Origin of the sequence: Micromonospora sonchi (assembly GCF_014646235.1) — a bacterium.
GTDB classification, from domain to species: Bacteria; Actinomycetota; Actinomycetes; order Mycobacteriales; family Micromonosporaceae; genus Micromonospora; species Micromonospora sonchi.
On the sequence record NZ_BMNB01000004.1, the window covers coordinates 115,344 to 227,464 of the forward strand.

At 70.5% G+C, this 112,121-nt stretch carries 106 protein-coding genes, 3 tRNA genes and 3 pseudogenes (2 of these 112 cut by a window edge); 65 read left to right on the forward strand and 47 right to left on the reverse strand.

The features are described from left to right. From IEY61_RS06145 to IEY61_RS06170, 6 genes are all read right to left on the reverse strand, one after another. Positions 1-272: the beginning of a 5'-3' exonuclease gene (locus tag IEY61_RS06145; RefSeq protein WP_229705721.1), read on the reverse strand. It extends 553 nt beyond the left edge of the window; the window shows 272 of its 825 coding nt (coding positions 1-272); it begins with the start codon at positions 270-272; its stop codon lies off the left edge, out of view. After that, the gene (locus IEY61_RS06150) at positions 269-907 is read right to left on the reverse strand and encodes a nucleotidyltransferase family protein (RefSeq protein ID WP_189041417.1); all 639 of its coding nucleotides are present in this window, start codon (positions 905-907) and stop codon (positions 269-271) included. Before IEY61_RS06150 ends, IEY61_RS06145 begins: the two co-directional genes overlap by 4 nt. Beyond that, complete coding sequence (locus IEY61_RS06155; protein WP_189041419.1) at positions 904-1,227, reverse strand: TSCPD domain-containing protein; 324 nt, start codon at positions 1,225-1,227, stop codon at positions 904-906. Before IEY61_RS06155 ends, IEY61_RS06150 begins: the two co-directional genes overlap by 4 nt. A gap of 131 nt (positions 1,228-1,358) precedes the next feature. Beyond that, positions 1,359-1,976 (reverse strand): AAA family ATPase, encoded by a 618-nt coding sequence (locus IEY61_RS06160; protein WP_189041421.1) that lies wholly within the window; start codon positions 1,974-1,976, stop codon positions 1,359-1,361. Positions 1,977-1,987: 11 nt separating this feature from the next. After that, a complete protein-coding gene (locus tag IEY61_RS06165) occupies positions 1,988-3,958 on the reverse strand; it encodes an ABC transporter ATP-binding protein (protein WP_189041423.1) in 1,971 nt (656 codons plus the stop codon). Positions 3,959-4,108: 150 nt separating this feature from the next. Continuing rightward, on the reverse strand, positions 4,109-4,591 hold the full coding sequence (locus IEY61_RS06170) for an NUDIX domain-containing protein (RefSeq protein WP_229705722.1): 483 nt from the start codon (positions 4,589-4,591) through the stop codon (positions 4,109-4,111). A 246-nt stretch (positions 4,592-4,837) separates the two neighbouring features. Between IEY61_RS06170 and IEY61_RS32340 the strand changes: the two genes are divergently transcribed. Further along, positions 4,838-6,136: a helix-turn-helix domain-containing protein gene (locus IEY61_RS32340; protein ID WP_189041425.1), complete on the forward strand. Its 1,299-nt coding sequence runs from the start codon at positions 4,838-4,840 to the stop codon at positions 6,134-6,136. Continuing rightward, entirely contained in the window at positions 6,133-6,801 is a 669-nt protein-coding gene (locus IEY61_RS06180) for a 2'-5' RNA ligase family protein (RefSeq protein ID WP_189041427.1), read from the forward strand. The genes IEY61_RS32340 and IEY61_RS06180 overlap by 4 nt, the downstream gene beginning before the upstream one ends. 10 nt (positions 6,802-6,811) lie before the next feature. Here the strand turns inward: IEY61_RS06180 and IEY61_RS06185 are convergent, their stop codons facing one another. Further along, positions 6,812-7,660 (reverse strand): sugar phosphate nucleotidyltransferase, encoded by an 849-nt coding sequence (locus IEY61_RS06185; RefSeq protein ID WP_189041429.1) that lies wholly within the window; start codon positions 7,658-7,660, stop codon positions 6,812-6,814. A gap of 153 nt (positions 7,661-7,813) precedes the next feature. Here IEY61_RS06185 and IEY61_RS06190 point away from each other — a divergent pair, with 153 nt between their 5' ends. After that, positions 7,814-8,338: an AAA family ATPase gene (locus IEY61_RS06190; RefSeq protein ID WP_373293105.1), complete on the forward strand. Its 525-nt coding sequence runs from the start codon at positions 7,814-7,816 to the stop codon at positions 8,336-8,338. 117 nt (positions 8,339-8,455) lie between these two features. Here IEY61_RS06190 and IEY61_RS06195 read toward each other — a convergent pair whose 3' ends face one another. The 7 genes from IEY61_RS06195 to fxlM all read right to left on the reverse strand — a co-directional run bounded on the left by IEY61_RS06195 (position 8,456) and on the right by fxlM (position 16,938). Next, positions 8,456-8,935: a PPC domain-containing DNA-binding protein gene (locus IEY61_RS06195; protein WP_189041433.1), complete on the reverse strand. Its 480-nt coding sequence runs from the start codon at positions 8,933-8,935 to the stop codon at positions 8,456-8,458. A gap of 83 nt (positions 8,936-9,018) precedes the next feature. Further along, positions 9,019-10,182, reverse strand: a complete 1,164-nt coding sequence (locus IEY61_RS06200) for a hypothetical protein (protein ID WP_189041434.1) — start codon at positions 10,180-10,182, stop codon at positions 9,019-9,021. Next, positions 10,182-11,072: a thiopeptide-type bacteriocin biosynthesis protein gene (locus tag IEY61_RS06205; RefSeq protein WP_189041435.1), complete on the reverse strand. Its 891-nt coding sequence runs from the start codon at positions 11,070-11,072 to the stop codon at positions 10,182-10,184. Before IEY61_RS06205 ends, IEY61_RS06200 begins: the two co-directional genes overlap by 1 nt. Positions 11,073-11,127: 55 nt before the next feature. After that, positions 11,128-12,357, reverse strand: a complete 1,230-nt coding sequence (locus IEY61_RS06210; protein WP_189041436.1) for a lanthionine synthetase C family protein — start codon at positions 12,355-12,357, stop codon at positions 11,128-11,130. Then, positions 12,354-15,395 carry a lantibiotic dehydratase gene (locus IEY61_RS06215; protein ID WP_189041437.1) on the reverse strand — a complete coding sequence of 1,014 codons (3,042 nt, stop codon included), beginning with the start codon at positions 15,393-15,395 and terminating at the stop codon, positions 12,354-12,356. Before IEY61_RS06215 ends, IEY61_RS06210 begins: the two co-directional genes overlap by 4 nt. 75 nt (positions 15,396-15,470) lie before the next feature. Next, positions 15,471-15,665: an FxLD family lanthipeptide gene (locus IEY61_RS06220; protein ID WP_189041652.1), complete on the reverse strand. Its 195-nt coding sequence runs from the start codon at positions 15,663-15,665 to the stop codon at positions 15,471-15,473. Between the two features lie 70 nt (positions 15,666-15,735). Then, on the reverse strand, positions 15,736-16,938 hold the full coding sequence (fxlM, locus tag IEY61_RS06225) for a methyltransferase, FxLD system (RefSeq protein WP_189041438.1): 1,203 nt from the start codon (positions 16,936-16,938) through the stop codon (positions 15,736-15,738). A gap of 568 nt (positions 16,939-17,506) precedes the next feature. Here fxlM and IEY61_RS06230 point away from each other — a divergent pair. Further along, positions 17,507-17,989, forward strand: coding sequence for an NUDIX hydrolase (locus IEY61_RS06230; RefSeq protein ID WP_189041439.1), 483 nt, complete (start codon positions 17,507-17,509; stop codon positions 17,987-17,989). A 75-nt stretch (positions 17,990-18,064) separates the two neighbouring features. Here the strand turns inward: IEY61_RS06230 and IEY61_RS31765 are convergent, their stop codons facing one another. After that, positions 18,065-19,411 (reverse strand): helix-turn-helix domain-containing protein, encoded by a 1,347-nt coding sequence (locus IEY61_RS31765; RefSeq protein ID WP_189041440.1) that lies wholly within the window; start codon positions 19,409-19,411, stop codon positions 18,065-18,067. A 233-nt stretch (positions 19,412-19,644) separates the two neighbouring features. Between IEY61_RS31765 and IEY61_RS31770 the strand changes: the two genes are divergently transcribed. The 3 genes from IEY61_RS31770 to IEY61_RS06250 are packed head-to-tail and all read left to right on the forward strand — an operon-like array spanning position 19,645 to position 23,038. Further along, the gene (locus IEY61_RS31770; RefSeq protein ID WP_189041442.1) at positions 19,645-20,982 is read left to right on the forward strand and encodes a glycosyltransferase family 4 protein; all 1,338 of its coding nucleotides are present in this window, start codon (positions 19,645-19,647) and stop codon (positions 20,980-20,982) included. Beyond that, on the forward strand, positions 20,982-21,719 hold the full coding sequence (locus IEY61_RS06245) for a hypothetical protein (protein ID WP_189041444.1): 738 nt from the start codon (positions 20,982-20,984) through the stop codon (positions 21,717-21,719). The genes IEY61_RS31770 and IEY61_RS06245 overlap by 1 nt, the downstream gene beginning before the upstream one ends. A gap of 38 nt (positions 21,720-21,757) precedes the next feature. Further along, a complete protein-coding gene (locus IEY61_RS06250) occupies positions 21,758-23,038 on the forward strand; it encodes a deoxyguanosinetriphosphate triphosphohydrolase (protein ID WP_229705723.1) in 1,281 nt (426 codons plus the stop codon). Here the strand turns inward: IEY61_RS06250 and hisG are convergent. Next, a complete protein-coding gene (hisG, locus tag IEY61_RS06255) occupies positions 23,010-23,882 on the reverse strand; it encodes an ATP phosphoribosyltransferase (RefSeq protein WP_189041446.1) in 873 nt (290 codons plus the stop codon). The genes IEY61_RS06250 and hisG overlap by 29 nt on opposite strands. A gap of 179 nt (positions 23,883-24,061) precedes the next feature. Here hisG and amcA point away from each other — a divergent pair, with 179 nt between their 5' ends. The 3 genes and pseudogenes from amcA to IEY61_RS31070 form a co-directional block, all read left to right on the forward strand. Beyond that, positions 24,062-24,244, forward strand: coding sequence for a multiple cyclophane-containing RiPP AmcA (amcA, locus tag IEY61_RS06260; protein ID WP_189041448.1), 183 nt, complete (start codon positions 24,062-24,064; stop codon positions 24,242-24,244). A 23-nt stretch (positions 24,245-24,267) separates the two neighbouring features. After that, positions 24,268-24,966, forward strand: coding sequence for a pentapeptide repeat-containing protein (locus IEY61_RS06265; protein WP_189041450.1), 699 nt, complete (start codon positions 24,268-24,270; stop codon positions 24,964-24,966). A gap of 7 nt (positions 24,967-24,973) precedes the next feature. After that, positions 24,974-25,095, forward strand: a pseudogene (locus IEY61_RS31070) (kinase); the annotation flags it as partial. 167 nt (positions 25,096-25,262) lie between these two features. Here IEY61_RS31070 and IEY61_RS06270 read toward each other — a convergent pair. The 5 genes from IEY61_RS06270 to IEY61_RS31075 all read right to left on the reverse strand — a co-directional run bounded on the left by IEY61_RS06270 (position 25,263) and on the right by IEY61_RS31075 (position 29,010). Next, positions 25,263-25,982, reverse strand: coding sequence for a 2'-5' RNA ligase family protein (locus IEY61_RS06270; protein WP_189041452.1), 720 nt, complete (start codon positions 25,980-25,982; stop codon positions 25,263-25,265). After that, positions 25,966-27,309, reverse strand: coding sequence for a helix-turn-helix domain-containing protein (locus IEY61_RS06275; RefSeq protein WP_189041454.1), 1,344 nt, complete (start codon positions 27,307-27,309; stop codon positions 25,966-25,968). Before IEY61_RS06275 ends, IEY61_RS06270 begins: the two co-directional genes overlap by 17 nt. 386 nt (positions 27,310-27,695) lie before the next feature. Next, a tRNA-Arg gene (locus IEY61_RS06280) sits at positions 27,696-27,768 on the reverse strand. A gap of 295 nt (positions 27,769-28,063) precedes the next feature. Beyond that, positions 28,064-28,154, reverse strand: a tRNA-Ser gene (locus IEY61_RS06285). A gap of 244 nt (positions 28,155-28,398) precedes the next feature. Further along, on the reverse strand, positions 28,399-29,010 hold the full coding sequence (locus IEY61_RS31075) for a hypothetical protein (protein WP_229705724.1): 612 nt from the start codon (positions 29,008-29,010) through the stop codon (positions 28,399-28,401). Between the two features lie 64 nt (positions 29,011-29,074). Between IEY61_RS31075 and IEY61_RS06290 the strand changes: the two genes are divergently transcribed. After that, positions 29,075-29,764 (forward strand): hypothetical protein, encoded by a 690-nt coding sequence (locus IEY61_RS06290; protein ID WP_229705725.1) that lies wholly within the window; start codon positions 29,075-29,077, stop codon positions 29,762-29,764. Here IEY61_RS06290 and IEY61_RS06295 read toward each other — a convergent pair. Then, a complete protein-coding gene (locus IEY61_RS06295) occupies positions 29,699-30,469 on the reverse strand; it encodes a CPBP family intramembrane glutamic endopeptidase (RefSeq protein ID WP_189041456.1) in 771 nt (256 codons plus the stop codon). The two genes, IEY61_RS06290 and IEY61_RS06295, sit on opposite strands and share 66 nt — an antisense overlap. 148 nt (positions 30,470-30,617) lie before the next feature. On the opposite strand from IEY61_RS06295, the gene IEY61_RS06300 reads away from it, so the two are divergent. Beyond that, positions 30,618-31,736, forward strand: a complete 1,119-nt coding sequence (locus IEY61_RS06300; RefSeq protein ID WP_189041458.1) for a globin domain-containing protein — start codon at positions 30,618-30,620, stop codon at positions 31,734-31,736. 165 nt (positions 31,737-31,901) lie between these two features. On the opposite strand, the gene IEY61_RS06305 is transcribed toward IEY61_RS06300, so the two are convergent. Beyond that, entirely contained in the window at positions 31,902-33,416 is a 1,515-nt protein-coding gene (locus IEY61_RS06305; protein WP_189041460.1) for a peptide deformylase, read from the reverse strand. Between the two features lie 332 nt (positions 33,417-33,748). Here IEY61_RS06305 and IEY61_RS06310 point away from each other — a divergent pair, with 332 nt between their 5' ends. Continuing rightward, the gene (locus IEY61_RS06310) at positions 33,749-34,471 is read left to right on the forward strand and encodes a hypothetical protein (RefSeq protein WP_189041656.1); all 723 of its coding nucleotides are present in this window, start codon (positions 33,749-33,751) and stop codon (positions 34,469-34,471) included. Positions 34,472-34,477: 6 nt separating this feature from the next. Here IEY61_RS06310 and IEY61_RS06315 read toward each other — a convergent pair whose 3' ends face one another. Next, on the reverse strand, positions 34,478-36,250 hold the full coding sequence (locus IEY61_RS06315) for a hypothetical protein (protein WP_189041462.1): 1,773 nt from the start codon (positions 36,248-36,250) through the stop codon (positions 34,478-34,480). A gap of 209 nt (positions 36,251-36,459) precedes the next feature. Here IEY61_RS06315 and IEY61_RS06320 point away from each other — a divergent pair, with 209 nt between their 5' ends. After that, positions 36,460-37,170 (forward strand): class I SAM-dependent methyltransferase, encoded by a 711-nt coding sequence (locus IEY61_RS06320; RefSeq protein WP_189041464.1) that lies wholly within the window; start codon positions 36,460-36,462, stop codon positions 37,168-37,170. 141 nt (positions 37,171-37,311) lie between these two features. Here IEY61_RS06320 and IEY61_RS06325 read toward each other — a convergent pair whose 3' ends face one another. Beyond that, the gene (locus IEY61_RS06325; RefSeq protein ID WP_189041467.1) at positions 37,312-37,845 is read right to left on the reverse strand and encodes a YbhB/YbcL family Raf kinase inhibitor-like protein; all 534 of its coding nucleotides are present in this window, start codon (positions 37,843-37,845) and stop codon (positions 37,312-37,314) included. Positions 37,846-38,252: 407 nt separating this feature from the next. Next, positions 38,253-38,339: transfer RNA gene (locus IEY61_RS06330), tRNA-Ser, on the reverse strand. 164 nt (positions 38,340-38,503) lie between these two features. Here IEY61_RS06330 and IEY61_RS06335 point away from each other — a divergent pair. Then, the gene (locus IEY61_RS06335) at positions 38,504-39,478 is read left to right on the forward strand and encodes an NAD(P)H-quinone oxidoreductase (protein WP_189041469.1); all 975 of its coding nucleotides are present in this window, start codon (positions 38,504-38,506) and stop codon (positions 39,476-39,478) included. A gap of 73 nt (positions 39,479-39,551) precedes the next feature. Here the strand turns inward: IEY61_RS06335 and soxR are convergent, their stop codons facing one another. Then, entirely contained in the window at positions 39,552-40,007 is a 456-nt protein-coding gene (gene soxR / locus IEY61_RS06340; protein WP_189041471.1) for a redox-sensitive transcriptional activator SoxR, read from the reverse strand. A gap of 46 nt (positions 40,008-40,053) precedes the next feature. Here soxR and IEY61_RS06345 point away from each other — a divergent pair, with 46 nt between their 5' ends. Next, on the forward strand, positions 40,054-40,827 hold the full coding sequence (locus IEY61_RS06345) for a thiamine pyrophosphate-binding protein (RefSeq protein WP_189041473.1): 774 nt from the start codon (positions 40,054-40,056) through the stop codon (positions 40,825-40,827). Further along, entirely contained in the window at positions 40,824-41,714 is an 891-nt protein-coding gene (locus IEY61_RS06350) for a transketolase family protein (protein WP_189041475.1), read from the forward strand. Before IEY61_RS06345 ends, IEY61_RS06350 begins: the two co-directional genes overlap by 4 nt. Before the next feature lie 39 nt (positions 41,715-41,753). Here the strand turns inward: IEY61_RS06350 and IEY61_RS06355 are convergent, their stop codons facing one another. Next, entirely contained in the window at positions 41,754-42,458 is a 705-nt protein-coding gene (locus IEY61_RS06355) for a glycosyltransferase family 2 protein (RefSeq protein ID WP_189041477.1), read from the reverse strand. Between the two features lie 124 nt (positions 42,459-42,582). Here IEY61_RS06355 and IEY61_RS06360 point away from each other — a divergent pair, with 124 nt between their 5' ends. Further along, positions 42,583-44,631: a hypothetical protein gene (locus IEY61_RS06360; RefSeq protein ID WP_189041479.1), complete on the forward strand. Its 2,049-nt coding sequence runs from the start codon at positions 42,583-42,585 to the stop codon at positions 44,629-44,631. Here IEY61_RS06360 and IEY61_RS06365 read toward each other — a convergent pair. Together IEY61_RS06365 and IEY61_RS06370 are read right to left on the reverse strand one after the other, a co-directional pair. After that, positions 44,614-45,141: a hypothetical protein gene (locus IEY61_RS06365; RefSeq protein WP_189041481.1), complete on the reverse strand. Its 528-nt coding sequence runs from the start codon at positions 45,139-45,141 to the stop codon at positions 44,614-44,616. The two genes, IEY61_RS06360 and IEY61_RS06365, sit on opposite strands and share 18 nt — an antisense overlap. A 96-nt stretch (positions 45,142-45,237) precedes the next feature. Next, a complete protein-coding gene (locus IEY61_RS06370) occupies positions 45,238-46,410 on the reverse strand; it encodes an acetyl-CoA C-acyltransferase (protein ID WP_189041483.1) in 1,173 nt (390 codons plus the stop codon). Between the two features lie 229 nt (positions 46,411-46,639). On the opposite strand from IEY61_RS06370, the gene IEY61_RS06375 reads away from it, so the two are divergent. Beyond that, positions 46,640-47,152: a PH domain-containing protein gene (locus tag IEY61_RS06375; protein ID WP_189041485.1), complete on the forward strand. Its 513-nt coding sequence runs from the start codon at positions 46,640-46,642 to the stop codon at positions 47,150-47,152. Between the two features lie 663 nt (positions 47,153-47,815). On the opposite strand, the gene IEY61_RS06380 is transcribed toward IEY61_RS06375, so the two are convergent. Both IEY61_RS06380 and IEY61_RS06385 read right to left on the reverse strand, forming a co-directional pair. Then, positions 47,816-48,724 carry a rhomboid family intramembrane serine protease gene (locus tag IEY61_RS06380; protein ID WP_189041487.1) on the reverse strand — a complete coding sequence of 303 codons (909 nt, stop codon included), beginning with the start codon at positions 48,722-48,724 and terminating at the stop codon, positions 47,816-47,818. Positions 48,725-48,854: 130 nt separating this feature from the next. After that, the gene (locus IEY61_RS06385; protein WP_189041489.1) at positions 48,855-49,385 is read right to left on the reverse strand and encodes a peptidylprolyl isomerase; all 531 of its coding nucleotides are present in this window, start codon (positions 49,383-49,385) and stop codon (positions 48,855-48,857) included. A 115-nt stretch (positions 49,386-49,500) separates the two neighbouring features. On the opposite strand from IEY61_RS06385, the gene IEY61_RS06390 reads away from it, so the two are divergent. Then, on the forward strand, positions 49,501-50,253 hold the full coding sequence (locus IEY61_RS06390; RefSeq protein WP_189041491.1) for a hypothetical protein: 753 nt from the start codon (positions 49,501-49,503) through the stop codon (positions 50,251-50,253). 97 nt (positions 50,254-50,350) lie between these two features. Here the strand turns inward: IEY61_RS06390 and corA are convergent, their stop codons facing one another. Further along, entirely contained in the window at positions 50,351-51,409 is a 1,059-nt protein-coding gene (gene corA / locus IEY61_RS06395; protein ID WP_229705738.1) for a magnesium/cobalt transporter CorA, read from the reverse strand. 513 nt (positions 51,410-51,922) lie between these two features. Further along, entirely contained in the window at positions 51,923-53,017 is a 1,095-nt protein-coding gene (locus IEY61_RS06400) for an aminotransferase-like domain-containing protein (protein ID WP_189041495.1), read from the reverse strand. Between the two features lie 111 nt (positions 53,018-53,128). On the opposite strand from IEY61_RS06400, the gene IEY61_RS06405 reads away from it, so the two are divergent. The 4 genes from IEY61_RS06405 (at position 53,129) to IEY61_RS06420 (ending at position 56,230) form a co-directional block, all read left to right on the forward strand. Further along, positions 53,129-53,578 (forward strand): NUDIX domain-containing protein, encoded by a 450-nt coding sequence (locus tag IEY61_RS06405; protein WP_189041498.1) that lies wholly within the window; start codon positions 53,129-53,131, stop codon positions 53,576-53,578. A gap of 165 nt (positions 53,579-53,743) precedes the next feature. Continuing rightward, on the forward strand, positions 53,744-54,475 hold the full coding sequence (locus IEY61_RS06410; RefSeq protein ID WP_189041500.1) for a phosphocholine cytidylyltransferase family protein: 732 nt from the start codon (positions 53,744-53,746) through the stop codon (positions 54,473-54,475). Beyond that, a complete protein-coding gene (locus IEY61_RS06415; protein WP_189041501.1) occupies positions 54,463-55,530 on the forward strand; it encodes an iron-containing alcohol dehydrogenase family protein in 1,068 nt (355 codons plus the stop codon). Before IEY61_RS06410 ends, IEY61_RS06415 begins: the two co-directional genes overlap by 13 nt. Further along, on the forward strand, positions 55,514-56,230 hold the full coding sequence (locus tag IEY61_RS06420) for a CDP-alcohol phosphatidyltransferase family protein (protein WP_189041503.1): 717 nt from the start codon (positions 55,514-55,516) through the stop codon (positions 56,228-56,230). Before IEY61_RS06415 ends, IEY61_RS06420 begins: the two co-directional genes overlap by 17 nt. Positions 56,231-56,433: 203 nt before the next feature. Here the strand turns inward: IEY61_RS06420 and IEY61_RS06425 are convergent, their stop codons facing one another. Further along, positions 56,434-56,610: a DUF397 domain-containing protein gene (locus IEY61_RS06425; RefSeq protein WP_189041505.1), complete on the reverse strand. Its 177-nt coding sequence runs from the start codon at positions 56,608-56,610 to the stop codon at positions 56,434-56,436. 17 nt (positions 56,611-56,627) lie between these two features. Next, positions 56,628-57,509, reverse strand: a complete 882-nt coding sequence (locus IEY61_RS06430) for a helix-turn-helix domain-containing protein (RefSeq protein WP_189041508.1) — start codon at positions 57,507-57,509, stop codon at positions 56,628-56,630. A 498-nt stretch (positions 57,510-58,007) separates the two neighbouring features. Here IEY61_RS06430 and IEY61_RS31080 point away from each other — a divergent pair, with 498 nt between their 5' ends. The 5 genes from IEY61_RS31080 to IEY61_RS06455 are packed head-to-tail and all read left to right on the forward strand — an operon-like array spanning position 58,008 to position 64,875. Beyond that, entirely contained in the window at positions 58,008-58,361 is a 354-nt protein-coding gene (locus IEY61_RS31080) for a hypothetical protein (protein ID WP_229705726.1), read from the forward strand. 6 nt (positions 58,362-58,367) lie between these two features. Then, positions 58,368-58,706, forward strand: coding sequence for a hypothetical protein (locus tag IEY61_RS06440; RefSeq protein WP_189041512.1), 339 nt, complete (start codon positions 58,368-58,370; stop codon positions 58,704-58,706). Next, entirely contained in the window at positions 58,703-60,220 is a 1,518-nt protein-coding gene (locus IEY61_RS06445) for a type I restriction-modification system subunit M (protein ID WP_189041514.1), read from the forward strand. The genes IEY61_RS06440 and IEY61_RS06445 overlap by 4 nt, the downstream gene beginning before the upstream one ends. Beyond that, entirely contained in the window at positions 60,217-61,419 is a 1,203-nt protein-coding gene (locus IEY61_RS06450) for a restriction endonuclease subunit S (RefSeq protein ID WP_189041516.1), read from the forward strand. Before IEY61_RS06445 ends, IEY61_RS06450 begins: the two co-directional genes overlap by 4 nt. Positions 61,420-61,461: 42 nt before the next feature. Continuing rightward, on the forward strand, positions 61,462-64,875 hold the full coding sequence (locus tag IEY61_RS06455; protein WP_189041518.1) for a DEAD/DEAH box helicase family protein: 3,414 nt from the start codon (positions 61,462-61,464) through the stop codon (positions 64,873-64,875). Between the two features lie 115 nt (positions 64,876-64,990). Here the strand turns inward: IEY61_RS06455 and IEY61_RS06460 are convergent, their stop codons facing one another. Then, positions 64,991-66,262, reverse strand: a complete 1,272-nt coding sequence (locus tag IEY61_RS06460; protein ID WP_189041520.1) for a glycosyltransferase family 4 protein — start codon at positions 66,260-66,262, stop codon at positions 64,991-64,993. Between the two features lie 24 nt (positions 66,263-66,286). On the opposite strand from IEY61_RS06460, the gene IEY61_RS06465 reads away from it, so the two are divergent. From IEY61_RS06465 to IEY61_RS06565, 21 genes and pseudogenes are all read left to right on the forward strand, one after another. After that, complete coding sequence (locus IEY61_RS06465; RefSeq protein ID WP_189041522.1) at positions 66,287-67,147, forward strand: Fpg/Nei family DNA glycosylase; 861 nt, start codon at positions 66,287-66,289, stop codon at positions 67,145-67,147. Positions 67,148-67,415: 268 nt separating this feature from the next. After that, entirely contained in the window at positions 67,416-68,987 is a 1,572-nt protein-coding gene (locus tag IEY61_RS06470; RefSeq protein WP_189041658.1) for a sugar transferase, read from the forward strand. A gap of 54 nt (positions 68,988-69,041) precedes the next feature. Beyond that, a complete protein-coding gene (locus IEY61_RS06475; RefSeq protein WP_189041524.1) occupies positions 69,042-70,268 on the forward strand; it encodes a sensor histidine kinase in 1,227 nt (408 codons plus the stop codon). Continuing rightward, the gene (locus IEY61_RS06480) at positions 70,265-71,038 is read left to right on the forward strand and encodes a LytR/AlgR family response regulator transcription factor (RefSeq protein ID WP_189041526.1); all 774 of its coding nucleotides are present in this window, start codon (positions 70,265-70,267) and stop codon (positions 71,036-71,038) included. The genes IEY61_RS06475 and IEY61_RS06480 overlap by 4 nt, the downstream gene beginning before the upstream one ends. A gap of 835 nt (positions 71,039-71,873) precedes the next feature. Then, positions 71,874-72,353, forward strand: a complete 480-nt coding sequence (locus tag IEY61_RS06485) for a DUF485 domain-containing protein (RefSeq protein WP_229705727.1) — start codon at positions 71,874-71,876, stop codon at positions 72,351-72,353. A gap of 1 nt (position 72,354) precedes the next feature. Continuing rightward, positions 72,355-73,995, forward strand: a complete 1,641-nt coding sequence (locus IEY61_RS06490) for a sodium/solute symporter (RefSeq protein WP_189041528.1) — start codon at positions 72,355-72,357, stop codon at positions 73,993-73,995. 83 nt (positions 73,996-74,078) lie between these two features. Beyond that, positions 74,079-74,843, forward strand: coding sequence for an ABC transporter ATP-binding protein (locus IEY61_RS06495; protein WP_189041530.1), 765 nt, complete (start codon positions 74,079-74,081; stop codon positions 74,841-74,843). Then, positions 74,828-76,519 (forward strand): ABC transporter permease, encoded by a 1,692-nt coding sequence (locus IEY61_RS06500; protein WP_189041533.1) that lies wholly within the window; start codon positions 74,828-74,830, stop codon positions 76,517-76,519. The genes IEY61_RS06495 and IEY61_RS06500 overlap by 16 nt, the downstream gene beginning before the upstream one ends. 119 nt (positions 76,520-76,638) lie before the next feature. Next, positions 76,639-77,757 carry an SPFH domain-containing protein gene (locus tag IEY61_RS06505; RefSeq protein ID WP_229705728.1) on the forward strand — a complete coding sequence of 373 codons (1,119 nt, stop codon included), beginning with the start codon at positions 76,639-76,641 and terminating at the stop codon, positions 77,755-77,757. A 25-nt stretch (positions 77,758-77,782) separates the two neighbouring features. Beyond that, the gene (locus IEY61_RS06510; RefSeq protein WP_189041537.1) at positions 77,783-78,874 is read left to right on the forward strand and encodes a TFIIB-type zinc ribbon-containing protein; all 1,092 of its coding nucleotides are present in this window, start codon (positions 77,783-77,785) and stop codon (positions 78,872-78,874) included. A gap of 21 nt (positions 78,875-78,895) precedes the next feature. Continuing rightward, a pseudogene (locus IEY61_RS06515) lies at positions 78,896-79,435 on the forward strand (flavin reductase family protein); the annotation flags it as partial. A 161-nt stretch (positions 79,436-79,596) separates the two neighbouring features. Next, positions 79,597-79,950: a DUF485 domain-containing protein gene (locus tag IEY61_RS06520; protein ID WP_189041664.1), complete on the forward strand. Its 354-nt coding sequence runs from the start codon at positions 79,597-79,599 to the stop codon at positions 79,948-79,950. Between the two features lie 5 nt (positions 79,951-79,955). After that, positions 79,956-81,623, forward strand: a complete 1,668-nt coding sequence (locus tag IEY61_RS06525; protein WP_189041662.1) for a monocarboxylic acid transporter — start codon at positions 79,956-79,958, stop codon at positions 81,621-81,623. Positions 81,624-81,720: 97 nt separating this feature from the next. After that, positions 81,721-82,695 carry an NAD-dependent epimerase/dehydratase family protein gene (locus IEY61_RS06530; protein ID WP_189041539.1) on the forward strand — a complete coding sequence of 325 codons (975 nt, stop codon included), beginning with the start codon at positions 81,721-81,723 and terminating at the stop codon, positions 82,693-82,695. 65 nt (positions 82,696-82,760) lie between these two features. Then, positions 82,761-83,996, forward strand: coding sequence for an LCP family protein (locus IEY61_RS06535; protein WP_189041540.1), 1,236 nt, complete (start codon positions 82,761-82,763; stop codon positions 83,994-83,996). A 174-nt stretch (positions 83,997-84,170) separates the two neighbouring features. Beyond that, entirely contained in the window at positions 84,171-85,349 is a 1,179-nt protein-coding gene (locus tag IEY61_RS06540) for an LCP family protein (protein WP_189041541.1), read from the forward strand. 199 nt (positions 85,350-85,548) lie between these two features. Further along, the gene (locus IEY61_RS06545) at positions 85,549-86,490 is read left to right on the forward strand and encodes an LCP family protein (RefSeq protein WP_444543341.1); all 942 of its coding nucleotides are present in this window, start codon (positions 85,549-85,551) and stop codon (positions 86,488-86,490) included. Positions 86,491-86,568: 78 nt separating this feature from the next. Beyond that, a complete protein-coding gene (locus tag IEY61_RS06550; protein ID WP_189041542.1) occupies positions 86,569-86,904 on the forward strand; it encodes a rhodanese-like domain-containing protein in 336 nt (111 codons plus the stop codon). Positions 86,905-86,915: 11 nt separating this feature from the next. Continuing rightward, a complete protein-coding gene (locus IEY61_RS06555) occupies positions 86,916-87,707 on the forward strand; it encodes a glycerophosphodiester phosphodiesterase (RefSeq protein ID WP_189041544.1) in 792 nt (263 codons plus the stop codon). A 49-nt stretch (positions 87,708-87,756) separates the two neighbouring features. Beyond that, positions 87,757-88,998, forward strand: a complete 1,242-nt coding sequence (locus IEY61_RS06560) for a sensor histidine kinase (protein ID WP_189041546.1) — start codon at positions 87,757-87,759, stop codon at positions 88,996-88,998. A 55-nt stretch (positions 88,999-89,053) separates the two neighbouring features. Beyond that, complete coding sequence (locus IEY61_RS06565; RefSeq protein ID WP_189041548.1) at positions 89,054-89,938, forward strand: DUF5926 family protein; 885 nt, start codon at positions 89,054-89,056, stop codon at positions 89,936-89,938. A 165-nt stretch (positions 89,939-90,103) separates the two neighbouring features. On the opposite strand, the gene IEY61_RS06570 is transcribed toward IEY61_RS06565, so the two are convergent. Then, positions 90,104-91,303: an arginine deiminase gene (locus IEY61_RS06570; RefSeq protein WP_229705729.1), complete on the reverse strand. Its 1,200-nt coding sequence runs from the start codon at positions 91,301-91,303 to the stop codon at positions 90,104-90,106. A 164-nt stretch (positions 91,304-91,467) separates the two neighbouring features. Here IEY61_RS06570 and IEY61_RS06575 point away from each other — a divergent pair, with 164 nt between their 5' ends. The 4 genes and pseudogenes from IEY61_RS06575 to pheA all read left to right on the forward strand — a co-directional run bounded on the left by IEY61_RS06575 (position 91,468) and on the right by pheA (position 94,558). Next, positions 91,468-92,208, forward strand: a complete 741-nt coding sequence (locus tag IEY61_RS06575) for a hypothetical protein (protein WP_189041552.1) — start codon at positions 91,468-91,470, stop codon at positions 92,206-92,208. 168 nt (positions 92,209-92,376) lie between these two features. Further along, positions 92,377-92,835 (forward strand): hypothetical protein, encoded by a 459-nt coding sequence (locus IEY61_RS06580; protein ID WP_189041554.1) that lies wholly within the window; start codon positions 92,377-92,379, stop codon positions 92,833-92,835. 69 nt (positions 92,836-92,904) lie between these two features. Then, positions 92,905-93,444: pseudogene (locus tag IEY61_RS06585) on the forward strand (hypothetical protein); the annotation flags it as partial. A 157-nt stretch (positions 93,445-93,601) separates the two neighbouring features. Further along, entirely contained in the window at positions 93,602-94,558 is a 957-nt protein-coding gene (gene pheA, locus IEY61_RS06590) for a prephenate dehydratase (RefSeq protein ID WP_189041556.1), read from the forward strand. Between the two features lie 4 nt (positions 94,559-94,562). Here pheA and IEY61_RS06595 read toward each other — a convergent pair whose 3' ends face one another. Beyond that, positions 94,563-94,901 carry a metallopeptidase family protein gene (locus IEY61_RS06595; RefSeq protein ID WP_189041668.1) on the reverse strand — a complete coding sequence of 113 codons (339 nt, stop codon included), beginning with the start codon at positions 94,899-94,901 and terminating at the stop codon, positions 94,563-94,565. A 134-nt stretch (positions 94,902-95,035) separates the two neighbouring features. Further along, positions 95,036-95,467, reverse strand: a complete 432-nt coding sequence (locus tag IEY61_RS06600) for an OsmC family protein (protein WP_189041558.1) — start codon at positions 95,465-95,467, stop codon at positions 95,036-95,038. A gap of 142 nt (positions 95,468-95,609) precedes the next feature. Between IEY61_RS06600 and IEY61_RS06605 the strand changes: the two genes are divergently transcribed. From IEY61_RS06605 to IEY61_RS06615, 3 genes are all read left to right on the forward strand, one after another. Next, on the forward strand, positions 95,610-96,341 hold the full coding sequence (locus IEY61_RS06605) for a hypothetical protein (protein WP_189041560.1): 732 nt from the start codon (positions 95,610-95,612) through the stop codon (positions 96,339-96,341). A 154-nt stretch (positions 96,342-96,495) separates the two neighbouring features. After that, positions 96,496-97,317 (forward strand): HAD family hydrolase, encoded by an 822-nt coding sequence (locus tag IEY61_RS06610; protein ID WP_189041562.1) that lies wholly within the window; start codon positions 96,496-96,498, stop codon positions 97,315-97,317. Further along, complete coding sequence (locus tag IEY61_RS06615; protein WP_189041565.1) at positions 97,317-98,132, forward strand: Cof-type HAD-IIB family hydrolase; 816 nt, start codon at positions 97,317-97,319, stop codon at positions 98,130-98,132. Before IEY61_RS06610 ends, IEY61_RS06615 begins: the two co-directional genes overlap by 1 nt. A gap of 72 nt (positions 98,133-98,204) precedes the next feature. On the opposite strand, the gene IEY61_RS06620 is transcribed toward IEY61_RS06615, so the two are convergent. Then, positions 98,205-98,807: a bacterial proteasome activator family protein gene (locus IEY61_RS06620; RefSeq protein ID WP_189041567.1), complete on the reverse strand. Its 603-nt coding sequence runs from the start codon at positions 98,805-98,807 to the stop codon at positions 98,205-98,207. Positions 98,808-98,873: 66 nt separating this feature from the next. Here IEY61_RS06620 and IEY61_RS06625 point away from each other — a divergent pair, with 66 nt between their 5' ends. After that, positions 98,874-99,701: an alpha/beta hydrolase family protein gene (locus IEY61_RS06625; RefSeq protein WP_189041569.1), complete on the forward strand. Its 828-nt coding sequence runs from the start codon at positions 98,874-98,876 to the stop codon at positions 99,699-99,701. A gap of 50 nt (positions 99,702-99,751) precedes the next feature. Next, the gene (locus IEY61_RS06630) at positions 99,752-100,951 is read left to right on the forward strand and encodes an ABC transporter substrate-binding protein (protein ID WP_189041571.1); all 1,200 of its coding nucleotides are present in this window, start codon (positions 99,752-99,754) and stop codon (positions 100,949-100,951) included. Positions 100,952-100,970: 19 nt separating this feature from the next. Here the strand turns inward: IEY61_RS06630 and ddaH are convergent, their stop codons facing one another. Then, positions 100,971-101,804 carry a dimethylargininase gene (gene ddaH / locus IEY61_RS06635; protein WP_373293103.1) on the reverse strand — a complete coding sequence of 278 codons (834 nt, stop codon included), beginning with the start codon at positions 101,802-101,804 and terminating at the stop codon, positions 100,971-100,973. Positions 101,805-101,863: 59 nt separating this feature from the next. Between ddaH and IEY61_RS06640 the strand changes: the two genes are divergently transcribed. The 3 genes from IEY61_RS06640 to IEY61_RS06650 all read left to right on the forward strand — a co-directional run bounded on the left by IEY61_RS06640 (position 101,864) and on the right by IEY61_RS06650 (position 105,428). Continuing rightward, positions 101,864-102,322, forward strand: coding sequence for an Lrp/AsnC family transcriptional regulator (locus IEY61_RS06640; RefSeq protein ID WP_189041573.1), 459 nt, complete (start codon positions 101,864-101,866; stop codon positions 102,320-102,322). Positions 102,323-102,372: 50 nt separating this feature from the next. After that, a complete protein-coding gene (locus IEY61_RS06645) occupies positions 102,373-104,292 on the forward strand; it encodes a beta-propeller domain-containing protein (RefSeq protein WP_189041575.1) in 1,920 nt (639 codons plus the stop codon). Positions 104,293-104,471: 179 nt separating this feature from the next. Beyond that, a complete protein-coding gene (locus IEY61_RS06650; RefSeq protein ID WP_189041577.1) occupies positions 104,472-105,428 on the forward strand; it encodes a zinc-binding dehydrogenase in 957 nt (318 codons plus the stop codon). Between the two features lie 6 nt (positions 105,429-105,434). On the opposite strand, the gene IEY61_RS06655 is transcribed toward IEY61_RS06650, so the two are convergent. From IEY61_RS06655 to mobA, 3 genes are all read right to left on the reverse strand, one after another. Further along, positions 105,435-106,517 (reverse strand): T3SS (YopN, CesT) and YbjN peptide-binding chaperone 1, encoded by a 1,083-nt coding sequence (locus IEY61_RS06655; protein ID WP_189041579.1) that lies wholly within the window; start codon positions 106,515-106,517, stop codon positions 105,435-105,437. A 92-nt stretch (positions 106,518-106,609) separates the two neighbouring features. Beyond that, the gene (locus IEY61_RS06660; protein WP_189041581.1) at positions 106,610-106,867 is read right to left on the reverse strand and encodes a DUF6457 domain-containing protein; all 258 of its coding nucleotides are present in this window, start codon (positions 106,865-106,867) and stop codon (positions 106,610-106,612) included. After that, a complete protein-coding gene (gene mobA / locus IEY61_RS06665; RefSeq protein ID WP_189041583.1) occupies positions 106,864-107,550 on the reverse strand; it encodes a molybdenum cofactor guanylyltransferase in 687 nt (228 codons plus the stop codon). Before mobA ends, IEY61_RS06660 begins: the two co-directional genes overlap by 4 nt. Positions 107,551-107,863: 313 nt before the next feature. Between mobA and fdhD the strand changes: the two genes are divergently transcribed. Continuing rightward, the gene (fdhD, locus tag IEY61_RS06670; protein ID WP_189041585.1) at positions 107,864-108,718 is read left to right on the forward strand and encodes a formate dehydrogenase accessory sulfurtransferase FdhD; all 855 of its coding nucleotides are present in this window, start codon (positions 107,864-107,866) and stop codon (positions 108,716-108,718) included. Here the strand turns inward: fdhD and IEY61_RS06675 are convergent, their stop codons facing one another. Both IEY61_RS06675 and IEY61_RS06680 read right to left on the reverse strand, forming a co-directional pair. Next, positions 108,719-109,429: a GAP family protein gene (locus tag IEY61_RS06675; protein ID WP_189041587.1), complete on the reverse strand. Its 711-nt coding sequence runs from the start codon at positions 109,427-109,429 to the stop codon at positions 108,719-108,721. 78 nt (positions 109,430-109,507) lie between these two features. Beyond that, positions 109,508-110,551 (reverse strand): DUF4192 domain-containing protein, encoded by a 1,044-nt coding sequence (locus IEY61_RS06680; protein ID WP_189041589.1) that lies wholly within the window; start codon positions 110,549-110,551, stop codon positions 109,508-109,510. A 300-nt stretch (positions 110,552-110,851) separates the two neighbouring features. Between IEY61_RS06680 and IEY61_RS06685 the strand changes: the two genes are divergently transcribed. Then, on the forward strand, positions 110,852-111,766 hold the full coding sequence (locus IEY61_RS06685; RefSeq protein ID WP_189041591.1) for a fructosamine kinase family protein: 915 nt from the start codon (positions 110,852-110,854) through the stop codon (positions 111,764-111,766). Continuing rightward, positions 111,763-112,121: the 5' end (the start) of a GTP 3',8-cyclase MoaA gene (gene moaA, locus IEY61_RS06690; RefSeq protein ID WP_189041593.1), read on the forward strand. The gene runs 655 nt beyond the window's last position; 359 of the gene's 1,014 nt are visible here — the first part of the coding sequence; the start codon lies at positions 111,763-111,765; its stop codon lies off the right edge, out of view. Before IEY61_RS06685 ends, moaA begins: the two co-directional genes overlap by 4 nt.

Below are 112,121 nucleotides of genomic sequence, written 5' to 3' on the forward strand. Positions count from 1 at the left end.
AGCGCGGTGATGGGGGTGTGGTCGGCGTCAGCCCGGTTCGCCTTGTATTCCGGCACGGCGGTGGCACGCCGGGCGGCGGCGTGTTCGCCGTCGAAGACGACGACGAGTTCGTGGTCGGGTGCGTGGAGGCGGTGGGCTTTGCGCATGAGGGCGAGGAACCCGAACACGCCGGTCAGGTCGCGGGTCTTGTCGCGGCTGGTGATCCGGGCGGGGAATCCGAACCAGGCGCGGTAGAGCAGCTGGTGCCCGTCGACGAGGAACAGCCCGTTCATCGGCCCTCCCTGCGTGCGGGAGGGCTGGTGGTGACGCGGACTCCCGGCCACCGGTGCGCCGGCTGATGCCGGGCAAGCCGCTCGTGGGAGGTCTGTTCGCTGACGCGGGTGGGGTTGCGTCGCCACACGCCGTCGAGGAGATCATCGAGTCCGTGCGGCGCGCAGACCGCGATGTGGTTGTCGGGGTCGAGGCGGATCGCGACGGCGGTGGCGTACTCGGGCCAGGTCGCGACCGCCTCGGCGATGCTACGAAACGGTGGGACCGGCGGTCCGCCGAATCGTCGCGGGTACCAGGTGTGCACGGCGGCCTGGTTCTTCGCCTCCCATGGCAGGCCCGGCTCGGCTGTGGCCAGCCGGGCGGTGGCCCGGTCGTCGTTGTCCCGGCTCAGGTCGGCGGGGTCGAAGAACGCCACGTCCGCATCCCGCACCGCGCGCAGGTCGAACCCTGTGCCGTAGCGGCGTCCCCAGACCAGGTCGCGTAGGACACCCGCGCCGATCCACGCGTCGGGCAGCCCCGAGTCCCGCACCACGGTCAGCGCCCGCATCAGCCGTGCGTCGGCGCCGACCAGTTCCCGTAACTCGTCGCCGCGCTCGATGTCTGCCGGTTCCGCCCGGCCGGCGGGCAGCGCCGTCATGGGCGTTCCGGCCCGTCGGGGTGGTTGTAGTGCAGTCGCTGGGCGAGGTAGTCGCCCAGCGACGTCGCGTAGGGCACGTCTGGGTCGCTGGTGGTGCCGGCCGGAACGTAGTGGGTGCGGCGGAACGAGTCGATGAACGTGGCTGGGGGCGCTCCGGCGCGGAGTGCGGTGGTGATCGCGGAGGACAGGGCGTCGGTGAGCCCTGCCAGGGTGGAGCCGCGTGTACCGGCCCGCAGGTCGACGCGACCGACCTCGCCGCTGGGCGTGGCGGTGGTGGCCAGCTGTCCCGGAACACCATCGATCACGAACGTGCTGGTCACTTCGATTTCCCGTCGCGACGGCGGCAAGGTATCTCTCATCGATGCGGTCTTTCCTCTCTGACGTACGCCTTGAGTCCCCGAGGTGGACACGGGCGGGTTCTGAGCTGCGGAGTTCCGGTCCGAAGGCCGTGTCAAGGAGCATCCGTCGCGGTGGTCGTCTGGTCGGCTTTGCGGGCGCAGTGCGGGCATCGCCGGGGGCAGGGCGTCTGCGGTACGACCGTGGTGAGGCCGCTGGCGTGCAGGATCGTGGTGACCGTCTGTTCGAAGGTGCTGGTCTCGCCGATGACGGTCTCCCCGGGGATGTCGAGCAGGTCGCGGTGGGTGTACCAGGTACGCATCTCGTCGGGGGTGACGGGGATCGGCTCGTCGCGGCCGAGGTGCCGGCGGACGGTCTCGTCGAAGGACACGTCCAGGTAGAACACGGCGACCGGGCCGGGGTGATCGTCGATGAGCTGGTGCAGCACGGCCGCGTAGCGTTCGGTGTGCAGGATGCCTTCGAGAATGACGTGGTAGCCCAGGTCGAGGGCAGTACGCGCGGTCGCGGCGATGAACGTCGGCGCAACCGGGTCGATGCGGGCGCTGTCGTGTTCCCTGAGCACAATCCTGCGCAGGTAGTCCTGCTCTAACAGGGCCGCACCGCGCCCGAAACGGCGGCGTACCTCGCGGGCGGCCGTGGTCTTTCCGCTGCCGGAGTTCCCTCGAATGATCACCAACGTAGGCGAGGACTTCGTCAGGTTCGGCGTCGTCATGGCGTGCTCCGTCAGGCGGTCGCGGTCTGCCGGGGCACCGTCGCGGCGGGCGCGGTCGTGTCGTAGCCGGCGGCTTGGAGGGTGAACAGCTCGGCATACCGGCCGTCGGCGTTCATCAGGTGGTCGTGGGTGCCGGCTTCGACGAGGCGGCCGTGGTGCAGGACGTAGATGCGGTCGGCGTGGCGGACGTTGGCCAGCCGGTGGGTGATCAGGATGGTGATGCCACGCCCCTGCCGGTCGCGGATGGCCTGGAACAGGGCGTCCTCGGCGCGCGGGTCCAGGGCGGACGACGGCTCGTCCATGATCAGCACATCAGCGTCGCGGAGGAACCCGCGGGCGGCGGTGATGCGCTGCCACTGCCCGCCGGAAAGGTCCTGGCCGCCGGCGAAGGTCCGGTCGAGCAGCGTCTCGTACCCATGGGGCAGTTCCGTGATCATGTCGTGCGCGACGGCGCGGTCGGCGGCGGCCTCGATCCGGTCCTGCTCGGTCGTGGTCGCGATGTCGCCGATCGCGATGTTCGTGGCGGCGGTGAACGGCCACTTGTGGTACTCCTGCGTCACGACCCCGATCCGTGCCCGCAGCGCGTCGGTGCCCCAGTCGCCGGCTGGTCGGCCGTTGTACCGGATGGTGCCACCGGTGGGGGTGCGCAGGGTGGCGATCATGGTGGCGAGGGTGGACTTGCCGGAGCCGTTCTCCCCGACGAACGCCACCGTCTGCCCCGCCTCGATGGTGAGGCTGACCTGGTCGACGGCGGCGGTGTCGCGGTCGGGGTAGCGCAGGCTCACCGCGTCGACGGTGATCTCCTCCAGTCGTTCCGGGGCTGGCGTGCTGGCGGCCGGGTCGGTGTGGGTGGGCAGGTAGTCGGCGGCGCGGGTCATGAAGCCGGTGTAGTCGCGGAAGTGCTGCCCTTCGGTGTAGACGCGGTCGATCTGGAAGGTGACCACCGCCAGGGAGCGTTGCGCGGACTGGACGGCGATGACGCAGGTCGCGGCGGCGGCGAGGGGGATCTGCCCGTCGATGAGCAGCACGCCGAGGAGTACGTAGACGGCAGTGGTGGCGATCCCGCCGATCATCGCGCCGACGGTGGTCGTCGTGGTGACCCGTCGGGCCAGTGCGAGTTGGATGCCGGTCTCGACGGCCATGACCCGGTCGTACTGGTCGAGTAGGAACCCGCGCAGGCCGTAGGAGCGTAGTTCGGGGGCGGAATCGCGTTCGGCCATCAGCCGGTGCAGCAGCCACAGCCGGCGTCGGCGTACCGAGCCGGCGGCGTAGGTCTGGTAGCGCAGGTGTCCGGCGCGCAGCGACGCCCACCCGTTTGGCACCGTCGCCACCAGCAGCGCCAGAAGCAGCAGCGGATGGACCACCACGACGGCCACGGCCACGGCGAGGACCCCGGCGAGGCCGGCGAGCAGGTTCATCGACGCCTGCACCAGGCCGGTGGTGGAGTTCGCACCGCGGGAGGCGCGTTCCATGTCGTCGGCGAACGCGTCGGCGTCGAACGCCTCCAACCGCACCGCAGTCGTCACCTCGAACAGGCCCCGCTCGACCTCCCGGTCCACCTTCGGCGTCAGGCCGTTCTGCGCGTACCCCATCGCGGTGGCCATCCCGGCGCGCAACGCGGTCACCGCCGCGAGCGCGGCCAGGGCTGGCAGCGCGGCGGTGACCTTGTCGGCGGTCGGGCCGCCGGCGAACAACTCCACCAGCACCCGCTGCGCGGCGAGGAGCCCGAACGCCGCCAGCACCCCCGCGCCGACCGTCGTGCCCGCCACCACCGACGTCCGGGCCCGGTCGGCGCGCCAGCTCACGACGAGCGCGGCCCAGACCAGGCGGGGTAGCTCGGAGAAGACGGCGAACAGGCCGGCCTGCGCCCGTGCCCGGACCCCGGTCTCCCACCACACTTCCCGCAACTCCGGCAGCACGGAATCCCGCTGCGGCGGTTCAGGACGGGCGGGCACCCGGTCGGGGTTAGCGGTTTTGGGCATGGCGGTACCTCCTGTAGGTGGGCAGGATGAACTGCGGTCGGTGGTGGTGTCTCGGTGGTGGGCGGCGGGACGCGCAGGCCCCATCGGTGATCTCGGCTGGCGCCGCCGAAGCCGCGCCTCCCGCAGGAAGAGCCCTCAGATGGCCTGCGGTCAGGTGACCCGGACGCCGTCTTCGAGGTAGGAGCAACACCCGTCGGCGCGGGCGCGCAGCGCCTCGGCGACCCGGCGGGCCAACAGCGGCCGTAACCGCCGGGCGGTCTGTAGTGGGTCGGACCACGCCCAGCCCTTCAACTCCCCGGGCGGCACCACGATCCGTTCCGTCGCGGTGGCGTCGAGGGTGCCGCCGTCGTAGACGACCATGACGCCCTCAGTTCGCCCGTCGCGGGCCGGTACCCAGTCCACGACGAGCAAGCGGCCCGGCGTCAGGTCCACGCCGAGTTCCTCCCGGCACTCCCGGACCGCGGCCTGGTACGGCGACTCGTCCGCCTCGACGCACCCGCCAGGGATCTCCCAGTCCGCTTGGTAGGCGGGTTCGACCAGCAGAACCCGCTCGTCCGCGTCGGTGATCAGCAGCCCGGCGGCCATCCGCTTATGAGGCAGATCGGCGGTGAAATCGCGGCGTTCGGAGGGCATGCGGAGACGGTAGGGCGCGGCAGGGGCGACACGCCCGCAGCGCCGTGCGCTGACATTGTCGGCAGATTCCGACACCAACTCCGACACCACCAGCACCGCCGCCCCGACCTGCCGACAGGGGCGTCGAGAACCCGCGCGACCACCGCCGACAGCCGGGCGGGAGCCGCCGCAGGCAGCTCGGAAAGTGTCACCCGGGGCAGCTATGGTGTTCGCTCATCGTGACCGCGGCGACCGGGGGTGGCAACGATGGTCGACCACGACGAGACCACCACCGCCCGCCGCGCACTCGGCCGCCGCCTCGCCCACCTGCGTAAACACGCCGGACACACCCAGCACAGCCTCGCCCGGCTCGTGCAGTACGGGCGCAGCTCCGTGGCGAACACCGAGACCGGCCGACAGCATCCCGAACGCCCGTTCTGGACCCGCTGCGACCAGGTGCTGCGCACCGGTGGTGTGCTGACCGCCGAGTACGACCGCATCGCCGACCTGCACCACCGCCGCCACCGCCATCGCCCGGCGGATCCCCCCGGCAGCACCAACGCAGCGGCATGGTGGGAATCCGAGGACGCCATCACCGCCCGCCGGTCGGCGCTGACCACCGCCACCGACGACGACACCCGGCTGGCGCACTTGGAGGACGAGGTCCGGCAGGCGATCGCCCACAACGAACGCTGCCCACCCGCCACCCTCGTCGCCCGGCTACGTCCCCTGCGGGTCTGCGTCGACCAGCTGATGGCCGGCCGGCAGCACCCGCCACAACGCGCCCGGCTCTACACCGCCGCCGCGCACCTGTCCGGGCTCCTCGCCGCCCTCGCCCTGGACCTACGCGCCTTCCGCGTCGCGCACGCCTACGCCGCCGAAGCCTTCGACCTCGCCCACACCGCCGAACAACCCGACACCCAGGCATGGACCCGCGCCACCCAAAGCCTGATCGCCTTCTACACGGGCCACCACCGCGACGCGCTCGCCTACGCCGAAGACGGACTCCGCCACGCCGGCACCGGCCCTCACCGGATCCGTCTCACCGTCAACGGGCAGGCGCGGGCTCTCGCCCACCTCGGCGACCGGAACGGCGTCGACCGTGCTGTCGGCCGGACGTTCGACCTGCTGGCCGAACACCCGTCGGATGGACAGGTCAGCACCAGCCTGACCCTCGGCCCGTACTGCCCCACCCGGGCTGCGGCCAACGCGGCGACCGCCTACCTGGCCCTCGGTCACACCACCCACGTCACCGGCCACCTCACCACCGCCATCGCCGCCTTCGACACCGCTCAGCTACGCGGCCCGCAAGCGCTCAGCCGCCTCGACATGGCCACCGCCCACCTCCAGGCCGGCGACCCCGAACAGGCGGCCGAGCTGGCGCTGCAGGCGCTCGCCCTCACCGCCGAGCACCGCTTCGAATCCGTCCACCAGCGCACCCACCAGTTCCTCACCGCCGCTCACCCCCTGCGCCACCACCTGCGGATACAGGACGTCGCGAACCTGCTTGCCGACCGCACACAGCCCCGCATCGCGCCACCGGCGGGCCTACGATCGCCGACATGAGCAGCCGGGAACTGACCAGCCTGCGGCAGCGGTGGACCGCCTACCAGGACCTGCCCACCCTCACCGAGCACTGGTACTGGCGTCCCGGCTGGCACGCCGGCCGCCACTTCTACACCTGGCACCTCGCCTTCCAACAGCAGCCCGCGCTCCACCGTCACGTCACCGACCTTCAACAGCAGCTCGCTCCGCTGCCGGGGTTGGACCTGGTGCCGCTCGACGGCCTGCACCTGACCACGCAGGGCATCGGCTTCACCGACGAGGTACCCGACAACGACATCGACGCGATCGTCGCCGAAGCCCGCCAGCGGTGCGCCGCCCTGCCACCGTTGGAGCTGTCCCTCGGACCGGTCGACCCTGATGCCGAAGGCATCGGCCTGCTCGTCCAACCCTGGAACCCCGTCGAGCGGGTCCGCACCACCATCAGGGCCGCGATCGCCGCCGTGTGGCCCGTCGTTCCCGAACCAGCGGACGGGTTCCGGCCCCACGTCACGATCGCCTACAGCGGCGCGCCCGCGCCCACCGCGCCGATCCGCGCCCGGCTGGCCGAGCTGCGGCGCCTAGCCCCCGTGCAGGCGACGATCAGCGAGGTCTCACTGATCGCACTACGCCGGGACGACCGCACCTACCGATGGTCGACCGTGGCGACCGCGCCCCTGAACGGATGACGCCAGCCAGTCAGGAGGTCATGCCGGTGAGACGGGCGACGGCGTTGTTCGCCGCGAGCCAGCCCGACACGTTCCCGCAGTCGTAGTAGTCGCCGGAGACGGGCGAAACGAGGACCTCGTGGCCGGCGGCGTAGGCGTTGATCGCGTCCGTCGTCTGGAACTCGCCCGTCTCCTGGTCGGGCCGCAGTGCCCGGAAGTACGGGGCGATGGCACCGGGAAGCAGGTACCGGCTGATGTTGACGAACGCCGTCGGCTCACCCCAGTCCTGCGGCTTCTCGACCATCCCGGAGTAGAGACGTGTACCAGCACCGCCCTCGCGGGTGGACACCACCCCGTAGAGGCTCGCGCGGCTGCCCTCGACCACGGCGGCGGCCAGCGCCGCCGAGCTGCCAGCCGCAGCGCGGCGGGACACGAGGTCGGCAAGGTCGCTGCCACCGTCACCGCGCAGGAGAAGGTCGTCACCAGTCACCAGGAGGAAGTCGACGTCACCGACGAAGTCGACGGCGATCATGGCGGGCACAGCCGTTCCGTAGCGGCCGTCACGCCCCTGCTCCAGGAACGTGATGTCCGCGATGCCTGGCAGACCAGCAGCGGGCGCCCACTTGTCGGCCCAACCCCGGTCACGGAAGTACGCCTCCGTGGCCGGATCGGGACTGAAGTAGTGGCGCACCTGCTCGCCTGCCTGACCGGCAGCGGCGACGATGGCGATCTCGGTGACCCCGGCACGGACGCAGTCCTCGACGGCGTACTGCACGACAGGCTTGGTCAGAACCGGCAGCATGCACTTGTTCACGGTCTTCGCGACCGGGAAGAACCGGGAACCGAAACCGGCAACAGCGATAACCGCTTTCGTGACCACGATTCACCTTCCTCTCCTGCGCCCACCGTGACTGACCGCGCCAGTTTACAAACCCCGCAACCGGCCGCTGGCACATTACGCCGCGCCGCCGATTACGTTAAAGAGGGGAACATTCAAACCAACGGGAGAGACAAGTCCGTGCGGGTGATTTGGGTGAACGGCGCGTTCGGCGCTGGGAAGACGACACTGGCGCAGCATCTGATCGCGGACGATCCCCAGCTGCTGCTCTTCGACGCCGAACTACCCGGGTTCATGCTCCGGGATATCGTGCCGCTACCGCCCAGCGGGGACTTCCAGGACCTGCGGGTATGGCGACGCAGCGTTGTGGACACGGCGGTCGCACTCGCGCAGGAGTACCAGCGGACACTGGTCGTCCCGATGACCGTCGTTGTGTGGCCCTACCTCGATGAGATCCTCACCGGGCTGCGTACCTGCGGCATGGACGTCGCGCACTACTTCATTACCGTTCCCACCGACATCATCCGGAGGCGGATCGAGGCGCAGTCGTTCTGGCCACAGGACCCAGCCCGGGACGCGCAGGTCCGCACATGGCGGCTGGCCCAGGTGGATCGGTGCGCCCAAGCGGCTCAGAATCTGCCGGACAGCACCATCACCCTCGACGGAACGCTGCCCGTGGAGCAACTGGCGGCAAGGGTGACAGGCGCAGCCCGGAGCTGACATTTCAGGGCCCTCAGGCAGGGATCCGACGCGCAGCCGTCGCCGATCCGGGTCCGTCATCACCGATGATCATTCCAGCGACAACGCGCCGATCATGAAATCGGGTCCTCGCACGGACTACATCTCGGTGCCGCCTCGTTGGCCGAACCGCAGTTGTGGCACGTCGTACAGGTCAGGGTTCGGCAGGCGGCTCATCCTCGGCGAGCTGATCTCGATGATGAGCATCTCGGTGAGGAACTGGACCGTGGCATCCAACAGGTGACTGGTGTGGGCCGTCGCGCTGTGTTCCTTCAGTCCGACCGTGACGTGGATGTGGGGTTTGATCGTCTGGGTGCTCTCGTCCCAGGCGATGGTGCCGCCACCGAGCGCCTCGACGTTGGTCAGGTCGACGTGGGACCAGACCGGGGCGTCGGGGTTGTCGAGCCGCTGACAGGTGCCGACGATCCTCGCGGTGCTGAGGCCGGCGATGAAGACGGGGATGTAGCCCTGCTTGATTCCGTGTGCACGGCAGGTGTCGGTGAGGGCGGTGAAGAAGTCGTCGCCGTGGTCGAAGACGACGCCGATCATGCAGCCTGGGGTGAGTTCATGGCTACGCATTCGTGGTACTCGTCTCCAGTTGATCGTTGCTGCCAGGGCAGCTATATCCACGTCAGGTGCCACCATTATGGAGTGGGGCCGGCCTATGGTTGGTCTCGCTGCAGAGAATGATTCGCTGGGTGGCTTTTCGTGTCGGCCGCATTCGGAAGCCGTCGGGTCTCGGCGGGTGTTTCACGGATGACGGCTTCTGTGGCGTCCAGTGCGACGGCGAGTTCGGCCAGCAAGGGTTCGGGTATGCCGCCGGTACCCAGGCCGCAGGCGGTGACCTGGTCGGTGAGTTGTTCGGCTTGTCGTTGGGTGAGGATGGCGCGGCATCCGGGGTGGGCGAGGACGTCCCGGGCGGCGTATCCGTCGGTGAGGGCTCGTTCGATGAGGTCGGCGGCGATGGGCTGTGCGGCAGGTTGCTCGACGCCGCCGAGCGCGTCGACGAGGCACATTCCGAGGCGGGTGTGGAACACGACGAGGCCTGGCGCGGTGGTGTCCAGCGTCTGGTAGGCGGCCACGGCGTGTCGTTGAGTGGTGCCCATGGTGGGCGCTGGCTGGCACAGCAGGGTCAGGGATGCGGTGACGGCGTGTTCCCACGGTTCGCCAGGCGCGGTACCGCGTAGGAGTTCCAGGGCGCGTGTCCGTCTGCCGGCGGTGGCGTGGGCGATGACGGCGATCTGCCGGCCGTCGAGCATGCGTCGACCGATGCCGTTGTGTTGGTGGAGCCGGTGGTAGGCGTCGTCCCATCGGCCGGCCGTGGCGAGAGCGTGTGCGCCGCTGGACAGCAGGACTGTCCAGAGCCACTGGCGGAGTTCGCGGTGTGCGGTGGGGCCGGGGGTGAGGCGTGCGGCGGGGATGAGGATGCCATCGATGGTGATGTCGGTCCGGGATGCGACGGCGTAGTAGAGGGCTTCGAGGAGTTTCCAAGCTCCGGAACCGTCGCCGACGCGGGTGCGTAGCCGGGCGAGGTTGATGATGGGTTCGAGGCTGTGACTTGCTGTTCGGAAGTCGGACGCTGGGTCCGCGAGCGCGGAGCGGGCGAGCCGTGTCGACCATTGGTGGGCCAGGTCGGATCGTCCGCAGTCTGATGCGAGCAGCGCGGCGAGGTTGATCACGGCGGTCCCGGCGGCGGGGTCGTGGTCGCGGTTGGCGGCGGCAGCGCGGCGGGTCAGGCCGGCAACCCGCTCGGGCAGTGGGGTGCAGGCGGGTCGGGGTCGGGCGACGAGGGGAAATCTGCGGGCTTGCACCCCGGTCGGGTCCATCAGCTACCGCTTCCCGCCCTGGCCGTGGTAGCCGTCGCGGCGTGCGAGTGCTGGTTGGTGGCGTCTGCGCCCGGTGGGGTGGTGGGGTCTGGGCCGAAGATGACGGTGGCGGCGTGGGTGGCGAGGACGGCCTGGGTGGTCGCGGGAAGGCCGATCCGATTCATCGCGAAGATGACGTGGTGGGCGAGGACGTCGCGCAGCCCACGGCGGAGGCCGCCGGTGTCAGCGAGGTGGGCCAGGTCGCGGCCGGCGGTGGTGAACGCGGCGGCCCAGTCCGCCGCTCTCAGGTGTGGCCGGGCCGGGTGGGTGAGGCTGCGCGCGTCGGTGCTCATGAGCCGGCGCAGCGCTGCTTGGAGAGCCAGTGTCTTGTCTGGGCTGGGTGTGTCGGGCGGGGGGCGGTGGTGGGCGACCTTGGACCAGACGTCTCCTTGTTCGTACCAGTCGAGGCGGGCCCCGCGCAGCAGGGTGCTGGCGAGCAGGATCGCGATCTCGCGGCGACGACGGGTGGTGAGCTCTGTTGCGGTGGTGGCGAGGTAGCCGAGCACGTGCCGGCTGTCGGCGTGCCACAGTCGGTGGGCGACCGCCATCGCGTGGTCGCCGCCGAAGGCGCAGATCTCGGGTTCGTAGACGACCTCGACGGCGCGGGTGATGTGCCGTTCACGGATGAGAATGTCGAGGCGGCCGAAGAGGTGCTCCCGTGCTGCGGTGGTCGCGTTGCTGGGGAGGTAACGCAGCCGCCACTGGGGTGTCTTACGGATGAAGAACCAGCCGGTGATGTGCCTGTCGGCTTCCGCTTGGATGAGCATGGGGGCGAGGTGAGTGGTGGCGGTGTGCTCGGCCTGGTCCGGATCGGGCAACTCGACGGTGATCTGGAGCCACGGTGACGGCATCATGGCGTTCCTTCGAGGGTCGGGTGGTGAGGGCCGGTGTGCGGGTCGGGTGGTGTCAGGCGAGCAGGAGGACCGCGTCCCATCCGGACATGGGGGCGGTTCCGGTGCCGACGGCGTGCAGCGCGAGGGCGGCGCCGGCCGCGCCGTCCATGAGTTCCGGGGCGGTCATCGGCTCACTCAGTAGCTGGGCGGCGAGGTGGCTGGCCAGGTTGGGTAGTTCAGCGGCCAGTGCGGGGCTGTGGGCGTCGATCGCCATGCGGAATGCGGCGTGGAGCAGGCCTGCTTTGCCGTGGCACAGGCCGATCTCGGGGAGGAGGTCCGGTCGGGCCGGGTCACGCAGTGCGGCCAGGATCCCGCGTTCGGCGACTGCCTGCCGGCGGGGGTCGCCGAGAGCGATGCCAGCCAGTTGTTGGGCCCGTGCGGTGCCGGCGATGCCGTAGCACCAGGAGGGCCGGGGCCGGTGCGACGGTGCGAGGCGGCCGGTGTGGTCGATGGTGAGGTAGCCGGGCCACCACGGGCCAAGGTTGTCGTCTTGGTGCCATTGGTCGGTCCAGGAGCAGAGGCGGGTGAGAGCGTCGCGCAGGCCGGTGGTGGTCAGGTCGTGAAGGACGGCGAGGGAGAGCAGCGCGATGACGGCGCTGATTCCGTGGGCGACTCCCAGGTTCCCGTGCCCGTGCGGGTGGTCGGGGTCGGGTTCGCCGGACAGGCCGACCTGCATCCACCACGGTGGCAGATCGGTGGCACCGCGCTGGCCGAGCAGGGGGCGGGTGAGGCGGACCAGGTAGGCGAGCACGTCGCGGGTGACGGGGTGGTTGGGGTGGCGGTGCAGGTGGTAGACGGCGAGTCCGGTCAGGCCGTGGATCAGGTCGAACTCGCGCATCGGCAGCGGATCACCCCGGTCGATGCGGGCATGGGCGGCGGCCAGGCGCGCTCGGGTGAGGGCGATGGTGGTGTCGTCGAGTGCGGCCAGCGCGCGCCGGTAGCGGGTCGTGCCGGTGGCGTGCAGGGCGAGGCCGAGTGCTGGTGCGCCGTGGAACAGGTTGGCGTTGCCTCCGGTACTGATCGGCTGGGATGTGGCGAGTTTCAGCCAGGTCTGGGTGACGGTGTCGTCGCCGTGGCCGGTGTGGGCTCGTTCGATGTGCAGTAGTGCGATACCGACCGCGCCGCCCGCGAGGGACTGCGGCCTCGCCCGCCCTTCGAATGCGGGCGGGATGGCATGTGGATCGGCCAGCGCATCGGCGATGGCTGTCGACGCCGCGAGCGCGCCTTGGTGCGCAGGGCTCATGGTTCGTTCCGGGTGCGGGCAGTCCAGCTCAACGCGGCGGCACGGGCCAGGTGCAGGCAGGCGCGTTCGCTGTCCAGGTCGGGGCCGATCATGCGGGTGTGGTGCAGGTGCAGCAGGTCAGGCAGCACACTGTCCACAGCAGCGCCTGCGGTGTGCAGGGTGGCGCCGTAGGTGGTCAACGCCTCTCGGCGCCGCTGCCATGCAGCCCGCAGCTCTGTGCCGTGACCGAGTACGTCCAGGCCGGTCTGGTCGGGGTTGGCGAGTGCGACCGTGCGCTGATACACGTCGCGGGGTGGGGCGGACCGCTGCGGGCGTGTGTGGTCGATCAGCCACCGCATGCCGGCGGTGGTGTTACCGATCAGGGCGGTGGTGAGGTGCAGCAGGCTCGCCGCGGTGACCGCACGAACATCGGATGCCCGTCCGCTGTCGATGGCAGCCAACTGCGTGACGGCTGCTGCGGAGTCGACGGCGAAGACCCCGGCGACGGCAGCGTCGGCGGTGGGACCGCCGAAGCGGCCGGTCTCCGGGTAGTCAGTGTCGACCTGCACTCGGGCGATCAGGCCGACGCGGCGCAGCCCGGCCGTCCACTCGGCGAGCGTGGCGAGGTTCGCGGCGCCGGTCAACCGCAGCCGCAGGTGCGGATCCGGGTCTCCGTAGCGCAGGAACCACCACCGTGTCTGTGGGTCGAGCTGACGGAGCAGGAACGGGAGGTGGCGGGTGAGGATCGGTGTCTGCCGGTCGGGATGGCCGTACAGCTTGACGAAGAGGTGTTCCCCGGCGCCGGGGAGGTGCCCATGTTCGCGGATGTCGACCACGGGTGCGGTGGCGAGCGCGTGTGGTGGTGGCGCCGGGTCGACTGTGGCAGCCAGGGGGACGACGATCTCGTGGGCGCGTCCGCCGATCCAGCCGGCCGTGTCAGGTGGGGGCGCGGCGCGCAATACGGCGGTCGGGGTGCGGCGCAGGTGGTCGCGCAGTAGTGCCTGATGCGCCGGCTCGGCGAGGTCCAGCCGGATGCGCTGGTCGCTGTCGCCGAGGTACACCCCCGGCGGGCAGCCGGTGGTGGCACGCCAGGATGCCAGTGCCCGGCTCCACTCCCGCCAGCTCGCCCCAGGACCGGGCAGGGCGTCTGCTGATAGCAGCCAGCGTGCCGGTGACAGGATGGTCCGCTGGTAGCGCAGAGCGGGCAGGAACGGCAATCCGCTCGCAGCACCCCAGTCGAAGCCGTCACACGGTGCTGTGAAGGCGGTGGGTGCCTCGGTGAGGAACCGCACGATCGGCAGGGTGTAATGCACCTGCTCGACCGCGTTGAGCACGATCGGCTCCACCACACGCCGCCGGGACACCGACACCAGGTAGACCCGGTCGGCGTCAGCGGTGACCGCGATGTCGTCCAGCGCGATCCGGTCGGGCGCGTTGTCGTGGTATTCCCCGAGCGAGACGTGGTGCGGCATCACGTGGGGGGCGCGGGCCACGTCCTCGGTGACCGTGTAGAGGGTCGCCGCCGACACCTGGACTCGCAACGCACCACGAGTCACCTGAGGTAGCGCCGCGTACGCGCCGGTGATTCGCTTCCGGTCCGCAGGGTCGAGCAGGTCGAGGAACCGCCCGGTGACGGTGCCGGCGTTGCGGGACACGCCGACCACCTCCAGCTGAAACTCGCCCCGGTCGAGGTCCCGGGTGGTACGGGCGTGCACGGTGACGGTCAGTTCGGTGCTCGGCTGGACGGACACGGCGGGTGCGCCGCCGGCGAGGTCGGCGATGGCGGCGTCATCGAGCACGACCTCACGCTCGCGTCGCAGCGCCGCGTCCTGGGCGAGGGCCATCAGCTTCCGATCCCGCGCGGTCAGGGCCGGCGGCGGGGCGGGGGTAGCGCCGCGGTAACCGGCTGGGTAACCCAGGCCGAGATCGACGTCCACCGCGTCCCGGACCGGCACGACCGCATGGGGTCCGTAACGCTCGAGGAAACGGCGGTGCCACGCCGCCCAGCCCTCACGGCCGGCAGCGGCGAGACGCACCAAGGCGCCGGCTGCGCGCGCCGCCTCTACCGCAATCACCTCGGGAACACGCACGTCGGCGTCCAAGCGCAGGTCCACCGCGACCGGCGGCTCGTCGGCAGGGTGCAGACTCGTCATCGTCTCGGCCAGCCGCGCACCGGGCGCCGCGGTGTCCGACACGGCCCGTTCGGAGAGGGTGCGCAGCACGGCGAGCGTCGCACGCGCCTGGGCGGGCGCGCTGTCGCCGGGGGTGCTGGCATCGGCGTCGGCCACCGCCTGCTCAAGGCCCGCGGTGACGGCGGACAGCGGGTCGGTGCAGGTGGTCGCCGGGCGTAGCGCGGTCAGCAGGAGACGTTGCGTCACCATCCGCGCGAGCAGCGCATGTACCACCCCGACGGGGGCGCCGTGGTCGGCGGCAAGCGCGGCGGCCAGATTCCCTAGCCGAATCGGGTCCGCCGCCGCCGTCAGCGCCGCGAGCACCGGGCCAGTGGCGCGCACGTGCACCTGGGTGGGCCGCTCCCCGGGTTTCTGGTGGGTGCGGTGCTCCAGCACAATCTGCCCGTCGCGGCACTTCAGGAGGTTGTTGGCGCGGACAGTCAGGTGCGGCCGAAGCACCGGATCGGCCTCCAGCCCGTCGACCAGGCCCATAAGCCACGCCGCCCGTACCCGTGGCACCGCCCGGTGCCCGTCACCGAACCGGACGGCGGCGGTGGGGGCCAGACCCGCGGCGGCGATCCCAGCGAACAAGCCGTAGGGCGTCGCCCGGCCACGCATCCGCAACAGGTAACGCAGGACCGACACCACCACCCGCCGAGCCTCACCCTCCCCGACACGGCCGTCGCACACCGCGCGGACACGGTCGGCGAGCACGGGACTGGCCAGCTCCACCGCCGCCGCGAACCGCGGTGCCGCGAACACCTGCCCCAACCACCACCGCCACGACCCTGCTTCCTGCGGGCCGGTCAGGTCCGGCCACCAGCCGACCAGCCGGTCGGGAGGGCAGGGCGTCGCGCGAACCACCAGCGCGTCCAGGTGCCGGTACACACGTCCTCCCCTGCGAACGTGAGGGGCCCGGCCGCGCGGCGAACGCCACGCGGCCAGGCGCCCCGGATCTGCGTCTTACTTCGGGCAGCTGGTGCAGGCGGACTGGCAGGTCTTGCCGCACCCGTCGTTCGTCATGTAGATCAGCTTGTCGACGCCCTCGCCGGACTCGACGAAGCTGATGTCCAGCTCCCAGTCGTCCGGCCCGAACTCGTCCTTCTTCCCGTCCACCGCCACCGGCGACACGGACGGAGCGATCCGCTCCTCGGTCATGATCGACACGACAGCCTCCTTCGAGGGGGTTGTGATCCACCCGGCGTCCCGGCCGGGACGCCGGTAGCTGTCAGCGCCAGGACACCGCGACGACGCCGTGGCGCTTCGGCACGTACCAGCCGTCCGGCACGCCCGCGCTGGTGGGTAGGTACTCGATCCGGGCGGCCCCGCGACGGCGGAAGTCCGCCGCCCAGCGGCGCAACAGCCGGACATACCGGTCAGCGACTGTCTCGGCCTGCGGGCCGTAGGCGTAGACACCGCTCTCCCACCCGCCGAGGTCCTCGTTCTCCCGTTTCGTGCGGTAGGCCAGACTGCCGCCCTCGACCACGGCGGCCGTGCCGTAGGTCACCGCCGGGGTGAATACGCCCTGGTCCACCAGCTGCTGGCTCGCGTACAGGAAGGGCACGTGGGGTGCGCTGGTTACCACGAACAACTCCAGCTCGTCGGGCATGTCGAACGCCGCCCCGGACCACCGCTCGGTCCTCGGCGCGTGGACCGCCCTGCGCAGCGCCGGCACGTCGAAGCCCGGATCCGGGCCGTCGATGCGCAGCGTCGCCTCACCGTGGATCGGCACGAGCGTCTCGGAGTACGTGCCCTCGCCCTGCATCGGCACGAACCCGCCGAGGCAGTAGCTGTGACTGAACAGACGCCCTCCGGCCAGGTCGAAGGCGACGCAACGGGAAAGGCCGGCGAACCGCAACGGCACCACGATCCGGCCGTGTTCGGACAGCTGGGCGATCCAGGCCGGCGGGATGTCCCACGCGCCGACCGTGACGATGATCCGGTCGTACGGTGCATGCTCCGGCACGCCGTGTTCGGCGTCGGCCTGCACGACCCGCACCCGGTCCTCGTAGCCGGCGCTCTGCAGGCAGGCGCGGGCCCGCGCGACGATCTCCGGATCGATGTCCACCGACGTCACCGCCCCCTGCGGGCCGACCAGCTCCGCGATCAGCGCCGCGTTGTACCCACCCGAACCGATCTCCAGAACCCGCATCCCCGGCTCGATCTCGGCCTGCTCCAACATCACCGCCTGGATGTGCGCCGCCGACACCGAACTGAGCGCCGTACCGTCCGGACCGGTCTTCGTCACCAGCGGGGTGTTCGAGTCGTACACCATGTCCAGCGGCTCGCCTGGGGCGAACAGGTGACGCGGCACGACCGAGAATGCCGCAGCCACCGCCTGCGACCTGATCGTGTCCTCTCCCAACTCCGCCACCATCGCCGCCCGCAGCGCCACCGGATCCCGCACAACACTCCCACTAACGGTAGTCATGTCATCACTTCCTGGTTATGTGATTGGTTTCCGTCGCCGGCCGAAGCCAAGTCAACCTGCAGACAGCTTCGCGAGAGGTTGTGGAGCCGGCAGCCGTCGCGCCGGCCACAGGGCGCGCCCTTCGCCGCTCCGAATCCCGGTCTGGCATCCGTGATGCCAGGAACCAGTAGACCCGCCCGACCGCGTGTCGAACACCCTCGACACGAACCTTCGACGCGCGACCCGGCGGTCCCACCCCAGACCAGCAAACGGGAGCTCATCGCACGCGCAGAGCCACCTTGTTCACGATCAGAAGCGTCCACCCCGCCGACTCCGAACCCCGGTACTCCGTCAGCACAGTCCGGCATGGAGGTCGGGCGGGGCGAAACGCGCCGCGCTGTCGGCGCACATGGTGGATGTCCCGCGACGACCGCGCGATGCGCTCCACCTATCAGCCGACACCACGGAGGCCGGGCATGGTTGAAGGCTCCTACCGCCGCCGGTAGGGTGCCACGAACGCCCGCCGCCCAGCGAACCGCTGATACGCGATGCGGGCACCATTAGCCCCGGGCACCGAGGGCAGGTAGTTGTGACGACGAAGCCGACCGTCGCCGCGCTAACGATCATCTCCACCGCTGCAGGTGAGGTGGTGTTCGTCCGGCAGCAGCGCGGCCCGTACGCGGGATGGCTGCTGCTGCCCGGCGGCAAAATTGAGTTCGGAGAGTCGGCGCAGGACGCGGCCCGCCGGGAGACGGTGGAAGAAGCTGGCTTCGAGGTGAGCGAGCTGACACTGACCGGGGTGTACGAGATCCGCGCTGAGAACGGCTCCTACCACTTCGTGATGTTCGCCTTCCACGCCGGCACCGCGACCCAGGTGGCGGCCGGCGGGCATCACGTGGACGGCGTGCTCCAGGCAGCGGTCGACGACGTGCAGCCGCATCCGACGGTGATGCAGATCCTCAACGACGCGGGTGTCGGCCGCTACCCCGTTCGGGACATCGAGGCAGGACTGTGCCGGGACGGGATCCTGATGCGCGGGCATCTGACCGCAGCTGCGGGCACCCCGACCTGACGGGCTCACCGGCCGACCGCCAACGCCGCCACTGACAGGTGTGGGACGGCCGGTCCGGGTGGCGATCAGGCTGGATCACGGCAGGTCTCGTGGAGCAGTGGTGGTGAGGATGTCGGCGAGTTCTTGGGCGGCGGGGTTGGTGCGCAGGGTGGTGGGGATGGCGCGGTAGAGCTCGGTGGCACGGCTATGGATGAGGCCAGTGTGGAAGGTGGCGGGTATGGCGGTGAGGGCGTTGGTGGCGGCGTGGCAGGCGTCGAGGGTGTTGCCGTCGTGGTGGTGGCAGGTGGCGGCGTCGAGGTGGAGCAGGGTGCGGGTGAGGGTGCTGGTGGGGGCGGATAGTGCGAGGGCTTGGGCTTGGCTGGTTCTGGCGTGGGTGGTGTCGCCGAGGGTGGTGAGGGCGTGGGATAGGTGGACGTGGTGTTTCTGGTCGCAGTGTCCGAGCCAGGTGTCGGCGCGTTCGGTGTCGGGTAGCGCCTCGGCGATCCGGTCGGCGGCGCGGAGGTTGGTGTTGGCTTGGTGGCGGTTGCCGGTGAGGGCGTGGGCGCGGGCGGCGACGGCGGTGGCGAGGGCTGCGGCGGCGGTAGGTGCGTTCCCGGCGGTGTGGCGGGCTTGTTCGGCGAGTCTGGCGGCGGCTGCTGGGGCCCCGTAGTTGAGGGGGACCATGGCGGTGCGGGCGAGGACCCAGGCGTGGAGGGTCCGGTCGCCGGCCTCGTCTGCGGCACGCGCCGCGGTGGTGAACCAGGTGAGCGCTTGGCGTCGGTGGCCGAGGTCGTGCAGGACGATCGCGGTCATGCCGCCGAGTTGGGCCATGAGCCGGGACAGGTCGATGCGGGTCGTTGCGGGTTGGGGGCGTTGCAGGAGTGCGGTCAGGTCGGCGACGTCGGCGACGAGGTTGGCCAGGACGGTGGCGGGTGCTCTTCCGGCGTAGCCGTAGCTGTGTTGTTCGGTGACGGTGTGCAGGTGGGCCAGGGTGGCGGGGCCGCTGGACGCGGTGAGGGCCTTGGTGGCGTTGGTCAGGATCTCGGTGATCGGTTTCAGCGCCGTGGTGGTGAGACCGGCGGCGAGGGCGCCGTGTAGGAGTTGTCGGCGATGCATGGACGCGTCCTCCGTCCGCGACTGCGGGCCAGTGGTGCTGTTCTCCCAGGATCGCGCGGCGAGGCCCAGCATGCCACCGGGGATGTGGAGACCATCGGCGATGCGTTCGACCGTGTCGATGCCGGTGATGGTGGCTTTGCCGTGGGCGATCAGGCTGACCCGTTCCGGTTTGATGCCGGTCGCGGTGGCGATGGCGTTGTAGCTCAGTCCGGCAGCTTTCGCCGCCGAGAAGACGACGCTGAATGTGCGGGTGGTCAACGCCTGCACGATGGTGGGGTCGTCGAGGAGACCTCGGGCGATCTGGTGCGCTGACGTCGGAATTCCCATGTGGTTTCCCCCGGCGGTGGCACGTCGATGCCGCACTCTAACGCCTTTTCAACGGTCCTGATCACCCCATTGTGGGGTCCCCGCCGTGGGGTTACGTCTCGGCTGGTTGGTGGGCTGAGGTGAGGTTCCCCGGCCACTGCGCGTCCACGGCGATTTCCGCTTCGTACGAATCGCTGTTGGCGGCTTGTTATGGGCGGTCGGCTTTCTCTGCCTGCGAGCGTGAGGAGTTCGGCATGGAATTTCCACGGAGCCTGCACATCGCCACGTACGACATGAGAGGAACTGTCGTCGACAGCGGATTAGCGAAGCCGTGTCGGCAGACCGGTCTGGTGGTGCACACCCATCAGCTACTCGGTGAGGTGACCCGCCGCTATCCGTCCACGCGTCTGGCGATCACCCAGACCGGCGCCGACACGCCGCCGTACCGGTTGCGGACCCCGGACGGACACCTGGCGTTGGCTCAGGCCATCGCGACGTCATTTCCCCGGTATCTCGGAGCCGCCGACGGCAGGGGCAAGGACCCCGACCTGGTCCGGGCCTACTACGAGGAACGGATCGACGACCCGGGCAACCCGGTCTACCACTCCCTGGCCAGCCAGTACGCCCAGGCCATCCGCCGTGCCGCGTCGCGGAACCTGCTGCTGCAGAACATCAACCCGATCACGGCGGTGCTGAAGGCCGAGGAGTTCGGGTACCTCGACGCCAGCGGGTTGGGCCGGCTCAACCTGACCGGCATCGTGCACGACATCTCCGGCGCGCAGCGACGGTTCGACTACCTGCGTCGCCGGATCGAGCGCACGGGACACAGCGTGTGGCTGATCGCGGTCTCCAACGCGGTCCGGGCGGCGCTCATCGCCGCCGGCATCCCTCCGCACCGAGTGGCCACGGTACTCAACGGGCTCGACGTGCACGGCTTCCAGGACCAGGTGAACCAGGCGCGGGCCGGCGGGGTGTTCGAGGCGGTCCGCAGGCGCAACCAGCTGCCCGCCGCAGGCCGGATGATCCTGATGTCAGCGCGACGGGTCGCGTGGAAGGGACACCACGACCTGGTCGACGCGGTGGCGATCCTCGCCAGCCGCGGCCTGTGTGAGGGCATGTACGTGGCGATCAACGGCCACGGTCTGGTCGACACCCGGGACCCCGACTACGAACACGACCTGGCCAAAGCGATCACCGAACGCGGGCTCGTTGACCAGGTGTTCCTCCTCGACGACCTCACCCCCGACGAGGTCGCCGCCTGCTACGGCGCGGCACACATCGCGGTGCTGCCGTCGCGGCTGCCGGAGGCGTTCGGCTACGCCAACATCGAGGCGATGCTGGCCGGGGTGCCCGTCGTCACCACCGCCCACGGCGGTCCGCTCGGCTACATCGACCACGAACACTCCGGCCTCCTCGTCCACCCGGCCGATCCGGTGGCCCTCGCCGACGCCCTCCAGCGCCTGCTCACCGACCCCGACCTGCACGCCGGGATCACCGCGGCGGGGCGGTCGAGCGCGCGACGCTTCTCGGTGGAGAAAATGTTCGACGGCTACGCCACTGTCCTCGCCGCGCATCCCGGGGCCGGGCGCTGATGGCCACCCTGATCCGCCCCGGTCGGGCCTACGTCCGCATCGGAGAGGGCCGCCACAGCCAGGTGTACCGGCGGCCAGGCAGCGAGCGGGTCGTCCAGCTGTTCAGGGCCGACTGCGACACGCTGACCGTGGCAAAGCTGCGCCGCGAGCACGACTACCTCCTCACAGTGTTCGCGCCGGTCCTGCCCCGGCTGATTCCCCGCCAGCGGCTGTTCGCCCCCACACCGGACGCGCCACTGGGGCAGGTGGTAATCGTCAAGGAGTACGTCGAGGTCAACCCCCAGCTCCGGCTGACCGCCGCCAGCCCGTCGCAGCTGCCAGCCTCCACGATGCGACAACTAACCACGTTTCTGCGCCTGGTGCGTCACCTGCTGCTCGACACCGCGCCGGACACCCTGTTGGGCACGGACGCCTCGCTGATTCCCGACATCATCGACCCGCCCCTGCAGAACCTGGCCGTGGATACCAGCGGAACCCTGCGGCTGCTGGACACCAACCGGCTCATCAGCACCGCCGGACTACGACGCCTACAGCAAGCCGGTGAAACCCTCGACCCGGACCGCCACACGATCCACGCCCTGCTGCTACGCCGAATGATGTTCCTGGAGTCACGCTGGCGAGGCCGCCGTCTCGCCGAGTTGGCAACCGACCCCGTCTACACCCGCTACCTGTCACCGAGGGACATGACGCGACTGGCCTCGGCGAGTGCCACCGCCGGCGAATCCATCACACCCTGACCACCGGTCATGAGAGCGACGAGCGGGCGGGAGACGCCATGAACATGGGATACCGCGACCACGACCGACAGCGGCGGATACCGGAGCCAGACCGGGACCAACACGATCCACGGTGGGCTCAACACGACAAGGAACGCCTCCAGCGGAGCCGCGCGCTGCGGGCGTTGCGAGGTAAGACCCAGTCCGTCGAACCCGACGCCGCCCACCGGCCGATGAACCGCCTCACCCACTCGTACGCCGTCGCACGGATCGGCCGGCACCTCGCCGACGGGCTCGACGTCGACATCGACCTCGTGGAGACCGCCGGCCTGGCCCACGACATCGGCCACCCGCCGTTCGGGCACAACGGTGAACGCGCACTCGACGAACTCGCCCAACCCTGCGGCGGCTTCGAAGCCAACGCCCAGACCCTGCGGATCCTCACCCGCCTGGAAACCGACACCGTCGACGTCGACGGTGTCTCCTACGGGTTGAACCTCACCCGCGCCACGCTGGATGCCACCTGCAAGTACCCCTGGACGGCAACCGCCGGGCAGCGCAAGTACGGCGCCTACGCCGAGGACGCCACGACCCTGCGATGGATACGCGCCCACCATCCCGACCGGCAGGTGTGTATCGAAGCCCAGATCATGGACTGGGCCGACGACATCGCCAACGCCGTACACGACCTCGCCGACGGCATCCGCGCCGGAAGCATCCCCACCGCAGCCCTCGCCGACCCCACCGACCACACGATGCTCGCCGTCGAGCACTTCACCACCGCGCCCCTGCCTACCGCCGAGGACGCCGCCCACGACCTCGCGGCAATCCCCCAGATCCGCGCCCTCGCCGCCCGCCCCTATGACGGCACACCCCAGGCCAGGGCAACACTCGCCCAGTACACGCAGGCGATGACCACCCGAATGATCACCGCCGCCGTCGCCGCGACCCGCGAACACCATCCGCAGCACGCACTGACCCGCTATGCCGCCGATCTCGTCGTGCCCCAGGCGACACGCGCGGAAGCCGCAATCCTCAAGGCACTCCACCTAAGCCATGTCCTGCGTGACCCGGCCCGGCGGGCCCGACGCCAGCGTCAACGCGAACTCCTCGCCGGCCTGTTCACCTGCCTCCACCACCATGCGCCCGACACGCTAGAACCGTCGGCACGGCATTCCTGGCACGCGGCGCCCGACGACCGCGGACGGCTACGTGTCGTCGTGGACCAAGTCGCCGCGCTCACCGACCACCAAGCCGTGGCCCTTTACGGCAGGACGCTGCGCACCGCGACCCGGTCCACCACCACGGCGGCTACATCCGGCACGCCTCCAGCGGGGTGACCAGGATCGCCCGCGCTCCGGCCCGCTTCAAATCGTCCATCGTCCGCTGCACGCCGGCCCTCGGGACCATCGCCCGGACCGCCATCCAACCCTCACGCGCCAACGGCGACACGGTCGGCCCTTCGATCCCGGGAGTCAACGAGCACGCCGCGTCCAGCGCCTCGGCCGGGCAGTCGTACTCGACCATCACATACCGGCGGGCGGTCAGCACACCTTCCAGCCGCTGCACGAGCGCGTCGATCGCCCCGGCAGCCCGCTCCGACTTCCGGGACGCCTCACTGCGGATCAGCACCGCCTCCGACTCCATCAACGGCTCGCCGAACGTCACCAGCCCACAGTTCTGCAACGACGTGCCCGTCTCCACGACATCGGCGATAGCGTCGGCCAGGCCCAGACTGATCGCGTTCTCCACCGCCCCGTCGAGCTTCACCAGCGACACACTCACCCCAGCCTCAGCCAGGTACTTCCCGACCAGAGTCGGGTAACTGGTGGCCACACTCAACCCCGACAGGTCAGCAAGCCGCCGCGGGCCGGCCGGTCGGGCCGCGAAGTGGAACCGCGACCGAGAGAACCCCAACCGCAGCACCTCACTGGCCGGGGCACCCGAATCCAGAAGCAGATCCAACCCGGTGACACCCACATCGAGGGCACCCGATCCGACGTACACCGCGATGTCACGAGGCCGCTGGAAAAAGAACTTCATATTGTTCTCGGGATCATTGCACTGCAATTCCCTGCCATTACCCCGATGGACCAGGTAGCCGGCATCGGTCAGCAGCTTGAACGCCGCCTCACTCAACGATCCCTTATTCGGCACGGCCACCCGCAACGGAGTCACAGACATGCGCCACATCATGACACAACACCCCACCACCACAACGCCGATAATCCGCCCCCGCCCGCCCACACAGCCCACAGTCCGGCAGTCATCGCGGTGAACCGGGCATCGGCCAGCCCAGCTGGCGTGCCGGACCACCCGGCAGGCCCTCGTCCGCGCCGCCGCCGACCACCTGACCCCTCACCATGACCAACGCTCTGGCGACCCTTATCAACGCCGCACCCGAGCAACTCGCTTGCCTCGGCGTCGACCCGCAGTGGTCGGTAGCGTCGATCGACGCGGCGAAGTTCGACAACCGCCCCGCCTGGGACAACAAGGGTAAGTTCGACAGCCGACCTGGCTGGGACAATTGGAACAAGAAGAAGTAGCCCCCTACCAAGGGACGCGCGGGGTGGCATGCCCACCCCGCGCCCGCACAGTTGAGGACACGCGTACCACCACGATCGGCGACGTGAAGGTCCTGCTGTCGGACCTCGACCCGGATGACCTCGACAGCACCACGGACCTGGCCGAGTGCCTCACCGAGGCACTCGTCAACGGCGCAGCGTGGCACGGCTCGCACCTTGAGGATGTCAGCATCCGCAGCAGTCTGATCACCGGCGTGGACCTGAGCGAGAGCACCTGGGAGGCGGGCAGCCTCTACGGCTGCGAGATCACCCGCACCGACTTCTCCGGCGCGACCCTGACCGGCATCACCATCGAACGCTGCGCCATCACCGGTTCCCGGTTCACCGGCACCAGACTCACCGACGTACGCCTCAAGGACGTCCTCTTCGACGGCTGCCGCTTCGACTACGCCACCTTCCAACGCGTCACCGCCGCCGGCTCGGTCGCGTTCACCGACTGCACTTTCGCCAACGGCGCGTGGTCGTCCTGCCGACTACCTCGCATCGCGCTACGGTCATGTGACCTCACCGGACTGGAACTGGACTCCTGCCACCTCGACGGCACCGACCTGCGGGGCAGCCGGCTTCACGGCCTCAAGACGCCGCTGGACAACCTGCACGGCACCATCCTCGGCCAGGACCAGCTTCCTGACCTCACCCGGCTAGCCGTCGCCGCCCTCGACCTCACCGTTCAGGAGGAGTAGATCCCTAATGGCTGAACCCACTGGCAGCCAGGACACGATCGTCTGCATCCGGGGCACTCCGGCTCGGGCAAGAGCAGCATCGCCCGTGAGCTACGACGCCGATACGGCCAGGGCTGCGCACTGGTCGAGCTTTCCGGAGCCGACACAAGGTGCGCGTGCGCGGTGCGGTAGAGGTAGATGCGTCGCTCGCGCCGGCAGTGCGCGGGCCACTCGTTGATGGCCGCTGTCGAACTGCCCATGGCCTTGTCGGGCTGCTGGGGACGGCCGTCGCTGTTGGGCGGGCGGGAGTTTCGGTGTCATGATCTGGCGGTCTGTTCGTCATCGCCGAGCGTGCCCGTAGCCAGGACATCCCACGCGTAGCTACCGGGCTCGCGGCGTAACTCGACAAGCTCGACGCCGTGAACGACGGTCGTGACGGATGCGACGCGGCGGAGGCCGGCCACCGCGTCGATGACCGGCGTCGCGTCGGTCGGAGCGTTGTTGTAGGCGATGCTGACGTGGGGGACGAACGCAGTGGCGCGCGTGGGGACTGCACGTTCGCCTCTGACCTCCGCGAGCGCCTGCCGCAGGACTTGGCGAACGCTGTGCACCGGGGGATGGGGGCCCGCGCTGAATCGCACAGCGCCCGCTGATCCCGTCAATGGCCCCACCCGTAGTGGAATCGGGGGGAGGATCGCAAGCCGTCGCTGCGCTGCTGCCACGATCTGGTCGAGCTGCGCGGCAGGCACTTCGTCTGTGAAGCCAACCTTCTGCACGGTAAGGTGCAGCCATTTCAGGGGAACCATGTCCAGCGTCGGTATATGGCCAAGCGCGGCCTGGCATCTCGATGCGAGCGCCCGAACAGTTCCGCTCTCGCCGAGACGCAACAACCAAAGGTAGGAACGTCGACCTGGACGCCAGCCCGCCCGTTCCCAGTGATTGGTCAGAGAATCGAGCGCGCGGTAGCGCGCCCAGTCTTCCTCGACGTAGCCGTGCCGTTCACGCCCTTCCCTGGATTCGTCAGAGAGGGTTGTCATTGTCCGGCTTCCGCTCATGCAACCACTGCCGCACTTCATCGGTGAATGCCGCTACAGGTGCGTAGCCCGAGGATCCTTGCAACCCTGCGGCGAAGGACCGCAGTCGCTGCTCGATCGACTCGATGCGGTTGCCTTCCGCAGCGGCCATCGCCGCGCGGGCCAGCACCAGGGCCTGGTCCAGGTCTTCGGTCAGCGGGTCGATCAGGGCGGATGCCATGTCCAGGCGCACCAGAGCCTGACTCCACCGCGACGGCGAGCTATCCACAATGTCGAGAGCGCGGCCAGCGAACTGAAGGACCGGCCCGGCGTTTCCCAGCCCAAGGTGCGCGGTAGCGGCATTCGACGCAGTGCGTGCTTCGCTGTAGACACCGAACGATATGCACGGAGTCATGCCGGGCTCCGGGGAAAAGGCGGCAAGAAGATCGTAGGCGTCACCGACCGCCTTCTCGACCGCGCGACGGTCACCCAGCCTCCCATGCGCCCTCGCCTCACCATTCACCGCGAGGCGCACCGCTTGGCGTCCCGTGCCGGCGAAGCGCCGGCCGTCCTGCGCGAAGGCGAGAGCGTCACAGTAGCTGCCCGCATAGAACTCGGCCAGACTCTGCGTACCCCGCACCCACGCCTGAAGATCACGATCGTCGGCCTGCTCCGCCAACTGGAAGCACTCCAGCGTATACGCGCGGGCCGAATCAAAGCGTCCCAGGTTGACCGACATGTAACTCAACAGACCGGAAAGACGCCCCGCAACAGCCAGCAGCCGATGCTGCTGCCTCGGACGCGCCCGGCCCATCAACATCGGCTGAACACGCCGCCGCTCCCGGACCAGGACCGGCGCGAAGACCCGCGGCCCCCGCAGCTCGTACGAATCGACCACCTCAGCGACGAACGCCTCCATCGCGTCGAGGAACGACTCGTCGAGCACGTACGCATGCTGGTCACGGACCCGCGCCTGCACCTCCGCGACAGGCTCGACCACCTCGTCCCACCGGCCCGCCGCCACAGGCCCCGCAGCCGGGTCAAGCGACGCCAACGCCCCCCAGCGGGCATGACGAGCCGCTTCCGCCTTCTCCTGCTGATACCGGGCATCAAGGGACCGGTACTCGTCGTACCCGGTGAGCAGTTCACCGCCGGACCGCAGAAGCGTCTCGCACTGCGCCCAGAAGACCCGGTCCACCACCTGCCGGCCACTCTCGACGTTGGCCACCGTGCTCCGCGTGCTGTGCACCAGCCGCGCGACATCGTCCTGAGTCAGCCCACGCTTCCTACGCCACACCCCGAGCCGCCGCCCGAGCGCCCGCTTCACGTCACTGAGTCCCTGCGGATCCATGAGGACGTCCCCCCACGTCACCGGAGGGGCTGATCACCATTCGCTACTGACCCCTCACGGCACGCTGACAGTAGACGATTGCGGCAGCAAGAGGCCATCCCACCTGAGCGCACCACCGTACATGCCCTTAGGCCAGGAGACATCGAAATCCACCAGGCTCAACGACGAAACTAGAACAGATTCGCGTACCAGAATGTGGGAACCAGCAACGGTATACCCCACCATGATCAAAACCCACCCGGACACGACAACCGCGCACCGGACAGGGCCGGACGTGAGGGATGCTCGTCGCACGAGCACCCACCGAGCACCCAACCGACCACAAGGGACGGATAAGCGAAGGGGCCTGACTGCCATTTCGGCAGGTCAGACCCCTGTTGATCTTGTGCGCCCGAAGGGACTCGAACCCCTAACCTTCTGATCCGTAGTCAGATGCTCTATCCGTTGAGCTACGGGCGCTGGTGCTCGGCCAGTTTACACACCTGGCTCCGCGTGCAGTCTCGGGGATTCGCCAGCGGCTCGTCCCAGATCCTGCCTTCGGCGGTCTACGTTACCTGACGGGTGACCGGATCGCGCAACGGGGATACCCCACACCCGCTCGGGGCGCGTCGAGGACAGCGGGCTGCCCGGCGCGGCGCTGGTCGCCCGGAGGGTGCCCTGATCGCCCCTCGAACTCGCCCTCCCGGCGCAGCAAGAAAGCCGCGCCCGAGGGCGCGGCTTCGAATCCGGACGGGCCTGCCGTCCGAGCTTTGCGCGGAGACTCCGGGATTCGAACCCGGGAGGGGCTTTAAGACCCCAACCGCATTAGCAGTGCGGCGCCATAGACCAGACTAGGCGAAGTCTCCCCGGTGGTTGATAAGCCACCGGGCCCGAGGATACAGTCCCCGCCCGGCCGGGAGCAAAGCGACTACCGGAACCAGGCGCCCACGGTCGGATGAGCCTCGCTCCACCGCCGTGATCAGGACTAGGCTCCATCGACATGCAGGAGCAGCCGCCCAGCGAGCAGACCAAGCCGGAATCTGCCGAGGGAGCACGCCGGCGCTCCCCGAAGGCGACCTTCACCCCGCCGCCCACACCCGCACCGCCGGCTCAGGATCCGCCGGGCAGCTCCGGTACACCGCGCCCCCGGCGTGCCAAGGCCGCGCCGAGCGTGTTCTTCCAGCCACCGCCCGCGCCTGAGCAGGTAGCAGCCACGCCCGAGCAGGCAGTACCCCGATCGGCGGCGGCTCCGCCGCTGACCCCCACACTGCCGTTCGCCGTCGCGCCGGTCAGCACGGACGAGCAGCCGGAGACGCGGACCGACCCGGCACCGGGTGACCCCGGCGGCCAGTCGCCTGCCGAGGCGTCGACAACTTCCTCCACCCGGAAGAAGGTCGCCGCGAAGCCGAGAAAGAGCACCGCCAAGAAGGCAGCGCCGAAGAAGGCCGCCCGGGAAACAATCGAAGCCGCCCCGGAAGCAATCCAAGCCAGGCCGGAGGCAACCGAAGCCACCCCGGAGGCAATCGAAGCCAGGCCGGAAGCGACCGAGACCGAACCCGGCGCGATCGATGCCGGACCCGCGCCGGTCAGGAAGACAGCGGTCAGAAAGGCGCCAGCGAAGAAAGCGCAGAAGACGGCCGCAGCACCGGCCAAGGCCACTCGGGCCCGAAAGGCCACGAAGCAGGCCAGTCCGGCAGCGCCGGCCGGACCGGGCTCGGCCACCGGCGAGGTCCGGCCGGGTGACACCTCGGCGGGTACGGCGGAAGTGGGGTTGCGGACGCTGGCGGTGCGTGTACTCGATCATCCGGGCTTCGCTCCGGAGTTGCTGGCGCTGGCGGCGGTCGACGCGCTCGGCCCGCGTGCCGGCGCGTGGGCCCGGCGGCTGCGGGAGACCTATCCGCGGGCGGACGGCGACGGGCTGGCCCGGTTGGCGACCCAGCGGTTCGTCCGGCAGGCCGCGGTCGGTGGGGCGACTGCGGCACTCGCCGGCGCCTTCGCTCCGGCGGTCGAACTGGTCGCGGTGCTCTGGTCGCAGGCGAACCAGGTGCTGCACGTGGCAGCGGCGTACGACCGCGATCCGGCGCACCCGGAGCGGGCGGCCGAGCTGCTGGTGCTGACCCAGGTGCACCCGGACCTGACGAGCGCCAGGGCGGCGCTGGCGGCGGCGCGGGCGGCCGACGGGCCGGGGGAGGCGCCGGGGCCGCGCGCGGTGGAGGCGGCCTGGCGGCTGGCTGCCCCGCTGACCGCGCAGGCCGGCGGCTGGTTGGCGCTGCGGCTGGCGTCCCGGTTGCTACCCGGCGCGGCGGTGCTCGCCGCGGCGGCCGGCGACTCGGCGGCGGCGCAGCGCCTGGCGGCCCGCGCCATCGCCACCTACCGCCCACCCGGCCGGCAGGGCCCGCCGAGCGCAGGCTCAGAGCCAGGTGAACCAGGAGTCGGGAAGCAGGGTGTAGCCGATGAAGGCGGCGATGTCGAGTAGGGCGTGCGCCACGATCAGCGGCATGACCCGGCGGGTACGCAGATAGCAGAGGCTGAACACGACCCCCATCACGGCGTTGCCGACGAACGCGCCGAAGCCCTGGTAGAGGTGGTAGGAGGCGCGTAGCAACGCGCTGGCCGCGACGATCGCGGCGACCCGCCACTGAAGTTGACGCAGCCGGGTCATCAGGTAGCCGACCACGATCACCTCCTCCAGGATCGAGTTCTGGAGGGCGGCGAGGATCAGCACCGGCACCGTCCACCAGAGGTCGGGCAGCGCCGCCGGCACCACGGTGGCGTTGAGCCCGAGCTGGGCCGCCGCCCAGAACAGCGCCAGGCCGGGCAGCCCGATCAGCGCCGCCAGCCCCGCGCCCTGGGCGAGGTCGACCCCGGGCCGCCGGCCGTCCAGGCCGAGGGTCCGCACCGGATCGCCGGGGTCCCGCGCCAGCAGGTGTACGGCGAGCAGCACCGGCAGCAGCGCGAACACGATGCCGAGCAGCTGGTACGTGAGATCGAGGTAGGGCCGGACCGACGCGGAGGTGTTCAGGGCGGCGGTCTGCCTCGACAGCCCACCTTCCGCAGTGAGCTTCGCGATGATCGAGACGGTGGCGTAGACGGCGGATTGCCCGAGCGAGAGGCCGAGCACCAGCAGCGCCTCGGTGCCGAGCATCCGGCGGGACACCGGACGGGTGAGCTCAATGGTCACCGCACCACTCTGCCCGACCGGGTGCGCCGGCGGCAGGCGGGCGACTGAGCCGACCTCACGAAGCAATCGCACATTCTGTGCGACCACCCGACACGCTCCGTGGACATTCTATGAAGGCCCGATCCGCCGCCGGAAGTAAGGAGTGCCCGTGGACACCTTCGCGCGGCTGCTGAAGGAGAGCTGGACCCTGGTCGAGGGGAATCGCGTCCGGCTGACCGAGCACTTCTACGCCCGGCTCTTCCTTCTCGATCCCGAGCTGCGCAAGCTCTTCCCGGTGCAGATGGCCGGGCAGGGCGACCGGCTGTTCGAAGCGATCATCGCGGCGATCCACACCGTGGACGACCCGGAGAGCTTCGACGAGTTCCTCCGCGCGCTCGGCCGGGACCACCGCAAGTACCACGTCGACGCGGCCCACTACGACACGATGGGCCAGGCGTTGCTCGACTCGCTGCGCAGCACCGCCGGGGAGAGCTGGAACCTGGCGTACGACCAGGCGTGGCGGGACGCGTACGCGGCGATCGTGGAGAAGATGCTCGCCGGGGCGGCGGCGGACGGCAACCCACCGTTCTGGCACGCCGAGGTGCTGACCCACCGGCGGTACGGGTCGGACACCGCCGTCTTCACCTGCCAGGCGCTGCAACATCCACTCTCCTGGAAGGCGGGGCAGTACGTCAGCGTGGAGGCGCCCCGCTACCACCCCCGGGTGTGGCGGACGTACTCGGTGGCCAACGCCCCGAACGACGACAACGTGCTGGAGTTCCACATCCGTACGCCCGAGGGCGCCGGTTGGTTGTCCGGGGCCCTGGTTCGCCGGCTGAAGCCGGGCGACCTGCTGCGGGTGGCCGCGCCGATGGGCTCGATGACGCTGGACCAGTCGTCGGAGCGGGACGTCCTCTGCGTCGCCGGCGGCGTGGGGCTGGCCCCGATCAAGGCGCTGGTGGAGGAGTTGACCCGCGTCAACCAGACCCGCTGGGTGCACGTCTTCTACGGTGCCCGTACCGAGGCGGAGCTTTACGGTCTCGACGGGTTGCAGGAACTGGTGGCGGAACACCCGTGGCTGTCGGTCACTGCCGCGTGCGGCGACGACCCGGATTTCGACGGCGAACGGGGCGACATCCCCGACGTGGTGGCCCGCTACGGCCCTTGGACGGCGCACGACTGCTACGTCTCCGGTTCCGCGCCGATGGTCCGCTCCACCTTGCGGGTACTCGCCGCCGACGACGTTCCCCCCCAGCACATCCGATACGACACCTTCGGCAACCTGTAGAGCTTTCCTCCCCCCGCACCGGGGCGCGTGCCCCTGCCCCCTGGGGCACGCGCCCCGGTCCCCCGATCGGGCGGACCGCCACCGCCCCGCACGACCATGTCCGCCCACCGTCGTTCCCCATCGGGCGGGCATGGTCGTGCCAGGGATCGGTCGTGCCGGGAGCGCTCAGTACCGCCAGGGGTGGCCGGACTCGCGGTACTCCTCGATCGGTACCAGCGGCACCCCCGGTGCCATCCGGTCGACGTAGAGCCGGCCGTCCAGGTGGTCGACCTCGTGCGCCACCAGCCGGGCCATGCCGAACTCGAACGAGGTGATCACGCGGCCGCCGTCGAGCTGGGCGTGTTCCACGTCCAGTCGTAGCGGTCGTGGCACCAGCCCGCGGTGGTCGAAGAAGGAGAGGCAACCCTCGTACTGCTCGTCGGTGTCGACGGAGGTGTCGACCACCCGGGGGTTGAGCAGCACCACGGGCTCGGCGGTCCGGTCGGGCGGGCGGACCACGGCAGCCGCGCGGTCGATGCCGAGTTGCGGCGCGGCGATCCCCACCCCCTTCGCGAACGGATGCAGTTCGTCGAGGCGGGCCAGCGCGGTGACCAGCCGGTCGACGGTTTCCCGGGCGATCGCCTCCTCGGCCGGTAGGTCGAACGGGCGGGCCGGCTGGCGCAGCAGGTCCGCGCCGCGCTGGACGATGCCGAGCGCGCGCATCCGCTCGGACGGTCTGATCCGGTCGACCTCCGGCTCGGGTTCCTGCTCCGCGCGGAACCGCCACTGCAACCGGTACCGGGCGTTCAGCGGCGGTTCGTCGGTCGCCCATTCGAAGATCGCCCGTGCTCCCTCGTCGTGCCGGACGATCGCCGTACGCAACGGCCCCTCCTCCGCCGAGAGTGAGGTCTCCGCACCCCAGACCTGCGGGTCCAGTTCGGCCGGCAGGTCCACCCGGATGGCCAGGTGACGGGTTGGTACGCGGACCGCCCGCTGGAACCACGAGCCCCACTTGTCCCGCCCGACCAGGTACGTGTACTCGATGGTGGCGCGCCGGCCGGGGTAGAGCGGGAAACGCCGTTCGGCGTTCTCGAAGAGCAGCCAGATCTCCTTGAACGCGTCCCGGTCGTGCTTGGCCCGCCAGTGCATGGCCTCCTGCTCGCCGCCCTCCTCCCGGCACGCGCGCAGGTTCAGCTCGGCGAAGGTGAGCGGGCGTTCCCGGTGGTGCCGGTTGGATCGGCCCGGATCGTTGGGGTAGCGGTCGACGGCGACCCGGACCAGGTAGCGGGTGACGGGCTCGGTGCCGGCGTTGTACAGCTCCCGGCGGATGACGCAGCGGTAGCCGGTGCCGGTGTGGGTCAGGATGGCCGTCTCGCGTTCGACGATCAGGCCGGTGCCGGGCGGCAACCACCGGTCGGGCGGGATGGGCTCCCGCTGGCTGCGCTCGACGCGCGCGTGGCGCAGGTGGTCGTACTCCCGGAAGCGCTGCCAGATCGCGCCGCTGGCCTCCAGGACGGCCTCGGCCCGGCGCGCGAAGTCCTCGGTGGGTCGGTGTCGCCGCCCTTCCACGTGGCTGACGTAGGAGGGGTCGAAGCCCATCAGGGTCGCCAGTTGCTTCTTGGACAGCCCCCGCTCCGTCCGGTGCCGAGCGAGTTCGGCGGCGAAGGAGTCGGCAGCCCGATCGAGCGGTGAGGTCGTCATCAGCTTCCTCGTGGCCGGGAGTACAAGTTTCACGTTTGGCCATCGGGTACGCACAGGTACTGGCACCTTCTCGACAAGATGCTTGACCCGTGAGCGCTTTCTGCCGATACTGCGCCGAGTTCCCGAGCCCGCACGCTGAGTGATCATGCTGGCGGCAGGTGATCCGGACCTCTCACCTGCCGTCCCGCCAGGCGTTCCCGACCCCAAGAAGTGTGGTTAGGCTAGCCTTAGTCGGAAGCGGGTACCGGACGGAGGTGGAGCAGGTGACAGCCGCACTGCCCGTCAACACCCCGGCCCCGCCGCTCGCTCCGATCACCGCGACCCTGCGGGCCATGTTCGGCACCGACGTGCTCCCCGGGCTGGCGCCGGGGCTGGTCGTCGACGACGAGGCCGGCTGGTCTCCGGCGACCACCCTGACCGACGGCAGCCGACTGCCGGAGCTGCTCGACTCGGCCGCCCGCCTCTGGGGCGGCACCCCGCACGCCTGCGCCGCACTCGCCTGGAAGGCCTACAGCTACTGGGCGGCGCTGCCGGTGGTGCTCGGCTGGGCCGCCGCCCGGCGGGTGCCGCTGCTCGAATCCAGCGCCACCCTCATCGACTTCTCGGATCGGCGCACGCTGGTGACCCTTGGCCTGCGCCGCTCGATCCCGGTCGCGGTGCTGCCCACCGATCCGCTGGCGCTGACCGGGTCGCCCCGGGTCCAGGTGGTGGCCGACGAGCGGGAGCTGCTCGCGGCGCTGCGCGCCACGCTGTTGGACGCGCATCTGTCCCCGGTGATCACCGCGATCCAGGGCGAGGTCCGCATCGGCGCCCGTACGCTGCTCGGCTCGGTGGCCTCCGGCATCGCGCAGGGGCTGCTGCTGGCCGCCGACGCGCTGCCGGGTTCGGCGGTCGAGGCGGTCGACACGCTGCTCGCCACGCTCGACCTGGCCGACCTGGTGGAACTGGTGCCCGGCCCGAACGGCAAACCCACCGTGCAGCGGCGTACCTGTTGCCTGGCCTTCACCCTGCCCACGCCGAAGGTCTGCCAGGGCTGCTGCATCCGCACCCCCTGACTTGTTTCAGTCGGTCAGCGGGCGGACGTCCCACAGCCACACGCCACCGGTGTGAGTCGGCTGGATCCCGGTCAGCGCGGTCATTCCCGCGCGCAGCGCGTCCGCCTGCTCGTGCGGGTCGAGGATCACCACGCCCGCTCGCCAGTAGCGCAGATCCTCGATTGCGTTCCGCCGGACCTGCGGGGTGACCGTCGGCACCTCGCCGGTGCGTCGGATGCTGGCGAAGAAGCTGCTCGTCGGGCGCGGCGGCGCGGTGAACAGGGCCACCCGGTCCATGCCGGGGCGGGTGTCCGGGCCGAGGAAGTAGCCACGGGCGATCGGCATCGCCAGCCGGGTCTGGGCGGACCAGCGCAGCGGCTCGGTGTAGTCGGTGTCGGGCAGCGGAAGCGTCACCACGCTGCGCCCGCCGGCCAGATACGGTCGCCAGGCACCCGAGGTGACGAATTCGGGGGTTGGTTCGAGGCGTTTGGTCGGCAGCGGGGTGGGCAGCAGCGGCACCAGCGCCATCGCGAGGACGGTCACCGTGCCGAAGCGGATCTGCGACCGCCACCGGGGAAGGGCGGCGGCCAGTTCCCGGACCCGCTCGGTGCCGTACGCGAGCAGCAGCCCGATGATCGGGGTGATGGCCAGCGCCCAGCGGGTCGGCACCACCGAGTGCAGCACGGGCAGGTCCTCCAGCACCGCCCACGGCCCCGGGACGCCGGTCCCCCTGCGCTCGAAGCGGATCTCCCGGCCGAGGGAGAGCACCGCGAAGAGCAGCCCGAGCACCGCCAGGCCGATCACCACCGCGTTGCGACGCAGCCACCACACCAGCGCCGCCACCAGGATCACCAGCGGCCAGCCGAAGAAGGCGTTCTCCTCGGTGGGGTTCTTCGCCAGGCCGGTCGCGCCACGCGCGTCGCCGGCCAAGGACTCGCGGGAGTACGCGAAGAACGAGGCGAGGTCGGTCGAGTAGCCCCGGATCAGCCAGGGCAGCCCACGGTAGGCGCCCGGCCCGAAGAACTGCACGTACAGCGGGTACGCCAACAGCACGCCGGCGATCACCAGGGCCACGCCCAGCCCGGCCAGGAACGGGCGGGCCCGACCGCGCAGCTCGGGCCGACCGATCACCAGCGCGAGGATCACCACGCCGAGACCGATCGCGGTCATCAGCAGAATCTCCAGGTTCAGGAACGCCTGCCAGACGATCACCAGCGCGAGCAGGACACCGTTGCGCGGCCAGCGACCGGGCCCAGCCAGGCGCACGGTACGCCAGATGATCAGGGGCACCACGTACTGCGACACGATGTTGGGGTGCGCGTTGGCGTGCGAGACCACGGCCGGCGCGTACGCGCAGAACGTCGCGCCCAGCCAGGCCGGCCCGCGCGCGCCGACGAGCACCCGGGACAGCACGAAGTACCAGGCGGTCGCCGTGGCGATCATCCCGAGGGTGAGGAAGAGCAGGAAGGCGGTACGAGTGCCGAAAAGCAGGGTGATCGGGGTCATCGGCAGGGAAACGGACAACACCGAGGTGTTCGCCATCAGATTTACCGATTCGGGGACATTCATCCGATCCGACGAGAACGGATAGGCGAATTCCGTGACCACCCGCGCACCGTGCGCCATCATCCATTCGAACTGAGCCATATCGGTAGGGTTGTCCCGAATACCGTCACCGGGATTGCGCCACATTCGAGCGGTGACCCAGAAGGCGAGGGCCACGAAACTCGCCACGGCGGCGACGTCCCGCCCGCACCCGCCGGGCTTCCCGGCAGATCGGCCCGAATCAGGAGTAGTCATAACAATTCGCAGCGTAGTTGCCCGATGCCGTCACCGTGCAGGGTTCGGGACGCTGCCGTAGTATCTGGCGGGTTTGCTGACCACCACCGATCGTGCCCATAACCCCGACCAATTCGGCCACCGCGGGCCCCGATATTCCCGCCGTCCGAGCGGATGGTTCACTCAGTCGGTCCCGGCGCGGGTCGAGTCGTATCGTGAGGAATCGACGCATGGCAGAAATCACTGGGGATCAGCGCGTACAGTCCGAGGTCCTGGAGGGCCTCGCCACCGCGGTCAACCACCGGCGCTGGTTCGTCGAGCTGGCACTGCCCTACCTCGGCGACAACCCGATCGAGATCGGCAGCGGTCTCGGCGACTACGCGCTGGAGTGGGCCGAGCACCTGCCCCGGTTCACCGCCACCGAGGCCGACCCGGACCGCCTGGTCTCGCTCAAGGAGCGACTCGCCGACCAGCCGAGCATCGAGGTACGCCAGATGTTGCTGCCGCACTCGGAGCGCGGCGACTACAGCGCCGCGGTGTCGTACAACGTGCTGGAACACATCGAGGACCACGTCGGAGCGCTGGACAGCATGCGCCAACTGGTCCGGCCCGGCGGTGCGGTGATCATCATCGTGCCGGCGTTCCAGTTCGCGATGAGCCCGGCGGACATCGCGACCGGCCACGTGCGCCGCTACACCAAGAAGACCCTGTCGGCGGCGATGACCGAGGCCGGCCTGCAAGTGGAGAAGATTCACTACGCGAACGCGCTCGGCCTGATCGGCTACTTCATGGCCACCAAGGTCTTCCGGCTGATGCCGAAGGAGGGCCCGATGGTGAAGGTCTACGACACCCTGGTCCTTCCCGCCACCAAGGCCGCCGAGCAGCTGGCCCGTCCCCCCTTCGGCCAATCCGTCTTCGCCGTGGCCCGCACCCCCGCCTGACAGCCCCCTCCTTCGGCGGACCACCTCCCGGAAGCGGTAGTTGATCAAGAGGTTTGCGTCTCCCTTCAGCTGGGATCTGACGCAAACCTCTTGGTCAACACGACCCTTGCCAGGCCCGATGGGCGGCTGGGGTGGGCTGGGTTACTGGGTGATCTGGTAAGTGGGGCGGGTGGTGGCTCGGGCCAGGGTGTGGAAGGCCAGGTTGAAGCCGACATAGGCCGGGGTGGCGTCGGGGGTGACCGCCAGACGCTCCACGTCGAGGGCGTGCACCGCGAAGACGTACCGGTGCGGCCGGTCCCCGGGCGGCGGCGCGGCACCGCCGTAACCCTGCTCGCCGTAGTCGTTGCGCACCGTGAACGCCCCGCGCAGGTCATCGCCGGACGCGCCGCGCGGCAACTCCGTCACGTCGGCCGGCAGGTTGACCAGCACCCAGTGCCAGAATCCACTGCCGGTCGGCGCGTCCGGGTCGAAGCACGTCACCACGAAGCTCTTGGTCTCCGCCGGAAAACCCGACCAGGCAAGCTGCGGTGAGACGTTACCGCCGCCGGTGCTGGGGTGCGCGTGGATCGCGTCCATCGGCTCGCCGTTGCGCACGTCGTCGCTGGTCACGGTGAACGAGGCGACGGTCGGCAGCAGCTCGTACGGGTCCGGGGCGATCGGCCGTTCCAGGGTCATCGACACAGGTCCTTCCGGTGGATGTGTGTGTTGTGCGCACCCTTCATACCCCGCGAGCCGCCCGCATTCGAGCAAACCGCCGCCAAGGGTCGATCACGCACCTGTTCACCGCCCGGACCGCCGCGACGAGTTGAGCACCTGTTTGCCAGTGGGTGAGGGTGTGGTTGCCCGAGATGCCGCGGTGTGCCGCACATCGGTGTCGTCCAGGGCCCGGGCGGTGGGTCACCGCGCGGCTGTTCTGCTCGCACTGCCGTACAGCCGGGTGGGCGTGGGGCGGTGGGGCCTGTCGAGCTGAGGGCACAAGCGGTTCACGGCCGACGGGCCGGGGCTGACCGTGCCGGCCGCAGCGGCTCATGACATGGGTCGGCGAAAGAGGCTTGGCTCCATCGCATGTCAGTTCGGGAGTGCGGAGGGTGTGGGATTCGAACCCACGAGGACGTTGCCGCCCTACCGGTTTTCAAGACCAGCGCCATCGGCCACTAGGCGAACCCTCCCGGGCCACGCACGGCGCGGCCGTGCATAGTCTGCCACGCGCCCGGATCGACGTACGGGCTAGGGCTACCCGATCCGCCGTGATCACTCACCCTCCGTGGCGCCGGAACGAGGCGTGGCACGAACGAGACGTGGAGCGGCGGGCGGATCGGGTAAGACTGAGCCCATGCGTGCGATCACGATCCCTGAGCCTGGCGGACCCGAGGTGCTGAGCTGGAGCGAGGTGCCCGACCCGGAGCCGGGTCCGAGCGAGGTGCTGGTCGACGTGCGGGCCACAGCGGTCAACCGGGCCGACCTGCTGCAACGGCAGGGACACTATCCGCCGCCACCGGGGGCGTCCGCGTACCCCGGATTGGAGTGCTCGGGGGTGGTGAGCGCGACCGGTCCCGAGGTGACCGACTGGCGGGTGGGTGACCAGGTCTGCGCGCTGCTGACCGGCGGTGGGTACGCCGAGCGGGTGGCCGTGCCGGCGGGGCAACTGCTGCCGGTGCCCTCCGGGGTGGACCTGGTCGACGCCGCCGCGCTGCCCGAGGTGGCGTGCACGGTCTGGTCCAATGTGGTTCAGCTGGCCGGCCTGGCGGCAGGCGAGACGCTGCTGGTGCACGGCGGGGGCAGCGGGATCGGCACCTTCGCGATTCAACTCGGCACCGCGCTGGGTGCGACCGTGGTGGTGACCGCCCGATCGGTGAAGCACGACCGGCTGCGGGCTCTGGGCGCCGACCACCTGATCGATTATCGGGAGCAGGACTTCGTCGAGGAGATCCGCAAGGTCACCGACGGGCGGGGCGCGGACGTGGTGCTCGACATCATGGGCGCGTCGTACCTGGGGCGCAACGTCGCGGCCCTGGCCCCCGACGGCCGGCTCGTGGTCATCGGGATGCAGGGCGGACGCAAGGGTGAGCTGGACCTCGGCGCGCTGCTGGCCAAGCGCGGCACCGTGGCGGCCACCGCGCTGCGCTCCCGCCCGCTCGACCAGAAGGCCGCGATCGTCCAAGGCGTACGCGACCAGGTCTGGCCCCTGATCGAGGCCGCCCGAATCCGCCCCGTCATCGACCGCCGCCTGCCGATCACCGAGGCCCCCGCCGCCCACCGCCTGGTCGAGTCCAACGACCACATCGGCAAGGTCCTCCTCACCCTCTAACACCCCCGCCCCGCCCCGTTGATCATGAGGTTAGCGGCAGTTCAGGAGATCGACATCGCCGCTAACCTCATGATCAACCAGATGGGCGGTGGGGGTGGGGGACGGTTAGGCGGGGGCCGGGGCCTTCGTTGGCCAGTTGGTCGCCGGGGTTGTAGAGGGAGCAGCGGCGCAGCGACAGGCAGCCGCAGCCGATGCAGCCGTCCAGGTCGTCCCGGAGGCGGGTGATCAGCCTGATCTTCTCGGTCAGCCCTTCCCGCCAGGCGGTGGAGAGCTGCGCCCAGTCCTCGGCGGTGGGCGTGCGCGAGGCGGGCAGCGAGTCCAGCGCGGACCGGATCTCGTCCAGCGAGACGCCGACCTGCTGCGCGATCCGGATGAACGCCACCCGGCGTAGCTCGCTGCGGTGGTAGCGGCGCTGGTTGCCGCCGGTGCGGTCGGCCCGGATCAGCCCCAGCCGCTCGTAGTAGCGCAGTGCGGAGGGGGCCACCCCACTGCGGGCGGCGAGCTGACCGATGGTGAGAGCTTCCTGCATCACTCTGCCTTGAGTTGAACCTCGCTTCAACTTGCAGGCTATCCGCATGACCTCACTCGCCACCATCACACCCCGGGTCGCCGAGGCCGCCGCGCCACTCGACGGGCGACACAACGCCGGGCGACACGACGCCGCACACACCGCATCGCATCCGGTCGGGGCGCTTTTGGAGCGGATCCGGGCCGGCCGGGAGTTCGGCCCAAACGTCTACTCGACCCTCGATGCCCTCTGGGTGCTCTACGACCGGGTCCTGCGGGTCACCCCCGCGACCGCCGACCATCCCGACCGGGACCGGTTCCTGCTCTCCAAGGGGCACGCGGTCGCCGGCTACTACGCGGTGCTGGCCGCGAAGGGCTTCATTCCCCCCGACTGGCTGGACGACCAGGGCGGGCCGGAGAGCCGGCTCGGCGACCATCCGGACCGCACGCTGGTGCCGGGGGTGGAGATCGGCTCCGGCTCGCTCGGGCACGGCCTCGGCCTGGCGGTCGGCACCGCGCTCGGGCTACGCGCCCAGGGCCTGCTCGACCCGCAGGTGTACGTCCTCCTCGGCGACGCCGAACTGGACGAGGGCTCCAACCACGAGGCGATCGCGTACGCGGGCGCGGCCGGCCTGGCGAACCTGACCGCGATCGTGATCGACAACTCCTCCGCCACGCACGGCTGGCCGGGCGGGGTGGCGAGCCGGTTCACGGTCAACGGGTGGACCGCCGCCACCGTCGACGGGCGGGATCACGAGGCGCTGCACAGCGCGCTCACCGGGCATCACGGCCACCGGCCGCACGTCGTCGTCGCGGTCGTCGAGAACGGGGAACAGCCATGAGAGAGAGCTTCATCGACACCACCACGGCGCTGCTGGCCGAGGATCCGCGTACCGCACTGGTGCTCGCCGACATCTCCGCCGCCGCGTTCGCGCCGGCCGCCCGGTCGCATCCCGACCGGGTGCTCAATGTCGGCATCCGGGAGCAGTTGATGCTGGGCGTCGCCGGTGGGCTGGCGTTGACCGGGCTCCGGCCGATCGTGCACAGCTACGCGCCGTTCCTCGTCGAGCGGGCGTACGAGCAGATCAAGCTCGACCTCGATCACCAGGCGGCGAGCGCGGTGCTGGTCAGCGTGGGTGCCTCGTACGACCGGGCGGCGGCCGGCCGGACCCACCTGAGTCCGGCCGACGTCACGCTGCTCGACACGCTCGCCGACTGGACCGTGCACGTGCCGGGTCATCCGGCCGAGGTTCCCGACCTGCTGCGTACCACCGTGGGCGGTGACGCCTCGGCGTACCTGCGGTTGTCGACGCAGCGCAACGAGCGCCCGTACGGCGGTGGTGGCGACCTGGTGGTGGTGCGGGACGCGGGGGCCGGTGCGGCCCTGCTGGTCGCGGTCGGCCCGGTGCTGGACGCGGCCGTCGCGGCGGCGGCGGACCTACCGGTGACCGTGGCGTACACCCACCGGCCCCGCCCGTTCGACACCGCCGGCCTGCGCGCGCTGGCCGGCAACGAGGTGATCCTGGTCGAGCCCTACCTGGCGGGCACCTCGGCCCGGGTGGTCGCGGCGGCGCTGGCGGACCGGCCGCACCGGCTGCTCGCGCTCGGAGTCGGACGGACCGAGCTTCGGCGTTACGGCTCGGCCGAGGATCACGACCGCTGGCACGGGCTGGATCCGGTCGGGCTGCGCCGCTCGCTGACCGGCTTCCTCACCCCGGCGCTGGTCTGAGGCAGGGACCGGCCGGGCGAGGAAGGCGGGAGGCGCCAGCTACCGGGTGATGCCGGCGGGACGGCGGCGGGCGCGTTCGCGACCGAGGATCCAGATCGCCTCGACACCGTCCCGCCAGGTGATCTTCTTGCCTTCCTCGCGGCCCCGGGCGCGGTAGCTGATCGGCACCTCGAACGGCCGGATCCGGCGGCGCAGGAGCTTGCCGGTCACCTCGGCCTCCATGCCGAAGCCGCGGGAACGGATGTCCAGCGAACGGTAGAGCTCGACCGGCATCAGCTTGAAGCAGGTCTCCAGATCGCTGATGTAGGAGTTGAACAGCACGTTGGCCGCCATCGTGACGCCCTTGTTGCCCATCACGTACCAGAAGCTGTAGGCGCTGTGACTGCCGAAGGTGCGATTGCCGTAAACCACCGTTGCCCGTCCGTCGAGCACCGGGGCAAGCAGCGTGGGGATGTCCTGTGGGTCGTACTCCAGGTCGGCGTCGAGGATGACCAGGTAATCGCCCTCGGCGTTGGCGACGGCCGTCCGAATGGCCGCGCCCTTGCCCGCGTTGCGCTGGTGGGTGATCACCCGCAGCCGGGCGTCGTCGACCCGGCCGAGGATCTCCGAAGTGCCGTCGCGGCTGCCGTCATCGACGACCACGAGTTCGAACTCGCACGGATAGTCGACCGCCAACGCCTGCTTCAGGGCATCCGCGATGCGGTCTTCCTCGTTGTAGACCGGCATGAGGATCGACAGCTTCACGGGATTCTCCACGAGGGCGGCGGTGTATCGGCCATAGCCTAACCTGGCAGCTCGGCGGGATGCTGGCGACCGTCGTGGGAGATCCACGGTCGGACATCCAGGCCGATGGTGTTTACTTCCGGCCATGTCGGCCGCCGGCTTCCCGCTCGTCCTCGCCCCTGTCGTCGCCGTCGTACTGCTCACCGTGGCGTTACGGCCACGGATCGTGGACACCGTCGCGCCCCGGTGGCTCGCGGTGCTCCGGGCGGCCCTGGCCACCGGCGCCTTCGCGGTGCTGACCGTCGAGGTGCTGGGCGTGCTGCGGCTGCTGACGCCGGCCGCGTTCGGCGTGGTGTGGCTGCTCTTCGTCGCGGGTTGCGCGACGGCGGCCGGCTGGCGTCGCCGGTTCGACGCGGCGAGCCGGCCAGCCGGGGCCGCCGCCGGCTGGTGGGCCACGCTCGGCGGCTTCTGGCGTACGGCGAGTCGGGGCGAGCACCTGCTGGCCGGCGCGATCGGCGGGCTGCTCCTGGTCGAGCTGCTGGTCGCCCTGCTGGCCGCGCCGAACAACTTCGACTCGCAGACCTACCACCTGCCGAAGGTGGAGCGTTGGGTGGCCCAGGGCGACCTGACGTTCTGGGCCACGGCGATCCACCGGCAGGTGACCATCCCGCCGGGCGCGGAGTACCTGCTGCTGCATCTACGGTTGTTCACCGGCGGCGACGCGCTGTACAACCTGGTCCAGTGGGCCGCCGGGGTGGGCGCCCTGCTGGCGGTGGCCCGGGTGACGGCACAGCTCGGCGGTGGTCGGCGGGCTCAACTGCTCACCGCGTTCGTGCTGGCCACCACGCCGATGGTGGCTCTCCAGGCGACCAGCACCCAGACCGATCTGGTCTGCGCGGCCTGGGTCGCGTGCACGGCGACGCTGGCCCTGGACGGGCTGCGCCGCCGGGCCGGCCTGGGCGACCTGCTCGCCCTCGGAGCAGCCACCGGGCTGACCGCGCTGACCAAGACCAGCGGCCTGCTCGCGGTGGGACCGTTACTGGCGCTTTGGGGGTTGAGCCAGCTGCGGCTGGCGTACGCCGACCGGCCGGCCGCGCGCCGCGGGATCGCCCGTACGCTCGGCGCCTCACTCTTGATCATGCTGGTGGCCACCACGGTGGTCGGCCCGTTCCTGGGCCGGGTGTACGCCGAGTTCGGCCATCCGCTCGGGCCCGAGCGGCTGCGCGAGTCGATCCCGATGGAACGGCACGACCCGCAGTCCGTGCTGGTGAACGCGCTGCGCATCGGGCACACCGCACTGGACACCCCGCTGGCTCCGCTGCGCGAGGTCGGCGCCGCCGCGGTCGTCGGCCTGGCCGGGCTGATCGGCGTCGAGGCGCAGGACCGCGAGATCACCTTCGGTCAGGAGGTCTTCCCGGTGCCGTCCTGGTACCCGGACGAGGACCGGGTGGCTTTCCCCCTGGCCGGGGCACTGACGCTGATCGGTGCCGTGGCGGCGCTGTCCCGGCCGGCCCGGATCGGTCCCGGAGCGGCCGGGGCGCTGCGCGCGTACGCCCTGGTGATGGTGATCACGGTGGTGCTGCACACCGCGATGATCAAGTGGCAGCCGTGGGGCAACCGGTTGGTGCTCTACGCCCTGGCGGCATCGGTGCCGCTGGCCGGCCTCTGGCTCGACGCCCTCTTCCGCCGCTCGCCCCGTAAGTCCATCGCCAACGAGGCGGGGGGCGCGCAGCGGTCGATCGCCGCGACGCTCGCGGTGACGGTACTGGCCACCTGCGCGCTGGCCGGCGTGCTGGCGGTGTCGTACGGCTTCCCGCGCCGGCTGGTCGGCGCGGGCTCGATCTTCACCACCGCCGAGTGGGAACTGCGCTTCCTGCGGCGTCCGCAGTGGGCGGAGGAGTACCGCTGGGCCGCCGACGCGGTACGGGCCACCGGAGCCAGTCGGATCGGCCTGTCACAGCGCAACGACGACTGGGAGTACCCCTGGTGGCTGCTGCTGCGCGACGCTGACGGCCGGCCGCCCGAGTTGCTGGCGCTGCAGTCCGTCCTGGACGACCGGCCAGCGGCCGATCCGGCGTCGGTGGACGCGATCGTCTGCGTGAACAGTCGCGAACTCTGCGCGGATCTCGTGCCATCCGGTTGGCGCCTGGAGTTCCGCAGCCACGTCGGCTACGCGCTACCCCCTGGGCGCTGACGCGAGGACCGGCCCCGGCGGGCCCCACCCGCGCAGGGTGGCGGATGGCTCGGCGACGGTGGCGAGAACCCGGGGCCGAGTGGTGCGTACCCGGATGCGGAAGGCGTGGTTGAACAGCGCGTCGAGCTGCCACACCTGCTTCGGGTGCTGGGTGTGGATCAGGAAACGCTCCCGGATGCCGTCGATCGCGGTGGCCGCCAGCTCGACCGAGTGCAGGCGCGGATCGGGACTCCAGGTGACGTGGCTCAGCTCGCGCAACTCGGTGTTGAGGTGCAGCCGCAGCCGGTGCAGTATCCGGGTCTGCTGGGTGACCACGAGCCGCCGATGGGTGAGCAGGAGGAGATGGTCGCCGGACATCGGCCGGCCGGGCCGGCTGCACCGGGCGACCACGATGGTGGCATCGCCGGAACCCACACAGCGACGGAACACCGGCATGTGTCGGCTCGCGGTCTGCACCGCCAACCCCGCCTCGGTGGCGGCCGGAAGGAACGTTCGGGAGAAGACGTCCATGCTCTGTCCAACGACGATGCTCGTTGGGTGACGTGGCTTGCACACCTGCTTTCTGCAAATTCCACGCACGGGCACCCGGCCCGTCGGCCGGTGTCGTCAGAGCAGTTCGACGATGGTCGCGTTGGCCATCCCGCCGCCCTCGCACATGGTCTGCAGGCCGTACCGGATGCCGTTGTCGCGCATGTGGGCGAGCATCGTGGTCATGATCCGGGCACCGGATCCGCCGAGCGGATGCCCGAGGGCGATCGCGCCGCCGCGCGGGTTGAGGCGCTCCGGGTCCGCCTCGGTCTCCGCCAACCAGGCCAGCGGCACCGGGGCGAACGCCTCGTTCACCTCGTACACCCCGATCTCCTCAATGCCCAGCCCCGCGCGGCGCAGCGCCTTGGCGGTGGCCGGGATCGGCGCGGTGAGCATGGCGACCGGGTCATCGGCGGCGACCACGGCGGTGTGGATCCGGGCCAGTGGCCGCAGGCCGTGCCGGGCGGCCCACTCGCTCGTGGTGACCGCGAGCGCTGCGGCACCGTCGGAGATCTGCGAGGCGGAGCCGGCGGTGACCACGCCGTCGGGGCGGAAGGGCGTGGCGAGCTCGGCCAGCTTCTCCAACGAGGTGTCCCGCCGTACCCCCTCGTCCACGGCGAACTTGCCGCCGTCGGCGAGCACGACGGGTGCCAGCTCGGCCTCGAAGACCCCCGCGTCCTGGGCGGCGGCGGCCTTGGCGTGGCTGGCCAGGGCGAACTCGTCGAGTTGGGTACGGGACAGGCGCCAGCGTTGGGCGATCAGCTCCGCGCCGACGCCCTGGTTGAACGGCAGCGAGGAATCCTCGGCGACGCCCTCCACACCCCGGTAGCGGGCCACGATCCGCTCGCTGAACGGCAGTCCACCGGCCACGCTGGAGCCCATCGGCACCCGGGTCATCGACTCCACGCCCCCGGCGACGACCAGGTCGGCCTGGCCGGAGAGCACGGTGGCGGCCGCGAAGTGCAGGGCCTGCTGGCTGGAGCCGCACTGCCGGTCCACGGTGGTGCCGGGCACCGACTCGGGCCAGCCGGCAGCCAGCACCGCGTTGCGGGCAATGTTCCACGACTGCTCGCCGACCTGGGACACGCAGCCCCACACCACGTCGTCGACCTGAGCCGGATCGATGCCGGTACGCTCGGCGAGCGCCCGCAGTACATGCGCCGACAGGTCCACCGGATGCACCGCGGCCAAGCTGCCCTTGCGCCGCCCGACCGGGGTGCGCACCGCACCGACGATAACCGCGTCACTCATATCTACTCCCCGGTAACTTAGGCTGTCCCCAATACTACGCGCACCCGGGCAGCAGCGGGCGGGCAGCGGGGGCGGGCTGCCCAGGGCCGCAGGCAGCGGGCGGCTGGTCCGGGGGCGGCTGGCATACAGGTCGGCTGCCCCGGGCCGCAGGCAGCGGGCGGCTGATCGGGGGGCGGCTGGTCCGGGGGCGGCGCTGGCATGCTCATCGGCTGATCCGGGCGGCGCTGGCATGCTGGTCGGCATGTCCTTCGAGACGGTCCCGCGACAATGGCGGGTGCCTCCGGCACTACCGGTGGTCAAGCTGGTCGGAGCGGCCGGCGTACTCGCGCTCGGCATCCTGCTCGCCGAGGGTGACCTGCTCCGGCCGGTGCTCGGTGGGTTGACGGCTGCGCTCCTCGCCGGCTGGGGCGTCCGGGACGTGATCGCGCCGGTGCGCCTGGCGGTGGACCCGGACGGCATCACGGTGCCGGCTGGTTGGCTGGGCCGCCGGCACCTGCCCTGGGCGACGGTGGAGACCATCCGGGTGAACCACCGGCCCGGACGTGGACTCGCCGGACCGGCACTGGAGATCGATGCGTGCGACTCGCTCCACCTGCTCAGCCGGCTCGATCTCAACGCCGAACCCGCCGAGGTCGCCGACGCGTTGCTCGCCGCCCAACCACCGGAGACCGCCCAACCACCAGACACCCCACCGCCAGACACCGCACCGCCAGACAACACCGCACCGCCGGACGGCGTCTAGAGGGAGCGGCAAGCGGCAATAGGTGGTGGCGGTGAGGCGGGTCCAGGCGTGATGGGCGCGATGTCTTGGGGGCGCGATGCCTTGGGCGCCGCGCCTTGGGCGCGCGGTGTCTTGGGGGCGCGGTGTCTGGGGGCGGTGTCTGGGGGCGCAGCGCCTTGGGCGCGGTGCCTGAGGAGCGGACCGCGCAGGTTGCGGCATGTCGGGGTGTTCGGGCACCCAGGGCGGGCACGGGTTGCGGCATATCGGTGTGTCCGGTCCCTTGGGCGGCGCGGGTTACCGCATATCGGGGTTTCCGAGTCGGTTGAGACCGCCAGTTGCGGTGTCCTGTGCGCGGCGTCGCGACTTGCGGTGTCCTGTGCACAGGGCCGCCGGTAGCGGTGTCCTGAGCGCAGGGCCGCGAGTTGCGGCGTCCTGAGCGACGGGGCTGGTTTCGGAGGCGATCGAGTCTGTCCGATCCTCATGTCTCGCCGCCCGGCCGCCTTACGTGCCAGCCCCCCTTCTCGCCACCGCCCTACTGCCACTTGATCGACTCCGTTCCGCCGAGGTGGCGGTGTCCGCCGGGGCGGGATACCGCAGTTTCGCCGAAACGGTGTCGATCAACCCGCACGAGCCCCGCGGCGACCAACCCGCACGGGTCGGGCGGCGGCGATCAAACCGCGCCGGTCAGAGCAGCGCGGCGGTCCGCACCAGGGCCATCCCGAGCAGCGCCACCAGGATGAGCGCGCCACCGCAGGCCTGCACCAACGTCCGGCGCGAGCGCGGGGCGTACGCCAGCACCAGGGCCATCAGTGCGCCGAAGACCAGGCCGCCCAGGTGTCCGGCGATCGAGATGTTCGGCACGACGAACGTGAAGATCAAGTTGATCACCAGGATGGGCACGATGGCCGAGGTGTCCCGGCCCAGCCGCCGCATGATCACGAATATCGCCGCGAACAGGCCGAAGACAGCGGTCGAGGCGCCGGCCGACATCCGGTTGGGCTCAGTGAACAGGTAGATGGCGACGTTACCGCCGAAGCCGGCGATGAAGTACAGCGCGGCGAAGCGCAGCGGGCCGAGGATCGCCTCCAGCGACCGGCCGAGCACCCAGAGCGCCCACATGTTGAGCAGCAGGTGCACCACGCCGTAGTGCAGGAACATCGCGGTGACCAGGCGGTACCACTCGCCCTCGGCGACCCCGCCGATGCTCCCGTCGGGGAACATCGCCCGGCCGAGCACGGCACCCCACTCGGTGAGCGGGGTGCCGCCGCCCAGCAGGCCGCCGAAGCCGGTGCCGCCGGCCGCCGCGTCCCCACCCCGGTCCGCGGCGATGGAGAGCAGCATGACCAGCAGGTTGATGCCGATCAGGACCTTGGTCACGTAGCCGTGCCGGCCGGCGGTACCGCCACCGAAGGCGGTACGCGCCGGCCGCACGCTGCGCCGTCCCTCCGACACGCACTCCGGGCACTGGAAACCGACCGATGCCTCGCGCATGCAGTCCGGGCAGATCGACCGGTCGCAGCGGGTGCATCGGACGTACGTTTCGCGGCCGGGATGGCGGTAGCAGGCCGGGGTGGTCGGTGGGGACTCACTCACCGCTTGCCCCAGGTGCCCGAGCGCTCAGTCATGCGAGCAAAGGTACCTCGCTGCACCGATCAGGTGACCCCGCCGTAGCCCGACTGCCGCGCCCAGGCCCGGCCGGCGGACGGGACGAGCGAAGCCCCGGTCACGCGGACTGACGCTCGATCTCGACGCGCTCGATGACGACGTCCTGCAGCGGCCGGTCACTCGGGCCGGTCGGGGTGTTGGCGATCGTGTCGACCACCTTCACGGACTGCTCGTCGGCCACCTGCCCGAAGATGGTGTGCCGGTTGTTCAGGTGCGGCGTCGGCGAGACGGTGATGAAGAACTGCGAACCGTTGGTGCCCGGCCCGGCGTTCGCCATGGCCAGCAGGTACGGCCGGTCGAAGCGCAGCTCGGGGTGGAACTCGTCGGCAAAGGTGTAGCCGGGCCCACCGCGACCGGTGCCGGTCGGGTCACCCATCTGGATCATGAAGCCGCTGATCACCCGGTGCGAGATGGTGCCGTCGTAGTAGGGACCGCTGCCCGGCTGGCCGGTCCGCGGGTCGGTGTACTGGCGGGTGCCCTCGGCCAACTCGACGAAGTTGCGGACGGTCTTCGGCGCGTGGTTGGGGAAGAGCTCCAGCCGGATCGGGCCGGCGTTGGTGTGCAAGGTGGCGTAGACAGCCTCGGCCACGGGTACTCCTCACTCGTTGGTCAGTTCCATGCGGATCCTCCCATGTGCCCGATCTGGACATGCGGAGGCATCCGAAGGTGGAGGATGAGACAGAGCAACTCCCAGGAGGTGGGACGTGTTTGGAATCGGGCGGCGCAAGACCCAGGGACAACTGGCCCGGGTGGAGCTGAACCGTGGCATCGGTCACCTGCGACAGGCCGCCACGCACGCGGCGCGGGGGGCTGGCGCCACCGTCGGTCCGCGGGTCCACGCGGCCCGGGGTGCCGTGGCACCGGCCGCCATCGTGGTCCGGGACCGCGCATCGAGCGGTTTCGCGACAACGGCCGCCGCGCTCGCGCCGTTGGCTGTGGCGGTGCGTCAGGCACGGATCGAGGCGGCCGGTAAGGCCGTTGCCGGAAAGGCCGCCACCAAGCAGGCCGCAGTCACCAGGAAGGCGAAGAAGATGAAGGCGAAGAAGAAGTCCCGCCGCGGCGGACTCACCATGGCCGGTCTGCTCGCCGCGGGCACGGTGGCCGGGTTGGCCGGCGCGATGGCGCTGCGGCGCTACCGGGAGCAGCAGGTGTGGACGGAGTACGAGACGGGCGCGGCGCTGCAGCCGATGCGCGAGGAGATGGAGACCATCGAGGTGCGTACGTCCGGGCCGGGCAGCGGCAGCAAGGCGTCGATCGCGCCGGCCGGGGCGGGCAGCTCGGCGGTGACCGGTGGCGACGGCGCCTCCACCACCACGGCGACGGCACCATCCAAGATCACCCCGACCGACAAGGTTCCCTCGGTCGCCGAGGGTGCCCGCACGACCAGCGGACGCCCCGCCGACAACGTCGGCAAGGCGGTCAACAAGTCCGCCAGCAACTCCAGCGGCCGCGCCTGACCCTGCCGCTTCCCCACTCTCCTCCGGCCCCGCCGATTCCGCACCTCGGGTCACCGCCCAACCAGGATCGGCGGGGTGGAGGTGGTGGTGGGGCGGGTCAGAGCCAGTCGTTGCGGCGGAACCAGCGGTAGAGGGCCAGGGAGATGGTGAGCATCAGGGCCAGGACCACCGGGTAGCCGTAGGTCACCTTCAGCTCGGGCATGAAGTCGAAGTTCATGCCGTAGATGCCGGCGATCGCGGTCCAGACGGCGGCGATGGCCGCCCACGCCGCGATCTTGCGCATGTCGTTGTTCTGGTCGACCGTCACCTGGGCGAGCCGCGCCTGAAGGATCGAGTTCAGCAGGTCGTCGTACGAGTTGACCTGCTCCACCGTGCGGCTGAGGTGGTCCTGCACGTCGCGGAAGTAGCGGCGTACCTCCTTGGGCACGTCCCGGTTCATCTGCGTGGCGAGCGCGAGCAGCGGGCGCTGCAACGGCATCACCGCCCGCTTGAACTCGACCAGTTCCCGCTTCATCTGGTAGATCCGCTGGATGCGGCCGCTGGCCTGGCGGTCGAAGACCTCCGTCTCCAGCACGTCCATGTCGTCCTCGAGCCGGTCGGCGACCTCCAGGTAGAGATCGACGACCCGGTCGGTGATCGCGTAGGCCACCGCCCAGGGGCCGTGCAGCAGCAAATCCTGCCGGGTCTCGAGTTCCTCCCGGACGGGCGCCAGCCGGCAGGCGTCCCCGTGCCGGACGCTGATCAGGAACTGCGGACCGATGAAGAGCATCACCTGCCCGGTCTCCACCACGTCGGAGTTCTCGGTCAGCTCGGCGTGCTCGCAGTACCGGGCGGTCCGCAGCGCCAGGAAGCTGACCTCGCCGAAGCGCTCCAGCTTGGGTCGCTGCTGGGCCTTGACCGCGTCTTCCACGGCCAGCTCGTGCAGCCCGTAGGTCGCGGCGATCTCGGTCATCTCGGTGAGATCCGGTTCGTGCAGCCCGAGCCAGACGAAGCCGGTCTCGGTGCGGCTGGCCGCGGCCAGCGCCTCGGCGTAGTCCCAGTCCCCGGCCTGCCGCCGGCCGTCGAGGTAGAGCGCGCAGTCGACCGTCGCGCTGCGGCGCGGCTCGGCCGGGTTCCCGGGGGTCCGGGAGCCGTCAGGGCTGAGCCGGCGGGTCACGGCCCGTACCGGTGACCAGTTGCGGGGCCGCAGCACCCGGCCGCCGTCCGGGGCCCCGGCCTGACCGCCGTCGGGGGTCACCCGGTGACCGTCGGTGGAGGTGGCGCGTCCCTGCTGGATTCGATCCGTCATCCCGCCCCCTCCCGCGCCCGGCTTCCGGCTTGCAGGTTACGCCGCCGCGCCGGTCATCGAGACGCCAGCGGAGCAGGACCGGCGCCCTCGGCGAAACAGCGAGACCGTGGAGAACGAGGGGTGGTGCCGGACGGGCCGGACCGCTTCGGGGGGTGAGGGGGCGATCCGGCCCGCCCGGCACCGTGGGGGCGGGGGTTGTGCTGGCTGCGCCCAACACCAGCGTGCGGCCGGGGCCGCGCCGGGGAAGACCGCGACGACCAGCGTCGGCCTGTCATCCGTACGCATGATGAGTGACGCTCGCAGCATTGTGAGCTGCCAGCCGCGCCAGCGGGAGTCCCCGGGCGAGCCGGACCCGTGTTCTGTCAGAAATCTGACAGAAATTCAGCCGCGGACCGCTGCCATCGCCTCGGCCAGCCGCCGGACACCCTCGTCGATCCGGTCGGCGGTCACCGCCGAGTACGCCAGCCGGAGCGCATGCCGCCCACCGTCGATGACGAAGTCACTGCCCTTGACGACCGCGACGCCGCGCTCGGCCGCCGCCGGGGCGAGCTTGTCGACCTCGACGTCCTCGGGCAGCTCGACCCAGAGGAAGTAGCCACCGTCGGGCTCCACGAACTGCGCCTCGGGAATGTGCCGGCGCAGCGACTCGGCGAGCACCCGGGCCCGCTCCCCGAGGGCCGCCCGGACCGTCTCGATCGACCGCTCGATGTCCCCCGACACGCAGAACTGGTGCACGATCGCCTCCGAGACCATGCCCGGGGAGATGTAGAGGCTGGTGGCCTTCTTCGCGATGTCGGCGATCAGGTCCGCCGGGCCCACCAGGTAGCCCACCCGCACTCCGGGGCAGACCGTCTTGGTGAAGCTGGAGGCGTGCACCACGACGTTGCGGGTGTCCATCGACAGCATCGACGGCAGCGGCTCGCCGCGGAACCGGATGTCGGCGTACGGGTCGTCCTCGAAGATCGTGAAGCCGTACTCGGCGGCGAGGTCGAGCAGCTCGCGACGCTTCTCCAGGGACAGCGTGACACCGGCCGGGTTCTGGTAGTTCGGGATGATGTGCGCCAGCCGGGGCCGCACCCCGGACTCCAGCAGCTTGCGCAGTGCGACGGTGTCCAGGCCGTCCGGCTCGACGGCCACGCTGTGCAGGTCGGCGCCGGCCCGCTGGAGGTTGAGCAGGGTGCGGTCGTAGGTCGGCCGCTCCACCACCACCGCGTCACCGGGCCGGACCAGGTGGTCGAAGAGGAAGGCGTCGGCCTGCAACGAACCGTTTGTGATCAACACCTGGTCCGCCTCGACCCCGTGCTTCTCGGCGATCCACCTGCGTAGCGGAAGGTAGCCGACCGAGGTGCCGTACGCGGTCACCCCGGCAGGGTCGGCGTCGAAAGCGCGGACGGCGGCGGCCTTGAGTCCCTCGACATCGACGATGTCCAGCGAGGGGGCCCCACGGGCAAAGGAGATCAGCTGCTCGGCGGTCATGGCTGTTCAGCGTACGGGCGATGGCGGGGCGTACGCGGAAGGCATGGCGATGTCCGCATCCTGAGCCACCGGGACGGGTGAACCCCGGTGCGCGGCGGCTACTGTCTCGGGATGTCCACCGAGCCGCTGCGCTGCGCCGGAGCGCTGATCGTCGACCCCGAGGAACGCCTCTTCTTCCAGCGCCGTTCCCCGCACCGGCGCCTTTTCCCCAACTGCTGGGACATCGTCGGCGGGCACCTCGAACCAGGCGAGACCGTCGAGGAGGCCCTGCGCCGGGAGGTCACCGAGGAGACCGGCTGGCGGGTGTCGGAGATCCTCTGCGAGGTCGGCGAGTACCACTACGTCGGCGACGACGGCCTGGCCCGGATCGAGACCGACTGGCTGGTCCGGGTCGACGGTGACCTGGCCGCGCCCGTGCTGGAGGCGGGGAAGCACACCGAGTACCGCTGGCTCGGCCCCGACGACCTCGACCTGCTCGACGAGCACCGCGACGTCAACGACGGTCTGATCCGGCAGATCGCGGAGCAGGCCTTCACCGTGCTGAGGTCGACCGGTTCGTGAGCGCCTCGGTGCAGCGGGCTCGCGCCGTCGACGGGGCGACACCGTCGGGTCCGCCCCCGCACCGGCAGCACGCTGCGCTGCTGGCCGGCTGACCGGCGGCAGCCGCGTCACGGGCGGCGCTATCCTCCTTCGGTGGATGCTCCGAGAACAGGAACCGATGTCGGCATGGTTGGAATGGTGCTGGCGGCCGGAGCCGGCCGTCGACTGCGCCCGTACACCGACACCCTGCCCAAGGCGTTGGTGCCGGTGGACGGCGAGATCACCATCCTCGACATCGCATTGCGCAACTTCGCCGAGGTAGGGCTCACCGACGTGGTGGTGGTGGTCGGCTACGCCGCGGACGCCGTCCGCGAGCGCCAGGACGACCTGGAGCAGAAGTACGGCGTCACGCTCACCCTCGTGCACAACGACAAGGCCGAGGAGTGGAACAACGCGTACTCCCTCTGGCTGGCCCGCGACTGGTTCGCCCGCGGGGTACTGCTGGTCAACGGGGACACCGTGCACCCGGTCAGCGTGGAGAAGACCCTGCTGGCCGAGCGCGGTCCCGGCGTCCTGCTGGCGATCGACACCATCAAGCCGCTGGCCGAGGAGGAGATGAAGACCACCTTCGACGCCGCCGGCCAGCTCACCCGGATCACCAAGCTGATGGACCCGGGCGAGGCGTACGGCGAATACATCGGGGCGACACTGATCGAGCCGCACGTCGCCGACGCCCTCGCCGACGCGCTGGAGGCGACCTGGCGGCGCGACCCGGACCTCTACTACGAGGACGGGTACCAGGAGTTCGCCGACCGTGGTGGCGAGGTGCGGCCCGCCCCGATCGGTGACGTCGCCTGGGTGGAGGTCGACAACCACGACGACCTGGTCCGGGCGCGGGAGATCGCATGCCGCTACTAGCGCGTACGGTCACGACCCCGCTGTCGATCGAGGTCCGCCGGGGTGCGGTCGCCGACCTCGGTGCCCTGCTGGCCGACCGGCGGATCTCCGGCGGCGGCGACGTGGCGGTGGTGGTCGGCCCAGGGCAGGGCGAGAAGGTCGTCGAGCTGTGCCTGCCGTCACTCGGGTCGGCCGACGTGTTCACCGTCGCCGGCGGCAGCGTCGACTCCGCCAACGAGTTGGGCGACAAGCTTCGGCGCCGGCACTACGACGCGGTCATCGGCATCGGCGGCGGAAAGACCATCGACACCGCCAAGTACGCCGCCACCCGGTACGGCATCCCGATGGTCACCGTGGCGACCAGCCTCGCCAACGACGGCATCGCCTCCCCGGTGGCGTCCCTGACCCACGAGGGCGGCAAGGGCTCGTACGGCGTGCACATCCCGATCGCCGTCCTGGTCGACCTGGATTTCGTCGAGAACGGACCGGACCGACAGACCCAGGCCGGCATCGGCGACGCGGTGAGCAACCTGAGCGCCTGCGCCGACTGGGAACTGGCCCATCGGGTACGCGGCGAGCCGATCGACGGGCTCGCCGTGACCCTGGCCCGGACCGGGGCGGAGGCGCTGGTCAACCACCCGGGCAAGATCACCGACGACGCGTTCCTCACCACGCTGGCCGAGGCGCTGATCCTGGGCGGCATCTCGATGTCGATCTGCGGCTCCAGTCGGCCGGCCAGCGGCGGCGACCACGAGATCTCGCACGCCATCGACCACCTGTTCCCGGGCACCGGCTCGCACGGGGAGCAGGTCGGCCTCGGCGCGCTGTTCTGCACCTTCCTCCGTGGCGACCGGGAACGGTTCGGCCAGCTCGCCCGCTGTCTGCACCGACACGGCCTGGCCACCCGGCCGGGCGACCTCGGGCTCACCGACGAGCAGTTCGTCGAGGCGGTGGCCTTCGCGCCGAACACGCGCCCGGACCGCTACACCATCCTCGAACACCTCGCGTTGCCCGCTGACGCCCTTCGTACCCGGCTGGGAGACTACGTTGACGCCCTCCGTGAGCACCTTGGCTGACCCGTCCCGCCCCACGGTCGCCGACTTCCACCGGGTCAATCGGGGCGGCGGCCTGTTCAGCGAGTCGGTCAGCCAGTGGATCGGCGCGGTCTTCGCGCTGGTCGCCCAGCGACTCGGGCTGCGCCCGACCGCGCTGACCATCACCAACCTGGTGCTCGGGCTGGCCGCCTCGGTCACCGTGGTCGCCCTCGCCGGCCCGGTCGCCGCCGGGGACGTACCGGCCTGGGTGGTCGGCCTGGCCGCCCTGGTCGGCTGGCAGATCGCGTACGCCCTGGACTGCGCCGACGGTCAGCTGGCCCGGGTGACCGGCCAGGGCAGCGCGGCCGGCGCCCGGGTCGACGTGCTCTGCGACGTGGCCGCCCAGATCGCCCTGGTCGCCGCCCTGTCCGCGGTGGCGGTGGCACAGCGTCCGTCGACCCCGACCTGGCTGGTGGCCACCTTCGCCGGCACCTGGATGGTCAACCTGGTCACCTCGGTGATGCAGTCCGGCCCCAACGCGGCCAGCATGGTCACCTCGACCAGCCTCCCCGTACGCCTGATCAAGCTGATCCGCGACTACGGCGCCGTCATCTTCGTCGCCGCCCTGGTCCTGGCCCTCGCGCCGGCCCTCGTGTTCTGGGTGATCGTGGCGTTCACCGTGGTCAACGGCGGCTTCCTGCTGGCCAGCATCGCCTTCTCCGCCCGCGCCAGCCTCCGCTGAATTGCACCCCGCACCCCCGCCCCGTTGATCATGAGGTTAGCGGCAGTTGAGGAGATCGACTTCGCCGCTAACCTCATGATCAACCAAGTTCGGCTCCCGCCTGGTGGGCGGGTGGTTCAGGGGTGCCGCCGCCTCGATCGCTCAAAGAGAGAAAATGCCTCGACTCCCGAGGTGGGAGTCGGGGCACTTCACGGGAGGTAGCGCTAGTTGCTCTTGAGGGAGTCGACGAACCTGCGCCAGTCCTGGGCGTCGAAGGCCAGCGCGGGACCAGTCTTGTCCTTGCTGTCCCGAACGGCGACAACGCCGGGGATGTTGTCCGCAACCTCGACGCACTGGCCGTTGCTCTGGCTCTTGCTGCTCTTGCGCCACTTCGGCTCCACGGCCGCCCCTCCTTCTGCTACGTCAGGCTCCTGGCCACGTCGGCGATCAGCTGACGAGACTTCGTTGAGCTGAGGGCCGAGCTGTGCAGGTGTGTATACGCCAGGGTAACCCTCCGCATGTCCTCTTCACGCTCCAGATACACGTCACCGGCGAAGCTCTCGACGTAGGCGACCGGGGTGTGAACGGCTTCCGGGAACTCCAGGATGGCGACCGAGCCGAGCATCCCCGGGTGGGCTCCCTCGCTGTAGGGCAAGACCTGTATGTCGATGTTGTCGCGCTTGCTCATCTCGACCAGGTGAAGGAGTTGCTCCCGTAGCACCTCCCGTCCGCCTACCTCACGGTGGAGTGCGCTTTCGTCAATGATCGTCCAGAGATTGAGCAGTGGCTCCTCGGTGAGGCACGCCTGTCGCGCCATCCGCACCTGGAGCCGCTTCTCTCGCTCGGCTGCCGCCTCGGTCATCCGCTGTTGATCGAAGATGGCTCGGGCGTACCGCTCGGTCTGGAGTAGGCCCGGCACGGCGGCCAGTTCGAAGTTCCGCACCGCCGTCGCGGCGGACTCCAGCCCGATATACACGCTGTACGGGTTTGGAAGTTGGCCGAACTTCGCCCACCAGCCCCGCTCCTTGCCTTGGCGCTGGAGGTCCAGCGTAGTCTGCCGGACCCGGTCGTCGTCGACTCCGTACCGCGTCAGCATCACGATCACGTCGGCCCGGCTGACGCCGACGTCGCCGGACTCGATCTTGTAGACCTTGGATTCCGAGCAACCCAGCTCTGCCGCGATCTCCTTGTGTGAAACGCCGGCTGCCTCGCGGAGCCTGTGCAACTCCCGGCCGAGCTGCCATCGCGCGATCGTCGGGCCGCTTGCCCTCGCCACGTCTACCTCCAGGGTCGTGAACACCGCCAGTGTTCTCCTCTCCACCTCCGAGATCAAGGTGCGCGCAGCGAAGTGCAATCGTCCATGGAAACTTTCCATGGAACTCTAGACTTCTCGGATAACTCTTGTCACTCTCTGTTTGGAAGCTGCCACGTTCGGGAGGCTCGATGGCTCGGCACGCGAAAAACCCGATGCACCTCGGTCTGCTGCGGAAGCTCTGTCCACTCAAGCGCCTTCGAGCGAGCCCACTCGACCGCCTCGGTCCGGCAACGATCTATCCGGAGCGGGCAGGGGTATACCGGGCCATAGGCGCGGCACAGGCGGCCTACCTGCCGGAACGGCCGTTGCTGACCCGCGCTGGGGACTACCGGGCGGGATGCTGGTCGTGACGGCACGGCGAACGCCCCACCTGATCAAGCACGCCTGGTACGTCCTCGAATACCACCGGCATCACCGCTGCGAGCGCTGCACGGCCAGTGGCTGGTGCCCTGAGGCTCACATCGCGCGCACCCGGATCACGGCATGGCATCGGTTCCGACAGAGGTAGCCGGGCTCAGGGCCGGCGACCTCATTCACCTCACCCGAGCCGCCAGCGTCCAGTTCCGTACGCCGATCATGTTTCGCCTCATCCGGGTTCTCGACCGGCCGACGTACCACGGGTGGGTCTGGCTCGACGGATACGAGTTGGACAAGAAGGGCGACGCGGTCACCCGCCGAGAAGTCTTCGTCCAGCACGCCGGAATCCAGAAGCTCAATCCACCGGCTCCTGCTCCCCGGCGAGGTGGTCGTCAACCTGCCGACTCAAGGCAGCAGGGCAGGTCGGCTACGGATGCGCGGCGAGCTGGCAATCCATCCACACATCCTCACCGGAGGTAGATCATCATGTCGGAGCCACCCACGCAGGCGAACCCCATCGACTGGGAATCCACCCAACGGCTTCCCGCGCCGCCTCCCGACAACGCGACCCGGGCCTGGGTCGGCGACCTGGTCCACGACGAGGACGCCGCTCAGCCGGGCATCGTCACCGACGTCCTCAGCGAGACGATCTGGGTGCTGCGACCAGAGGTCGGCTCCGGAAAATGGGTCTGCATGAATCCCGAGCGGCTGACCGTCATCACTCCCCGGGCAGAGCGGGTCGGCAAGCCCGCGCCACTTGATCATGACAGGGGCATACCCTGTGAAGCCAAGTCTGACGCGACGCCATGGGGACGAGGCACGTGATAACCGGTGAACTGAAGAGCAAGATCGACCGCGTCTGGGACGCCTTCTGGTCGGGCGGCATTTCGAACCCGCTGGAGGTGATCGAGCAGATCACCTACCTGCTCTTCATCAAGAGGCTGGACGAGATGGAGACGCGGGAGCTGGCGAAGGCGGAGCGCTTCCCGAACGCCCCGGTCACGCTGCGGTTCCGGCTGGACCAGCAAGAACTCCGCTGGTCCAACTTCAAGGGTCGGGACCCGGAGACGATGTACAAGATCGTCACCCACCAGGTTTTCCCGTACCTTCAGACGCTCGGTAGCGACGGGTCGACGTACTCGCACCACATGAGGGACGCCCGGTTCACCATCCCCAGCGCGGCGCTACTCGGCCGCGTGGTCGACATGCTCGACAACATCCCGATGGAGGACCGGGACACCAAGGGCGATCTCTACGAGTACATGCTCAGCAAGATCGCCACGGCCGGACACAACGGACAGTTCCGCACGTCCCGGCAGATTATCCAGTTGATGGTCGCGATGATGGCCCCGACCCCGAGCGACGAGGTCTGCGACCCGGCCTGCGGCACCGCGGGCTTCCTGGTCGAGGCCGGCGAGTACGTACGACGCACCCACCCGAACGCGCTCCTCGACGCGAAGCAGCGGGAGCACTTCCACGAGAGCATGTTCCACGGCTTCGACTTCGACGGCACGATGCTGCGGATCGGCAGCATGAACATGCTGCTGCACGGCGTGGACAGCCCAGACATCCGCTACCGCGACTCACTGGCCGAGAACGTCAGCGGGGAGTCCGAGAAGTACTCGCTGATCCTGGCCAACCCGCCGTTCGCCGGCAGCCTCGACTACGAGAGCACGTCCAAGGACCTCCAGCGAATCGTCAAGACCAAGAAGACCGAACTGCTCTTCCTCGCCCTCTTCCTCCGGCTCCTCAAGCCCGGCGGCCGGGCGGCCGTCATCGTGCCAGACGGCGTGCTCTTCGGATCAAGCAAGGCGCACAAGGAGCTACGCCGCATGCTGGTCGAGGACCAGAAGCTCGACGGGGTGGTAAAGCTGCCCAGCGGCACCTTCAAGCCCTACTCGGGCGTCTCCACGGCGATCCTGCTCTTCACCAAGACCAACAGCGGCGGGACCGACAACGTCTGGTTCTACGAGGTGACCGCCGATGGCTGGAGCCTGGACGACAAGCGAACTCCGCTGCTGCCTGCCGAGAAACTCGGGCCGGTGTCAGGCGTGGCGCTGACCGAGGACGAGCACGCGAAGAACAACCTGCCGGACGCCCTGGCGCGGTGGTTCCGCCGGGACAGCGACGAGTTGCAGCGGGCGCGGACCGAGCAGAGCTTCTGCGTATCCAAGGCCGACATCGTCGAGCAGGGCTACGACCTCAGCCTCAACCGCTACAAGAAGGTCGTCCACGAGGAGGTCGAGCACCGCTCGCCTCTTGACATCCTGGCCGACCTGGAACGCGTGGAGTCCGAGATCCAGCAGGGCATGTCCGACCTGAAGGCGATGCTCGGATGAAGACGCTCCCCCCTCACTGGAAAACCGTTTCCCTCGACTCCATCGCAGATGTTCGGCTTGGTCGGCAGAGATCTCCGAAGAACCACACCGGTGATCAAATGCGGCCCTACGTAAGAGCAGCAAATGTCGGTTGGCGTGGACTACTGCTCGACGACGTTAAGTCCATGAACTTTACCGATGCTGAAATGAGAATCTACCGACTCCAAGAGGGAGATCTGCTACTCAACGAGGCATCGGGAAGCCCTGCAGAGGTGGGCAAGCCAGCGCTGTGGCGCGGGGAGATCCCAAACTGCGCCTTCCAAAATACCTTGATACGCGTGCGACCGAACGACGTAATGCCCGAATATCTATTGCACTTCTTTCTTCAGCAGTCGGCCACTCGGAAATTTGCTGCAGCGTCGCGTGGAGTGGGAATCTACCACCTTGGCCGCGAGACTCTAGCTCGATGGCAAGTTCCAGTTCCTCCTCCAGAGGAGCAACGAAAGGTCGTGGAGGTGCTGGATCGGGCGGACGAGCTGCGCGCCAAGCGGCGCGAAGCGCTCGCCCACCTCGACGCCCTCACCCAGTCCATCTTTCTCGAAATGTTCGGCGTCCCACGAATTAACGCAAAGGGCTGGCCATCCTTCCCGCTATCGTCGCTAGTTTCCCCGGGAGACCGGATCAACTATGGTGTAGTCCAGCCAGGAAATAACGAGGACGGTGGGGTCCCGCTGGTAAGGGTCGGTGACCTTACCGACGGACGAGTCAACCGCTCCTCCTTGAAGCACATCAGTCCCGCGATCGAAGCTCAGTACAGTCGCTCACGACTTCGCGGGAACGAGATCCTCGTGAGCTGCGTAGGTTCAATCGGAGTGGTTGCGCTTGTCGAACCAGATGACGTGGGTTCCAACATCGCGCGAGCCGTCGCACGGGTGCCCCTTAAAGATCAGAAAATGCGCCCTTACGTAGCCGCCTACCTACAGACTCGAACTGTGCAGGACTACTTCACCAATGAGCTTCGAACGGTCAGTCAGCCGACGCTCAACATCAAGCAGATCAGTGAGACACAGATTTTGCTGCCCCCTCCTGAATTGCGTCATGAATTTGCCGAGCGCGTCAAGTCCGCCGAGAGAATGAAGACGGCACATCGGACGAGTCTGGTGGAACTCGACGCGCTGTTTGCGTCGTTGCAGGATCGGGCTTTCCGGGGGCTGCTCTGATGTGAGACGATCGACGGCTGTCCACTGTGGGGGTAGACGTCGATGAGCAACTTCGCGTTCCTGCGGGCCGAGTGGCCGGACCTGCTTGACGAGGCCCTGCGGGCCGAGCGACTTGCTGTCGCCGACCCGCGGGGCTCGTGCTTCTATGCCCGGCGCACTCTGGAACTTGCGCTCGGCTGGCTCTTCGACGCCGACGCGACGCTCAGACGGCCGTATCGGAATGATCTCTCCGCGAAGATCCACGAGCCGACGCTGCGCAACCTGGTGGGCCCCGGCATCCAGGCCAAGATGAACATCATCCGTAAGCAGGGCAATCGGGCCGTGCACGAGCGGACGCCGGTGACGGAGAAGGAGTCGGAGCCGGTCCTGCGGGAGCTGTTCCATGTCACGTACTGGATTGCCCGGCGCTACACCCGCGATCCGGCACAGGTTCCGCCGAGCGCCCTTGCCTTCGACGCCAGTCTGATCCCCGAGCAGGATTCCTCCCAGGTGCGGCAGCGGACCCAGGCCGACCTGAAGGCGCTCGCCGACAGGCTTGCCGCCCAGGATGCGGCGCTGGCCGCCGAGCGGGAGCGGTCCGCCACCCTCGACGCCGAGTTGGCGAAGCTGCGTGCCGAGATCGCCGCCGCGAAGGCCGCCAACGAGGCCCGCCCCGACGATCACGACTACGACGAGGCGCAGACCCGCGAACTCTTCATCGATCTGCTGCTGAAAGAGGCCGGCTGGCGGCTCGACGGCCCGGATGATCGCGAGTTCGAGGTGACCGGGATGCCCAACGCCACGGGCATCGGGTACGTCGACTACGTGCTCTGGGGTGACGACGGGAAGCCGCTCGCGGTGATCGAGGCCAAGCGCGCCCGGCGGGACGCCACCGTCGGCCAGCAGCAGGCCAAGCTCTACGCCGACTGCCTGGAGCGGCGGTACGGCCAGCGGCCGGTCATCTTCTACACCAACGGCTACGACATCTGGCTCTGGGACGATCTTGCCTACCCGCCCCGCCCGGTGCAGGGCTTCTACACCAAGGATGAGCTGGCGCTCCTGATCCAGCGGCGGAGCATCCGCGAGTCGCTTGCGGGCGTACCCATCAAGGCGGAGATCGTCGAGCGGCACTACCAGCACCGGGCGATCCGGAAGATCGGCGAGGCGTTCGAGCGGGACCGGCAGCGCCAGGCGCTCGTGGTGATGGCCACCGGCGCCGGCAAGACGCGTACGGTGATCGCCCTGGTGGACCTGCTGATGCGGGCCAACTGGGTCAAGCGGGTGCTATTCCTCGCCGACCGCAACGCGCTGGTCACCCAGGCCGTCAACGCGTTCAAGGCACACCTGCCCAGCGCAGCCACGGTCAACCTGGTGACGGAGAAGGACGCCGAGGGCCGGGTGTACGTCTCGACGTACCCGACCATGATGGGCCTGATCAACCAGACCGTGAGTGGCGGACGGCGCTTCGGCCCCGGCTACTTCGACCTGGTCATCATCGACGAAGCGCACCGGTCGGTGTACCAGAAGTATCGGGCGATCTTCTCCTGGTTCGACAGCCTCCTGGTCGGGCTCACCGCGACCCCGCGCAACGAGATCGACCGCAACACCTACAGCCTGTTCCAGCTTGAGGACGGCGTGCCCACCGACCACTACGACCTCGACGAGGCGGTCAGGGAGGGCTACCTCGTCCCGCCGCACGCGTTCTCCGTGGAGACCGACTTCCAGTGGCGCGGCATCCGCTACGACGACCTGAGCGAGGAGGAGAAGGACGAGTGGGACTCACTCGACTGGGGTGACGACGGGCCGCCGGACAGCGTCGAGGCGGAAGCGGTCAACAGGTGGCTGTTCAATGCCGAGACCATGGACAACGTCCTGAAGACGCTGATGGAACGCGGTCACAAGGTGGCGGGTGGGGACCGGATTGGCAAGACGATCATCTTTGCCCGGAACCAACTTCATGCCGACTTCATTCAGAAGCGGTTCGACCTGGCCTACCCGGCGCACGCCGGGCACCGGGCCCGGGTCATCACTCACAAGACCGAGTATGCGCAGAACCTCATCGACAACTTCTCGCAGTCGGAGAAGGACCCGCACATCGCGATCTCGGTGGACATGCTGGACACCGGCATTGACGTGCCTGAGGTCGTCAACCTCGTCTTCTGCAAGCCCGTACGGTCGAAGTCTAAGTTTCTCCAGATGATCGGCCGGGGCACCCGGCTCTGCAAGGACCTCTACGGTCCGGGGCAGCACAAAGAGAACTTCCTCGTCTTCGACTTCTGCCGGAACTTCGAATACTTCAACCAGAACCCGGAGCAGGCGGAGCGGAAGCTGGGAGTGTCGCTGACCGAGCGGCTGTTCAAGGCCCAGCTCGACCTCATCCACCGCCTCGACAAGCGTCTTCCCACCGACGCCGGCCCAGAGACGGAGGCTGACGGGACGCAGAGCGAGGCGGGCCTGCGCTGGGACCTGGCCCGCGACCTGCACGGCCGGGTGGAGACCATCCATCTCGACAACTTCGCCGTACGCCCCAAGCGGAAGCTGGTGGAGCACTACCTCGACTTCACGCGCTGGCACCGGCTCAGTCGGGAAGCCGTGGACGAGATCGGCGGCAATCTCGCCGGCCTGCCCACCGCCAAGCTCGACGAGGACGAGGCGGCCAAGCGGTTCGACCTGCTGGTGTTGCGCCTCCAGCTCGGCCAGTTCGAGGTCGTACCCGACTACGAGAAGCTGCGCCAACAGGTGCAGACGATCGCCTCGACGCTGCTGGAGCAGACCAGCATTCCGGCGGTCCGCGAGCAGCAGCGGCTCCTCGACGAGGTGGCCGGTGACGAGTGGTGGCAGGACGTGACCCTGCCGATGCTGGAGTTGATGCGCCGCCGCCTGCGCGGGCTGGTCCGGCTGATCGAACGCGCCAAGCGGGCCATCGTCTACACCGACTTCAGCGACGAGCTGGGGGAAATCTCGGTCGTCTCACTGGACAACATCAGTATCGGCACGAACCTCGAGCGGTTCCAGGCCAAGGCCCGCATATACCTGCGCGCCCACGAGGACCACCTGGCGTTGCAGAAGCTTCGCCGCAACAAGCAACTCACCCCGGCCGATCTGGACGAGTTGGAATGCATGCTCGTGGCCAGCGGCGGCGGCGCTGCGGAAATCGAGGAGGCCCGCCGCTCGGCCAACGGGCTCGGGCTCTTCGTCCGGTCGTTGGTCGGCCTCGACCGGGAAGCGGCCTACGAGGCGTTCAGCGAGTTCCTGGTTGACCGCACCCCCACGGCGAACCAGATCAGCTTCCTCGAGCTGATCGTCGCCCACCTGACGCAGAACGGTGTCATGGAGCCCATGCGGCTCTACGAATCCCCGTTCAGCGACATCGCCCCGACCCCGGAAGCGATCTTCCCCCTCGCCGACGTGGCTCGCCTGGTCACGATCCTCGACTCCGTCCGAGCCACCGCCGCCCCGGCCGGTGAGGTGGCCTAGCCCACCCTTTGCCTAACGTCGATCATGAGGTTAGCGGCAGTCGAGGAGATCAAGACCGCCGCTAACCTCATGATCAACCAGGTTGGCGGCCGGTAGCGGGCCGGAACGGTGCCGATCAGGGTCGGGCGACGCCCGCGTACACGTCGATGAGGCGTTTGGTGACCACGTCGGGGTGGAAGGTGCGCTCGTAGCGGGACCGGGCAGCGGTTGAGAGCGCGGCGGCGCCGGCGGCGGCCACCGGCAGCGCGGCGGCCAGCGCGGCCGGCTCCGGAGGCACCACCCAGCCGGCCTCTCCGGTCTGGATTCCGGTGGGCAGGGCGCTCACTCCAACAGCCGGCTCGGCTCCGCTGGCGGGTGCGGAGGCGACGGCGGCCGGGCCGGTGCCGGCGGGTTCCCGGGGGGTGTCCGCGCCGACCAGGTACGGGATGCCGCCGAGCGCGGTGCCGAGCACCGGCCGGCCGCTGGCCAGCGCCTCGATGATCACCGTGGGCAGCACGTCGTGCCAGGTGGAGGTGGCCAGCACTGCGGCGCTCGCGGCCAGGGCGGCGCGTACGCCCGCCCGGTCCAGCGAACCGAGGTACGTCACGTCGGCGCGCTCGGCCGCCGCCGCCTCGACCAGCGGGCGCAACTCGCCGTCACCGGCGACCCGCAGTGGCCCGAGCGCGCCGTCCGGGTGCCGCCGCCACGCCTCCAGCAGCAGGCCGAGCCCCTTTTCCGGGGAGAGCCGGCCGAGGAAGAGGAAGCCCTGACCGAGCGGCGGCGGGGTGCCGGGGTCGGGGATGCCGTTCGGTTTCACGACGATCCGCTCATCGGGGATCCCGTAGTCGCGCAGATGGTCGGCGACGGCGCTGGTCAGGGCGATGTACCGGTCCACCGACTTCCAGGTGCCCCGGTGCACGGCCAGCGTGGTGGCCATCAGCGCGCTCTGCGCCCGCGACCCCCGGTAGCAGCGGTGCACCACCGCCGGCACCCCCAGGGCCCGGCCCCGGCAGTCCTGACAGATCTGGCCGTCGCGGAAGTACAGGCCGGAGGAGCAGACCTGGCGGTAGTTGTGCACCGTCTGCACCACCGGCACGCCGTGCCGGTGGGCGGTCCGCACCACCCAGGGCGAGAGCAGCGGGTACGGGTTGTGCAGGTGCAGCACGTCCGGCCGGTGCTCGGTGAGCAGGCGGGCCAACTCCTGCTGGGCCCGGGGCGCGTAGATCGGCGAGATCGGCAGCAGTGCCTTCGCCGTCGCCGGCATCGAGGCGATCTCGTCGGAGCTGCGCAGGAACGGCAGCACCTCCACCCCGGCCGCGGTGAGCTGGGCGATCTCCGCGTCGACGATGGTGTTCTCACCGGAGGGCTGAGCTTCCCGGTACCGGTTGTGCGCCACCACGATTCTCACGGGAAGGAAGGCTACCGTTGGATGGTGCCCGAACTACCGGAGGTGGAGGCGCTCGCGGGTTACCTGCGGCAGCGCGCGGTGGGCCGCCGCGTCGACCGGCTGGAGATCGCCGCGATCAGCGCCCTGAAGACGTACGATCCGGCGCCGACCGCCGTCACCGGCCGGGCGGTGACCGACGCCCGACGGCACGGCAAGTTCCTCGACGTCGTCTTCGACGGTGGGCTGCACCTGGTGGTGCACCTGGCCCGGGCCGGCTGGCTGCACTACCGCGAGGCGTTCGCCTCGACCGTCCCGCTTCGTCCGGGCAAGGGGCCGATCGCGCTCCGGGTCCGCCTCGACGACGGCTCCGGCTTCGACCTGACCGAGGCCGGTACGCAGAAGAAGCTCGCCGCCTACCTGGTGACCGATCCGCAGGCGGTACCGGGCGTGGCCAAGCTCGGGCCGGACGCGCTCGCTGCCGATCTGGTCACCTTCGCCGGTGCGTTGCGCAGCCGCCGGGGGCAGGTGAAGGGGGCGCTCACCGACCAGGCGGTGCTGGCCGGGGTGGGCAACGCGTACTCCGACGAGATCCTGCACGCGGCGAAGCTGTCACCGTTCGCGCTGACCAATCGGCTGACCGACGAGCAGATGGCGACCCTGCACGCGGCGGCCCGGCGGGTGCTCGGCGACGCGGTGACCCGTTCGCTGGGGCAGCGGGCCGCGGAGTTGAAGGGCGAGAAGCGCTCCGGGCTCAAGGTGCACGCGCGCACCGGCCTGCCCTGCCCGGTCTGCGGCGACACCGTCCGGCAGGTCTCGTTCGCCGACTCCGACCTCCAGTACTGCCCGACGTGCCAGACCGGGGGCAAGCCCCTCGCTGACCGACGGTTGTCCAGACTCGTACGGTGAGTAACACCACTCGCCGATTACGGAGCGGAATCGGACGCCGGGTGCACAACCACCGGTCCGCCGCTCTACCCGGGCCGCCATCCATCGGTATAGTGGCCCGGTCCCGGCTTCCGAATGGCGTGGAGCCGGCCAGATGCCAGGCGAAGACGAGCCCGCCGCGCAATGTCCCTCGGGGCCGGCGATGCGACGGATTCCGCGTGGAAGACTGGAACGGTGGGCGACCCGAGCCCCTCACAGTGAGTGAGCGGCGCGTGTCATGCGGGAGGACATGGGTGAGGTGACGACTAGCCTCCAGCGCCCGGTAACCAACGAAGGCCGGAGCAGACCCGTGCGGCACGTCGACAGCTTCGAGATCCAGCCGCCGAATCAGCCGTCCCACAACGGCGTACCCCGGTCGGCTTGGGCCCGGGCCCGGCGACGCGTCTCCCGCTGGCACCGCCCCTACACCGCGATCCTGCTGCTGCTGGACTTCGCGGGGGCGGCCTTCGCCAGTTACACCGCGATCCACAGCTTCGACCAGGCCACCGCGGGCTTCTACAACGCCCAGAACGACCCGACCTGGTTCTTCACCGTCGCCTTCCTGCTGCTGCCGCTGGGCTGGCTGGTCATCCTGTGGTTCAACGGCGCCTACGACCGGCGTTGCCTCGGGCTCGGCCCGGACGAGTTCAAGCGGGTCATCCGGGCCGGCGTGGCCGTCTGCGCGGCGGTCTCCTTCATCGCCTTCGCCACCAAGACCGACCTGTCCCGGTTCACCGTGGGCACCGCGCTGCTGATGGCCCTGCTGCTGATCCTGTTGGGCCGGATCCTGGCCCGGTTCGTGCTGCACGTGGTCCGCCGCAACATCCAGCAGGCGGCGCACCGGATGGTGCTGGTCGGCACCCTGCCCGAGTGCCTGGAGGTCTACACGGCGGTCACCCGCAACCCCTCCGCCGGGCTGGTGCCGGTGGCCATCCACATCACCGACGGCTACGCGGCGGCCAAGGGAGTGCAGACCCCGGTCCCGGTGTACGCCGGCCGCGACATCCTGGCCCTGGTACGGGAGGTCGGTGGCGACACCATCGCGGTCTGCGGCTCGGCCAGCGCCGAGCCGGGCGAGCTGCGCCGGCTCGCCTGGCAGCTGGAGGGCTCCGGCGTCGACCTGGTGGTGGCTCCGCAGCTGACCGACATCGCCGGGCCCCGGGTGCACATCCGCCCGATCGAGGGCCTGCCGCTGCTGCACGTCGAGGAACCGACCCTGTCCGGGCCGGCGCTGCTGGCCAAGAGCGTGATGGATCGGGTCGGCGCCGGCCTCGGCCTGCTGCTGCTGTTCCCGGTCTTCGTCGCCATCGCCATCGCGATCCGGATCTCCGACCCGGGTCCGGTCTTCTTCCGCCAGCCCCGGGTGGGGCACGAGGGACGCACGTTCCGGGTGTGGAAGTTCCGGACCATGTACGTCGACGCGGAGGACCGGCTGGCCAGCCTGGTCGACCAGAACGAGACCGACGGCATGCTGTTCAAGATGAAGCAGGACCCCCGGGTCTTCCCGGTGGGCCGTTTCCTGCGCGCCTCCTCGCTCGACGAGCTGCCGCAGCTGATCAACGTGCTCAAGGGCGAGATGTCGCTGGTCGGCCCGCGACCGCTGCCCGCCGACGACGGTGACTTCCTGGGCGACGTGCGGCGTCGACTGCTCGTCCGCCCCGGCATGACCGGGTTGTGGCAGGTGTCCGGCCGCTCCGACCTGTCCTGGGACGAGGCGGTACGGCTCGACCTCTACTACGTCGACAACTGGTCGCTCGCGTACGACCTGAGCATCCTGTGGCGGACGGTGGGTGTGGTGGTGGCCCGCAAGGGCGCCTACTGACCGTCCCCCGGTCGCCTCTTCCGTCCCGGGCCACGGACCAGCAGGATCATCGGCGTGGGTGGCAACCTCTCCGCGATCATCGGAGTCTTCTCGCTGGTCACCGTTCTGGCCTCGGCCCTGGTCGCGGTCGCCCGGCTCCGTGGCCGCCGCAGCATCGCCACTCCCGGCCAGCGAGCCACCTACGAGGTGCTGCACACCGCCGGGTTGGCCGCCGAGCCGCTGCGCGCCGGGCTGACCCCGGCCAGCGCGGCGAAGGCTGCCCGTCACCTGCGCACCCTGGTCGGCGCCGACGGACTTGCGCTGACCGACACCGACGACCTGCTCGCTCTCGACGGGCAGGGCGCGCACCACAGCGAGCAGTTGGGGGCGGCGGCCCGGCGGGTGGTCGCCTCGGAGCGGTCCACGGTGCTCGCCGAGTCCGAACTCTCCTGCGACCGGCTCGACTGTCCGGTCCGGGGGGCGGTGGTGACGCCGTTGGCGGGCGCGGAGGGCCGGATCGCCGGCGCGCTGGTCGCGGTCACCGACGGCGTACCCGCGCCGGGTCTGGTGCAGGCCACCCTGGAGACTGCGCACTGGGCCGGCAGTCAGCTCGCCCTGGCCGAGCTGGACTCGTCCCGGGAGCGGCTGGCCCGGGCCGAGGTCCGCGCGTTGCGGGCACAGATCAGTCCGCACTTCATCTACAACGCGCTGACCGCGATCGGCTCGTTCGTCCGCACCGACCCGGAACGGGCGCGGGAGCTGATCCTGGAGTTCGCCGAGTTCACCCGCTACTCGTTCCGGGCCCACGGCGAGTTCACCACGTTGGCCGAGGAGCTGCGCTCGATCGACCGCTACCTGACCATCGAGCGGGCCCGGTTCGGCGACCGACTCCAGGTGCGTCTCCAGATCGCCCCCGAGGTGTTGCCGGTGATCCTGCCGTTCCTGTGCCTGCAACCGTTGGTGGAGAACGCCGTCCGGCACGGGTTGTCGCGCAAGCCCGGCACGGGCATGGTGTGCATCGAGGCTCGGGACGCGGGCGCCGAATGCCACATCACGGTGGAGGACGACGGAGTGGGAATGGATCCGGGCACGCTGACCGCCGGAATCGCCGAGTTGGCCGGGAACACCGGCGACCCGGGGGACGACCCCGGCCAGCACGTCGGTCTCTCGAACGTGGACGAACGACTCCGGTCGGTCTTCGGGGACGGCTTCGGCCTGGTCGTGGAGACGGGTCTGGGTTCGGGTACGAAGGTGAGCATGCGGGTGCCGAAGTTCCATCCCGGCGTACGGGCCAGTTCGTGAGCAGCAACGGCGGTGCGACGGGTTTCCTGCGCGTGCTGGCCGTGGACGACGAGCCACCGGCGCTGGACGAGTTGGCGTACCACTTGCGAGCCGACCCGCGGGTGGCCCGGCTGCACACGGCCGGCGACGCCACCGAGGCGCTGCGGCTGCTCCGCGACGGCGACGTGGACGTGGTCTTCCTGGACATCCGGATGCCCGGCCTGGACGGCATGGAGCTGGCCCGGGTGCTGCGTCGCTTCGCCCGGCCACCGGCGATCGTCTTCGTCACCGCGTACGACGACGGCGCGGCGGACGCCTTCGACCTGGGTGCCACCGACTACGTCCGCAAGCCGGTACGCGCCGAGCGGCTGGCGGAGGCGCTGCGGCGGGTGGTCGGCTCGCGGGTGGTGCCGTCGCACCCGGCCGCGCTGGCCCGCGCCGAGGAGGATCCGACGATCCCGGTGGAGTTGGCCGGCAGCACCCGGATGCTGCCCCGATCGGCGGTGCGCTGGGTGGAGGCGCAGGGCGACTACGCCCGGCTGCACACCGCAGAAGGCTCACATCTGGTCCGGGTGTCCCTCGCGACGCTCGCCGAGCGGTGGGCCGACGCGGGTTTCGTCCGGATCCACCGGTCGTACCTGGTGCAGCTCCGGCTGATCGCCGAGCTGAGACTGGTCAACTCCGGGTACGTGGTGGTGGTCGACGGCACCGAGCTGCCGGTGAGCCGGCGGCACACCCGGGAGCTGAAGGACAAACTGGTCCGCGCCGCCAAGCAGACGTGGAGCCGCTGAGGGTCCCAGCGGTCTAATCACCGCCCCGCGAGCAACCGCCGGGCAGCACGGTGACCCTCCGCATCCCGCGAGGTGGCGTCGTCGACAGCGCTGCCGCCAACCACTGCTCTTCGCAGGGATGCTTAACCCAGCACCGTCGCACAAGATGCCGCAACTCGTGATCCGAACACGAGATGCCGCAACTCGCGGCCTCAGCAGGCCCGAATACCCCGACATACCGCGACCTGCGCCGCCCACCGGACGGGGCACCCCGACATACCGCAACTCGTGCCCACCCGATCGGCCCGAACACCGCGACATACCGCAACCCGCGCCGCCGGTCAGCGTGTACTCGACCCGCGGCGGGACCATCGGCCGCTCGGGAGACGAGATCTTGGACAGTTTCCGTTCGCGAGGGTTCGCAGAGTAATAACACGTAGTTTTCCGGGTTTGCGGCCAGACACATCCCGAACAGGCGTCATGTCACCCTGACATATTCATGTCACTGTGACATCAGCATCCTGACGACCACCGCTCCCCGCACGCAGGCATCCCATCTCATGAAACGGCGATGCGCCAAGGCGAGAACGGCACGGTGAGGGAACAGCGCGGCGTCAATCCGGGCTGTCGCGGAGGCAGCGCGCGGCGCCAATCCGGGAGCTGTCCCGCAGGCATCGTGCTCGCCAGCTGACGGCAGCTGACGCGGGTGCAGGGTCACGGCCGAGGGCGGGAACCCGGCCGGTCCGGCCAGCGGCGCCGGGGCACCATCCACTGGGTTATCCACAGGCTCAGCGCGTTGTCCACAGGTTGTCCACAGCCCCTTGACATTCCCGGCGGGCTGACGAGACTGCCGGGAATGGTCGCCGAGGATCCCGTGCCGGCACCCCGCCGCCCCGAACCGTCCCGGGCGGCCGGCGAGCGGCACGTACCCGAGCCGACCCGAGCCGCTGCCGAGCAGCGACCCGGGTCGTCCGCGCGTACCCGGGTGGTGCTCGCCGAGGTGTCCCGGCCCAAGCACCGGGCCGGGGGCACCCGCACCGAGTTGACCCAGCAGACCCGGGTCGGCGAAGCCCTGATCCACGGCCTGGTCCGCGCCCAACTGGCCCTGGCCCTGCAACTGTCGGCGGTGGTCATGGTGGGGCTGGGTGGGCTGCCCTGGCTGTTCGCCGTCGCGCCCTCGGTCGGCCGGATGACGGTGCTCGGGGTCAACCTGCCGTGGCTGCTGCTCGGGGTGCTCTCCTTCCCGTTCCTGGTCGCGGTCGGCTGGACGTACGTGCGGTTGGCCGAACGCAACGAGCAGGACTTCACCGACCTGGTCCAGCGGCCGGAGCGCTGAGGTGGGCAACGACCTCGTCGTACCGGCGATCGTGGCGGTCACCCTCCTCACCCTCGGGATCGGTTTCTACGGGTTGCGGCTGGCCCGCACCACCTCCGACTTCCTGGTCGCCTCCCGGGTGGTCAGCCCCACCTGGAACGCCGCCGCGATCGGTGGCGAGTACCTGTCGGCGGCGAGCTTCCTCGGCGTCGCCGGGCTGATCCTCAAGTACGGCGTGGACGTGCTCTGGTACCCGGTCGGCTTCGCCGCCGGCTACCTGGCGCTGTTGCTCTTCGTGGCCGCGCCGCTGCGGCGCTCCGGCGCGTTCACCCTGCCCGACTTCTGCGAGCTGCGGCTGGGCTCCCGCCGGTTACGCACGCTGGCCACCGTCTTCGTCATCTTCATCGGCTGGCTCTACCTGGTGCCGCAGTTGCAGGGCGCCGGGCTGACGCTGGCCACCCTGGCCGGTTCGCCGTACCCGGTGGGCGCCCTGGTGGTGGCCGTGGTGGTCACCGCCAACGTCGCGCTGGGCGGGATGCGGGCGATCACCTTCGTGCAGGCGTTCCAGTACTGGCTGAAGCTGACTGCGCTCGCCGTACCCGCGATCTTCCTCGCCCTGCAGTGGCAGGCGGATGGGCGGCCGGCGGTCACCCCGCCCGAGGGGCCGACGTTCCGGACCGCGACCACCGTCGTGGTCGAGCACCGCGCGGTGCTCACCCTGCCCGACGGGCAGTCCCGCGAGGTACGCCCCGGCGACGAGTTGACCTTCGCGGCGGGCCAGCCGGTGCCGGAGGTCTCCGGGGTGACCACCGGTGTCACCGACTGGCTGCTGCCCAGCACCGCCGGTGCCGACGACCGCGGGCTGTTCGCCACGTACTCGCTGATCCTGGCAACCTTCCTGGGCACCATGGGACTGCCGCACGTGCTCGTGCGCTTCTACACCAACCCGGACGGAGCGTCGGCCCGCCGGACCACGCTGGTGGTGCTGGCCCTGGTCGGCGTCTTCTACCTGCTGCCCACGATCTACGGCGTGCTGGGCCGGATCTACACCCCGCAACTGCTGGTCAGCGGCCAGACCGACGCGGTGGTGGTGCTGCTGCCCGAGGCTGCGCTCGGCGCCGGGACCACCGGGCGGCTGCTCGCCGCGCTGGTCGCCGCCGGGGCGTTCGCGGCCTTCCTGTCCACCGCGTCCGGTCTGCTCACCAGCGTCGCCGGGGTGATCTCCACGGACGTGCTCAACCGCGGCTCGGTCCACGGCTTCCGGCTGGCCACCGTGATCGCCGGCGGGGTGCCGCTGATCCTCGCCCTGAACGTCGCCGGGCTGGACGTGTCGCAGGTGGTCGGGCTGGCCTTCGCCGTCGCCGCCTCCAGCTTCTGTCCGTTGCTGGTGCTCGGCATCTGGTGGCGCGGGCTCACCGACGCGGGCGCGGCGGCCGGAATCCTCGTCGGCGGCGGTGCGGCGGTGATGGCGGTGCTGCTCACCGTGCTCGGCCCGCCGCTGACCGGCTGGCCGGCCACCCTCACCGCACAGCCGGCCGCCTGGACCGTGCCGCTGGCCTTCACGGTGATGGTGGCGGTCTCCCTGGCCACCCGCCGCCGCGCCCCCGCCGACGTCGGCCGCACCATGCTCCGCCTCCACGCCCCCGACAGCCTCCGGCTGTAAGGAACGCGTCCGACTGGAGAAGGACCCGAGGATCATTCTCTGGGCGGGCAGGACTCTGGCCGGAACCGGCTACCGTCTGGTACATGACTGGTGAGCACCCTGCCCTGGCGCTGCGCGGCCTGGCCAAGAGCTTCGACGGCAAGATCGCCGTGGCCGGCGTGGATCTGGACGTGCCGACCGGCTCGTTCTACGGGCTCCTCGGCCCGAACGGCGCGGGCAAGACCACCACCCTGTCGATGGCCGTCGGGCTGCTGCGGCCGGACGCCGGCGGCGCCTGGGTGCTCGGGCGTGACGTGTGGACCGACCCGGTCGGCGCCAAACAACTGCTCGGCGTCATGCCGGACGGGGTACGGCTGTTCGACCGGCTCAGCGGCGGCGAGCTGCTGGCGTACCACGGTCTGCTGCGCGGCATGGACCCGGCGGTGGTCGACCAGCGGGCGGCGGAGCTGCTCGACGTGCTCGCCCTCGCCGACGCCGGCCGCACCCTGGTCGTCGACTACTCGGCCGGCATGAAGAAGAAGATCGGCCTGGCCTGCGCGCTGCTGCACGGACCCCGGCTGCTGGTGCTGGACGAGCCCTTCGAGGCGGTCGACCCGGTCTCGGCGGCGCTGATCCGGGACATCCTCCAGCGGTACGTCGCCGGGGGCGGGACGGTGGTCTTCTCCAGTCACGTCATGGAGGTGGTGCAGCGGCTCTGCTCGCACGTGGCGATCCTCGCCGAGGGCACCATCAAGCGGGTCGGCACGCTGGAGCAGGTACGCGGCGAACGCTCCCTGGAGGAGGTCTTCGTCGAGGTGGTCGGCGGGCGTACGGCCACCGGTGAGGAGCTGGCATGGCTGTCCCGCTGAACGCCCCGACGGATCAGGTCCGGCGGGTGTCGGCGCGGCACTTCGTCCGGCTCAAGCTGCGGGTGATGGGCAACAACTTCCGTGGCCAGGGCTGGCGCGTGGCGCTCTTCCTGATCGGGTCGTTGTTCGGGCTCTGGTTCGCGGCCAGCGCCTTCTTCGGCCTGGCGGCACCCGGCCTGACCGGCAACGACCGGTACGCGATGCTGGTCGCCGCGTTCGCCGGCGGGCTGACGGTGCTCGGCTGGCTGCTGCTGCCCCTGGTCTTCTTCGGCGTCGACGAGACACTCGACCCGGCCCGCTTCGCGCTGCTGCCGCTGCCCCGGCGCACCCTGGTCACCGGGCTGTTCGCGGCGGCGCTGGTGAGCGTACCCACGATCGCCGTGCTGGTGGCGCTCTCCGGCCTGGTCGTCACGGCCGGTGTCTTCGGCGGCTGGTTCGCCGCCGCCGTCGCGGCGCTCGGAGTGGTTTGCGGCGTGCTGCTCTGCGTGGCCGCGGCCCGGGCGGTGACCAGCGCCTTCGCCACCATGCTGCGGTCCCGGCGGGTACGCGACCTGGCCGCCGTGCTGCTCGCGGTGGCCGCCGCGCTGCTCGGGCCGTTGCAGATCGCCGGTCTGGCCGCGTTCCAGGACGTCGACTGGGACCGGCTGGCCGGGGTGGCGACCGTGATCGGTTGGACGCCGTTCGGCGCACCGTGGACGGCCGGCATCGACGTGGCCCAGGGCCGGGCCTGGGCCGCACCCCTGAAACTCCTGATCACCCTGGCGACGATCGCCGCGCTGCTGGCCTGGTGGTCGCGTTCCCTGGAGTCGGCGATGGTGGGCGCGGCGAGTTCCGGCCCGGCCAAGGCCAGTCCGGCGGCGACCGGCGGTGTGGTGGCCCAGCTCTTCCCTCGGGCAGCCAGTTGGCTGAAGCGGGACCGGTTCGGCGTGCTGGTCGCGCGGGAGGCCCGCTACTGGTGGCGGGATGCCCGACGACGGGCGAACCTGATCACCATCGCGGTGGTCGGCCTCTTCGTGCCGGTGATGGTCAACTTCGGCGGGCAGGGCTTCACGGTCGGCAACGAACAGGGCTTCAGCCTCGCCGGTGACACGTCGCCGCTGCTGGTCAGCCTCTCCATGCTCTTCGTCGGCCTGCTCGCCGCGGTGACCCTGGCCAACCAGTTCGGTTTCGACGGCAGCGCGTACGCCGCGAACGTGGTGGCCGGGGTGCCCGGCCGGCTTGAGCTGCGGGCCCGGATGACCGCCTTCTCGCTGTACGTGCTGCCCATGCTGGCGGTGGTCGCCGTGGTGATCGCGTTGGTGCTCGGCGAGCCGGCCTGGATCGGGTTCATGGCGGGCACGCTGGTCGGCACCTACGGCGCGGGGTTGGCGGTCAACTCGTTCGTGTCGGTGCTCGGCGCCTACTCGCTGCCGGAGACGAGCAACCCGTTCGCGATGAACAGCGGCGCCGGGATGGTCAAGAGCCTGCTGACGCTGCTGGCCATGGTCGCCACCGGCGCGATCGCCGTACCGATGGTGGTCGCCGCCGCGCTGCTCGGCGACGCCTGGCTCTGGCTGGGTCTGCCGCTGGGGCTGGCGTACGGCGTCGGCGCGGCGCTGCTCGGCGCACACCTGGCCGGTGACGTGCTGGACCGCCGCCTACCCGAGCTGCTGGCGATGGTCACTCCACGCCGCTGATCCCCGGCACCCTCGTCGCACCGCCTTCGCGGGCGGCGAGTGGTGTTGTGGGCAGTTGCTATCGTCCGCCGAAACGCCGATGATCTCGGCAGCTCGGGAGGGGAGAGACGATGGGTCTGATGGACAAACTCCGGGGTGAGTTCGTCGACATCGTGGAGTGGCTGGACGACAGTCGGGACACCATCGTCTGGCGCTTCCCCCGCTACCAGAACGAGATCAAGATGGGTGCCCAGCTCGTCGTCCGGGAGTCCCAGACGGCGGTGTTCGTCAACGAGGGGCAGATCGCCGACGCCTTCCCGCCCGGCACGTACACGCTGGAGACCCGCAACCTGCCCATCCTGTCCACCCTCAAGGGCTGGAAGTACGGCTTCAACTCGCCGTTCAAGGCCGAGGTCTACTTCGTCAACACCCGGCAGTTCACCGACATGAAGTGGGGCACCCAGAACCCGGTGATCCTGCGGGACGCCGAGTTCGGCGTGGTCCGGCTGCGGGCGTTCGGCGCGTACGCGGCGCGGGTGGTGGACGCGCAGAAACTTCTGCGGGAGCTGGTCGGCACTGATCCGCAGTTCCGCACCGAGGAGGTGCAGGAATACCTGCGCCAGGTCATCGTGGGACGCCTCGGCGGCGCGCTGGCCACGGCAGGCGTGCCGCTGCTGGACCTGGCCGCGCACCAGGACGCGATCGGCCGGCGGCTGGCCGGCGTGCTGACCGAGGAGGTGGCCGACCTCGGCATCGCGATCCCCAAGTTCGTCATCGAGAACATCTCCGTGCCGCCCGAGGTGGAGCGGGCGCTGGACAAGCGGACCGAAATGGGTGCGGTCGGGGACCTCGACCGGTTCACCAGGTACCAGGCGGCCACTGCGCTGGAGGAGGCGGCGAAGAACCCGGGCGGCGAGGCGGGCGCCGGCGTCGGGCTGGGCATGGGCATGGCCATGGGACAGCAGATGGCCCGGGCCATGTCGGGCGATGCGGGAACGCCACCGGCACCGGCCCCCGCGCCACCGGTCGGCACCGAGCCGCCGCCGCTGCCCAACCAGACGCAGTGGTACATCGGAGTCGCCGGGCAGCGGCAGGGCCCGTTCGACCTCGCCGGGCTGGCCGGGCAGGCGGACGCGGGCACGCTGGGCCCGGACACGCTGATCTGGCGGGCCGGCATGGCGCAGTGGCAGCCGGCCGGGCAGGTACCGGAACTCGCGTCGGTGCTGGCCAGCGTGCCACCACCGCTGCCGCCGCAGTGATCACGAGGGCAGGAGGGGAACCGAGATGAGCGACACGACCGTCTCTCCGCCGTCGTACCAGTGCGGAGGTTGTGGTGCCCGGGTGGAGCATGCGCCGGGCACGACGGCGCTGAGCTGCCCGTACTGCGGGCACCGGCAGGAGATCGCCGGTGCTGGCCGCCAGGTGCGCGAGCACGCGTACGCCGAGCTGGCCCGGCTCCCGCGCAAGCCGGCGGCCGAGATCGGCGCGCATGCCTTCGTCTGCCCGGGCTGCGGCGCCCACACCGAGAGCGACGCCCTCGCCCAGCGCTGCCAGTTCTGCGCCACGCCCCTGGTGGCGGAGACGACGACGGGCGAGCTGATCGTGCCGGAGGCGGTGCTGCCGTTCGCGGTGGATCGGTCGGGCGTGCGTACCGCCCTGGGTAAGTGGTGCCGCAGCCGCTGGTTCGCGCCGAGCAGTCTGAAGAAGGTCAGCGAGGCGGAGACGCTCAAGGGCACCTACCTGCCGCATTGGACGTTCGACGCGCGGACCGTCTCGGACTACCGCGGCCAGCGCGGCGAGCACTACTACGTCACCGAGACGTACACGGTGACCGTCGACGGCAAGCAGGAGACGCGCACCCGGCAGGTGCGGCACACCCGCTGGCACTCGGCGAGCGGCACCGTCCGCCGGGACTTCGACGACGTGCTGGTGCCCGCCACGACACACCTGCCGGAGAAGCAACTGGACCAGCTGACCCCGTGGCCGCTGGCCGAGGCGGTCGCATACCACCGGGACTACCTGGCCGGGTACCACGCGCTGCGGTACGACACCGAGCCCGAGACGGGACTGACCACGGCGAAGGCCCGGATGGCGCCGGTCATCGAGCGGGACTGCCGGTCGGACATCGGCGGCGACGAGCAGCAGGTCACCTCGGTGGACACCAGCTACTCGGATGTCACGTACAAGCTGCTCCTGCTGCCGGTGTGGATCGCCGCGTACCTGCACGCGGGCCGGTCGTACCAGGTCCTGGTCAACGCCCGGACCGGCGAGGTCATCGGCGAGCGTCCGTACAGCACCGCCAAGATCATGGCAGCCGTGCTGACCGCGCTGGCGGTGGTCGCCGCGTTCGTGCTGGTGTACCTGCTGAGTCGGTAGGGGTGGCCCGCCGGTGGGCGGGCCACAATGTTTCACGTGAATCATCAAGAGCCGGGTGCCCGGATCCACCACACCGACCCGTTCGCCGTGCCGGCTGACCAGCGTTCGCCCGTACGCCGGCTGCGGGGTCGACTCGCCGCGCCGGTCACCCTCTGGACGGCGCCCGGCCCGGCCGGGCTGACCGTGTCGTCCACGCTGGTGGCCGACGGCGACCCGGGCCGGCTGCTCGGCCTGATCGACGCGGAGTCGGACCTCTGGACGGCGATCGAGGAATCCGGCGTCTTCGCCATGGCGCCGCTCGGCCCGCCGCACCGGCAGCTCGCCGACCGCTTCGCCGGGCTCTTCCCGTCGCCCGGCGGCCTCTTCGCCGCCGGCCGCTGGGCCGACACGCCGTACGGGCCGGTGCCGGCCGACGCCGGCGGCTGGGCCGGTTGCCGGCTGGACGCCGCCCGGGAGTACGGCTGGAGCCTGCTGGTCGAGGCGACCATCGAGCGGGTGGAAATGACCGAGGAGACCGAGCCGCTGCTGCACCACCGGGGCCGCTACCGCGAGTTGGACTGATCCCACCGACCGGTCAACGGAGTGAACTGAGTCACTCGGCGCAGCGACGCTGCCGTTCGGCGCACGTGCCGACCACCACCGATCTCAGCCTTTTCCGGCGGGGGACGCGCCTCCTACCGTGCGCGAAATCCCTGATGTCTGTGAAGGTGGTGATCCACAAGATGTCCACGGACACGCCCGCATCCGCACCGAGCGATTCGGTGTCGGAGCGATACCTAGCGGTCCAACGGTCGGACGAGTTCGCCGGGTTACGCCGCGCGCTGCGCGGTTTCGTCTTCCCGATGGCCGTCGCATTCTTCCTGTGGTACGCGCTCTACGTGATCCTCTCCGCCTACGCCCGAGGCTTCATGAGTGCGCGACTGTTCGACAGCAACATCAACGTGGCGCTGGTCTTCGGCCTGCTCCAGTTCGTCTCGACCTTCCTCATCGCCTGGTACTACTCCCGGTACGCGGACCGGAAGATCGACCCGGTGGCCGACAAGATCCGCGACGAACTCACCGGAGGTGACTCGTGAGCACGATGATCCTCGCAGCCGAGGCGGGCAACACCACCGCCCGCAACCTGACCATCGCGCTCTTCCTGGCCTTCGTGGCGGGCACCCTGGCCATCACGATCTGGGCCAGCCGGCAGACCAAGACCGCCACCGACTTCTACGCCGGCGGCCGGTCGTTCTCCGGCTTCCAGAACGGCATGGCGATCGGCGGCGACTACATGTCTGCCGCGTCCTTCCTCGGCATCGCCGGCCTCATCGCGCTCTACGGGTACGACGGCTTCCTCTACTCCATCGGATTCCTGGTGGCGTGGCTGGTCGCGCTCCTGTTGGTCGCGGAGCTGCTGCGGAACTCCGGCCGGTACACGATGGCCGACGTGCTGGCCTTCCGGATGCGGCAGCGTCCGGTGCGTACGGCGGCGGCGGTCTCCACCATCACGGTGTCGATCTTCTACCTGCTGGCCCAGATGGTCGGCGCGGGCGCCCTGGTGGCGCTGCTGCTCGGCATCCGGCCCGGCACCACCTTCCTAGGCATGGACGCGGCAACCGCCAAGGTGGCGACCATCATCATGGTCGGCGCACTCATGATCATCTACGTCACCGTGGGCGGCATGAAGGGCACCACCTACGTACAGATCGTCAAGGCATTCCTGCTCATGGGCGGCGCGCTGCTGATGACGTTGCTGGTGCTCGCCAAGTACAAGTTCAACCTGTCGGCGCTGTTGGGTGACGCGGCAACCAGTTCCGGTCACGGCGCAGACTTCCTGGGGCCGGGGCTACGGTACGGCGTCGAGGTGGCCGGCAACGCGACACAGACCTTCTACAACAAGGTCGATCTCTTCTCCCTCGGTATCGCCCTGGTGCTCGGTACCGCCGGCCTGCCGCACATCCTGATCCGCTTCTACACCGTCCCGACGGCGAGGGCGGCCCGCAAGAGCGTGCTCTGGGCGATCGGCATCATCGGCACCTTCTACCTGTTCACCCTGGCGCTCGGCTTCGGTGCGGCGGCGCTGGTCGGTGGCGACGCCATCCGTGAGCAGGACAAGGCCGGCAACACGGCGGCACCACAGCTCGCCGAGGCGCTCGGGATCGAATTCTTCGGCGGCGACCTGGGTGGCGCGGCGCTGCTGGCGATCATCGCGGCGGTCGCCTTCGCCACCATCCTGGCGGTGGTCGCGGGGTTGACCCTGGCCTCGTCGTCCAGCTTGGCGCACGACTTCTACGCCAACGTCATCAAGCGGGGCGAGGCGTCGGAGCGGCAGGAGGTGAGGGTCGCCCGGATCTCCGCGCTGGTGATCGGCGCGGTCTCCATCGTGCTGTCGATCTTCGCGCAGAACCTGAACGTGGCCTTCCTGGTCGCACTGGCCTTCGCGGTGGCCGCCTCGGGCAACCTGCCGGCGATCCTCTACAGCCTGTTCTGGAAGCGGTTCAACACCTCCGGCGCGATGTGGGCGATCTACGGCGGCCTGCTGGCAGCCGTGGTGCTGGTGTTCTTCTCGCCGGTGGTGTCCGGGGCACCCACGGCGATGTTCGCCGATCACGACTGGCAGTGGTTCCCGCTGTCAAACCCGGGCATCCTGTCCATCCCGATCGGTTTCCTCTGCGGATGGATCGGCACGATCATCTCCAAGGAGAACGACGAGGAGAAGTACGCCGAGTTGGAGGTGCGCTCCCTGACCGGAGCCGGCGCGCACTGACCGGAGCCGCGCTCGCGGTCGACGGCAAGTTGTTAAGAAGGGCCCCCTTTACCACGCCAGGCGTTAACAGGGGGCCCTTCCTTATATGCTCACCGGCATGAAGGTTGAGCAGCGTTTCGGGCCCGGTCATCGCATTCTGGTCACTGGTGGGGCCGGCTTCGTTCCCTCGCACCTGGTGGACGCGCTGATCGCCCGCGGCTGCACGGTGGTCGCGCTGGACAATCTCGTCACCGGGTCGCGGGAGAATGTCGCGCACCTGCTCGGCAAGCCGGCCTTCACCCTGGTCGAGGCGGACGTCTCCGACGGGCTGCCCGAGCACCCGGCGCTGGCCGAGCGTTTCGACGCGATCCTTCACATGGCCTCCCCGGCGAGCCCGACGGACTTCGAGAAGCTGCCGGTGGAGATCCTGCGGGTCGGCTCGGTGGCCACCCTGCACCTGCTGGAGCGGGCGACCACCGACGGCGCCCGGTTCCTGATGGCCTCCACCTCCGAGGCGTACGGCGACCCGAAGGAGCACCCGCAGCGGGAGACGTACTGGGGCAACGTCAACCCGATCGGCGTCCGCAGCGTCTACGACGAGGCCAAGCGCTTCTCCGAGGCCGCCACGATGGCGTACCGCCGCAGCCGGGGGGTGGACACGGCCATTGTCCGCATTTTTAATACTTTCGGGCCGAGGATGCGGCCGGACGACGGCCGGGCGATCCCGACCTTCATCTCCCAGGCGCTGCGCGGCGAGCCGATCACGGTGCACGGCACGGGCAACCAGACCCGCTCGATCTGCTACGTGGCGGACCTGGTCCGGGGCATCCTGCTGCTGCTCGACTCGACCGAGAGCGGGCCGGTGAACTGCGGCACCGAACACGAGATGAGCATGCGGGAACTGGCCGAGACGATCGTGTCACTCTCCGAGAGCAAGTCCGAGGTGACGTACGTCACTCGCAGCGCCGACGACCCGGAGATGCGTCGTCCCGACCTCACCCTCGCCCGGGACTTGCTCGGATACGAGCCCACGGTGGCGCCGGAGGAGGGTCTGCGGCGCACGATCGAGTACTTCCGCGAGCGGCTGGCGTGATGGCTTCGTCACGACGCGATTTCGCCTGACGGCGGCACTGGCCGCGGCTGCGTACCCTGAGTTACATGTCAGCCACCATCCCCGCCGCACTGCCCTTCTCTCACCTGCTTCGCGGCGCAGGCCGCGCGGCGGTGCCGGGTCCGGGCGGGCGTGCCGCCGGAGCGGCCGAGACGCGCTGGTACCCGTCGCACGACGAGCCGGCCCTCCCGGGCGGGCCGGGCGGCCCGGGCGGGCCGGGCGGCCCGGGCGGGCCGGTGGGGCCCGGTGGGCCCGGTGGAGCACTTCCGCCGCGGGGACGGCGGCCACGGTGGCGCCGGATCGCCCTGGTGGCCGGTGTCGTCCTGCTGGTGCTGGCGCTGGCCGGCACCGCGGGTGCCTTCTTCTACGCCCGCAGCCTGGACAAGAACCTGGCCCGGACCGACCCCTTCTCGGAGATCACCGGCGGTCGACCGGCGAAGGCCGTGGACGGCGCTCTGAACATCCTGATGGTGGGCACCGACTCGCGGGATCCGGACGCGCCGATGGATCGGGCCGGTGAGTGGCGTGCCGACACCATCATCGTCATGCACATCCCGGCCAACCACCAGGAGGCGTACCTCGTCTCCATTCCGCGCGACCTCTACGTGCCGATCCCGGAGAGCGCCGGCGCCGACTGCGGGTCCGGCCAGCGCCGCAAGATCAACGCAGCCTTCGCCTTCGGCGGGCTGCCGCTGGCGGTACGCACCGTCGAGTGCTTCACCGACGTGCACATCGATCACGTGATGGCGATCGACTTCGGCGGCTTCAAGCAGGTCACCGACGCGCTCGGCGGGGTGGATCTGAAGGTGGAGCGGACCATCACCTCGATCCACAAGCCGTACCGGAAGTTCACCAAGGGCACCAACCACATGAACGGGGCCGAGGCCCTGGACTGGATCCGGCAGCGCAAGCAGTTCCCCGACGGTGACTTCGCCCGGATGCGCCACCAGCAGGAGTTCCTGCGTGCGCTGATGGACAAGGCGGCGAGCACGGGCACGCTGACCAACCCGAAGAAGCTCAACGCCTTCCTCCGCGCGGTGACCGACGCGGTCACGGTCGACCACGGCTTCTCGCTGACCGACATGGCGGTGCAGTTCCGCAACCTGCGGGGGGAGAACCTCACCTTCGTGACCAGCCCGCACCTGGGGAGCCAGACCATCAACGGCGAGTCGGTGGTCGTTTCCGACCGGGAAAAGGCGCTGACCATGTACCGCGCGATGTCCGCCGACACGATGGCCGACTGGGTGAAGGCGAACAAGAAACCGGCGACCGGCAACGGCTGACGTACTGCCTTCCGCACACCAACACCCGACCATCCATTTCAATGTGTCCGTTCGGGTATTTCAGCAGGGTGACGTGGCTAAGAACGCTGGTTGGCCGCCACCCGAATTCGCCATGACGGATCGGCGTACGTAAAGTGTCCCCGCCCCCTTCGGAGAACACGAGCTGGAGCACGTATGCCGGTTCACAGCCCCGCCCTGCTCGAGCCGCCTCGCGCGTCCGCCACGCCACCCTCGGCCGCCGGCAAGAAGAAGCCCGGCAAGAAGAAGCGACGTAAAGATCCACTCTGGGCTCGGCTGACCCTGGTGTTCGGTGCCGTGCTGATGATGACCAGCGGGGTGGCCATCGTCGGCAGCAAGGCGGTGATCAGCCAGGCCACCGGCAACATCTCCCAGCGCAACCTGCTCGACGAGGCGGGCAAGTCGCAGGCGGAGGGCGGTGGCGACCTCAACGGCCCGATCGATCTGCTGCTGTTGGGTGTGGACGCCCGCGAACGGTGGGACGCCGATGACGTCCGGGCGGACAGCATCATCGTGCTGCACATCCCGGCCACCCACGACCAGGCCTACCTGATCTCGATCCCCCGCGACACCGAGGCGCGGATCCCGGCCTTCGAGAAGACCGGCTACCCGGGCGGCGTCGGCAAGGTCAACGGCGCCTTCCAGGCGGGAGCCCGCAACGGCGGCGGCTGGGAGGGCGGCGCCCAGCTGATGGCCAAGACGATCAAGGGCATGACCGGCATCAGCTTCGACGGTGCGGCGATCATCAACTTCGGCGGCTTCAAGGGCGTCATCGACGCCCTCGGCTCGGTGCGCATCTGCGTCAAGCAGGAGGTCGCCTCGCACCACATGTCGTACGTCGACGGCAAGCCGATGTGGAACGCGGACGCCAAGAAGACCGGCAAGCCGCGGACTCCGGTGGTGCACAAGAAGGGCTGCCGGAACATGAAGGGCTGGGCGGCGCTGGACTACTCCCGTCAGCGCTACGGGCTCAAGGACGGTGACTACGACCGCCAGGCGAACCAGCAGCAGCTGATCAAGGCGATGGCGAAGAAGGCCACCCAGGACGGCGTGATGACCAACCCGATCAAGCTGAACGGGCTACTCAAGGCGGCCGGCAAGGCATTCATCCTCGACACCGGCGGTGTGTCGGTGGAGGATTTCGTCTTCACCATGCGCGGGGTCACCGGCAACGAGCTGATCATGTTGAAGACCAACGGCGGCACGTTCCACGCCGGGGGCAACGGCAACGAGGCGCTCGACGAGAGGACCATGGACATGTTCCGCGCCGTCCGGCAGGACAAGCTCGCCGAGTTCGTCTTCTACAACCCCGAGGTGATCTCTTCCCGGGGCTGACCGGGCGGCCGTCCCGGAACCTTGGAGAACCTCCGTCACACTCCGTGATCATTCCGTAGCCTGAAATGAGCATTCTTCATTTCAGGCTCACGGGAGGGACGTCACGGCCAGGACGGCGCGAGACAGCGCGGCGCGGAGACCGGGCGGCGGCCCAGGGCACCCGCGCTGGCCCCGCGTACTGCTCGCCGCGGGGTTGGCCGTGGTGCTGCTGGCCGCGCTCGCCGTGGTCGGCCTCCGGGTGCTCGCGAGCCGGTACGAACACACGATCACCCGGGAGCGGTTGCTGGCCCCCTCCGCCCGGGCCGACCGCACCGACCTGGACGGCCCGATCAACTACCTGCTCGTCGGCTCGGACCGCCGGCCCGGCGACATCGGGCCGCAGCAGCGCACCGACACCATCCTGATCGTGCACATCCCGGCCGGGCTGCGCACGGGCTATCTGGTCTCCGTCCCCCGGGACCTGCTGGTCACCATTCCGCCCGGCGCCGGCTATCCGGGCGGCGAAGACAAGATCAATACCGCGTACGAGTACGGCGGGGGCGGCCAGAGCGGTGCCCAACTGCTCTCGGCCACCCTGGCCCGGCTCACCGGGATCCGCTTCGACGGTGCCGCCCTGGTCGACTTCGCCGGCCTGCGCAACGTGATCGACCTGCTCGGCGGGGTGAACATGTGCGTAGGGACCGAGGTGCACTCGATCCACACCGATCGGGTCTTCCACCCCGGCTGCCAGCAGATGGACGGCGCGCAGGCGCTGGACTACGTACGCCAGCGCTACGACCTGCCCGGCGGCGACTACGACCGGCAGACCCACCAGCAGCAGTTGCTGGGCGCCATGCTCAAACGCGCGGGCGAGACCCGGCTGCGCACCGATCCCGTCCAACTGCACCGACTCATCCAGGCGGTCGGCAACTCCCTGACCATGGACACCAACGGGATACCGGTGGAGGATCTGCTGCTCGCGATGCACGGCCTCTCCGCCGAGACGCTGCACGGCGTGCAGGTGCCGTCGCACGCACAAACCATCAACCAGGTGTCGTACGTCGTGCTCGACGGCGGCGGCCGAGGGTTGTTCGAGGCGGTCCGGGGCACCCGGATGCCCGAGTGGGCCGACGCCAACCCGCGCTGGGTCACCCGGCTGTGACCGCCGGCCGGCAATGTCGGCCGCACCGGGTCGCGCCGACCGTGCCGGTCGCCCCGGAAGGTTCTAGGCTTGGTACCCGTGTTCGGACCTCAGATTCCCACCGTGACCGTGCCCGAGATCGGCGACGACACGTACCTGCTCGACGTCCGGGAGGACGACGAGTGGGCCGCCGGTCACGCACCGGGCGCCCACCACCTGCCGATGATGGAACTGCCGGCCCGGCTCGCCGAGGTGCCGACCGACCGCGACGTGGCCGTCATCTGCCGCTCCGGCGGGCGATCGGCCCAGGTGGTCGCGTACCTGATGCGCAACGGGTGGGAGCAGGTGCGCAACGTCGCGGGCGGAATGGGCGAGTGGGCGGCCACCGGGCGGCCGGTGATCGGCGCGGACGGGCAGCCGGGCCAGGTCCGGTAGGCGGCCGGCGAATGGGTTCACCCCTCGTCTTCGCGCACCGTGGCGCGTCGTACGACCTGCCGGAGCACACCCTGGCCGCCTATCTGCGGGCCCTCGACGAGGGCGCCGACGGGCTGGAGTGCGACGTCCGGCTGACCCGCGACGGGCACCTCGTCTGCGTACACGACCGCCGGCTGGACCGGACCAGCAACGGCCGCGGGTTGGTGAGCAGCCGTACCCTCGCCGAACTGGAGGAGCTGGACTTCGGCTCCTGGCATCCGGGCTGCGTACCCGCCGACGGCGACGAGGTGCTCGACGCGTCACATACCCGGCTGCTCACCCTCGAACGCCTGCTGGAGGCCGTCCTCGCCGCCGGTCGGCCGGTCCGGCTGCTGGTGGAGACCAAGCACCCGTCCCGCTACGGCGGTAACGTCGAGCGCCGGCTGGTCGCGCTGCTGCGCCGCTACGGCCTGGCCGAACCGCGCCCCAAGGATCCGGTACGGGTCACGGTGATGTCCTTCTCCCCGCTGGCCGTACGCCGGCTCCGGGCCCTGGCTCCCGCGCTGCCGACCGTGCTGCTGCTGGAGATGCTGCCCCGCTGGCCAAACCTGGGTCGGCTGCCGTTCGGTGCCGGTATCGCCGGTCCGGGCATCGGGCTGGTGCGGGCCCGGCCCGCGCTGGTGCCGGCGCTGCGGGCGGCCGGACACCAGGTGTACGTCTGGACCGTGAACGAGCCGACCGATCTCGAACTCGTGCTGGCTGCCGGCGTGGACGGGGTGATCACGGACCGTCCGGCGCAGACCCTGGCCCGGATACCTCGGTGACCCATTCGGGGATGCCCAACGACACGGGTGGCGGTGCACACTCGGGGACATGCCGGACCGCACCGACTACCCCGCTCTGATCGCCGGCCACACCGTCATCATCGAGATGATCAACTCGGGCGACGTGGGCCTGCCGGTCTTGAACCGGTTGCTCCAGGTGGCCCAGCCGGCGCTCGGCGCCGCGGGCATGGCGTTCGTCGAGTTCGCGCCCAGCGGCGGCCGGGTGATCGCCGCCACCGGTGCCGCCGAGTGGGCGGTCGGTCGGCCGCTGCCAGCCAGCGACCCGGTCACCAACTGCCTGCTCACCGGGCCCCGCGTGCGGTGCGTACGGACCGATCACCTCACCCACCGGCTCGCCGTCGAGCTGGCCGAGCGTGGCCTGCGGCGGATGGTCGTCTCCCGGGCGGAGATCGCCGGGCACCCCGTCGGCAGCCTGCACGCCCTCTACCTGGCCGGTGACGACGAGCCCTGCAGCGAACAGCACGGGGTGGTCGGCTACCTGGGCTCCTGCATCGCCCACATGTACGGCGACCAGAGCGGCCTCCCGGTACGCGGCGACGGTCCGGTGGTGGCCGCGCTCGCGGACGGGCTGGCCGTCGGCGACCAGCAACGCGACGACGACGAGCGGGAGCTCTTCGTGGCGGTCACCAGCCACGAGCTTCGTACCCCGGTGACGGTCATCAAGGGGTACGCGGACACCCTCACCGACCACTGGGAGTCGCTGAGCGAGACCGATCGGCGGCAGGCGGCCCGGGTGATCGGGCAGCGAGCCAACGAACTGGCCCGGATACTCGACCGGCTGCTCACATCCGCCGCCGAGGCGTGGCCGGGTGAAGGGCCTCCGGCGCCGCTGGACCTCGCCGAGACACTCCGGCTCGCCGTCGCCGACCTACCTGCGGACCTGCGTCGCCGGACCACCCTCCGACTGCCGGCCGAGTTGCCCAGGGCGGTCGGACACCGGCAGAGTCTGGGCACCGTACTGACCGAGCTGGCCACCAACGCCGACAAGTACTCCCCACCCGGCTCGCCGATCGAGGTCAGCGCGGAGGCGGACGGCCAGACCGTCTGCTTCCGGGTCAGCGACCGCGGCATCGGCGTACGCCCCGAACACGTCGAACGGGCCTTCGACCGGTTCTGGCAGGGCGACTCCGGTGACCGGCGGCGCTATCCCGGCACCGGCCTCGGCCTGTATCTCGTCCGTCGGATCGTCGAACAGCAGGACGGGTGGGTGTTCCTCAGACCGAGGACGGGTGGCGGCACGGTCGCAGAGGTGCGGCTGCCCCGCAGGTGAACCGGTGGTGGGTCGTGGCCGCATCGGGTCGCGGGGCCCTCTAGGCTGTCTCGCCGTGAGCAAGCGTCGAAAGAACCAGCGGGCAGCCGCGCCGGGCGGGAAGCGGGAGCGGGTACGGGACGTCTTCGTTCCCCGTCCCTTCGAAGGGCTCGCCGACGAGCCGGAGTGGATCGGCCTGCGGGAGCTGGTCCCCGCCGCCTCCGCACCGCTGCGGCTCACGCCGGCGCTGGTCGAGGAGTACGGCGACCGACCGATCACGCTGGCCACCGTGCTACCGATGGCCGCGCCCGCGATGAGCCGGTCGGACGGGCACGTCTTCGTCGGCCTTCAGCGGCACCTCCAGTCCGGTGACGTCTCCCGTGATCTGGCCGAGTCGCTGCTCTGCGCGATCCGCACCGAGCCAGGTGCCCCCGTTTCGGTGCCGCCGCTGCCCGGCCCCGGACCCCGGCTCCAGGACATCCTGGTCGACGGTCCGCTGGAGATCACCCTGCACGAGAACTTCGAGTTCTGGCTCGCTCCGGAGGCCGCCGGTGACCCGACGGTGCAGGCGTCCCTGGAGCGGGCCAACGCGGCGATCTATCCCACGGTACGGCTGGCCGCCGCCCGGGCCGCGTACTGGTGCCGGGTGCCGGAGAAGGCACACGTCCGCTGGGTACTGCCCGAGGCCGAGGAGGCCGCCCTGGACGCGCTGGCCCGGTTGGGCGCGGCCGGCTCGCTGACCCTCGCCGAGGGGACCAAATTCGCCGGCATGTTCCGGGCCCACGGACGGCTGGTGCCGGTCTGGGACCTGCCCGAGGAGCCGCCGGCGGCCGACTGGGAGGCCCCGGTTGCCGACTTCGCCAAGCGCTACGCCGATGCGCTGGCCGACACAGCTCCGCTGGACGCCGCCGCCCGGCGGTCCCGGCAGGGCCTGCTCGGCCGCCAACTCACCCTGCGCTGAACCCCGCGCCCCCGGTGCCGAGCCGGCGCCCCCGGTGCCGAGCCGGCGCCCTCGGTGCCGAGCCGGCGCCCTCGGTGCCGAGCCGGCGTCCTCGGTGCCGAGCCGGCGCCCTCGGTGTTAATAGGGGCCCTTTCTCTACCGCAGACGTTAATAGGGGGCCCTTCCTTACTCCCGTAGCAGGGGGCAGGACATGCAGCGGGGGCCGCCTCGGCCGGAGCCGAGCTCGGAGGCGGCGATCGGGATGACCTCGATGCCGGCGCGCTCCAGCTGGGCGTTGGTCTCGACGTTGCGTTCGTAGCCGACGCAGACCCGAGGGGCCAGCGCCAGGCTGTTGTTGCCGTCGTCCCACTGTTCGCGCTCGGCGGTGACCGGATCCAGTCCGGTGGGAATCACCCGGAGGCGGTCCAGGTCCATCGCGTCGGCGGCGGCCCGCAGGAACGGCGCCGGGCCGTCCACCCGGGGGGTGTCGCCGTCGGTGCCGGCGATCACCGTGTACGCCGACAGCGTGCTCGCCATGTTCGGGTACATCAGCACCGCGTCCACGTCGACCATCGTGCAGACGGTGTCCAGGTGCATGGTCGCCCGCTCCTGGGCGATCGGGACGACGAGGATGGTGTGCGCCAGGCCGACCGCGAAGACCTGGCGGGCCAGCCGTTCCGCCCCGGCCGGGGTGGTCCGCTCACCCACTCCGACGGCGAGCACCCCGGGGGCCAGCAGCAGCACGTCGCCGCCCTCCAGCGGCTCCAGCCCGCGGTGGTAGATGTACTCGGTGCCGACGAACCGTGGATGGTACCGATAGATCGCGTCGGTCAGCGTGGTTTCCCGCCGTCGGGCCGGCATGGCCAGGCTGGTCACTCCCGCCCGGTCGCCGATCCACATAGAGGAGTCCCGGGTGAACACGAGGTTCGGGAGCGGGTCGATGACGAAGTCGTGCCGGTCCATCATGGTGTAGACCAGGCCACCGCGGCGGTCCGGGCCGAGCCGCAGCTCCTCATGGGCCAGACCGGCGACGAGAACGCCGGCGAGCGCGGCCGGGTCGAGGTACGACAGGTGCGCGGCGACCCGGGCGCGCAGGGTGTCGCCGAGTCGGGGGGAGCTGAGCACCTGCTCGGTCAACCCGGCCCGGGCGTCCGGCACGGCCAGCGCCTCGGTGAGCAGGTCGGTCAGGTAGAGCACCTCGACGCCGCGCTGGCGTAGGGTGTCGGCGAAGGCGTCGTGCTCCTCCTGTGCACGCCCCACCCAGGGGATGCCGTCGAACAGCAGGGAGTTGTTGTTGCGCGGGGTGAGCCGGGCGAGTTCCGGCCCCGGCCGGTGCAACAGGACACTGCCCAGCCGGCCGACTTCACTGTGCACGTGGTGGCTCACTCTTGGCAGCGTAGGGCAGGGTTTGGCGGCATCCGGTAAAAAGCCTGTGGATGAATATGGCATTCATCCGTACTCATTCCGGCGCTCCGGCTTGCCGACCACCGGGATCGGCGACGTAGGGTAGTGAGTAGGTAACTTCGAGGGACCTTTTGCCGGAGGTCGCGATGACTGTCTTCCCCGCTCGTCGAGCCGTACCGTCCGCCCGGGCACTACCTCCCGTGGCGGTAACGCACCCCAGTGTCAAGGAGCCAGGGGTGACCACGGCCCCTCGTCCGTCCCCATTGGCGTGGGCTCGCCGCCGCCGAGCCGAGCGGGGCGCCCGGCGGCTGGAGGCGGCCGGCGCACGGGCGCTCGGCCAACTCGACCATCTCGGGCCGGCGTGGCACGTCATCGACTGGCCTCGCACGGACGCCGTCGACGCCCTGCTGAGCGACAGCGAGGACGATCGAGCCGGATTCCTCGCCATCGGCCCGAGCGGGCTCTTCGCCGTCACCATCGCCGACCACGGTCGCGCCCGCGTGTTGGTCGCCGGTGACGTGGTGCAGATCAACGGCAAGCGCCCGCCGTACGTGACCGAGGCCCGGCGTGATGCCAGGCGGGCCAGCAAGGCGCTCACCGCCGCGGTCGGCCATCCGATCCCGGTGACCCCGGTGCTCACCTTCGTCGGCTCCGGCGTGATCAGCGTCTACGGCCTCCCCAAGGACTGCCTCATGGCGACGCACCGCGAGCTCGACCGGCTTCTCGTCGCGGGCGGCAACCGGATCAGCCCGGCCACCGCCGAGAAGCTCTCCCGGGTGGCGCAGCACCCCGGCACCTGGACGGACGGCACGTACCCACCCGCGGCGGACTACCGGTGGTATGACGACGGCCGAACGGCCGCTGACAAGCGGGCCACCCACCGGTAACGTCTGCGGCGACGCCACGCGGCCGGGCCAGCCAAGCACCCGTTGGCCCGCGCCGGTGCCAAACCCGGCACCGATCAGCACCGACGGCCCGAATGCCCAGCGCACGGTCGGCGAGCGCCGCGACGACCGGCTAGCGTGGACGTACCGTCGGTGTACATAGGAGGCGCGGTGGCCCACGTCGAACTCTCGCTCACGGAAGTGTTCGCGCCCACGACGAGGACACCGACGGAGCCGGGGTGCGACAACATCGGCCGTTGGTCCGCGACGGTCTCCAGCGCCGACGAGCCCTGCCTTCTGATCGATGCCGAGGCCCGGGTGCTGGCCGTCTCCGCCACCGGCTGTGAGCTGCTCTGCCTGGGTAGGCCGGAAGACCTGATCGGGCTGCCGCTGCTCGACGGCGGGCTGCGCCTGCTGGACTTCACCGCCAACCGGGGCGAGCTGACCGATCCCGAGATCGACAAGATTCCACCACTGCTCGCGCTCTCCTCCGGTCGGCTGGCCCGTGGCCTGCTCCGGATCGAGGCGGCAGCGGAGGACACCACCGACGCGACCGTCGACGCCATCTCCACGCCGGTGCTCGCCGACGGGGCGGTCGCCGGCTCACTGACCTTCTTCTCCGAGGTCTGATCCTCCTACCATGGGCTCGGCCACCCCCCCGATGCTCGCCGCTGCCCTGAGGACCGTCACGTGCCGCCCATGCCCATCCGTCGCGCCGCCGGTCGTCCGTCGTACGGTCACGACCCGTCGAGAGGTCGGCGGTCGCCCGCCACGCTGGCGCTGGTCGTGCTCCTGCTGGCCGGCTGCGGCACGCCCCCGGAGCTGAGGGACGGCACGCCGAGCCTGCCCACCCGGGCGGCCACCCCGAGCGCGACCGGACCGGTCGCGTCGACACCGCCGCCCGCCACGGGGCTACCGGGTCCGGTGACGCCCAGCCCGACCGTCGACGCGGGCCTGGTGGCGGTCGCCTGCCGGGGCGAACCAACCCGGCAGCGGATCCTCGACCTGGTGCGCGGCCGTCGTGACCTGCTGCCTCGGGACGCCCGGGTGCGGGTGCGCAACGGCCCGCTCTGCGCCGCCGACTGGCAGTTCACCACCCTCGACGTGATCGGGTACGAGCCACTTCAGGTGGTCACCCGTGACCAGGCCGGGGCCCTGCGCCTGGTCACCGCCGGCACCGACGTGTGCCCGATCGAGGTACGCGTCACCAGCCCGCCCGGAATCCGGACGCTGGCCTGCGGCGACGAGATCTCGGGCGGGGCACCGCCGCCGCCCACGACGCCGGCCGCACCGACGACCGCCGTACCGACGCCGATCTCGCCGGCTCCGACGCCGACGACCACCGGGTCGGCACGGTAGGCGTCCTCGTCCACGCCGGGTGCGTAGGCTGGGCGTCATGCCGGGAACGCCGCCGACACGTTTCGTCTACCTCGGGCCCGAGGGCACCTTCACCGAGCAGGCCCTACGCTTCGTGCCCGCCGCCGAGCACAGCACTCGTACGCCGGCCCGCAGCGTCGGCGAGGCCCTGGAGGCGGTCCGCGCCGGAGACGCCGATGCCGCGCTGGTGCCGTTGGAGAATTCGATCGGGGGCGCGGTCGGGGTGACCCTCGACGAGTTGGCCGAGGGAGAGCCGCTGGTGATCACCCGCGAGGTGATCCTGCCGGTGGAGTTCGTCCTCGGTGCGCGTACGGGCACGCTCCTGCCGGCCGTACGCACCGTCGCCGCCCATCCCCAGGCGTCCACCCAGTGCCGTGGCTGGCTGCGCACACACCTGCCGGACGCGGTCGTGGTGGACGTGCTCTCCAACGGTGCGGCGGCGGCTGGCGCGGCCACCGGCGAGTACGACGCGGCCATCTGCGCTCCGATCGGCGCGACCCGACACCGGCTCGCCGTGCTGGCCGACAAGATCGCCGACCACCCCGACGCGGTGACCCGGTTCGCGTTGTTGTCCCGGCCGGGTCCACCACCGCCACCCACCGGCGACGACGTCACGTCGCTCGCGGTCTACATCGCGCACGACCGGGTGGGTGCGTTGCTCTCCGTGCTGATGGAGTTGGCGGTCCGCGGCGTCAACCTGAGCCGGATCGAGTCCCGGCCCACCGGCGAGGCGCTCGGGCGGTACGTGTTCTTCCTCGACTGCACCGGGCACGTGGCCGACGCCCGGCTCGGCGAGGCGTTGCAGGGGTTGCGCCGGGTCTGTGCCGACCTGCGCTTCCTCGGCTCGTATCCCCGGCACCGGTGGAACCCGACAACGGGCGAGCGCCCGGTCTCCGCCCCGGCCGGCCTCTCCGACGCCGACTACGCGGACGCCGCCGCGTGGCTCGCCCGGCTGCGCGCCGGCGAGCTGAACTGAGCCCTCAGCCCCAGCCGAGTTCGTGCAGGCGCGCGTCGTCGATGCCGAAGTGGTGGGCGATCTCGTGCACCACGGTCACCGCCACCTCGTCGATGACGTCCTCGTCGGTGTCGCAGATGCGCAGGATCGGATTGCGGTAGATCAGGATGCGGTCCGGCAGAACACCGGCGTAGTCCCAACCCCGGTCGGTCAACGCGTGCCCTTCGTAGAGGCCGAGCAGGTCCTCTCCGGGGGGTGGATCGTCCTCCACCAGGATCACCACGTTGTTCATCAGCGCCAGCAGTTCCTCCGGAACCTCGTCCAGCGCCTCCCCCACCAGTTCTTCGAACCGCTCGCGCCCCATCTCGACCGCCACGGCGCCATTCTCCCCCACCTACGTGCCGATCTTGCACTCCCGGTCGCGACGAACAGCCGTCAACTGCGGCATGTAGGTGACCACAAGTGCAAGATCGGCGCGGGGTTGGGGAACGGAGTGGGTCAGGAATTCAGGCGGGCGGTCAGGGTGATCTCGGCGCCGGGGGAGAGCAGGCGGGAGATGGGGCAGTTCTGCTTGGCAGTCTCGGCCAGCTCGGCGAACTTCGCCTCGTCGATGCCGGGCACCTCACCGACAGTCTCCAGCTCGATCCGGGTCACGGTGAAGCCGGCGTCGGTCTTGTCGAGGTGCACCTTCGCGGTGGTATCGACGGAGGTCGGCGTCGTGCCGGAGTCGGCGAGCGCCTTGGAGAAGGCCATCGAGAAGCAGCCGGCGTGGGCGGCGCCGATCAACTCCTCGGGGTTGGTGCCCTCTCCCTCCTCGAAGCGGGACTTGAAGGAGTAGTTCCCCTGCAGCCCGCCCTTGCCGGTGCGGATGGTGCCGGAACCCTCGGGAAGGTTGCCCTGCCAGCGTGCGGAAGCGGTACGGATAGGCATGCACCCGACGCTAGTGCACCCGCGCCCCGTCCGGCGACCGACCGGCCCGGCTCGCCCTTCCCCGTTCCCTGGCGGCGGCGACGGACTGTGCCATCATTCGACGCAGACCTGACCGGCGTCGTGTCATGAGGAGAGGTGAGTGATGTCTCACGACCTCCCCGTCCCCCGTCAGGACGACCGCGCCGACGGCACCAACGTCGTCGAGTGGGGCACTGAGAATGAGCAGTCGCCGGCCATCGGGCGGCTCCGTCGGGCTTTCTCCGGCCTCGGAGGCGATCACCGAGGGCCGCTGCTGCTGGCCGGGCTCGGCGCCTTGGCGGCCCTGGTCTCGCTGCTCGGCGAGTGGGTGACGGTCACGCTCCCCGCCAGCGAGGGCGACGGGGGCACACCGGTCGAGATACCCAGCAGTGTGTCCGAGGTCGGCGGGCTGGCCGTCGGCTACGTGGTCGGGATCCTCATGCTGGCAGCCGTGGTCGCGCTCGCGCTGCGCGGCACCGCCGTCGTGCGAGTCAACGCCCGGGTGGCCGGCCTTGCCCTGGCCGCGGGCCTGCTCGCGGTGCTGACGGCGACTGCGGTCACGCTCGACGACAGCCGGCGGATCCCGTTCTACTCCGCCGCGGACGGCTTCAAGATCGAGCAGGGGCGGGGGCTGGTGATGGCCTTCGCTGCCGTCCTGCTCTTCGCCGCCGCGCTCGCCCGAGCCGTTCCGCAGCCGGCCGGGTCGGCCGCCGAGCCGGAAGGGCGCCCGCGCCGTAGTCGTTTCGGCCCAGATGGCGCGGAGCCGGACGAGCAACGCCCGTCGGCCGATATCACCGTCACGCCGACCGTGCCCTTCGCCCGGGAGGCACCACCCCGTCCGGGTTCGATCGGCTGAGCGCACCTGCGATCCGTCGTCCGTTGGCACCCGATTCGCCGGGAAGTCATGGTTGCGACCCGTTCCGCGAGATACGGTTGCTGCCCGCCGTCACGCCGGTCACCCACCCATGACCGTACGGCTGGCCGCTACGGCGGCGGGCGAAGGAGGAACGTTGACCCGCCCCGGCCTGCCCAAGCTGATCGCCACCGACCTTGACGGAACGCTCGTACGCAGCGACGACACCGTCTCGGCGTACACTCACGCGGTTCTCGACCGGGTCCGCGCCGCCGGGATCCCGGTGGTCGGCGCGACCGGTCGCGGTCCCCGACTGACCGAACTGACCCGCAACGACATCCGTGCCGCGGACTTCCTGGTGATGGCCGGCGGCGGCCGGGTCGTCGACCAGAGCGACCCGGCCGGGCCGGTGGTGTTGCGTGACGAGCGCCTCTCCAGCGAGGTGCTGGCCACGCTGCTGACCAACCTGGAGGCGGCGGTTGGTCCCCTGACGGTGATGGTCGAGGCGTCCGATGAGCACGACGCCCCGCTCTGGGGCGACCACCACCCGGCCTGGCCCTACCAGGACCAGTTCGAGGTACGCACCCGCGACGAGTGCCTCGCCGGCGATGTGATCAAGGCGTTCGCCCGGACCGCCGACCATCACGTGGACGAGCTGCTGGCGGTCGCCCGGGAGATCGTTCCGCCGCACCTCGCCACGCTCACCCAGGCCGGCCTGGGCTTCATCGAGATCTGCCCGCCGGGGACGGACAAGGCGACCGGGCTGAGCGTGGTGGCGCAGCGTCTCGGCGTCGACCCGGCCGAGGTGCTGGTCTTCGGTGACATGCCGAACGACCTGCCGATGTTCGAGTGGGCCGGCTGGAGCCGGGTGGCGGTCGCGAACGCCCATCCGGTGCTGCGGACCTCCGCCGACGAGATCACCCTGCGCAACGACGACGACGGGGTGGCGATCTATCTGGACCGGCTACTGTCCAGGTGATGGAGGCAACGCCAGGTCTGATCGCCAGCGACATCGACGGCACGCTGCTCCGCGACGACCGTACGCTCAGCGCACACACCGCGGCCGTGCTGGCCCGGATCTCCGCCCGGGGCACGCCGGTCGTGCTGGTCACCGGCCGGCCGATCCGCTGGCTCCGACTCGTCTACGACCAGCTCGCCGAGCCGCTGCCGGCGATCTGCGCCAACGGAGCGGTGGTTTACGACCCGGTCAACGACGAGGTGCTGCGGGCCGACCCGCTGGCCCCGGAGCTGCTCGCCGAGGTGGCCCGCCGGCTGCGCGCCGAGGTGCCCGAGGTGAGCCTCGCGGTGGAGATCCTCGACAGCAGGCAGATGCGGCACGAGACGCACTACCCACTGCGCTGGGACGCCGACGCCACGGCGATCCGGGTGGTGGAGACCCCCGAGGAACTGCTCTCGATGCCGGCGGTGAAGCTGCTGGCCCGAGCCGAGGGGCACCGGGATCCGGACCGGTTCACCCAGTTGATCGCCGGTGCCCTCGCCGGACTGGCCGAGGCCACCCACTCCTCGCACTCGGGCCTGGTGGAGATCTCGGCGGCCGGCGTGACCAAGGCGGCCGGGCTGGCCTGGTACTGCCGTCGGATCGGGATCGCGGCGACCGACGTGCTGGCCTTCGGCGACATGCCGAACGACGTACCGATGCTGACCTGGGCGGGCCGGGCGGTGGCGGTGGCCAACGCGCACCCCGCCGTGCTGGCCGTCGCCGATGAGGTCACCTCGGCGAACTCCACCGACGGGGTGGCCGCGTACCTGGAGAAGGTCTTCGGAGCGGACTGAGTCGGCCGCCGGACCGCGCGGCCGGCCATCGCCGGGCCACGCGGTCGCGGTCGATCGAGCGGGGACGCGCGGTCAGAGGTACTGGCCGGTGCTGTGGCCCTCGCCACCGGGCTGCCCGAGGCCGGGCATCCCCGGCAGCGCCGCCCCGCCCGGCCCGCTGGGCAGCGCCTGCCGGCCGGACCGCATCTGCTCGAGCTGCACACGGGCCGCCATCTGCTGGGCGACGAGGGCGGCCTGGATGCCGTGGAACAGCCCCTCCAGCCAGCCGACGAGCTGGGCATGGGCGATCCGCAGTTCGCCCTCGCTGGGCGCCTGGTCCTCGCTGAACGGCAGGGAGATCCGTTCGAGCTCCTCGCGCAGCTCGGGAGCCAGCCCTTCCTTCAGCTCGACGATCGACCGCTGATGGATCTCGCGCATCCGGTGCCGGCTGGCGTCGTCCAGCGGGGCGGCCTTGACCTCCTCCAGCAGTTGCTTGATCATGCTGCCGATCCGCATGACCTTGGCCGGTTGCTCGACCAGGCGGGACGGATCCTCACCCGGTCCGTCGTCGGTGTGCATCGTGCCGACCGGTCGGCCGTCCGGCCCGACCACCACCACCGTGCCGTGGTGCCCGGTGCCGTCCCGGCCGGGCTCGTCGTCTTGTCCAGCGGAGCGTGCTTCGGTCATGGCATCCATCTTTACCCAGCGGACTTGCTCGGTGCCCGCCGGCCCGCCTCCCGCGAAGCGCGCTACCGTCGGCCGATGCCACTCGATCCCCGCGCCGTGCTGACCCGGCCGGCTCCCGAGCCGGAGGTGACCGTCGCCTACGGCGAACATCCCGACCAGATCGCCGACCTGCGGCGGCCCGCCGGCGAGGGCCCGCCCCGGCCTCTGTTGATCGTGGTGCACGGTGGGTTCTGGCGGGTCGAGTACGACCGGCGGCACACCGGCCCGCTGGCCGCCGCGCTGGCGGCGCTCGGGCACCCGGTCGCTCAACTGGAGTATCGCCGGACCGGGCAGCCCGGCGGCGGCTGGCCGGGCACGCTCAGTGACGTGGAGGCCGGGGTGGCGGCCCTGCCACGGTTGGCCGCCGCCGCCCTGCCCGGCCAGGTCGCGCCGGCACGGGCGATCCTGGTCGGCCACTCGGCCGGTGGGCATCTCGCGCTGTACGCGTCGGCGCGGGCGCCGGACGTCGTCGGCGGAGTGCTCGCCCTCGCTCCGGTCGCCGACCTGGCCGAGGCGTACCGGCTGGACCTGGACGACGGTGCGGTGGCCGCGTTGCTGGGCGGCGGGCCCGCCGAGGTGCCCGAGCGGTACGCGGAGGCCGACCCTGGCGCACTGACATCACTCCCACCACGGACCGTGGTGATACACGGCACTCTGGATCAACAGGTTCCGGTCGGCCTGAGCCGCGCGTACGTTGCCGCAGCTCAGGCGGCGGGTGCCGATATGCGCCTTGTCGAGCTTCCGGAATGCGAGCATTTCGGGCTTATCGACCCGGAGGGGGCGGCCTGGCCCAAGATAACCGGCGCATTGCGGTCGCTATTCGAACGATCAGCAGCCATTGACGCAGCGTCGCCGAGCAGGTAGAACGCCGAAGGAGCGAGAGGCCACCCGACGAGGCACTTGAAGGGAACCCGGTGTCGCAGATGAACCGCAGGCAGGCACTTCAGCTGCTGGCCGCACTCGGCGCGGGGGGATTCGTCGCCGGATGCGGCTCCGACACCAAAAAGAACGACATCGACACCGTCGAGCCGGTCAAGATCGGCCTGATCGCTCCGCAGTCGGGTCCCGGCAAGTTCATCGGCGACGAGCTCAACAACGGCTTCCAGCTGTACCTGGAACTCAACGACAAAAGCCTCGGCGGCCACCCGGCCAGTCTGCTCGTGGCGGACGAGGGAAACAGCGCCAAGAGCGGCCAGGCAGCCGCCGAAGGGCTGCTCAAGCAGGGTGTGCTCGCCCTGACCGGGGTCGCCAGCTCGTCGACCATGCTCGCCATCCGGGACGTCGTCGAGCAGGCCCGAGTCCCACTGATCGGTTCGAACGCGTCGCCCACCAGCCTGCAGAGCGTCGTCTACATCTGGCGTACGTCGTACGTGCTCGACGAGGCGGGCCGAGCGCTCGGCCGCTACCTCAAGGACGAGCTGGGCCGAAGCGACCGGGTCGCGATCATCCTGCCGGAGGCGGCCGTCGGTGCCGAGGACGTGCTGCGCGGCTTCCGCCAGGAATTCGGCGAGTCCGACCCGCGCATCGCCGACCCCGTGACCTGGACGTCCAACAGCCCGAGCCCGAGCAAGACCGCCTACGTCTCCGACATCGACCGGGCGCTTCGCCGTAATCCCACGGTGGTCTTCTGCTTCTACTCCGGCACGGCGGCGGCCGCCTTCGTCATGCAGCTGCGCGACGCCGGATTCCGGGGCACCATCTACGCGCCCGGCTTCCTCACCGAGGGCCCGGTGCTGGAGAGCATCCGACCATCGGGCGACGCGCTGGGCATCCGCACGGTGCTGAACTACTCCGCCGACCTCAACAACGCGGCGAATCGGCGGTTCGCCTCGGCGTACCGCAAGAAGCACAACGTCTCGCCGACGACGTACGCAATGGCCTCGTACGACGCGGCGGACGTGCTCGACCAGGCGATCCGCCTCGCCGGCCCGACACCCACGCCGCAGCAGGTCAACCTCGGGCTGGGCCGGATCGGCCAGATCGACAGCCCGCGCGGCGTGTGGCAGTTCAACCAGCCGCGCACCCCGCAGCAGAAGTGGTACCTGCGCGAGGTGCAACGTGACGGTCAGGTGCTGTCGAACGTGCTGGTCAACGAGCTGGCCACGCTCGGCTGACGGGGCGCGGGCGGGGGGCTCAGTGCCGCAGCTCGGCGATGCAGCACTTCACGCTGCCGCCGCCCTTCTTGAGTTCGGTCAGTTCCACCGGCACCGGCGTGTAGCCGGCCGTCTCGAGCCGGCTGGCCAGCCGGGTCGCCTCGCTGTTGAGCATGACGTTGGCGCCGTCGCTGACCAGGTTCAGGCCGAAGGCGAGGGCGTCGTCGGCGTCCGCGAGCACCGCGTCCGGAAAGAGCTGGGCGAGCACTTTCTGGCTGGCCGCAGAGAACGCCCCCGGGTAGTAGACGATGTTCGCGTCGTCGATCGAGGCGAGCGCCACGTCCAGGTGGTAGAAACGCGGATCGACCAGCCGCAGTGAGACCACCGGCCGACCCAGCGCCTCCTGCGCCTCCGCGTGCGCGGGCAGCTCGGTGCGGAACCCGTACCCGGCCAGAATCAGCCCGCCGTGCGCCTCCGGGAGGTACGCGAAGTCGCCCTCGCCCTCGTTCGTCTCGTTCGGCGCGATGAACCGCCAGCCCTGCGACTCGTAGAAGGCCCGGTGCGCCGCCGCCTCGGCGGTCCGCTGGTGGTGCTTGAACCGCGCGCCGTAGACCGTCCCGTCCACTGTGAACGCGCCGTTGGCGGCGTAGACCATGTCGGGCAGCCCGGGCTCGGGGGCCAGCAGCTGGACCTCATGACCGAGGCCGAGCAGGGTTTCCCGCAGGCGATCCCACTGCTTGACCGCCAGCTCCGGGTCGACCGGGGCGGTCACGTCCATCCACGGGTTGATCGCGTACTCGACCGCGAAGTGCCGGGGCGCGCACATGAGGTATGTCCGCTTTCGCGGCACTCGTTGCTGTTCCACGGTCACCAAGAGTAGGTAGGGTGGAACTTCCGGAACAGCCAAAAACATTGCTTATCTGAGGCGGAACATTGCAGATTGACGCCGTAGACCAGCGAATCATTGCGCTGCTAGTCGCAGACGCCCGCGCATCGTACGCGGACATCGGCATTCGGGTGTCACTCTCCGCGCCGGCTGTCAAGCGACGGGTCGATCGCCTACGGGCGGCCGGGGTGATCCGGGGATTCACCACGATCGTCGATCCGGCGGCGGTCGGCTGGACCACCGAGGCGTTCGTCGAGCTGTTCTGCGCCGGCCGGACCACCCCGGCGCAGATCGGCGCGGCCGTCCGGCGGCACCCGGAGGTGGTCGGCGCCTACACCGTTTCCGGGGAGGCCGACGCGCTGGTGCACCTGCGCGCCGCCGACATCGCCCACCTCGAGGAGGCGTTGGAGCGGCTGCGGGCGGAGACGTTCGTGACCTCCTCCCGGAGCACCATCGTGCTCTCCCGGCTGGTCGAGTCTCCCGGCGTCGGCCCGTCCACCCGCTGACCCAGATGCCGGGCGGGAACCGGATGCGCGGTGGCCGCGTCGAACCAGCCATGAGACGGGGAACCAAGTTCGCAGCGGCCGGCGGAGCGCTGGTGGCGGTCGTCCTGCTCGCCTCCAACGCTCCGGTCCCCACACCGTCCGAACGCGGCAGCGCCGGATCGTCGATGGTGCCGGTCAGCCTTGCCTACTTCGACTCCTGCGCCGACGCCCTCACCGAACTGCGCGCGGCGGCCACCGCAGCGGTCGGCCCCTACGGTTTCACCGATGAGGACACGCTCCTCGGCGACCGGGCGGCACTCAGCGCCGATTCGAGCGCACGCACCTTCGCCGACGCCCAGAACAAAGCCGGCCCGGCCCCCGGGGCACACCACTCGACGACGAACAACCACGAGACCGGCGTGGACGAGCCCGACCTGGTCAAGACCGACGGCCGGCGGATCGTCACGGCCACCGCTGGAATGCTGCGGGTCGTCGACCCGGTCGACCGTCGGCTCATCGGGAAACTCGACCTCACCGGTGGCCGGGAGGAGTTGCGCTGGGCCGAGCACCCGCTCCTGCTGCTCGGTGACCGTGCGCTGGTGCTGGCCGAGGATGCGCTGGGCCCGGCCGACGGCTTCCGGTCCATCCGGCGGGTCGGTGCCACCCGCCTGTTGCTGGTCGATCTGACCGGCGCGCCCCGGGTGCTCGGTACGTACCGGATCCAGGGCAGCGTCGTCGACGCCCGCCTGACCGGCGGCACCGCCCGGGTGGTGGTCCGCGCGGGCACCCGCCTGGACTTCCCGCTCGACGTCGAGGGCAGCGACCGGGTCCGGACCGAACGCAACCGCAGGGTGATCGCCCGAGCCGGCGTCGAGGCCTGGTTGCCGGAGTACGAGTGGACGGCCGCCGGTGAGCGGCACACCGGGCGGGTCGGCTGCGACCGGCTCAGCCGCCCGAAGCGGATGACCGGCTCATCCACACTCACCGTGCTCAGCTTCGACCTCACCGCCGACCGGCTCGGCGACGGCGACCCGGTCGGCGTCGTGGCCGACGCCGACACCGTCTACGGGACGGCGACCAGCCTCTACCTGGCCGGCCAGCGACCGATGCCGATGACCCTGGCGTCCCGCGGGCGGCCGTCGCCGGCCGACCAGGTCACCGAGATCTACCAGTTCGACACCGGCACGCCCGGCCCTCCCCGGTTTCTGGCCGCCGGCTCCGTGCCGGGCTGGCTGATCAACCAGTACGCCCTCTCCGAATGGGACGGCCACCTGCGGGTGGCCACCACCACCGGTGACCTGTGGGGCGAGGGCCGGACCTCCGAGTCCGCCGTGCGGGTGCTGCGCCGCGAGGGCTCGGCGCTGGTGCCGACCGGGATGGTGGGCGGGCTGGGCCGGGGCGAGCGGATCTATTCGGTGCGCTACCTCGGGCCGGTCGCGTACGTGGTCACCTTCCGGCAGACCGACCCGCTCTACTCCCTCGACCTGGCCGACCCGGCCGCGCCCAGGGTCACCGGCGAGCTGAAGATCACCGGCTACTCGGCGTACCTGCATCCGCTGCCCGACGCACGGCTGCTCGGGGTGGGTCAGGAGGCCAACCTGGACGGGCGGACCGAGGGCGTACAGGTGTCCCTCTTCGACGTCCGCGATCCGGCCCGGCCGACCCGGCTGGACCAGTGGCACCTGCCCCGCGCCTGGTCCAGGGCCGAACACGATCCACACGCCTTCCTGTACTGGCCGGACACCGGCCTGCTGGCGATACCCGTCAATGACGGCGTCCGGCTGCTGCGCGTCACCGGCGACACGATCAGCGAGATCGGCGAGGTGACCCACCCCGCCGTACGGCAGGACGGTGGCGACCAGTCGACGTGGTCACCGCCGGTGCGCCGGTCGCTGATGATCGGTGACGTGCTCTGGACCGTCTCCGAGGCTGGCCTACGGGCCACCGATCCGACCACGGCGCGAAGCCTGAGCTGGATCGCCAACACCTGACCTTCCTCCTCCCGTGGGTGGGGCCCGGTTTCGTCGGGGTTTCCGGGCCCCACCCGCCCCGTCGGGGTTTCCGGCACCGCCCGCCCTGACCGTCGGGGTTTCCCGGCACCGCCCGCCTTGACCTCAACCTCGGTTGAGGTAGTCCACTGGGCTTCGGCGGAAACCGGTGAGGGGGAGACGTGCGGGCGGTGTGGTTGCGCGAGTTCGGCGGACCGGAGATGTTGGTGCCGGGTCCGGCGCCCGATCCGGTACCCGGCCCGGGTCAGGTGCTCATCGACGTGGTGCACGTCAACATCACCTTCGTGGAGACCCTGTTCCGGGCCACCGGCTTCGGGCCGTTTTCCGCTCCGCTGCCGGTGATCCCGGGCAACGGGGTGGGCGGCGTGATCGGCGCGGTCGGGCCGGACGTCGACCCGGGACTGGTCGGCCGCCGGGTGGTCACCAGCACCGGCGGGTCCGGGGCGTACGCCGAGCAGGTCGTCGTCGACGTCACCGCGCCGGTGCCGGTGCCGGACGGGTTGCCGCTGGACGAGGCGGTGGCGGTGCTCGCCGACGGGCGTACCGCCCTGATGCTGACCGAAGCGGCCGGGCTCCGCGCGAGCGACCGGGTGCTGGTCGAGGCCGCCGCCGGTGGGGTGGGCAGCCTGCTGGTCCAGCTCGCGGCCGGGGCCGGCACGCGGGTGGTCGGGCTCGCCGGCGGGGCCCGGAAGGTGGCGCTGCTGCCCGGGTGGGGCGCGCAGGTCGCCGTCGACTACCGGGAGCCGGGCTGGACCGACCGGGTACGCACCGCGGTCGGCGGGGTCGACGTCGTCTTCGACGGGGTGGGCGGCACGGTCGGCCGGGCGGCGTTCGAGCTGCTCGACCCCGGTGGCCGGATGCTCAGCTTCGGGCTGGCCAGCGGCGAGTGGGTCGACATCGGCGAGGAGACCGCCGCCGAGCGGGGCGTGACGCTGATCCGGCCGACGCCGACGCCGCAGCAGCTGCGGGCGTACACCGAGCGGGCGCTGGCGGAGGCGGCGGCCGGTCGGCTCCGCGCGGTGATCGGGCAGCGGTTCCCGCTGGAACGCGCGGCCGACGCGCACGCGGCGATCGGCTCCCGGGCGACCGTCGGCAAGACCCTGCTCGACCTCCGCTGACCGGGCTCACAGGTACATGCCGGTGCGGTGCTCGCCCCGCCGGACCGGCGTGTCCCCCTCGCTGAAGAAGCGCCTGCCGCCGAACTCGCCGTGCAGTCGGTCGTCCAACTCGTCCGCGAGACCGGTCATCACCTGCACCGCGAGCATCAGGTGGGTGGGCTGGAAGTTCCGGCCGAAGACCGGGATCGACGCCCACACGGTGTCGTCGGCGCAGTAGAGGCGGCCGATGGGCATCCGGTTGGTCAGCTCGGAGAGCTTGACGTACAACCGCTCGGTGGGCTCGACCTCGGTGAGCACCGGGGAGAAGACGTCGACCAGCGGTGGATTGTCGCGGACCCGGACGAAGACCATCGCCGATCCGGCGCGGATGTTGATGTCACCGTCGGAGTCCACCTGGACCCGGTCCGAGTCCGACCTGAGCATGGTCGAGACGACCGTCCGGACCCGCTCGGCCAGCTCCAGCACCTCGGTCTCCACGTCGGCCTCACCGGTGACGGCCAGCGCCTCCTCCAGGTCCGTCGCCATCTCCCGCACCAGGCCGGACCCGCTGCGCGCGGTGCCGAGCGGAGGTCCGGGCAGCGCCTCGCCCTCGGCGTCCTCGATCAGGTAAACCAGGAAGGCGGGGTGTGGGGCGCCGTAGATGTCGCGGAGGGTACGCGAGAGCAGGGCGGCCAACCGGCCGTTCTCCCCGACCGCGCAGTGCAGCCCGAAGTGCTCCCCCGAGCCCTCCACCACGCCCGGTGGTGACCAGCCCAGCGCGACCATGTCGGCGACGGCCGCCCGATCCAGCCGGTGCCCTTGCGGCAGCGCCGCATTGCCCACCGCCCGGGCCGCGAACCGGCCATCCGAGCCGATGCCGATGCCGACGGAGTAGACGGCATCATCGGTGCCGGAGGCGGTCGGGTCCAGGGTCAGCTCGACGTGCGCTCCCGGCGGCAGGGCAGCCAGCCGGTCGGCCAGCGCCTTGGCGAACTCCTGCCACGCCTGGGTCACCTTCGCCCGCAGGTCGGCCGTGCTCGGCTCGTCGAGCAGGATCGACTCGTGGTGCGCCGGGATGTCCGGCGGCGCCGAGGGGTGGTCTGCCGTCATGATCGCCTCCGTCCGTTCCGGTCACCCTACCGAGCCGACCGAGGGACGGATCGACCCGGACGGCGATCGGACAGGATCGATGCGCAGGGCGGTCAGTCGGCGGGACGCTCGTCGCCCAGCTCGACCGGCCAGGTGCCGGCCAGCTCGGCGAGGCGGGCTGCCGTCGCGGCGGGATCCGCGCCACGACCGACGGCCAGACCGAGCAGGTACGCGGTGACCGGGGCACCCGGTCGCAGCACCTGATGGGCCACGTCCCGGGCGAGGTCGAGCACGGCCGGCACCGGCACCAGCGCCGGGTCGAGACCCAACTCCGCGCAGGCCGCCGTGACCCAGTCGTCCATCACGGTCATCGCAACCACTCCTCCGCCCGGCGTACGTCACGCTCAGTGTCGCAGTCGAACCACGGCGGTGGGCCACCACCGGACCAGGTCACCTCGCGTACGACGAGCCCAGCGAGCAACTCCCGCAACGACGCACCGGCCAGCCCTCCGCCACGTCCGGCGGCGAGCCGGTGGAGGGCGGTGCGCAGGGCGACCGGGCGCCACACCCCGCAGAGCGTCTGCCGCCGCCCGGCCCCATCGACGAAGCACACCCCGTCGACGGGGTCGCACACGTCGGCGGGCGAATCGTCGAGCTGGCGCAGCAGCACGTCGGCGGGTGGATCGTCGAGGCCGCACAGCAGCTCGTCCACAGGTGAATCGTCGAGGCGGCGCAGCAGCTCGCCGACGGCGGAGCGGGTCAGCAACGGCAGGTCGCCCGCGAGCAGAGCGACAGCCGGTACGTCGGCGTCGACCATGGCCAGCCCGGCGGCGATGGCAGCGACCGGTCCCCCACCCGGTGGCACCTCCCGGGTCAGGCGTACCCCTGCGGGTGCCGGCCCAGCGCCGACGAGGATCCGGGGCGACGCGTCAGCCACCTCGGCGAGCACCCGCTCGCGCATCGGTACTCCGCCGACCGGCAGCGTCGGCTTGTCCCGCCCGCCCATCCGCCGCGCCGCGCCGCCCGCAAGCACCACCGCCGCGTACGCACCCACCCCGTCACGCTAACCCGTCTCCCGCGCCTCCCGCGCTCGCGGTTCTTGGACGGGAGTGGCCCCTCTCTGGGGGCCGAAAGTGTCCAAGATCGCCTGCTCCGAGCAATGGATCGGAAAACATTGCGCCCATGCTGGTCTTCACGCCTGCTGAGGCGTTCGGAGAGACCGCGATCTTGCACTTTCTGTCGCCACAAAAACGAATAAAGGCCGCAAATTGGCGACCATAAGTGCAAGATCGGCGGGGGTGGGGCGTGGGGGGACGGGGTGGGGGTGGGGGTGGGGTTTCGGGGCGGGTGGCGGGCAGGATGGTGGGGTGGGACGGGCTAGTGAGCGGCGCGGAGTGCTTCGCGTGGACCTCGACGCGAGCGACGGCGGACGAGGGCGGGTGCGGCGGCCGGACAGCCTCGCGGTGGAGGAACCGCTGGAGATTCGGGTCGGTGCGGCCGGGCCGAGCCGTCGACCGCCGCTCGCGGTCACCATGCGTACGCCGGGTGCCGACCTTGATCTGGCCATCGGGTTTCTGCTCACCGAGGGGTTGATCCGGTCGGCGGATGATGTGTTCACCGCGCAGTTGTGCTCGGGCGCGGAGACGCCGAACACCTACAACGTGGTCGACGTGACGCTGGCGCCCGGTGTGCCGGAGCCGGCCGCCGAGGCGAGCCGCCACTTCCACACCACCAGCGCCTGCGGGGTGTGCGGCAAGGAGAGCATCGACGCGGTGCGTACCCGCTCGCTGTTCACGGTGGCCGACGACCCACTGACCGTGCCGGCCGAGAGGTTGGCCGAGTTGCCGGGACGGTTGCGTGCCGGGCAGCGGGGCTTCGACCGTACCGGCGGGCTGCACGCCGCGGGTCTGTTCACCGCCGACGGCGAACTGGTGGTGCTGCGCGAGGACGTGGGACGGCACAACGCGGTGGACAAGGTGGTCGGCTGGGCGGTACGCGAACGTCGACTGCCGCTGGCCGCGCACGTCCTGCTGGTCTCCGGCCGGGCCAGCTTCGAACTGACCCAGAAGGCGTGGATGGCCGGGGTACCGCTGCTCGCGGCGGTCTCGGCACCGAGCACGCTCGCGGTCGACCTGGCCGCCGAGGCCGGGCTGACCCTGGTCGGTTTCCTGCGCGGCCGGACGATGAACATCTACACCGGCCCGCACCGGGTGACCGGCTGATCAGCGGTTCGCGAGCATCTCGAACAGTCCCAGCCGGACGGCGGCGTCCCGGGCGATCAGGAAACCGGCGATGCCCAGCACCCAGCCGAGCATGCTCCCGGACGATCGGACAATCCACGCGTTGAGCCGCGCGAGCACCGGCTCGACCCGCCTCGGCCAGGCCACCCGCGCACCCGTCAGCAGCACCGCCGGCAAAACCATGACCAGGCAGTACGCCCCCAGCAGCGCCACCACGGTCAGTACGCCCAGACCCGAGGTGGTCAGCAGGCCGAGCGCGCCGAGGTACGGCAGCATCATCGCCACCTCGGCGAGCGCGGCGAACACCGCCAGCCCGACCAGCCAACGCGCCGACGAGTCACCGGCGGTGACCCGGTCCCGCCACCGCAACACCCGGCCGGCGCCTGCCCCGCGCTTGCCGTCGTAGCGAAAGCTCAACACCAGCAGGCCGACTCCGAGCGTCAGTTGGCCCCAGAGCACCGGCCGGTTGTCCAGCGCCCCACCCAGCGCCTCGGCCAGCCCGGTGCCGCCGAAGTAGAGCAGCAACCCGACCAGAAAGTAGAAACCGGCGATGGTGCCGAGATAGGTCAGCATCCGCCGGACGCTGACCGGACCGGGGGCGAGCAGCAGCCAGACCGGGATGAACAGGGTCCCGATGCTGGTGCTGTCGATCAGCGCAAGGCCGGCGAGGGAGAGCAGCAGGACGATGCTCACGGGGTGTCCGATACCGGTTCGGGCATCCGCCGATTATCCGGCACCACCGTCCGTCCCACTGCCCTCTGGCGCGGCCGTTCATCGCGGGCGACGGCGCGAGCGCCGCCTTCCCCTTCCCCGTCGCGACACCGCCGTCGTCCCGTCCGCGGGCCAGCCATCTAGCCGGGACGGCGGCACACCGCGACGGAGCAGATCGTCCATCAACAGCGCGAGGGAGTACTCCGGGTGCTCGGCCAGCACCCGCTCCAGCGCCACCGCAGCCAGCGCACCCTGCCCGTCCCGCCAGGCGGCGAAGGCCAGCAGCGCGCCGGGTGCGGCGATCAGCTCCGGCTCGGCCCGGCGCAGGATCTCGGTCCAGAACGCCACGTCCTCGGCCCGGCCATCGGTGCGCTCCCAGGCGTGGTCGCGTACCGGAAGGTGGGTCAGCAGCAGGCACAGCCAGGCCACCTCGTCGTCGGTCAGGCGCTCGCCGCTGCGGTGTCGGCGACGGGCGGCGCGGTGGGCGGCGACGCCGGCCGCCCGCAGCGCCCGCCCACCGAGCAGGTCGTTCGCGGGTGCCCCGGCGAGCAGGTCGGTCAACCGCTGTTCCGCCCGCTCGACGGCCGGCCGCATCGTCGCCTCCCCGACCGGCGCCACCTGCGCGGCGAGCGCGTCCCGGTCGGGCAGCGCGACCTGGCCGGCGAAGACGGCCGCCGCCGGGACCACACTGGCCCGAGGGTCGTACGCGCTGCCCTCCGGCGGGCAGCAGCCCGGCTCGGTGCAGAGGTACGACCACCAGCGTCCATCGGTGACCCGCAGGGCGTCGAGCACAGTCAGCCCGGCATCGGTGAGCGCGTCCCGAAGCGCGTCGAGCGCCGGGGTCACCTGGGCGGCCGGACCGTACCCGATCACGGTGGCCGAGTCGGCGCCCTGCCGGGCGGTCACGGCGGCGATGTGCCCCGCCGCCTCGCGGGGATCGGCGTCGCCGGGCAGGTCGCCACGGGCGGCGAAGACGATCCGCGAGCCGGAGAGCGCCACCACCACGAGGCTGTCGGCCGGATGGAAGCCGAGCAGGTACGGCACGGCGGCGATCAGGTCTGCGGGCGAGCGGACGGTGAGCCGGGGAAGGTCGGTCGAGTTCATGGAGACAGCCTGCGAGCCGGCCGGTGCCCGCCGCTGCCCCTGTGGACGACACGCGGGTTATCCACAGCTACTCAACGTAGTTTGCCTGCTCAGCGCCATTCGAGGACGCCGTCGTCAGTCGCCTTCCGAGTCGGCGAGGCGCTGCCCGCGCAGTTTGGCGTACGCCCGCGCGTCGGCGGCGTCCCGACCAACCGGACACCGCCGTATTGCCAGACTGTTAATAAGGGGCCCTTTCTCTACCGGAGGCGTTAATAAGGGGCCCTTCCTTACATGCCCTTCCTTACTGACAAGCTGGTGGGTATGGATCTGGGGTATCTGCGGGAGCATCCGGAGCAGTTGCCGACGTTTCTGACGCATCAGCGGATCCGGGAGACGCCGGTGCCTGGCGGGAACATCTGTGCGGCGTCCCGGCTGACGCTGGACGACGGGCACTCGATCTTCGCCAAGACCTGGCCGGAGCGGGCCGGGCGGCCGGTGCCGGAGGAGTTCTTCGCCACCGAGGCGGCCGGGCTGCGCTGGCTGCGCGAGGCCGGCCCGGTGGCCGTACCGGAGGTGCTGGTGGCGCTGCCCGGCCTACTCGCGCTGGAGTGGGTCGAGCCGGGCGAGCCCGGCCCGGAGGCGGCCGAACGCTTCGGGCGCGAGTTGGCCGAGTTGCACCGGGCGGGTGCACCAGAGTTCGGGGCGCCGTGGACCGGGTTCATCGGCGCGCTGCCGGCGGACAACACGCCACACCAGGGGCCGTGGGCGGAGTGGTTCGCCCAGGCGCGGTTGCTGCCGTACCTGCGCCGCTCGGTCGACAATGGTGCCCTGGAGGACGCCGACGTCGCGCTGGTCGAGCAGGTGGTGGCCCGGATCGGCGAGTTCGGCGGGGAGGAGCCACCGGCCCGGATCCATGGCGACCTCTGGCCGGGCAACCTGCTCTGGGGCGCCGACGACCGGGTCTGGCTGGTCGACCCGGCCGCGCACGGCGGGCACCGGGAGAGCGACCTCGCGCAGCTCGCGCTCTTCGGCGGCCCGCCGCACGCCGACCGGATCCTGGCGGCGTACGACGAGAGCTGGCCGTTGGCCGACGGTTGGCGAGACCGGGTGCCGCTGCACCAGTTGCATCTGCTGCTGGTGCACACCGCCCTGTTCGGAGCGGCATACCGTGATTCGGTCCGCCAGGGCGTCCGGGCCGCCCTGACTGGGATCGGGCGCGCTACGGTCAACGGGTGAGTGTGGCCCCGTCGACCGGCGGCGTCCTCGTCGACCGGTACGGCCGTGTCGCCCAGGACCTGCGGGTCTCCCTGACCGACAAGTGCAACCTGCGCTGCACGTACTGCATGCCCGCCGACGGGCTGCCCTGGCTGGCCGGGCCGCAGCTGCTCACCGATGACGAGGTGATCCGGCTGATCCGCGTCGCGGTGTGCCGGCTCGGCGTGGCCGAGGTGCGGTTCACCGGCGGTGAGCCGCTGATCCGTCCCGGCCTGGTGGGCATCGTGGCCGCCGTCGCCGCGCTCGATCCCCGTCCTCGACTCTCGCTGACCACCAACGGCATCGGTCTGCAACGGCTCGCCCCGGCGCTGCGCGA

What these genes read in the sequence shown, in the direction of transcription:
- IEY61_RS06150 (WP_189041417.1), bottom strand. Translation starts at nt 907, where the DNA reads ATGACGGCGCTGCCCGCCGGCCGGGCGGAACCGGCAGACATCGAGCGC.
- IEY61_RS06160 (WP_189041421.1), bottom strand. Translation starts at nt 1,976, where the DNA reads ATGACGACGCCGAACCTGACGAAGTCCTCGCCTACGTTGGTGATCATT.
- IEY61_RS06165 (WP_189041423.1), bottom strand. Translation starts at nt 3,958, where the DNA reads ATGCCCAAAACCGCTAACCCCGACCGGGTGCCCGCCCGTCCTGAACCG.
- IEY61_RS06170 (WP_229705722.1), bottom strand. Translation starts at nt 4,591, where the DNA reads ATGCCCTCCGAACGCCGCGATTTCACCGCCGATCTGCCTCATAAGCGG.
- IEY61_RS32340 (WP_189041425.1), top strand. Translation starts at nt 4,838, where the DNA reads ATGGTCGACCACGACGAGACCACCACCGCCCGCCGCGCACTCGGCCGC.
- IEY61_RS06180 (WP_189041427.1), top strand. Translation starts at nt 6,133, where the DNA reads ATGAGCAGCCGGGAACTGACCAGCCTGCGGCAGCGGTGGACCGCCTAC.
- IEY61_RS06195 (WP_189041433.1), bottom strand. Translation starts at nt 8,935, where the DNA reads ATGCGTAGCCATGAACTCACCCCAGGCTGCATGATCGGCGTCGTCTTC.
- IEY61_RS06200 (WP_189041434.1), bottom strand. Translation starts at nt 10,182, where the DNA reads ATGGACCCGACCGGGGTGCAAGCCCGCAGATTTCCCCTCGTCGCCCGA.
- IEY61_RS06205 (WP_189041435.1), bottom strand. Translation starts at nt 11,072, where the DNA reads ATGCCGTCACCGTGGCTCCAGATCACCGTCGAGTTGCCCGATCCGGAC.
- IEY61_RS06210 (WP_189041436.1), bottom strand. Translation starts at nt 12,357, where the DNA reads ATGAGCCCTGCGCACCAAGGCGCGCTCGCGGCGTCGACAGCCATCGCC.
- IEY61_RS06220 (WP_189041652.1), bottom strand. Translation starts at nt 15,665, where the DNA reads ATGACCGAGGAGCGGATCGCTCCGTCCGTGTCGCCGGTGGCGGTGGAC.
- fxlM (WP_189041438.1), bottom strand. Translation starts at nt 16,938, where the DNA reads ATGACTACCGTTAGTGGGAGTGTTGTGCGGGATCCGGTGGCGCTGCGG.
- IEY61_RS31765 (WP_189041440.1), bottom strand. Translation starts at nt 19,411, where the DNA reads ATGGGAATTCCGACGTCAGCGCACCAGATCGCCCGAGGTCTCCTCGAC.
- IEY61_RS31770 (WP_189041442.1), top strand. Translation starts at nt 19,645, where the DNA reads ATGGAATTTCCACGGAGCCTGCACATCGCCACGTACGACATGAGAGGA.
- IEY61_RS06245 (WP_189041444.1), top strand. Translation starts at nt 20,982, where the DNA reads ATGGCCACCCTGATCCGCCCCGGTCGGGCCTACGTCCGCATCGGAGAG.
- IEY61_RS06250 (WP_229705723.1), top strand. Translation starts at nt 21,758, where the DNA reads ATGAACATGGGATACCGCGACCACGACCGACAGCGGCGGATACCGGAG.
- hisG (WP_189041446.1), bottom strand. Translation starts at nt 23,882, where the DNA reads ATGTCTGTGACTCCGTTGCGGGTGGCCGTGCCGAATAAGGGATCGTTG.
- amcA (WP_189041448.1), top strand. Translation starts at nt 24,062, where the DNA reads ATGACCAACGCTCTGGCGACCCTTATCAACGCCGCACCCGAGCAACTC.
- IEY61_RS06270 (WP_189041452.1), bottom strand. Translation starts at nt 25,982, where the DNA reads ATGACAACCCTCTCTGACGAATCCAGGGAAGGGCGTGAACGGCACGGC.
- IEY61_RS06275 (WP_189041454.1), bottom strand. Translation starts at nt 27,309, where the DNA reads ATGGATCCGCAGGGACTCAGTGACGTGAAGCGGGCGCTCGGGCGGCGG.
- IEY61_RS06305 (WP_189041460.1), bottom strand. Translation starts at nt 33,416, where the DNA reads ATGACGACCTCACCGCTCGATCGGGCTGCCGACTCCTTCGCCGCCGAA.
- IEY61_RS06310 (WP_189041656.1), top strand. Translation starts at nt 33,749, where the DNA reads ATGTTCGGCACCGACGTGCTCCCCGGGCTGGCGCCGGGGCTGGTCGTC.
- IEY61_RS06315 (WP_189041462.1), bottom strand. Translation starts at nt 36,250, where the DNA reads ATGACTACTCCTGATTCGGGCCGATCTGCCGGGAAGCCCGGCGGGTGC.
- IEY61_RS06320 (WP_189041464.1), top strand. Translation starts at nt 36,460, where the DNA reads ATGGCAGAAATCACTGGGGATCAGCGCGTACAGTCCGAGGTCCTGGAG.
- IEY61_RS06325 (WP_189041467.1), bottom strand. Translation starts at nt 37,845, where the DNA reads ATGACCCTGGAACGGCCGATCGCCCCGGACCCGTACGAGCTGCTGCCG.
- IEY61_RS06335 (WP_189041469.1), top strand. Translation starts at nt 38,504, where the DNA reads ATGCGTGCGATCACGATCCCTGAGCCTGGCGGACCCGAGGTGCTGAGC.
- soxR (WP_189041471.1), bottom strand. Translation starts at nt 40,007, where the DNA reads ATGCAGGAAGCTCTCACCATCGGTCAGCTCGCCGCCCGCAGTGGGGTG.
- IEY61_RS06345 (WP_189041473.1), top strand. Translation starts at nt 40,054, where the DNA reads ATGACCTCACTCGCCACCATCACACCCCGGGTCGCCGAGGCCGCCGCG.
- IEY61_RS06350 (WP_189041475.1), top strand. Translation starts at nt 40,824, where the DNA reads ATGAGAGAGAGCTTCATCGACACCACCACGGCGCTGCTGGCCGAGGAT.
- IEY61_RS06360 (WP_189041479.1), top strand. Translation starts at nt 42,583, where the DNA reads ATGTCGGCCGCCGGCTTCCCGCTCGTCCTCGCCCCTGTCGTCGCCGTC.
- IEY61_RS06365 (WP_189041481.1), bottom strand. Translation starts at nt 45,141, where the DNA reads ATGGACGTCTTCTCCCGAACGTTCCTTCCGGCCGCCACCGAGGCGGGG.
- IEY61_RS06370 (WP_189041483.1), bottom strand. Translation starts at nt 46,410, where the DNA reads ATGAGTGACGCGGTTATCGTCGGTGCGGTGCGCACCCCGGTCGGGCGG.
- IEY61_RS06375 (WP_189041485.1), top strand. Translation starts at nt 46,640, where the DNA reads ATGCTGGTCGGCATGTCCTTCGAGACGGTCCCGCGACAATGGCGGGTG.
- IEY61_RS06400 (WP_189041495.1), bottom strand. Translation starts at nt 53,017, where the DNA reads ATGACCGCCGAGCAGCTGATCTCCTTTGCCCGTGGGGCCCCCTCGCTG.
- IEY61_RS06405 (WP_189041498.1), top strand. Translation starts at nt 53,129, where the DNA reads ATGTCCACCGAGCCGCTGCGCTGCGCCGGAGCGCTGATCGTCGACCCC.
- IEY61_RS06410 (WP_189041500.1), top strand. Translation starts at nt 53,744, where the DNA reads ATGGTTGGAATGGTGCTGGCGGCCGGAGCCGGCCGTCGACTGCGCCCG.
- IEY61_RS06415 (WP_189041501.1), top strand. Translation starts at nt 54,463, where the DNA reads ATGCCGCTACTAGCGCGTACGGTCACGACCCCGCTGTCGATCGAGGTC.
- IEY61_RS31080 (WP_229705726.1), top strand. Translation starts at nt 58,008, where the DNA reads ATGGCATCGGTTCCGACAGAGGTAGCCGGGCTCAGGGCCGGCGACCTC.
- IEY61_RS06440 (WP_189041512.1), top strand. Translation starts at nt 58,368, where the DNA reads ATGTCGGAGCCACCCACGCAGGCGAACCCCATCGACTGGGAATCCACC.
- IEY61_RS06450 (WP_189041516.1), top strand. Translation starts at nt 60,217, where the DNA reads ATGAAGACGCTCCCCCCTCACTGGAAAACCGTTTCCCTCGACTCCATC.
- IEY61_RS06455 (WP_189041518.1), top strand. Translation starts at nt 61,462, where the DNA reads ATGAGCAACTTCGCGTTCCTGCGGGCCGAGTGGCCGGACCTGCTTGAC.
- IEY61_RS06470 (WP_189041658.1), top strand. Translation starts at nt 67,416, where the DNA reads ATGGGTGAGGTGACGACTAGCCTCCAGCGCCCGGTAACCAACGAAGGC.
- IEY61_RS06485 (WP_229705727.1), top strand. Translation starts at nt 71,874, where the DNA reads ATGGTCGCCGAGGATCCCGTGCCGGCACCCCGCCGCCCCGAACCGTCC.
- IEY61_RS06495 (WP_189041530.1), top strand. Translation starts at nt 74,079, where the DNA reads ATGACTGGTGAGCACCCTGCCCTGGCGCTGCGCGGCCTGGCCAAGAGC.
- IEY61_RS06500 (WP_189041533.1), top strand. Translation starts at nt 74,828, where the DNA reads ATGGCTGTCCCGCTGAACGCCCCGACGGATCAGGTCCGGCGGGTGTCG.
- IEY61_RS06505 (WP_229705728.1), top strand. Translation starts at nt 76,639, where the DNA reads ATGGACAAACTCCGGGGTGAGTTCGTCGACATCGTGGAGTGGCTGGAC.
- IEY61_RS06510 (WP_189041537.1), top strand. Translation starts at nt 77,783, where the DNA reads ATGAGCGACACGACCGTCTCTCCGCCGTCGTACCAGTGCGGAGGTTGT.
- IEY61_RS06520 (WP_189041664.1), top strand. Translation starts at nt 79,597, where the DNA reads ATGTCCACGGACACGCCCGCATCCGCACCGAGCGATTCGGTGTCGGAG.
- IEY61_RS06525 (WP_189041662.1), top strand. Translation starts at nt 79,956, where the DNA reads ATGATCCTCGCAGCCGAGGCGGGCAACACCACCGCCCGCAACCTGACC.
- IEY61_RS06530 (WP_189041539.1), top strand. Translation starts at nt 81,721, where the DNA reads ATGAAGGTTGAGCAGCGTTTCGGGCCCGGTCATCGCATTCTGGTCACT.
- IEY61_RS06535 (WP_189041540.1), top strand. Translation starts at nt 82,761, where the DNA reads ATGTCAGCCACCATCCCCGCCGCACTGCCCTTCTCTCACCTGCTTCGC.
- IEY61_RS06540 (WP_189041541.1), top strand. Translation starts at nt 84,171, where the DNA reads ATGCCGGTTCACAGCCCCGCCCTGCTCGAGCCGCCTCGCGCGTCCGCC.
- IEY61_RS06555 (WP_189041544.1), top strand. Translation starts at nt 86,916, where the DNA reads ATGGGTTCACCCCTCGTCTTCGCGCACCGTGGCGCGTCGTACGACCTG.
- IEY61_RS06560 (WP_189041546.1), top strand. Translation starts at nt 87,757, where the DNA reads ATGCCGGACCGCACCGACTACCCCGCTCTGATCGCCGGCCACACCGTC.
- IEY61_RS06575 (WP_189041552.1), top strand. Translation starts at nt 91,468, where the DNA reads ATGACTGTCTTCCCCGCTCGTCGAGCCGTACCGTCCGCCCGGGCACTA.
- pheA (WP_189041556.1), top strand. Translation starts at nt 93,602, where the DNA reads ATGCCGGGAACGCCGCCGACACGTTTCGTCTACCTCGGGCCCGAGGGC.
- IEY61_RS06595 (WP_189041668.1), bottom strand. Translation starts at nt 94,901, where the DNA reads ATGGGGCGCGAGCGGTTCGAAGAACTGGTGGGGGAGGCGCTGGACGAG.
- IEY61_RS06600 (WP_189041558.1), bottom strand. Translation starts at nt 95,467, where the DNA reads ATGCCTATCCGTACCGCTTCCGCACGCTGGCAGGGCAACCTTCCCGAG.
- IEY61_RS06605 (WP_189041560.1), top strand. Translation starts at nt 95,610, where the DNA reads ATGTCTCACGACCTCCCCGTCCCCCGTCAGGACGACCGCGCCGACGGC.
- IEY61_RS06615 (WP_189041565.1), top strand. Translation starts at nt 97,317, where the DNA reads ATGGAGGCAACGCCAGGTCTGATCGCCAGCGACATCGACGGCACGCTG.
- IEY61_RS06620 (WP_189041567.1), bottom strand. Translation starts at nt 98,807, where the DNA reads ATGGATGCCATGACCGAAGCACGCTCCGCTGGACAAGACGACGAGCCC.
- IEY61_RS06625 (WP_189041569.1), top strand. Translation starts at nt 98,874, where the DNA reads ATGCCACTCGATCCCCGCGCCGTGCTGACCCGGCCGGCTCCCGAGCCG.
- IEY61_RS06645 (WP_189041575.1), top strand. Translation starts at nt 102,373, where the DNA reads ATGAGACGGGGAACCAAGTTCGCAGCGGCCGGCGGAGCGCTGGTGGCG.
- IEY61_RS06655 (WP_189041579.1), bottom strand. Translation starts at nt 106,517, where the DNA reads ATGACGGCAGACCACCCCTCGGCGCCGCCGGACATCCCGGCGCACCAC.
- IEY61_RS06660 (WP_189041581.1), bottom strand. Translation starts at nt 106,867, where the DNA reads ATGACCGTGATGGACGACTGGGTCACGGCGGCCTGCGCGGAGTTGGGT.
- IEY61_RS06680 (WP_189041589.1), bottom strand. Translation starts at nt 110,551, where the DNA reads ATGAACTCGACCGACCTTCCCCGGCTCACCGTCCGCTCGCCCGCAGAC.
- IEY61_RS06685 (WP_189041591.1), top strand. Translation starts at nt 110,852, where the DNA reads ATGGATCTGGGGTATCTGCGGGAGCATCCGGAGCAGTTGCCGACGTTT.